Source organism: Pseudonocardia sp. TMWB2A, assembly GCF_017312135.1.
The window spans coordinates 2,298,994-2,409,962 of record NZ_QKQY01000001.1 but is presented as its reverse complement, the minus strand read 5'-3'; the positions used below and the strand labels follow the sequence as shown (position 1 = coordinate 2,409,962).

General features: G+C 60.4%; 111 protein-coding genes, 1 tRNA gene and 1 pseudogene (2 of these 113 only partly in view). 54 read left to right on the top strand and 59 right to left on the bottom strand.

The genetic code is table 11. The features are described from left to right. A protein-coding gene (queG, locus tag DMP17_RS11175) for a tRNA epoxyqueuosine(34) reductase QueG (protein WP_337829159.1) crosses the window boundary here: on the bottom strand, window positions 1-953 show its 5' portion. The gene continues 124 nt to the left of window position 1, outside the view; 953 of the gene's 1,077 nt are visible here — the first part of the coding sequence; its start codon is at window positions 951-953; its stop codon lies beyond the left edge, outside the window. A 110-nt stretch (window positions 954-1,063) separates the two neighbouring features. Between queG and DMP17_RS11170 the strand changes: the two genes are divergently transcribed. The 3 genes from DMP17_RS11170 (at window position 1,064) to DMP17_RS11160 (ending at window position 5,148) form a co-directional block, all read left to right on the top strand. Continuing rightward, on the top strand, window positions 1,064-2,023 hold the full coding sequence (locus DMP17_RS11170) for an ABC transporter ATP-binding protein (RefSeq protein ID WP_337829782.1): 960 nt from the start codon (window positions 1,064-1,066) through the stop codon (window positions 2,021-2,023). Continuing rightward, complete coding sequence (locus tag DMP17_RS11165) at window positions 2,020-3,288, top strand: ABC transporter permease (protein ID WP_337829158.1); 1,269 nt, start codon at window positions 2,020-2,022, stop codon at window positions 3,286-3,288. The genes DMP17_RS11170 and DMP17_RS11165 overlap by 4 nt, the downstream gene beginning before the upstream one ends. A 528-nt stretch (window positions 3,289-3,816) precedes the next feature. Continuing rightward, window positions 3,817-5,148 carry a cytochrome P450 gene (locus DMP17_RS11160; RefSeq protein ID WP_337829157.1) on the top strand — a complete coding sequence of 444 codons (1,332 nt, stop codon included), beginning with the start codon at window positions 3,817-3,819 and terminating at the stop codon, window positions 5,146-5,148. A gap of 56 nt (window positions 5,149-5,204) precedes the next feature. Here the strand turns inward: DMP17_RS11160 and DMP17_RS11155 are convergent, their stop codons facing one another. The 4 genes from DMP17_RS11155 to rpe form a co-directional block, all read right to left on the bottom strand. Further along, entirely contained in the window at window positions 5,205-5,600 is a 396-nt protein-coding gene (locus DMP17_RS11155) for a GtrA family protein (RefSeq protein ID WP_337829156.1), read from the bottom strand. 548 nt (window positions 5,601-6,148) lie between these two features. Then, a complete protein-coding gene (gene purH / locus DMP17_RS11150; protein WP_337829155.1) occupies window positions 6,149-7,726 on the bottom strand; it encodes a bifunctional phosphoribosylaminoimidazolecarboxamide formyltransferase/IMP cyclohydrolase in 1,578 nt (525 codons plus the stop codon). Window positions 7,727-7,747: 21 nt separating this feature from the next. Beyond that, window positions 7,748-9,295: a heparinase II/III family protein gene (locus DMP17_RS11145; RefSeq protein WP_337829781.1), complete on the bottom strand. Its 1,548-nt coding sequence runs from the start codon at window positions 9,293-9,295 to the stop codon at window positions 7,748-7,750. A gap of 225 nt (window positions 9,296-9,520) precedes the next feature. After that, window positions 9,521-10,201, bottom strand: a complete 681-nt coding sequence (rpe, locus tag DMP17_RS11140) for a ribulose-phosphate 3-epimerase (protein ID WP_337829780.1) — start codon at window positions 10,199-10,201, stop codon at window positions 9,521-9,523. Window positions 10,202-10,455: 254 nt separating this feature from the next. On the opposite strand from rpe, the gene DMP17_RS11135 reads away from it, so the two are divergent. Then, a complete protein-coding gene (locus DMP17_RS11135; protein ID WP_337829154.1) occupies window positions 10,456-10,662 on the top strand; it encodes a hypothetical protein in 207 nt (68 codons plus the stop codon). Between the two features lie 147 nt (window positions 10,663-10,809). Here the strand turns inward: DMP17_RS11135 and DMP17_RS11130 are convergent, their stop codons facing one another. From DMP17_RS11130 to DMP17_RS11120, 3 genes are all read right to left on the bottom strand, one after another. Beyond that, a complete protein-coding gene (locus DMP17_RS11130; RefSeq protein ID WP_337829153.1) occupies window positions 10,810-11,307 on the bottom strand; it encodes a Dps family protein in 498 nt (165 codons plus the stop codon). Between the two features lie 128 nt (window positions 11,308-11,435). Beyond that, on the bottom strand, window positions 11,436-11,981 hold the full coding sequence (locus DMP17_RS11125) for a TMEM165/GDT1 family protein (RefSeq protein WP_337829152.1): 546 nt from the start codon (window positions 11,979-11,981) through the stop codon (window positions 11,436-11,438). A 56-nt stretch (window positions 11,982-12,037) separates the two neighbouring features. Then, entirely contained in the window at window positions 12,038-12,430 is a 393-nt protein-coding gene (locus DMP17_RS11120; RefSeq protein ID WP_337829151.1) for a hypothetical protein, read from the bottom strand. 308 nt (window positions 12,431-12,738) lie between these two features. On the opposite strand from DMP17_RS11120, the gene rpmG reads away from it, so the two are divergent. The 9 genes from rpmG to DMP17_RS11075 all read left to right on the top strand — a co-directional run bounded on the left by rpmG (window position 12,739) and on the right by DMP17_RS11075 (window position 21,868). Beyond that, the gene (rpmG, locus tag DMP17_RS11115; RefSeq protein WP_337829150.1) at window positions 12,739-12,906 is read left to right on the top strand and encodes a 50S ribosomal protein L33; all 168 of its coding nucleotides are present in this window, start codon (window positions 12,739-12,741) and stop codon (window positions 12,904-12,906) included. A 281-nt stretch (window positions 12,907-13,187) separates the two neighbouring features. Continuing rightward, complete coding sequence (locus tag DMP17_RS11110) at window positions 13,188-14,318, top strand: phosphoserine transaminase (RefSeq protein WP_337829149.1); 1,131 nt, start codon at window positions 13,188-13,190, stop codon at window positions 14,316-14,318. 128 nt (window positions 14,319-14,446) lie between these two features. Next, window positions 14,447-16,033, top strand: a complete 1,587-nt coding sequence (gene serA, locus DMP17_RS11105) for a phosphoglycerate dehydrogenase (protein ID WP_337829148.1) — start codon at window positions 14,447-14,449, stop codon at window positions 16,031-16,033. A gap of 16 nt (window positions 16,034-16,049) precedes the next feature. Further along, complete coding sequence (locus DMP17_RS11100) at window positions 16,050-17,186, top strand: ATP phosphoribosyltransferase regulatory subunit (RefSeq protein WP_337829147.1); 1,137 nt, start codon at window positions 16,050-16,052, stop codon at window positions 17,184-17,186. A 340-nt stretch (window positions 17,187-17,526) separates the two neighbouring features. Further along, on the top strand, window positions 17,527-18,816 hold the full coding sequence (locus DMP17_RS11095; RefSeq protein WP_337829146.1) for an adenylosuccinate synthase: 1,290 nt from the start codon (window positions 17,527-17,529) through the stop codon (window positions 18,814-18,816). Between the two features lie 108 nt (window positions 18,817-18,924). Beyond that, window positions 18,925-19,674, top strand: coding sequence for a class I SAM-dependent methyltransferase (locus DMP17_RS11090; protein WP_337829145.1), 750 nt, complete (start codon window positions 18,925-18,927; stop codon window positions 19,672-19,674). 104 nt (window positions 19,675-19,778) lie between these two features. After that, window positions 19,779-20,312 carry a L,D-transpeptidase family protein gene (locus DMP17_RS11085; protein WP_337829144.1) on the top strand — a complete coding sequence of 178 codons (534 nt, stop codon included), beginning with the start codon at window positions 19,779-19,781 and terminating at the stop codon, window positions 20,310-20,312. 216 nt (window positions 20,313-20,528) lie between these two features. Next, window positions 20,529-21,734 (top strand): MFS transporter, encoded by a 1,206-nt coding sequence (locus DMP17_RS11080; protein WP_337829143.1) that lies wholly within the window; start codon window positions 20,529-20,531, stop codon window positions 21,732-21,734. Continuing rightward, a complete protein-coding gene (locus DMP17_RS11075; RefSeq protein WP_337829142.1) occupies window positions 21,731-21,868 on the top strand; it encodes a hypothetical protein in 138 nt (45 codons plus the stop codon). The genes DMP17_RS11080 and DMP17_RS11075 overlap by 4 nt, the downstream gene beginning before the upstream one ends. Before the next feature lie 24 nt (window positions 21,869-21,892). Here the strand turns inward: DMP17_RS11075 and DMP17_RS11070 are convergent, their stop codons facing one another. Next, window positions 21,893-22,957: a hypothetical protein gene (locus DMP17_RS11070; protein ID WP_337829141.1), complete on the bottom strand. Its 1,065-nt coding sequence runs from the start codon at window positions 22,955-22,957 to the stop codon at window positions 21,893-21,895. Next, the gene (locus tag DMP17_RS11065) at window positions 22,954-23,379 is read right to left on the bottom strand and encodes a DUF4383 domain-containing protein (RefSeq protein ID WP_337829140.1); all 426 of its coding nucleotides are present in this window, start codon (window positions 23,377-23,379) and stop codon (window positions 22,954-22,956) included. The genes DMP17_RS11070 and DMP17_RS11065 overlap by 4 nt, the downstream gene beginning before the upstream one ends. A gap of 126 nt (window positions 23,380-23,505) precedes the next feature. Between DMP17_RS11065 and DMP17_RS11060 the strand changes: the two genes are divergently transcribed. Genes DMP17_RS11060 through DMP17_RS11045 form a run of 4 tightly spaced genes read left to right on the top strand, consistent with a single transcriptional unit; the run spans window position 23,506 to window position 26,868 of the window. After that, on the top strand, window positions 23,506-23,940 hold the full coding sequence (locus DMP17_RS11060; protein WP_337829139.1) for a TIGR01244 family sulfur transferase: 435 nt from the start codon (window positions 23,506-23,508) through the stop codon (window positions 23,938-23,940). A gap of 11 nt (window positions 23,941-23,951) precedes the next feature. Continuing rightward, window positions 23,952-24,347 carry a hypothetical protein gene (locus DMP17_RS11055; RefSeq protein ID WP_337829138.1) on the top strand — a complete coding sequence of 132 codons (396 nt, stop codon included), beginning with the start codon at window positions 23,952-23,954 and terminating at the stop codon, window positions 24,345-24,347. Next, window positions 24,347-25,345 (top strand): sterol desaturase family protein, encoded by a 999-nt coding sequence (locus DMP17_RS11050; protein ID WP_337829137.1) that lies wholly within the window; start codon window positions 24,347-24,349, stop codon window positions 25,343-25,345. Before DMP17_RS11055 ends, DMP17_RS11050 begins: the two co-directional genes overlap by 1 nt. Beyond that, window positions 25,279-26,868, top strand: coding sequence for a GMC family oxidoreductase (locus tag DMP17_RS11045; RefSeq protein ID WP_337829136.1), 1,590 nt, complete (start codon window positions 25,279-25,281; stop codon window positions 26,866-26,868). The genes DMP17_RS11050 and DMP17_RS11045 overlap by 67 nt, the downstream gene beginning before the upstream one ends. Before the next feature lie 172 nt (window positions 26,869-27,040). Here DMP17_RS11045 and DMP17_RS11040 read toward each other — a convergent pair whose 3' ends face one another. From DMP17_RS11040 to DMP17_RS11020, 5 genes are all read right to left on the bottom strand, one after another. Next, the gene (locus DMP17_RS11040) at window positions 27,041-28,384 is read right to left on the bottom strand and encodes an ammonium transporter (protein ID WP_337829135.1); all 1,344 of its coding nucleotides are present in this window, start codon (window positions 28,382-28,384) and stop codon (window positions 27,041-27,043) included. 152 nt (window positions 28,385-28,536) lie between these two features. After that, window positions 28,537-29,256 carry an endonuclease/exonuclease/phosphatase family protein gene (locus DMP17_RS11035; RefSeq protein WP_337829134.1) on the bottom strand — a complete coding sequence of 240 codons (720 nt, stop codon included), beginning with the start codon at window positions 29,254-29,256 and terminating at the stop codon, window positions 28,537-28,539. A 659-nt stretch (window positions 29,257-29,915) separates the two neighbouring features. Next, entirely contained in the window at window positions 29,916-30,506 is a 591-nt protein-coding gene (locus DMP17_RS11030) for a DUF924 family protein (protein WP_337829133.1), read from the bottom strand. Then, window positions 30,503-31,888, bottom strand: coding sequence for a metalloprotease TldD (gene tldD, locus DMP17_RS11025; RefSeq protein WP_337829132.1), 1,386 nt, complete (start codon window positions 31,886-31,888; stop codon window positions 30,503-30,505). Before tldD ends, DMP17_RS11030 begins: the two co-directional genes overlap by 4 nt. A gap of 134 nt (window positions 31,889-32,022) precedes the next feature. Further along, a complete protein-coding gene (locus DMP17_RS11020; RefSeq protein ID WP_337829131.1) occupies window positions 32,023-32,220 on the bottom strand; it encodes a zinc-finger domain-containing protein in 198 nt (65 codons plus the stop codon). Window positions 32,221-32,296: 76 nt separating this feature from the next. Here DMP17_RS11020 and DMP17_RS11015 point away from each other — a divergent pair, with 76 nt between their 5' ends. From DMP17_RS11015 to DMP17_RS10990, 6 genes are all read left to right on the top strand, one after another. Continuing rightward, window positions 32,297-33,274 (top strand): ABC transporter ATP-binding protein, encoded by a 978-nt coding sequence (locus tag DMP17_RS11015; protein WP_337829130.1) that lies wholly within the window; start codon window positions 32,297-32,299, stop codon window positions 33,272-33,274. Then, window positions 33,271-33,831 (top strand): hypothetical protein, encoded by a 561-nt coding sequence (locus tag DMP17_RS11010; RefSeq protein WP_337829129.1) that lies wholly within the window; start codon window positions 33,271-33,273, stop codon window positions 33,829-33,831. The genes DMP17_RS11015 and DMP17_RS11010 overlap by 4 nt, the downstream gene beginning before the upstream one ends. Before the next feature lie 111 nt (window positions 33,832-33,942). After that, entirely contained in the window at window positions 33,943-35,559 is a 1,617-nt protein-coding gene (gene nadB / locus DMP17_RS11005) for an L-aspartate oxidase (RefSeq protein WP_337829128.1), read from the top strand. 119 nt (window positions 35,560-35,678) lie between these two features. Continuing rightward, window positions 35,679-36,893 carry a dipeptidase gene (locus DMP17_RS11000; protein WP_337829127.1) on the top strand — a complete coding sequence of 405 codons (1,215 nt, stop codon included), beginning with the start codon at window positions 35,679-35,681 and terminating at the stop codon, window positions 36,891-36,893. A gap of 237 nt (window positions 36,894-37,130) precedes the next feature. Then, window positions 37,131-38,522 carry a serine hydrolase gene (locus DMP17_RS10995; protein WP_337829126.1) on the top strand — a complete coding sequence of 464 codons (1,392 nt, stop codon included), beginning with the start codon at window positions 37,131-37,133 and terminating at the stop codon, window positions 38,520-38,522. A gap of 113 nt (window positions 38,523-38,635) precedes the next feature. After that, complete coding sequence (locus tag DMP17_RS10990) at window positions 38,636-39,409, top strand: hypothetical protein (protein ID WP_337829125.1); 774 nt, start codon at window positions 38,636-38,638, stop codon at window positions 39,407-39,409. A gap of 20 nt (window positions 39,410-39,429) precedes the next feature. Here the strand turns inward: DMP17_RS10990 and DMP17_RS10985 are convergent, their stop codons facing one another. The 8 genes from DMP17_RS10985 to DMP17_RS10950 all read right to left on the bottom strand — a co-directional run bounded on the left by DMP17_RS10985 (window position 39,430) and on the right by DMP17_RS10950 (window position 48,221). Next, window positions 39,430-39,972 (bottom strand): GNAT family N-acetyltransferase, encoded by a 543-nt coding sequence (locus DMP17_RS10985; RefSeq protein ID WP_337829124.1) that lies wholly within the window; start codon window positions 39,970-39,972, stop codon window positions 39,430-39,432. Window positions 39,973-40,001: 29 nt separating this feature from the next. After that, the gene (locus DMP17_RS10980; protein ID WP_337829123.1) at window positions 40,002-41,249 is read right to left on the bottom strand and encodes a DUF445 domain-containing protein; all 1,248 of its coding nucleotides are present in this window, start codon (window positions 41,247-41,249) and stop codon (window positions 40,002-40,004) included. A gap of 125 nt (window positions 41,250-41,374) precedes the next feature. Then, window positions 41,375-44,824 (bottom strand): efflux RND transporter permease subunit, encoded by a 3,450-nt coding sequence (locus tag DMP17_RS10975; protein ID WP_337829122.1) that lies wholly within the window; start codon window positions 44,822-44,824, stop codon window positions 41,375-41,377. 68 nt (window positions 44,825-44,892) lie between these two features. Then, window positions 44,893-46,215 carry an efflux RND transporter periplasmic adaptor subunit gene (locus DMP17_RS10970; RefSeq protein WP_337829121.1) on the bottom strand — a complete coding sequence of 441 codons (1,323 nt, stop codon included), beginning with the start codon at window positions 46,213-46,215 and terminating at the stop codon, window positions 44,893-44,895. Between the two features lie 217 nt (window positions 46,216-46,432). Further along, the gene (locus DMP17_RS10965) at window positions 46,433-46,708 is read right to left on the bottom strand and encodes a GlsB/YeaQ/YmgE family stress response membrane protein (RefSeq protein ID WP_337829120.1); all 276 of its coding nucleotides are present in this window, start codon (window positions 46,706-46,708) and stop codon (window positions 46,433-46,435) included. A 218-nt stretch (window positions 46,709-46,926) separates the two neighbouring features. Further along, on the bottom strand, window positions 46,927-47,196 hold the full coding sequence (locus DMP17_RS10960; RefSeq protein ID WP_337829119.1) for a GlsB/YeaQ/YmgE family stress response membrane protein: 270 nt from the start codon (window positions 47,194-47,196) through the stop codon (window positions 46,927-46,929). Window positions 47,197-47,482: 286 nt separating this feature from the next. Beyond that, entirely contained in the window at window positions 47,483-47,782 is a 300-nt protein-coding gene (sciP, locus tag DMP17_RS10955) for a CtrA inhibitor SciP (protein WP_337829118.1), read from the bottom strand. Between the two features lie 127 nt (window positions 47,783-47,909). Then, the gene (locus DMP17_RS10950; RefSeq protein WP_337829117.1) at window positions 47,910-48,221 is read right to left on the bottom strand and encodes a hypothetical protein; all 312 of its coding nucleotides are present in this window, start codon (window positions 48,219-48,221) and stop codon (window positions 47,910-47,912) included. Window positions 48,222-48,447: 226 nt separating this feature from the next. Between DMP17_RS10950 and mnmA the strand changes: the two genes are divergently transcribed. Then, window positions 48,448-49,539, top strand: a complete 1,092-nt coding sequence (mnmA, locus tag DMP17_RS10945; RefSeq protein ID WP_337829116.1) for a tRNA 2-thiouridine(34) synthase MnmA — start codon at window positions 48,448-48,450, stop codon at window positions 49,537-49,539. A 4-nt stretch (window positions 49,540-49,543) separates the two neighbouring features. Here the strand turns inward: mnmA and DMP17_RS10940 are convergent, their stop codons facing one another. Then, complete coding sequence (locus tag DMP17_RS10940) at window positions 49,544-49,912, bottom strand: hypothetical protein (RefSeq protein WP_337829115.1); 369 nt, start codon at window positions 49,910-49,912, stop codon at window positions 49,544-49,546. 37 nt (window positions 49,913-49,949) lie between these two features. Between DMP17_RS10940 and DMP17_RS10935 the strand changes: the two genes are divergently transcribed. Continuing rightward, a complete protein-coding gene (locus DMP17_RS10935; RefSeq protein ID WP_337829114.1) occupies window positions 49,950-51,065 on the top strand; it encodes a serine hydrolase domain-containing protein in 1,116 nt (371 codons plus the stop codon). A 14-nt stretch (window positions 51,066-51,079) separates the two neighbouring features. Next, the gene (locus tag DMP17_RS10930; protein WP_337829113.1) at window positions 51,080-51,712 is read left to right on the top strand and encodes a hypothetical protein; all 633 of its coding nucleotides are present in this window, start codon (window positions 51,080-51,082) and stop codon (window positions 51,710-51,712) included. 105 nt (window positions 51,713-51,817) lie between these two features. Here the strand turns inward: DMP17_RS10930 and xseA are convergent, their stop codons facing one another. Further along, window positions 51,818-53,386, bottom strand: a complete 1,569-nt coding sequence (xseA, locus tag DMP17_RS10925) for an exodeoxyribonuclease VII large subunit (protein ID WP_337829112.1) — start codon at window positions 53,384-53,386, stop codon at window positions 51,818-51,820. On the opposite strand from xseA, the gene purD reads away from it, so the two are divergent. From purD to DMP17_RS10910, 3 genes are all read left to right on the top strand, one after another. Next, entirely contained in the window at window positions 53,355-54,779 is a 1,425-nt protein-coding gene (gene purD / locus DMP17_RS10920; protein ID WP_337829111.1) for a phosphoribosylamine--glycine ligase, read from the top strand. The two genes, xseA and purD, sit on opposite strands and share 32 nt — an antisense overlap. 67 nt (window positions 54,780-54,846) lie before the next feature. Further along, window positions 54,847-55,461, top strand: a complete 615-nt coding sequence (locus DMP17_RS10915; RefSeq protein WP_337829110.1) for an OmpA family protein — start codon at window positions 54,847-54,849, stop codon at window positions 55,459-55,461. Between the two features lie 138 nt (window positions 55,462-55,599). Next, entirely contained in the window at window positions 55,600-56,805 is a 1,206-nt protein-coding gene (locus DMP17_RS10910) for a hypothetical protein (protein WP_337829109.1), read from the top strand. Window positions 56,806-57,349: 544 nt separating this feature from the next. Here the strand turns inward: DMP17_RS10910 and DMP17_RS10905 are convergent. Beyond that, window positions 57,350-58,699 carry a hemolysin family protein gene (locus tag DMP17_RS10905; RefSeq protein WP_337829108.1) on the bottom strand — a complete coding sequence of 450 codons (1,350 nt, stop codon included), beginning with the start codon at window positions 58,697-58,699 and terminating at the stop codon, window positions 57,350-57,352. 331 nt (window positions 58,700-59,030) lie between these two features. Between DMP17_RS10905 and DMP17_RS10900 the strand changes: the two genes are divergently transcribed. Next, a complete protein-coding gene (locus DMP17_RS10900; protein ID WP_337829107.1) occupies window positions 59,031-59,714 on the top strand; it encodes an OmpA family protein in 684 nt (227 codons plus the stop codon). Window positions 59,715-59,939: 225 nt separating this feature from the next. On the opposite strand, the gene DMP17_RS10895 is transcribed toward DMP17_RS10900, so the two are convergent. From DMP17_RS10895 to DMP17_RS46375, 3 genes and pseudogenes are all read right to left on the bottom strand, one after another. Beyond that, window positions 59,940-60,026 (bottom strand) — tRNA-Leu (locus DMP17_RS10895). Window positions 60,027-60,185: 159 nt separating this feature from the next. After that, window positions 60,186-60,956, bottom strand: a complete 771-nt coding sequence (locus DMP17_RS10890) for a hypothetical protein (RefSeq protein WP_337829106.1) — start codon at window positions 60,954-60,956, stop codon at window positions 60,186-60,188. A 351-nt stretch (window positions 60,957-61,307) separates the two neighbouring features. Continuing rightward, a pseudogene (locus tag DMP17_RS46375) lies at window positions 61,308-61,364 on the bottom strand (MJ0042-type zinc finger domain-containing protein); the annotation flags it as partial. Between DMP17_RS46375 and ftsE the strand changes: the two are divergent. From ftsE to DMP17_RS10870, 4 genes are all read left to right on the top strand, one after another. Next, window positions 61,339-62,382, top strand: coding sequence for a cell division ATP-binding protein FtsE (gene ftsE / locus DMP17_RS10885; protein WP_443217880.1), 1,044 nt, complete (start codon window positions 61,339-61,341; stop codon window positions 62,380-62,382). The pseudogene DMP17_RS46375 and the gene ftsE overlap by 26 nt on opposite strands. Further along, window positions 62,379-63,272 carry a cell division protein FtsX gene (locus DMP17_RS10880; protein WP_337829104.1) on the top strand — a complete coding sequence of 298 codons (894 nt, stop codon included), beginning with the start codon at window positions 62,379-62,381 and terminating at the stop codon, window positions 63,270-63,272. The genes ftsE and DMP17_RS10880 overlap by 4 nt, the downstream gene beginning before the upstream one ends. Before the next feature lie 127 nt (window positions 63,273-63,399). Next, window positions 63,400-63,930, top strand: a complete 531-nt coding sequence (locus tag DMP17_RS10875) for a YdcF family protein (RefSeq protein ID WP_337829103.1) — start codon at window positions 63,400-63,402, stop codon at window positions 63,928-63,930. Continuing rightward, a complete protein-coding gene (locus tag DMP17_RS10870; protein WP_337829102.1) occupies window positions 63,930-64,631 on the top strand; it encodes a lysophospholipid acyltransferase family protein in 702 nt (233 codons plus the stop codon). The genes DMP17_RS10875 and DMP17_RS10870 overlap by 1 nt, the downstream gene beginning before the upstream one ends. A 19-nt stretch (window positions 64,632-64,650) precedes the next feature. On the opposite strand, the gene DMP17_RS10865 is transcribed toward DMP17_RS10870, so the two are convergent. Both DMP17_RS10865 and DMP17_RS10860 read right to left on the bottom strand, forming a co-directional pair. Next, window positions 64,651-65,058, bottom strand: a complete 408-nt coding sequence (locus tag DMP17_RS10865; RefSeq protein WP_337829101.1) for a metallopeptidase family protein — start codon at window positions 65,056-65,058, stop codon at window positions 64,651-64,653. 87 nt (window positions 65,059-65,145) lie between these two features. Beyond that, window positions 65,146-65,466, bottom strand: coding sequence for a winged helix-turn-helix transcriptional regulator (locus DMP17_RS10860; protein WP_337829100.1), 321 nt, complete (start codon window positions 65,464-65,466; stop codon window positions 65,146-65,148). Window positions 65,467-65,697: 231 nt separating this feature from the next. Here DMP17_RS10860 and DMP17_RS10855 point away from each other — a divergent pair, with 231 nt between their 5' ends. The 3 genes from DMP17_RS10855 (at window position 65,698) to wrbA (ending at window position 67,696) form a co-directional block, all read left to right on the top strand. Continuing rightward, entirely contained in the window at window positions 65,698-66,579 is an 882-nt protein-coding gene (locus DMP17_RS10855; RefSeq protein WP_337829099.1) for a pirin family protein, read from the top strand. A 160-nt stretch (window positions 66,580-66,739) separates the two neighbouring features. Then, window positions 66,740-67,039 carry a GNAT family N-acetyltransferase gene (locus DMP17_RS10850; protein WP_337829098.1) on the top strand — a complete coding sequence of 100 codons (300 nt, stop codon included), beginning with the start codon at window positions 66,740-66,742 and terminating at the stop codon, window positions 67,037-67,039. 57 nt (window positions 67,040-67,096) lie between these two features. Further along, window positions 67,097-67,696, top strand: a complete 600-nt coding sequence (wrbA, locus tag DMP17_RS10845) for an NAD(P)H:quinone oxidoreductase (RefSeq protein WP_337829097.1) — start codon at window positions 67,097-67,099, stop codon at window positions 67,694-67,696. A 38-nt stretch (window positions 67,697-67,734) separates the two neighbouring features. Here wrbA and DMP17_RS10840 read toward each other — a convergent pair whose 3' ends face one another. From DMP17_RS10840 to DMP17_RS10830, 3 genes are all read right to left on the bottom strand, one after another. Continuing rightward, window positions 67,735-68,817 carry a hypothetical protein gene (locus DMP17_RS10840; protein ID WP_337829096.1) on the bottom strand — a complete coding sequence of 361 codons (1,083 nt, stop codon included), beginning with the start codon at window positions 68,815-68,817 and terminating at the stop codon, window positions 67,735-67,737. A gap of 46 nt (window positions 68,818-68,863) precedes the next feature. After that, the gene (locus tag DMP17_RS10835) at window positions 68,864-70,348 is read right to left on the bottom strand and encodes a NupC/NupG family nucleoside CNT transporter (RefSeq protein ID WP_337829095.1); all 1,485 of its coding nucleotides are present in this window, start codon (window positions 70,346-70,348) and stop codon (window positions 68,864-68,866) included. 377 nt (window positions 70,349-70,725) lie between these two features. Next, window positions 70,726-71,316: a hypothetical protein gene (locus DMP17_RS10830; protein ID WP_337829094.1), complete on the bottom strand. Its 591-nt coding sequence runs from the start codon at window positions 71,314-71,316 to the stop codon at window positions 70,726-70,728. Window positions 71,317-71,572: 256 nt separating this feature from the next. Between DMP17_RS10830 and DMP17_RS10825 the strand changes: the two genes are divergently transcribed. Then, complete coding sequence (locus DMP17_RS10825) at window positions 71,573-72,334, top strand: queuosine precursor transporter (RefSeq protein WP_337829093.1); 762 nt, start codon at window positions 71,573-71,575, stop codon at window positions 72,332-72,334. Further along, a complete protein-coding gene (gene argB / locus DMP17_RS10820; protein ID WP_337829092.1) occupies window positions 72,334-73,245 on the top strand; it encodes an acetylglutamate kinase in 912 nt (303 codons plus the stop codon). Before DMP17_RS10825 ends, argB begins: the two co-directional genes overlap by 1 nt. A gap of 144 nt (window positions 73,246-73,389) precedes the next feature. Here argB and DMP17_RS10815 read toward each other — a convergent pair whose 3' ends face one another. After that, entirely contained in the window at window positions 73,390-73,764 is a 375-nt protein-coding gene (locus DMP17_RS10815; RefSeq protein ID WP_337829091.1) for a ribosomal maturation YjgA family protein, read from the bottom strand. A gap of 108 nt (window positions 73,765-73,872) precedes the next feature. Continuing rightward, window positions 73,873-74,655 carry a histidinol-phosphatase gene (gene hisN, locus DMP17_RS10810; protein WP_337829090.1) on the bottom strand — a complete coding sequence of 261 codons (783 nt, stop codon included), beginning with the start codon at window positions 74,653-74,655 and terminating at the stop codon, window positions 73,873-73,875. A 221-nt stretch (window positions 74,656-74,876) separates the two neighbouring features. On the opposite strand from hisN, the gene DMP17_RS10805 reads away from it, so the two are divergent. Next, window positions 74,877-76,457, top strand: a complete 1,581-nt coding sequence (locus tag DMP17_RS10805; RefSeq protein WP_337829779.1) for a peptide chain release factor 3 — start codon at window positions 74,877-74,879, stop codon at window positions 76,455-76,457. Between the two features lie 356 nt (window positions 76,458-76,813). Here DMP17_RS10805 and dapD read toward each other — a convergent pair whose 3' ends face one another. Further along, window positions 76,814-77,650, bottom strand: a complete 837-nt coding sequence (gene dapD, locus DMP17_RS10800) for a 2,3,4,5-tetrahydropyridine-2,6-dicarboxylate N-succinyltransferase (protein WP_337829089.1) — start codon at window positions 77,648-77,650, stop codon at window positions 76,814-76,816. Window positions 77,651-77,671: 21 nt separating this feature from the next. After that, window positions 77,672-78,379 (bottom strand): pyrimidine 5'-nucleotidase, encoded by a 708-nt coding sequence (locus DMP17_RS10795; protein WP_337829088.1) that lies wholly within the window; start codon window positions 78,377-78,379, stop codon window positions 77,672-77,674. Window positions 78,380-78,465: 86 nt separating this feature from the next. Between DMP17_RS10795 and DMP17_RS10790 the strand changes: the two genes are divergently transcribed. Continuing rightward, window positions 78,466-79,428 (top strand): isoaspartyl peptidase/L-asparaginase family protein, encoded by a 963-nt coding sequence (locus DMP17_RS10790; RefSeq protein WP_337829087.1) that lies wholly within the window; start codon window positions 78,466-78,468, stop codon window positions 79,426-79,428. Between the two features lie 157 nt (window positions 79,429-79,585). Here DMP17_RS10790 and DMP17_RS10785 read toward each other — a convergent pair whose 3' ends face one another. From DMP17_RS10785 to DMP17_RS10730, 12 genes are all read right to left on the bottom strand, one after another. After that, window positions 79,586-80,098, bottom strand: a complete 513-nt coding sequence (locus tag DMP17_RS10785) for a DNA-deoxyinosine glycosylase (protein ID WP_337829086.1) — start codon at window positions 80,096-80,098, stop codon at window positions 79,586-79,588. Continuing rightward, window positions 80,080-80,970, bottom strand: coding sequence for a dienelactone hydrolase family protein (locus tag DMP17_RS10780; RefSeq protein ID WP_337829085.1), 891 nt, complete (start codon window positions 80,968-80,970; stop codon window positions 80,080-80,082). Before DMP17_RS10780 ends, DMP17_RS10785 begins: the two co-directional genes overlap by 19 nt. Before the next feature lie 82 nt (window positions 80,971-81,052). Beyond that, complete coding sequence (gene tdh / locus DMP17_RS10775) at window positions 81,053-82,123, bottom strand: L-threonine 3-dehydrogenase (protein ID WP_443217851.1); 1,071 nt, start codon at window positions 82,121-82,123, stop codon at window positions 81,053-81,055. Next, window positions 82,120-83,322, bottom strand: coding sequence for a glycine C-acetyltransferase (locus DMP17_RS10770; RefSeq protein ID WP_337829084.1), 1,203 nt, complete (start codon window positions 83,320-83,322; stop codon window positions 82,120-82,122). Before DMP17_RS10770 ends, tdh begins: the two co-directional genes overlap by 4 nt. 74 nt (window positions 83,323-83,396) lie before the next feature. Beyond that, on the bottom strand, window positions 83,397-84,026 hold the full coding sequence (locus DMP17_RS10765) for a helix-turn-helix domain-containing protein (protein WP_337829083.1): 630 nt from the start codon (window positions 84,024-84,026) through the stop codon (window positions 83,397-83,399). An 80-nt stretch (window positions 84,027-84,106) separates the two neighbouring features. Then, on the bottom strand, window positions 84,107-84,730 hold the full coding sequence (locus DMP17_RS10760; protein ID WP_337829082.1) for a MarC family protein: 624 nt from the start codon (window positions 84,728-84,730) through the stop codon (window positions 84,107-84,109). Beyond that, entirely contained in the window at window positions 84,730-85,449 is a 720-nt protein-coding gene (locus tag DMP17_RS10755) for a hypothetical protein (protein ID WP_337829081.1), read from the bottom strand. Before DMP17_RS10755 ends, DMP17_RS10760 begins: the two co-directional genes overlap by 1 nt. Window positions 85,450-85,484: 35 nt before the next feature. Continuing rightward, on the bottom strand, window positions 85,485-86,378 hold the full coding sequence (gene folD / locus DMP17_RS10750) for a bifunctional methylenetetrahydrofolate dehydrogenase/methenyltetrahydrofolate cyclohydrolase FolD (protein WP_337829080.1): 894 nt from the start codon (window positions 86,376-86,378) through the stop codon (window positions 85,485-85,487). 5 nt (window positions 86,379-86,383) lie between these two features. After that, a complete protein-coding gene (locus DMP17_RS10745) occupies window positions 86,384-86,677 on the bottom strand; it encodes a YggT family protein (protein WP_337829079.1) in 294 nt (97 codons plus the stop codon). Window positions 86,678-86,838: 161 nt separating this feature from the next. Continuing rightward, complete coding sequence (locus DMP17_RS10740; protein WP_337829078.1) at window positions 86,839-88,470, bottom strand: M56 family metallopeptidase; 1,632 nt, start codon at window positions 88,468-88,470, stop codon at window positions 86,839-86,841. After that, a complete protein-coding gene (locus DMP17_RS10735; protein WP_337829077.1) occupies window positions 88,467-88,835 on the bottom strand; it encodes a BlaI/MecI/CopY family transcriptional regulator in 369 nt (122 codons plus the stop codon). The genes DMP17_RS10740 and DMP17_RS10735 overlap by 4 nt, the downstream gene beginning before the upstream one ends. 304 nt (window positions 88,836-89,139) lie before the next feature. Then, a complete protein-coding gene (locus DMP17_RS10730; protein WP_337829076.1) occupies window positions 89,140-90,018 on the bottom strand; it encodes a hypothetical protein in 879 nt (292 codons plus the stop codon). A 299-nt stretch (window positions 90,019-90,317) separates the two neighbouring features. On the opposite strand from DMP17_RS10730, the gene rpmI reads away from it, so the two are divergent. The 7 genes from rpmI (at window position 90,318) to DMP17_RS10695 (ending at window position 96,693) form a co-directional block, all read left to right on the top strand. Next, the gene (gene rpmI, locus DMP17_RS10725; protein ID WP_337829075.1) at window positions 90,318-90,521 is read left to right on the top strand and encodes a 50S ribosomal protein L35; all 204 of its coding nucleotides are present in this window, start codon (window positions 90,318-90,320) and stop codon (window positions 90,519-90,521) included. A 15-nt stretch (window positions 90,522-90,536) separates the two neighbouring features. Then, window positions 90,537-90,896, top strand: a complete 360-nt coding sequence (gene rplT, locus DMP17_RS10720; RefSeq protein ID WP_337829074.1) for a 50S ribosomal protein L20 — start codon at window positions 90,537-90,539, stop codon at window positions 90,894-90,896. Between the two features lie 227 nt (window positions 90,897-91,123). After that, complete coding sequence (locus DMP17_RS10715) at window positions 91,124-91,450, top strand: GIY-YIG nuclease family protein (protein ID WP_337829073.1); 327 nt, start codon at window positions 91,124-91,126, stop codon at window positions 91,448-91,450. A 118-nt stretch (window positions 91,451-91,568) separates the two neighbouring features. Beyond that, the gene (gene pheS / locus DMP17_RS10710) at window positions 91,569-92,672 is read left to right on the top strand and encodes a phenylalanine--tRNA ligase subunit alpha (protein WP_443217849.1); all 1,104 of its coding nucleotides are present in this window, start codon (window positions 91,569-91,571) and stop codon (window positions 92,670-92,672) included. Then, complete coding sequence (pheT, locus tag DMP17_RS10705) at window positions 92,669-95,185, top strand: phenylalanine--tRNA ligase subunit beta (RefSeq protein WP_337829072.1); 2,517 nt, start codon at window positions 92,669-92,671, stop codon at window positions 95,183-95,185. Before pheS ends, pheT begins: the two co-directional genes overlap by 4 nt. Before the next feature lie 52 nt (window positions 95,186-95,237). Then, on the top strand, window positions 95,238-96,179 hold the full coding sequence (locus tag DMP17_RS10700) for a hypothetical protein (RefSeq protein WP_337829071.1): 942 nt from the start codon (window positions 95,238-95,240) through the stop codon (window positions 96,177-96,179). A gap of 85 nt (window positions 96,180-96,264) precedes the next feature. Beyond that, entirely contained in the window at window positions 96,265-96,693 is a 429-nt protein-coding gene (locus tag DMP17_RS10695) for a VOC family protein (protein WP_337829070.1), read from the top strand. Between the two features lie 186 nt (window positions 96,694-96,879). Here DMP17_RS10695 and DMP17_RS10690 read toward each other — a convergent pair whose 3' ends face one another. Then, the gene (locus tag DMP17_RS10690; protein WP_337829069.1) at window positions 96,880-97,815 is read right to left on the bottom strand and encodes a ribose-phosphate pyrophosphokinase; all 936 of its coding nucleotides are present in this window, start codon (window positions 97,813-97,815) and stop codon (window positions 96,880-96,882) included. 265 nt (window positions 97,816-98,080) lie between these two features. Between DMP17_RS10690 and DMP17_RS10685 the strand changes: the two genes are divergently transcribed. The 5 genes from DMP17_RS10685 to DMP17_RS10665 all read left to right on the top strand — a co-directional run bounded on the left by DMP17_RS10685 (window position 98,081) and on the right by DMP17_RS10665 (window position 104,927). Continuing rightward, window positions 98,081-99,766, top strand: a complete 1,686-nt coding sequence (locus tag DMP17_RS10685; RefSeq protein ID WP_337829068.1) for an NAD+ synthase — start codon at window positions 98,081-98,083, stop codon at window positions 99,764-99,766. A 432-nt stretch (window positions 99,767-100,198) separates the two neighbouring features. Further along, window positions 100,199-100,648 carry a hypothetical protein gene (locus DMP17_RS10680; RefSeq protein WP_337829067.1) on the top strand — a complete coding sequence of 150 codons (450 nt, stop codon included), beginning with the start codon at window positions 100,199-100,201 and terminating at the stop codon, window positions 100,646-100,648. A gap of 175 nt (window positions 100,649-100,823) precedes the next feature. Next, entirely contained in the window at window positions 100,824-102,161 is a 1,338-nt protein-coding gene (gltX, locus tag DMP17_RS10675; RefSeq protein WP_337829066.1) for a glutamate--tRNA ligase, read from the top strand. Next, window positions 102,158-102,580 (top strand): peptide-methionine (R)-S-oxide reductase MsrB, encoded by a 423-nt coding sequence (gene msrB, locus DMP17_RS10670; RefSeq protein WP_337829065.1) that lies wholly within the window; start codon window positions 102,158-102,160, stop codon window positions 102,578-102,580. Before gltX ends, msrB begins: the two co-directional genes overlap by 4 nt. A 91-nt stretch (window positions 102,581-102,671) precedes the next feature. After that, entirely contained in the window at window positions 102,672-104,927 is a 2,256-nt protein-coding gene (locus DMP17_RS10665; RefSeq protein WP_337829064.1) for a transglycosylase domain-containing protein, read from the top strand. Between the two features lie 387 nt (window positions 104,928-105,314). On the opposite strand, the gene DMP17_RS10660 is transcribed toward DMP17_RS10665, so the two are convergent. The 3 genes from DMP17_RS10660 to DMP17_RS10650 are packed head-to-tail and all read right to left on the bottom strand — an operon-like array spanning window position 105,315 to window position 107,099. After that, entirely contained in the window at window positions 105,315-106,085 is a 771-nt protein-coding gene (locus DMP17_RS10660; RefSeq protein ID WP_337829063.1) for a M48 family metallopeptidase, read from the bottom strand. Then, window positions 106,042-106,470, bottom strand: coding sequence for a YcgN family cysteine cluster protein (locus tag DMP17_RS10655; protein WP_337829062.1), 429 nt, complete (start codon window positions 106,468-106,470; stop codon window positions 106,042-106,044). Before DMP17_RS10655 ends, DMP17_RS10660 begins: the two co-directional genes overlap by 44 nt. Next, window positions 106,467-107,099, bottom strand: coding sequence for an SCO family protein (locus tag DMP17_RS10650; protein ID WP_337829061.1), 633 nt, complete (start codon window positions 107,097-107,099; stop codon window positions 106,467-106,469). Before DMP17_RS10650 ends, DMP17_RS10655 begins: the two co-directional genes overlap by 4 nt. Before the next feature lie 143 nt (window positions 107,100-107,242). Here DMP17_RS10650 and DMP17_RS10645 point away from each other — a divergent pair, with 143 nt between their 5' ends. After that, window positions 107,243-107,827 (top strand): ankyrin repeat domain-containing protein, encoded by a 585-nt coding sequence (locus DMP17_RS10645; RefSeq protein ID WP_337829060.1) that lies wholly within the window; start codon window positions 107,243-107,245, stop codon window positions 107,825-107,827. Between the two features lie 84 nt (window positions 107,828-107,911). Here the strand turns inward: DMP17_RS10645 and DMP17_RS10640 are convergent, their stop codons facing one another. The 5 genes from DMP17_RS10640 to DMP17_RS10620 all read right to left on the bottom strand — a co-directional run. After that, a complete protein-coding gene (locus DMP17_RS10640) occupies window positions 107,912-108,448 on the bottom strand; it encodes an MmcB family DNA repair protein (RefSeq protein WP_337829059.1) in 537 nt (178 codons plus the stop codon). 116 nt (window positions 108,449-108,564) lie between these two features. After that, window positions 108,565-108,912: a hypothetical protein gene (locus DMP17_RS10635; protein ID WP_337829058.1), complete on the bottom strand. Its 348-nt coding sequence runs from the start codon at window positions 108,910-108,912 to the stop codon at window positions 108,565-108,567. A 106-nt stretch (window positions 108,913-109,018) separates the two neighbouring features. Next, complete coding sequence (locus DMP17_RS10630) at window positions 109,019-109,870, bottom strand: hypothetical protein (RefSeq protein WP_337829057.1); 852 nt, start codon at window positions 109,868-109,870, stop codon at window positions 109,019-109,021. Window positions 109,871-109,888: 18 nt separating this feature from the next. Next, window positions 109,889-110,626 carry a TerC family protein gene (locus tag DMP17_RS10625; protein WP_337829056.1) on the bottom strand — a complete coding sequence of 246 codons (738 nt, stop codon included), beginning with the start codon at window positions 110,624-110,626 and terminating at the stop codon, window positions 109,889-109,891. Window positions 110,627-110,700: 74 nt separating this feature from the next. Continuing rightward, window positions 110,701-110,969, bottom strand: partial view of an AAA family ATPase gene (locus tag DMP17_RS10620; protein ID WP_337829055.1) — the 3' portion only. The gene runs 253 nt beyond the window's last position; only the last 269 of its 522 coding nucleotides appear in the window; its start codon lies beyond the right edge, outside the window; the stop codon is at window positions 110,701-110,703.

The following is a 110,969-nucleotide window of genomic DNA, read 5'->3' as shown; positions in this document are numbered from 1 at the left end:
GCAATCGCTGCATTGCGCACCATGCGGTCGCGGCCGATGCGCTTGATGGGCGAGCCTGCAAAGACCTGACGGAATGTGGCATCGTCAAGCGCGAGCAGGTCGCCAAGCGATGGCGCGACCAGTTCGGCGCGGGGCAGGAACGCGCGGTTGGCGGCGGCGCTTTGCGCGAATTTATTCCACGGGCATACCGCCAGACAATCATCGCAACCATAGATGCGGTTGCCGATGGCTTTGCGATATTCGAGAGGGATCGGCCCTTTATTTTCGATCGTGAGATAGGAAATACAGCGCCGCGCATCGACGCGATAGGGCGCGGGGAACGCATCGGTCGGACAAGCCTGTTGGCAGGCGGTGCAGCGCCCGCACCGGTCCTTGCCCGCCTTGGACGAGGGCAAAGCGAGCGTCGTATAGATAGCACCGAGAAACAGCCAACCGCCATGATCGCGGCTGACCAGATTGCTATGCTTGCCCTGCCAGCCAAGCCCGGCGGCTTCGGCGAGCGGCTTTTCCATGACGGGGGCGGTATCGACAAAGACTTTAACATCGGCGTCCGCGCTATGATGGACGAGCCAGGTGGCCACCCGTTTGAGCGCGCGTTTGACGACGTCATGATAGTCCGCGCCTTGTGCATAGACAGAAATCCGGCCCCGGTCCGGATGCGCGGCCAAGGCGAGCGGGTCTATTGCGGGCGCATAGCTCATGCCGAGCGCGATCACCGAGCGCACCTGTGGCCACAAGCCTTTGGGGCTGCCGCGCTGGCTGGCGCGCTCTTCCATCCATAACATATCGCCATGCCGCCCTTCATCGAGCCATTGTTTGAGCCGCGCAGCGCTTTGCGGGGCGGCATCGGCATCGGCTATCCCGAACGCGACAAAGCCCGCATCGCGCGCTTCATCCTGAAGCGTGGCAACAAGGGGCGCACCGGAATAAATGGTGGGGGGCTTACGGCTCATCGCGCCTCTCTTGCCAGATGATGCGCATAAGCTAAACCGTTCTTAAACAATCGCGCGTTAAGGCGGGCTTTCGGCCTGCTGCGCGGAACGGGATAAAGATATTGAACGACATGGTGTTGACGGCTGACAGGCTGGTCAAATATTTCGAAAATTATTGTGCGGTCGATAAGGTCAGCCTCGCGGTGCCGCGCGGTACGATTTATGGTGTGCTTGGTCCCAATGGTGCGGGCAAGACGACGACGATCCGCATGATGCTCGGCATTATCGACCCCGATAGCGGCACGCGCAATGTGCTGGGCGAAACCAAGCCGCGCCGTGCCGCCAACCGCATCGGCTATCTTCCCGAAGAACGCGGGCTTTACCCCAATATGGTCGCGCGCGAGGCGGTGGCCTTCATGGGCGCGCTGCGTGGATTAGACTGGAAAACCGGTCGCGCACGGGCGGGGCTGTTGATGGAGCAAGCGGGCCTGTCGCGCGTGATTGACGAAAAGGTCAAGAAAATGTCGAAAGGCATGGCGCAGATGGTCCAGTTGATAGGCTCCATCGTGCATCAGCCCGAACTGATCGTGCTGGACGAACCTTTTTCCGGTCTTGATCCGGTCAATCAGGAGCGGCTGGAAACGCTGATCCGGGCCGAACAGGCGCGCGGCGCGACGGTGATTTTTTCAACCCATGTGATGGCCCATGCCGAACGTCTGTGCGACCGGCTGGCGATTATCGCGCGGTCGAAACGCCGCTTTGAAGGTACGGTTGAAGAAGCGCGCGGCACCTTGCCGCTCTATCTGCGCTATATGCCGGAGGCGGGCGCGGACCCGGCCAAGGTGGCCGCCCTCCTGCCGTCCGGCGCGCGCGTGCAAGGCGAACTGTGGCAGGCGCCGGTCAAAGAAGGCGAGGCGCAAGCCGCGCTCGCCCGCATCGTCGAAGGCGGGTTGGGCATCGAACGTCTGACGCTCGACCGCCCAGGCCTCCACGAAGCCTTTGTCGAAATTGTGCGCAAGGCCGATGCCGAAGCGGGCAGCAGCGCGGGCCTACCGGCCACCAGCGAAGCGCAGGAGGAGCCATCGGCATGAACCAGAATATCCGGCAGGCCTTGGTAGTTGCGCGGCGCGACTTTCTGGCGATTGTGATGACGCCGACATTCCTTTTATTCCTGCTCGCGCCGTTGCTGATGGTTGCGTTCGGAGGCCTTGGCGGCATGGGGGCCGCGGCGGTTGCCGATGGCAGCAGCGCCAAGGACCGCATCATCATCATCGCGCCCGCCGATGCGGTTGCGGCCTATCGCGCCGCCGACAAGATGATGCGCGACGGGATGATCGAAGAGATACAGCCGCCCGCGCTCCATTTTGTCATGCCCGGCGCGGATGTCCCCGCGCAGGCCAAGCGCCTGATGCTCGACAAGGATTATGACACGCGCGCGATCCTTTATGGCGACCCCGCGCGGCCCGTCATCATCAAAGCCTCGGACAAGACCGTGTCCGGCCCCTATCTCGCCAATCTGGCAACACAAACTTTGCGCAGCGCGGCGCTCGGCGACCGTGCAGACATGGCCGCCAATCCCACTTTTATCGTCGCCAAACAGGAACAGGATTCGCGCATGGGCCGCAATTTGCTCGCCTTTGTCGCGGTCATCACCTTGTTCATGCTGACACTCATCCTTGCGAGCCAGTCGGTCGGCATGATGGCGGAGGAAAAGGCCAATAAGGTCATCGAAATCCTTGCCGCCGCCGCCCCGCTCGAATCGGTGTTTTTCGGCAAATTGCTGGGGATGCTGGGGGTCGCTTTCCTGTTCATCGCCTTTTGGGCGGGGATAGGCGCGATGGCCTTGCCGCAGCTTATCGGGGCGGCGGACCCCAATATCGCCAGCGCGCTTGCGGTGGTCGCGCCCGCCATCGGCTGGCCGCTGTTCGGGCTGTCATGCTTTGTCTATTTCATCCTCGCCTTCCTCATTTTGGGCGCACTTTTTCTGGGAATCGGCTCGCAAGCCGCGACCATCCGCGAAATCCAGATGCTCTCGCTCCCCATCACCTTGGTGCAAATGGCGATGTTCGGGCTGGCGACCGCCGCCGCTGCCGCCCCCGCCACACTGGTCGCGCGCATCGCCGAAATCATCCCGTTCAGCTCGCCGCTCGCCATGGCCGCGCATGGTGTGCATGACGCGGCTTTATGGCCGCATCTGGCCGCAATCCTGTGGCAAAGCGCCTGGGTCGCGCTCGTCATCTGGCTGTCGGTCAGAATGTTCCGCGCAGGCGTCTTGAAATCGGGCGGCGGCTGGTGGTCGAAACTGACGGGGCGCCGCAAATTCCGGGCCGAGGATTTGGAGGAAGCTGTGGTGTGAGGGGGGTCGCGCAAACGTTCTCCTTCCGCCAACCTTCTCCCCTTGTGGGAGAAGGATACGAAGCCTTACGCCGCAGGCGTTAGGCGCAGTTGGAAGAGGGGTATGCGAACCGTAGGTTCGCGCGATTGCGATGCAATCGCTTACCCCTCACCCAGCTCCGACTAGGCAGCAAGCTGCCAAGTCTGCACAACCCGTGATGGTTTTTGGGGTAAACCATGCCCCGCATGGTTTAGAAATTGCCGGGGGCAATTTCGACCCCAAACACCCTCACGCCCACAAGGGGAGAGGGGAGTCTTACTTCTTTCTTTCGCTATTTCTCCCTTTCCCTTTCCCTTCCACTCTCCTCCACCTCACACCTCAACACATCACCCCCCCCAACCCGCCAAATTATTTCCCCTCTTCCGCCGAATAGCCATTGACATATGTGTCAGTAAGGGCAGTCTGTCCTATGTAACGGCAAAAAGCCGGACGCCGCTTGATTCGTGATTCGCTTAAGCTGTTTCGCGACGGGCCAGAGGAGAGTGTTTGATGGACAACCAAGCCGTAGAGGAACTGACGCACGCATCCGGCATCGCCGGTAGCCCCAGCGATACTGTAGGGCAGGACTGGATTCCCGAGCGGATGAATGTGCCGCGCAGCGAAGATCCGCCGCCCAGCGCGCCCAATGATATGAGCCGCCCCGAACTGTATCGCGAGGATAAATGGCAGGAGCCGTTCCGCGCGATGCGACTCGACGCGCCGGTTAATCGCTGCGAAAACAGCATTTTTGGCCCTTACTGGAATATTTCCAGCCATGCCGCGATCCAGCATGTCGAATCGCTGCCCGAACTTTATTCCTCGTCGTGGGAATATAGCGGCATCACCATTGCCGACCGCAATGATGATGACCGCATCCAGTTGCCGATGTTCATCGCGATGGACCGCCCGCAACATACCGGCCAGCGCCGCACGGTTGCGCCCGCCTTTACGCCTGCCGAAATGACGCGTATGTCGGGCGATATCCGCCAGCGCACGGCGGAAATATTGGACAGGCTCCCGGTCGGCGAAAGCTTTGACTGGGTCGATAAAGTGTCGATCGAACTCACCACCCAGATGCTCGCCATCCTGTTCGATTTTCCGTGGGAAAACCGCCGCAAGCTGACCTATTGGTCGGACTGGGCGGGCGATATCGAAATCGCCACCAGCGCCGCGTTAAAGGAACAGCGGCTCGCCGTCCTTTATGACATGGCGGCCAATTTCAAACAGCTTTGGGACAGCAAACTCAACGCCGAACCCACGCCCGATCTCATCTCGATGATGATCCATAGCGAGGCGATGAGCCATATGTCGGACGAAGAATTTATGGGCAATCTTGTCCTGCTCATCGTCGGCGGCAATGATACGACGCGTAATAGTATGTCGGCTTATGCTTATGGCATGGATAAATTCCCCGACGAGCGCGCCAAGCTTGAGGCCAATCCGGCGCTCATTCCCAATGCCACGTCAGAAATTATCCGCTGGCAAACGCCACTCGCGCATATGCGCCGCACCGCGACCGCCGATGCCGAACTGTTCGGCCATGAGGTCAAGGCGATGGACAAGCTCATCCTGTGGTATATTTCCGCCAACCGCGACGAAGCGGTGTTCGAACGGCCCGACGACATCATCGTCGACCGCGAAAATGCGCGGCGGCATCTGGCATTCGGCCACGGCATCCACCGCTGCGTCGGCGCGCGCCTTGCCGAATTGCAAATTTCGATCCTGATGGAAGAAATGGCCAAACGCCGCCTGCGCGTCCATGTGACGGGCGAGGTCGAGCGCACCAACGCCTGTTTCGTCCACGGCTATCGCAAAATGGGTGTGGAACTGGAACGCTATTGAGTTGGGCAGGTGCCAATAAGGCGCCGATAAAGCGCCAGCCTTTCGGACTATCGCTGTTAGTCGATGAGCAACATCTGGCGGCGGGGCAAAAGGCTGGCGTAAAAGCTCAACACAATGGCGAGCGCCTTGGCGGCGAGCGGCCCCATGCCGATGCCCAGCCCCAACATGATGGTGGCGCTGGTGACGATCAGGCCGATGGCCGACGCTTTGACAAACATCGCTTTTTGCCGGTCGCGTAGTTGCGAGACGGTCGCGGTCTGGTGGGCGAACACGCCGTGCTGGCACAGCCACCCGGTCACCACCGCGCCCGCGGCATAAGCAAAAGCGGCGGCCAGCACGGGGAGCATCATATGGGCAAGCGCGACACAATAAAGCGCAACATCAAGCGCCAAGCCGACGCCCGCTGCGCCCAGATAACAAAAGCCGTTCCACCGTTTGAAAGGACGAATCATCGCCTACCTCCCCTGTGCGCCCTTCAGGACGCGCGGGAAAAGCTAATCTGTGATGGTTGCCATTTTGTTAAGGGATGGCGGATTTCCGGTAAACGACGGTGCTTTTTGCGGGGTGGGGGATGGAGGACGCTTATCTATTGCCGGGCTTTAAACCCGCTCTCACCCCATACCGTTAGTGCTGAGCTTGTCGAAGCACGCCCCTTAACCATACACCCCGCATCAGCCCCGCCCTTCGACAAGCTCAGGGCTAGCGGGGAAATTAAAGCTCGAAGTTAGCGGCTAAATTTGAACCGCCACGTTCCTCCACGCCACGCTTCCCCACACCGCGCTATCCCCACACCGCGTAATCTCCGCACCGCGTCCGCTCCAGACTGCGCTCTCCCCAAACCGCTAGTGCTGAGCTTGTCGAAGCACGCCCCTCAGCCTTGCGCCTTGCCTCTCCCCGCCCTTCGACAAGCTCAGGGCTAGCGGGGAAATTAAAACCCCGCGCTCAGGGCTCAGGGCTAGCGGGAAAAAGGAAGCCTCGCGCTTACACTCCCCTGCTCACCTCAATGCCGGAAATGGCGCATCCCGGTGAAGACCATCGCGAGGCCTGCTTCGTCGGCCGCGGCAATGACTTCCTCGTCGCGGATCGAGCCGCCCGGTTGGATGACGGCGGTAGCACCCGCTTCGACCGCAGCCAACAGGCCGTCGGCGAACGGGAAGAAGGCGTCGGAGGCGACCGCCGAGCCGATGGTGCGGGGCGTTTCCCACCCGGCTTTGTCAGCGGCATCCTTGGCTTTCCAAGCCGCGATGCGCGCGGATTCCAGCCGGTTCATCTGGCCTGCGCCAATCCCTGCGGTGCTGCCGTCCTTGGCATAGACAATCGCGTTGGATTTGACGTGCTTCGCCACCGTCCAGGCGAACAGGCAGTCGTCCAGTTCTTGAGGGGTCGGCGCGCGCTTGGTCACGGTTTTGAGGGCATCGCGTGTAATGCGGCCATTGTCGCGTGCCTGCACCAGATAGCCGCCCGCGATGCTCTTGACCTGCAAGCCGCCGCGCGCCGGGTCGGGAAGGTCGCCGGTGAGCAATAGCCGCAGATTTTTCTTCTTGGAAAAGATCGCCTTGGCTTCTTCGCTTGCGGAGGGCGCGGCCACGACTTCGGTGAAAATCTCGCTCATCGCTTGCGCGGTGTCGGCGTCCAAAGGCCGGTTGACCGCGATGATGCCACCAAAAGCGGAGACGCTATCGCAAGCAAGCGCGTCTTTATACGCATCAAGCAGCGTATCCGCGCTCGCAACACCGCACGGATTGGCGTGCTTCACAATCACCACGGTCGGCGGACCATCGCGAAATTCGCTGACCAGTTCCAATGCGGCATCGGCGTCATTATAATTATTATAGCTTAATTCCTTGCCCTGCACCTGCTGCGCCTGCGCAATGCCATTGGCGTGCGGGCCTGCCGGAATATAGAGCGCCGCGCTCTGGTGCGGATTTTCGCCATAGCGCAATTCTTCGCGCTTGTTGGCGGTCAAGGCCAGCACATCGGGAAAGGCTTGCTGCTGGTCGGCAAAGGCGAACCATTGCGAAATCATGCCGTCATAGGTTGCGGTCGCGGCATAGGCTTTGGCGGCGAGCTTGCGGCGGGTCGCAAGGTCGGTTTCTCCGCTTGCTACCAGCGCATAGTCAGCCGGATCGGTGACAATCGCGACGCTCGCATGGTTTTTCGCCGCTGAACGCACCATCGACGGCCCGCCAATGTCGATATTTTCGATAATCTCGTCGCGCTCCGCTCCTTTGGCGACCGTCGCGGCAAAGGGGTAGAGGTTGACGACCACCAAGTCGATCGCGCCAATCTCATGCTCTTCCATCGACGCGACATGCTCTTGATTGTCGCGCACCGCCAAAAGCCCGCCATGCACTTTGGGATGCAGGGTCTTGACGCGGCCATCCATCATTTCGGGAAAGCCGGTGAGGTCCGATATGTCGCGCACGGGGAGCCCCGCATCGCGCAACGCCTTGGCGGTGCCGCCGGTCGAGACAAGATCCACGCCCTTCGCCGCGAGCGCCTTGCCCAATTCCACAAGACCGCTCTTGTCCGAAACCGAAAGCAGCGCGCGTTTGATCGTAACCTTGTCCATGTTCATCCTGTTCAAAATTGAAAAATGTCAGCCGATATTCTTGACGAGCCAGCCGATGCTGCATCCGCCCGGTTCACTGGTGCCGGAGATGACGAGCTGCTGGGCGGGATGGGGGCGGCCTTGCCCGTCCACCCATAAACTATCTTCGATAGCAAGTGCGCCGCCGGTGCAGCGGAATTGCCACAGCGCGCCATCTTCGAGGCGTAAGAGCGCGCCCTGCCGGTCGGCGGTGAGCCGCACGTCAATGCCCGGTGCCAGATGGAAGCGCGCAGCAAAAGGCGCGGGGGCTTGTTTGCGCTTGCGGCCAGCGGGGATGAGCATATCCTCGCCGCGCAATTCCTGCCCGCCGGGGGCAAGGATGAGCAAGCGGCGATGCGCAAAGCCGTGGCGCTTCACATAGCCGTCATGGCTCATTTCGAGGCGACTGCCGCTTTCGCTTTCGCGCCGGTCGAGTTCGACTTCGGTAACGCCGCGCCCCAGCGTGCCATCGTTCAAAATCGCGGTCGAATTGGTGTCGGCTAGCACGAGCGTCGAATGGGCGGCGGTCGTACGCAGCCCTTGCGCGAGATCCTGCGGGATGGTCGCGCCGGTCAGCCCCGCGCCGCCGCAATTCACAAAAATGCGGTTGCTCCCGTGCGAAAATTCCAGCGCGAGCGTCGAGGCACAGCCCGCTTCGGCCAATCGTGCGACCGGCGGCGGGGCCGCATCGACGATCAGCACGCCTTGCCCCGATGTGATGCGCTGATAGCCCCAATCGCGCGCCTGTTTGAGCGGGCGGGCGCGGATGCGGCTGCCTTCGACCACCGCGCGTACTTTGTCCGCGCCGGTCGCCCCGCTCCCCTGCCAATTGCCGAGCCCGCCATCGCCGTGGGTGATGCCGAGCAATGCAGGCACGGCCTGCGCCATGACTTCACCCAAAAAAGGCGGCGGGACGATGCCGACGGCGGCATAAGCGCGCTCCAGCATCGACAGGGCCATGACCGAATCCAGTTGCGCCGAAGGGGAACGCGAAATCGTGCCGCCATCGACATAGAAGGCGGTTTCGAGCGCCTTTTTGAGGCCCGCTTCGCCGAATATCCGGCGCGGCTCTCCGCCCGGAATGAGCAGCGAGGCGGCAACCACACCCGACCAAGCCACCAGTTGCGGCAATCCGGGCTGCATCTTGTCGGCGCTCAAATCGAGATGCCGCGCCATGCGCGCAATGCCGTTCAACACGGTCGAGCGCAGCACAATATCCTGATGCGACAAGAGCAGCGGCGCATGGGACGTCCAATAAAGCAAGCGCCAGCCCACCAGATCGGCGCGCCACGCCGGCTCGCTCACCTGCTCGGCATGAACTTGGGTCCATTTGCGCAACACGCGTTCGGCAATGGGGGCTGCCTCATTGCGCGGCGCGGCGCTTGCAAGGTCGCGCAGCCATGCAAAACTATGGATATAATCGGCAAAGGGCGGGGGGACATCGAGCGCGCTGAAATCAATCGCGCGCACCGGCTGCTTCATCCCGCGAAACAGGAAATGGCCCGCGCGTATGGCTTGCCCCGCCGCCGGATCGCCCGCCACCGGGTCTTGCGGCACGGCGAGCAATTTGAGCGGATAGCGACCCTTCAACCGGAAACGGTGCAACGGCGTGCGCCATGTCAGCCGCGTGAAATGATGCGCAATCCGGTCCCCCAGCGACAGCCCCTTGTCGCCGGACAGGCGGATAAGGCGCTTGCCCTCCTCGATCGGGTCGCCCTCTTGTCCGATCTGGGCGGGGTCTATGGCTTTATCGGGAGGGGAATGATCGTCCATTCCGGCTGCTTAAGCACCTCTCAGCATCTGGATATTGGCGGCATAAGCATCAGGACCGCCACGGAAGGTCGCGGTGCCTGCGACCAGCGCCGTCGCCCCCGCCGCAATTGCGCGCGGGGCGGTGTTGGCATCAATCCCCCCATCGACTTCCAGTTCGATCGCGCGCCCGCTCGCATCGATGCGGCGGCGAATGTCTTCAATCTTGCGCAACTGGCTGTCGATAAAGCTTTGCCCGCCAAAGCCGGGGTTGACGCTCATCACCAGCACCAGATCAATATCGTCGATCAGATAATCCAGCACATCCACCGGGGTTGCGGGATTGAGCACAATCCCCGCTTGCTTGCCGAGCGATTTGATACGCTGCACGGTGCGGTGCGGATGCGGCCCTGCTTCGGGGTGAAAGCTGATAATATCCGCGCCCGCTTCGGCAAAAGCGTCAAGGAACGGATCGACTGGCGCAATCATCAGATGCACGTCGAACGGCTTGGCCGAATGGGGGCGCAGAGATTTTACAACGCCGGGGCCGATTGTAATATTCGGGACAAAATGCCCGTCCATTACATCGACATGGATCCAGTCGCATCCGGCCGCGTCAATAGCGCGGATTTCCTCGCCCAGCCGCGCGAAATCGGCGCTCAGGATGGAGGGGGCAATTTTGACGGGAGCGGAGTGTGCAACAGCTTCAACCATGCTCACGGCCCTTAATCCGGAACCCTTTGGGGAGCAAGGGGAGAGGCCATGCTTTTACATGGATATCCACAGCATTTTAGGGGGGTGGAGGTGAGTCTTCGATGCAACAGGCGGACGATGAACCGTTCACCGGTGAAAAAAGGCGATTCATCTATGCGGCCTTATCGGCTAGAAGGCAGGCTGTCGGGGGCTTTGATGCGGCGCTTTTCCGGCATTTTTGATGCAATAATGCGCGAGTTTTATCTGTATTTCCAATGGCCTATCCGATGATCTACTATGCCGGCAAGGTGAACCGTTGCCCGACCTGTGACGGCACAAGCTGGTATTGCGGCCGCGTCGTTGCCGAATGTGCCACCTGCCACACCGCCGTCCCGCTCGCCGAATCCCACCAACAAGCCTCCCGCCACACCGCCGTCCGCAGCCGCAAAGGCCCGACCGCGCGTTGGCGAGAAGTGGCTTGAGGGCACGGAATAGGTTAAGGCCATTGGGCGTAAAAACGCCATGAGGGCGCGCATCGCCAAGGCACAATTCCGGCCCGCGCCCTCTCTTCTTCAATCCTTCCAATGCCTCCCTCAAGGAGCAAGACAATGGGCGGAGGCGTACGAAGCTCACCCCGCCTGTGCGGCTTCGAACAGGAACCAGGCGCGGCGTTCGGCGGCGTCGGTCCATTCGTCGACGACCGCAGAGGTCGCATTATCCTTGGCATCGTCCGCGAGATCCTTGAGCGTGCGCAGCGATTCGACCATTTTCAGATTATCGTCGCGCAATTCGGCGAGCATATCCTTGGCGCTCACATAATCCTTGTCATTATCCTTGACCGTCTGGTGGCGGCTCACATCGCCGATCGAGCGCAAAGTGGTGTTGCCGATCTTGCGCACGCGTTCGGCAATCACATCGGTGGTCGCGAAAATTTCCGCCGCCTGCTCGTCGAACAGCAAATGATAGTCGCGGAAATGCGGACCGGACACGTGCCAGTGGAAATTTTTGGTCTTGAAATAAAGCGCGAAACTATCCGCCAACAGCGCATTGAGCGCATCCGACACGCTGTTCACTGCATTGGTTTTAAGATCGGTCGGGGTATCGAGTTTTTTGGGCGTATCCACCATAATTTGCCTCCTGTCGCCGGGATGATAATATGGCCGCAACCGGCCTTCTCTATGTCAACGACACGTCTAGCAGAAGGTTTCGCTTAGCCGCCACGAAAGCTTTCAATCAGTCTAAGCGGCGCGCTCGTTCACCCGATCAATGCCAGCGCGCGCAATGCCAGCAGCAGGGCCGCAACCACCAGCAAAAGCCCCGAAATCCGCCGCACCCACTGCACGCGGAAACGCCGCGCAAATTGACGGCGCAACACAAAGACCGGCATCATCGCAAGGCTGATGCCGATGGTCCCGCCAATCGCGCTGTATAAAAAGCCCACATCGCGCGCGGCATTGGCGGCGATGATGAACTGGCTGCGGTCGCCAAAGCCGAGCAGCAGGAAAGACAGGAAGCTGGTGCGCAGCACATTGGTCGCGCCTTCATCGACCGTTTTTTTGCGCCAAGGCGGGAAAAACATGGTGATGCCCGCCAGAAACAGCGCAATCCCCAAAAATAAAAGCTGCGGATAATCGGTCATCATCAGCCCGACAAAATGGCCCGCTATCGCCGAGATAAGGCTGTTCAACGCGGTCGCCAGCACCATGCCGAACAGGACGCGCTGGCGCTCTTGGAAATGGAGCATGAGCGCGAGGAACAACCATTGGCCACGGTCGCCCATTTCGGCCAGCGCCGTTCCCACCAATGCTCCCAATAATGAATCCATCGACCCTGATGCTTATGCTTTATCCGTACGCCTCAGCCGTGCATACGCAGCGCAAGCGATGCAAGCAATGCCTCCTGACCGCGCGCAAGGTCAAAAATATGCGCGCCCGCCTGATGCGCGGCATCAAGGTCGAGTGCATCCTCCATCGCGTCCATATAGCAGGCAATCGCGCGCATCCGCCCGCCGTCGGCCAGCTCCGATTCGAGCGTGCGCGCGAGCAAGGCGACGGTCGCAAAGCCGCTCGCACGCGCGCTATCATGCACCGCTTCGATGGCGGTCAGACATTGGCGGCTGTGCCCCTGCACCACCGCAAGTCCGAGCGCTGCAATCGCTTCGCCCAGCGCGATATGGCCCGCTAAAGCTGCCCCGATATGCGCCGCGCCATGCGAATATAATTCACTGTTATCATAGGATAATTTTTGCATCCTGCACCCCCTGTCGCGCGGGGCTTTGACCGGTTTCCCCCTAGCCCTTGCGCGTCCAATCCCCAGCATCGCGCATCATGGTTAATATCCGGTTGAGACAGGAAGCGGCGGCGCACGGCCTGCGCACCGGTCAAGTTTCCGGTTATGCGCGCGCTTTTACCCCCGCTCCCCCTTGACAGCGGGCGGCTTTTGGACCATTGGGCGGCGCTTGAAAGAAAGGCGGCGCTTTGCCGCTTTTTATTTTACCGACAGCTTATCGTCCTGTCCCGTATCTGCGGGGCGCGACTCATCATAGGGAACCGAAGGTCATGGCAAAGCCGACCACCATTAAAATCCGTCTCGTCAGCACCGCTGACACCGGCTTCTTTTACGTGACCAAGAAGAATCCGCGCAACCAGACCGAAAAAATGTCGATGCGCAAATATGATCCCGTCGTGCGCAAGCATGTCGAATTCAAGGAAGCCAAGATCAAGTGATTCGCGCCGCAGCGGGCCAGCCCCGCTTGCGCTGAACCTTGGACTTATGCTCCGGCACAGCCGTTCCGTATTCCGCGGGACGGCTTTTTGCTGTTGGGGGAAAGCCCTCCTGTTCCTCGCGTGATTTTTCTTTGCTGCCTCCCCTTACGGCTTCTCCCGACGCGGCGTATCCGGTTTCATCGGTGACCATCTTTTGTTTGACTTATTAGGCCGCAACATTAGGTCCGCCCGTGGGCCACGCGGTCCCAACGCCGCGCTGCTCTCTGCAAGGAGATGCTTACATGACTGAAGTGACGAAGCCGCAGGTCAAGCCTGCGCGCCCCTATTTTTCCTCCGGCCCCTGCGCAAAGCCGCCGGGCTGGGAACCTTCCAAATTACAAACCGATGTGCTGAGCCGCTCGCACCGTGCCAAGATTGGCAAGACGCGCCTCCAATATGCCATCGACCTGATGCGCGAAGTGCTGCAGCTTCCCGATACGCACCATATCGGTATCGTTCCGGGGTCGGACACCGGCGCCTTTGAAATGGCGATGTGGTCGATGCTCGGCGCGCGCGGCGTGACGACGCTCGCTTGGGAAAGCTTTGGTGAAGGTTGGGTCACCGATGCGGTCAAGCAGTTGAAACTGGAACCCACGGTAATGCGCGCCGATTATGGCGCGCTTCCGGACCTCGACAAGGTTGATTGGTCGGATGACGTTCTGTTTACTTGGAACGGCACCACATCGGGCGTGCGTGTGCCGGACGGCGCATGGATTGCCGATGACCGCGAAGGCCTATGCTTTGCCGACGCGACCAGCGCGGTATTCGCTTATGATATGCCGTGGGACAAGATCGACGTTGCGACTTTCTCTTGGCAGAAAGTTTTGGGCGGCGAAGGCGCGCATGGCGTGCTCATCCTCGGTCCGCGCGCGGTCGAACGGCTGGAAAGCTATACGCCCGCTTGGCCGCTTCCCAAAATTTTCCGCCTGACCAAAGGCGGCAAGCTCATCGACGGGATATTCAAGGGCGAAACCATCAACACGCCCTCGATGTTGGCCGTCGAAGATGTGATTTTCGCGCTTGAATGGGCGAAGTCTGTCGGCGGTTTGCGCGGGCTTATGGCGCGTTCGGACGCCAACGCGCTCGCGCTCGACAAAATTGTCGAAGAACGGGCTTGGCTGTCGCATCTGGCGGTCGACCGCGGAATTCGTTCAAAAACATCGGTTTGCCTGTCGGTCGAGGGCGCGAACGCGGAGTTCATCAAAGCCTTTGCAGGGCTGCTCGATAAAGAGGGCGCGGCTTATGACATTGCCGGATATCGCGACGCCCCGCCGGGCCTTCGCATCTGGTGCGGCGCGACCGTGGACACCGCCGACATCGAAGCGCTCGGCCCCTGGCTCGATTGGGCTTGGGCAAGTTTGAAGGCTGCTTAAAACCCAATCCCCCCTTTCTCGTCATACCCGCGAAAGCGGGTATCCATCTCCCAAGGTGTAAATTTCCAGTTCGGGAGATGGATCCCCGGTCAAGCCGGGGATGACGAACGCGAAAAAAGGTATTCCCCATGACCAAACCCAAAGTTCTTATTTCCGACAAAATGGACCCCAAGGCCGCCGAAATCTTCCGTGAACGCGGTTGTGAGGTCGATGAAATTACCGGCAAGACTCCGGAAGAATTGAAAGCCATTATCGGCGAATATGACGGCCTTGCGATCCGCAGCTCGACCAAGGTGACCAAGGATATTCTTGACGCCGCGACCAATTTGAAGGTCATTGGCCGCGCTGGTATCGGCGTTGATAATGTCGATATTCCGGCAGCGTCCGCCAAGGGCGCGGTGGTGATGAACACGCCGTTTGGCAACTCGATTACGACCGCAGAACATGCAATTGCCTTGCTGTTCGCGCTCGCCCGCCAAATCCCCGAAGCGGACGTTTCGACACAGGCGGGCAAGTGGGAAAAGAACCGTTTCATGGGCGTCGAAGTCACCGGCAAGACACTCGGCCTTATCGGTGCGGGCAATATCGGCAGCATCGTGGCGAGCCGCGCGCTCGGCCTCAAGATGAAGGTGATTGCGTTCGACCCGTTCCTGTCGCCCGAACGCGCGGTTGAACTGGGGGTCGAAAAGGTCGAACTGGATGACCTCCTCGCGCGCGCCGATTTCATCACCTTGCACACGCCGCTCACGGACCAGACGCGCAATATCCTGTCCAAAGAAAATCTCGCCAAGACCAAGAAGGGCGTCAGGATTGTCAATTGCGCGCGCGGTGGCTTGATCGACGAAGCGGCGCTCAAGGAAGGGCTGGATTCGGGCCATATCGCAGGGGCTGCCTTGGATGTGTTCCAGACCGAACCCGCGCATGAAAGTCCACTATTCGGCACACCCGGCTTCATCTCGACGCCGCATCTGGGCGCATCGACCAATGAAGCACAGGTTAATGTCGCCATTCAGGTCGCCGAGCAAATGGCCGATTATCTCGTGCATGGCGGGGTCACCAACGCGCTCAACATGCCGAGCCTTTCGGCGGAAGAAGCGCCCAAGCTCAAACCCTATATGGCGCTTGCCGAAGAATTGGGCAGCCTCATCGGGCAATTGTCGCACGGCCATTTGAGCCAGATCGCGATTGAAGTCGAAGGCGCTGCCGCCAGCCTCAACCAAAAGCCGATTACAGGCGCGGTTCTGGCCGGGTTGATGAAGGTCCATTCGGATACGGTCAATATGGTCAACGCCCCCTTCCTGGCGCGTGAACGCGGCATGGATGTGCGCGAAGTGCGCCATGAACGCGAAGGCGATTATCACACGCTCGTGCGCGTGACGGTCAAGACCGACGAAGGCGACCGTTCGGTGGCGGGCACTTTGTTCGGCAATGCCGCGCCGCGTTTGGTCGAACTGTTCGGCATCAAGGTCGAAGCCGATCTTGACGGTGATATGCTCTATATCGTCAATGAAGACGCGCCGGGCTTTATCGGGCGTTTGGGTTCCACGCTCGGTGAGGCCGGCGTCAATATCGGCACCTTCCACCTTGGCCGCCGCGCCGCAGGGGGCGAAGCCGTACTGCTGCTGTCGGTTGACCAGCCGGTGCCGCAGGACGTACTGGACCATCTGGGCAAGCTTCCCGGCGTCCGCCGCGTGAAGCCGCTTAAATTCGGATAAAAGAAAGGCGTCGTCGATGACGCGCAATGCATCACCATTGCTTCCCGAAGGGTTACGCGACCGGCTTCCGCCAGAGGCCGAGGCCGCCAGTCGCGTGACCCGCGCGCTTCTGGATGCGCTCAAAGGACATGGCTATGAGCGCGTCGCGCCGCCGCTTGCCGAATTTCGCGAAACGCTCGACGATGGCGCGGCGGATGCGGGCAAGGGGCGCGATCTGCTGCGCTTCACCGATCCTGTATCGCAGCGCACGCTCGCGATTCGCCCCGATATAACGACGCAGGTCGGGCGCATCGCGACCAGCCGCATGGCCCATGCCGCACGGCCTTTGCGGCTCAGCTATGCGGGGCAGGTCGTCAAACTGAAGGCGGGCCAGCTTCGCCCCGAACGCGAAATGCTGCAAATCGGGGCCGAGCTTATCGGCACCGATAGTGTCGCTGCCGCGCGCGAGATTGTGCGGGTAGCCTTGTCGGCGCTCGTATCGGCGGGCGTCACCGGCATCAGCATTGATTTCACCTTGCCCGATCTGGTGGAGACATTGGCCGAATCGGCGCTTCCGCTTGTGCATGAAGATGTGGCGAGGATACGCGACGAACTCGACGCCAAGGATGCGGGCGCGTTGAGTGCGGCGGGCGGCGATGCCTACCTCCCGCTGATTGCGGCCGCGGGGCCGTTTGCGCAAGCCATAGAACGGCTGCGCGACATTGACGGCGGGGCTGCGCTCACCAGCCGGATTGACGCGCTCGAAGCAATAGCCGGCGACCTTGGCGATGATGTGCAATTGACGCTCGACCCGACCGAACGGCACGGCTTTGAATATCAAAGCTGGTTCGGCTTTTCGCTGTTTGTCGAAGGGTATCGCGGCACCATCGGGCGCGGCGGCAGCTATCTGGTTACGCATCAGGACGGGCGGCAGGAGCCCGCCATCGGCTTTTCGCTCTACCCCGACCCGCTGATCGACGAAGGGCTGGGGCAGGACGATAGCGACAAGCGCCGCTTATTCTTACCTTTACCTTTGGGCCACCATGCCGGTCTCGCCGCCGATTATCGCGCGCAAGGCTGGGTGACGATAGCCGCCCTGTCCGACAGCGACGACGCGCACGCATTGGGCTGCACCCACCAATTAGGGCCGAACGGGCCGGAGCTTTTGGGGTAGGCCTCGCGCTTCCCCCACGTCTCATACTACCCCCACCCGTCATTGCGAGCGATAGCGAAGCAATCCAGAGTCGCGTAGCCCAACACTGGATTGCTTCGTCGCTACACTCCTCGCAATGACGGATACGGAATACTGACGGATAAGGAATTGCGCACAGCGCGCCCTTATCCTCCTTCGCGCCCTTATCCTCCTTCGCGCTCTTATCCCCCTTCGCGCCTTCGCGTCTTCGCGTGACCCTTAATTCTCCCCAAAAATCGCGCACCGCCCTTGCCTCTTACCCGAATTGCTTTAAGGGGCGGGGACGTCCCTCAGACACATTAGAAAAAGGACGTTTTCAAACATGGCGAATGTGGCAGTAATCGGCGCGCAATGGGGCGACGAAGGCAAAGGCAAGATCGTCGATTGGCTCGCCGAGCGCGCCGATGTCGTGGTCCGCTTTCAAGGCGGGCATAATGCCGGTCACACGCTCGTCATCGGCGACAAGGTTTACAAGCTTTCGCTGCTCCCCTCCGGTATCGTGCGCGGCACGCCGAGTGTCATCGGCAATGGTGTTGTCCTCGACCCTTGGGCGCTCAAGGCCGAGGTCGAAAAGCTGCAAGCCCAAGGCGTCACCATCACGCCCGACACGCTCCATATCGCCGAAAATTGCCCGCTCATCCTGCCGTTCCACCGCGACCTTGATGGCCTGCGCGAACAGGCCGCAGGGTCGGGCAAGATCGGCACGACGGGGCGCGGCATTGGCCCGGCTTATGAAGATAAGGTCGGCCGCCGCGCGATCCGCGTATGCGATCTGGCGCATCTCGACAGTCTGGAGCCGCAACTTGACCGCCTCTGCGCGCACCATGATGCGTTGCGCGCCGGTTTTGGCGAGCCGCCGATCGACCGCGCGCGCCTGCTCGATGATTTGCGTGAAATTGCGAGCTTCGTTCTGCCCTTTGCCAAGCCGGTGTGGATCATGCTCAATGAAGCGCGCAAGGCAGGCAAGCGCATCCTGTTTGAAGGCGCGCAAGGCACGTTGCTCGACATTGACCACGGCACCTATCCGTTCGTGACCTCCTCGAACACGATTGCGGGGACAGCCGCAGGCGGTTCGGGCCTTGGCCCTTCGGCGGTCGGTTTTGTGCTCGGCATCACCAAGGCGTATACGACGCGCGTGGGGTCGGGGCCGTTCCCGACCGAACTCGACGATGATACCGGACAGCGGCTCGGCGAGCGCGGCCATGAATTCGGCACGGTCACAGGGCGCAAGCGCCGCTGCGGCTGGTTCGACGCCGTGCTGGTGCGCCAATCGGTCGCGGTGTCGGGCGTCACCGGCATTGCGCTCACCAAGATTGACGTGCTGGACGGGTTCGACACGGTCAAAATCTGCACCGGCTATAAGCTCGGCGACCAGACGCTCGATTATTTCCCCGCCCATGCCGCCGATCAGGCTGGCGTTGAGCCGATTTACGAAGAAATCCAAGGCTGGCACGAAACCACCGCAGGCGCACGCAGTTGGGCCGATTTGCCCGCGCAAGCGATCAAATATGTGCGCCGCATCGAAGAGCTGATCGGCTGTCCGGTCACGCTTGTCTCCACCAGCCCTGAACGGCAGGACACGATTTTGGTGCGGGATCCTTTTGCCGATTGAAAATTGGCAGGCAATTAGAACGCAATAATATCGCGGCTCAGCTTTTTATCTGCCGGGCGGGCGGATTATTTCATCAAAATGCAACATCGCCCTTTTCAAGGAAGGGCGATGACAACACGCGATCTTACTGGCCTGCTCGCCCGCAATGAACCGGACGCCTATGCTGAACGTTCTTTCCAGGATCGGCTTTACGTTACATTATATGGCGCTATCGGCTGGCCGTGGCTTTTGAAAAGCCTTTATGGCGGGACCAAGGCGGAGAAAGCCCGGCTCCTTGTTCGGCTCGGCCTGCCGGATGACGCCCTCCCGCATCTTGGAAGCTGGAAAGCGGACACATGGCTGCTCCACCAGATAGTGGATCATATAGCCACGAACCGTCCTGCCCATATTGTCGAACTGGGGTGCGGCGCGACCAGTCTGGTGATTGCGCGTGCGCTGGACTTGCATGGCGACGGGATGCTGCACAGCTATGACCAACATCGCGATTTTGTCGATATAACGCGTGGATGGTTGGCCGATTATGGTCTTCACGCACAAATGCATCATGCGCCACTGGTTTCCGCGCCAGACGGATGGCCTGCTTGCTGGTACGATCTTTCAAAGCTTCCCGCGAGTATTGACATGCTCATCATTGATGGGCCTTCATGGAGCATCCATCCCTTTGTGCGCGGTGCTGCCGAAATTCTTTTCCCCCGCCTGTCTCCCGGTGCACTTATCCTGCTCGATGATGCCCTGCGCCCGGGGGAGCGTGCAATTGCGCGCCGTTGGAAAAAGACGTGGCCCGATATAGAGTTCAGACTCGATAAGCGCGGCACCAAAGGGACGTTGATAGGAATTAAGAGCAGGGATCGGAATTAAGAGCGGGGATCGGAATTAAGAGCGGGGATCGGAATTAAGAGCAGGGGTGGCAATTAGAGGCTGCGGGACTGGACAAGGCGCACGCGATGCCTAAGCTCTGACAGATGCGGTCTATTTTCCACAGATTTTCAATCGCTTTATGCTTGATTGCGCCTCTTACGGCCTGCGGACTCGCAGATGCCCATGTCATCCCCCCACCCACACCAACCAAAGCCATTGCAAAGGGCGATTTCATCTTGGTCGATAAATCGGATCGCGTGCTGATCGTGATGAAGGGCCGGACCGAAGTGGCACGCTTCACCGACATCAAATTTGGCGATGCGCCGGTCGGGCATAAACAGTTTGAAGGCGATGAAAAAACGCCTGAAGGCCGCTACATTATCGACGCGCGCAATCCGGGGAGCCGCTATCATCTCTCGCTCCACATCAATTACCCCAACACCGCCGACCGCGCCTTTGCTGCGCATCAGGGCAAGTCACCGGGCGGCGAAATTTTCATCCACGGCCAACCGAATGGCAGCCCGGTAAAACGCTTGCCGCATGACTGGACCGACGGTTGCATTGCCTTGAGCAATACGGAGATAAGAAAGCTGTGGGGGATGATTGCGGACGGGACGGAGATTGTGATCAGGCCGTAATCTCCCCTCCCTTCAGGGAGGGGTTGGGGGAGGGGCTGTCAAAGCATCCAAACAGGTCAGCTAAAACCAGAGCCCTCCCCGACTACGACTAAGAATTTTCTGCTTCGCTTCAAATTCCTAAGTCTCCGTTGCCCCTCCCGCAAGCGGGAGGGGAGAAATGCGACACCCGCCTTATTACCCAAGACAACCCCTTCATTTCGGCCTAAACCCCCCGCCATGAAACGTCCCTGGATTGTCATTGCCTGCGCTGCGATTATCGTCACCCTTGCGATGGGGGTGCGGCAGGGGTTTGGCTTGTTCCTGCCGCAAATGAGCGCCGCGCTCGACATTAGCCGCGCGAGTTTCGGGCTGGCGCTGGCGATCCAGAATTTGCTGTTCGGCCTCGTCCAGCCGTTCGTCGGGGCCGCCGCCGACAAGCATGGCGCAGGGCGCGTGGTCGCGGTCGGCACCGTGGTTTATGCGGCGGGGTTAGCGGGAGCGGCGCTCGCGACCAATGCGCTGGGCCTCCATATCAGCCTCGGCGCGCTGGTCGGCATGGCCTTGTCGGCGACAACTTTTGTGGTGGTGCTTGGCGCGGTCGGGCGCGTGGTTCCGCCTGAAAAGCGCAGCCTCGCCTTCGGGATTGTCACCGCGGGCGGCTCGCTCGGCCAGTTTCTGGTCGTGCCGGTCGCGCAAAAATTGCTCGCCGCTTTCGGCTATGTCGAAGCCCTCTATCTCCTCGCCGCGCTGGTTACGCTATGCCTGCCGCTGGCGCTGGGCGTTGCCGGAAAGCCTGCCGCGCATGATGCCGCTACGCACGGCCCCGCCCAATCGCTCCCTGAAGCCCTGCGCGAAGCCAGCGCCCATCGCGGCTATTGGCTCTTGAATATCGGCTTTTTCGTGTGCGGTTTCCATGTCGCCTTCATCGCGACCCACTTCCCCGCCTATCTCGACGATAAGGGGTTGGGCCTCAGCATCGGCGCGTCGGCGCTCGCGCTTATTGGCCTGTTCAATATTTTCGGCAGCTATATATTCGGCGTCAGCGGCGATACGCGCAGCAAGAAGCATTTGCTCTCCTTCATCTATGGCGGGCGGGCGGTGGTGATTGCGCTATTCCTGCTGCTCCCGCTCACCAAAATGAGCGCGCTCGCCTTTGCCGCTGCAATGGGCTTTTTGTGGCTCGGCACCGTGCCCTTGACGAGCGGATTGGTCGGGCAGATGTTCGGCATCCGATACCTTTCCACCCTTTATGGCATCGTGTTTTTGAGCCATCAGCTGGGCAGCTTCTTCGGCGCATGGGCCGCAGGCTTTATGTTCGACCTTTACGGCAATTATGACAGCGCATGGATCGCCTCGATCGCGCTGGGTGTGTTGGGGATGATCGTCAACATACCGATTAACGACAGACCGGTCGCGCGTTTGCAACAGGCGGGCGCACGATGAGCTTTCTGCGCCGCAATGCCGTGCATTTCGTGATGGGCGCGATCTTCATCGTGGCGGGCGTGGTCGGGCTTTATTTGTGGGATGAAGAGGCGCTCCCCATCTGGCTGAGCGGCGCGATCGCTTATTGCTTTTGAAGCGGAGCCGACCAGAAGCGGCGTTTAATAATCATAGGCATGTTCGAATTCGCCGCCTTCGGCCTTGACCGAGCGGATGGTGGAGAGGAGGTCGGGGACCGCGACGATAAGGCCAACGCGCTTCCATCCCGGACGGTCACCGAGCGGCATGGAGAGCAGGCTGCCTTCCAGCGGGCGCGCTTCCTGCCGCTGGAGGATGGTGAGGAAGATGCGGTCATTGCCGGCTATTTCCTGCAAGGTGACAGGCCGCGTCGCGAGCGTTTCGAGCATAGTGCTGAATATTTCATAGCGCGGCGCTTCGACGACCACATCCTTGCCCGCATGGCCGACCACCCGCGCCGGTGCCACTATCGCGGCAGCATCGTCCGGGGCCGATGCAATATAGCGCAAGGTCAGCTTGTCGCGGCCAAGCGTTGCCCCGCTCGCAGCGCCGATCAGCTTGGCATAGCCTGCCTTCACGCCATATTCGGCGGAGAGGGCAACCTGCCGTTCCAGATGGCGCACGCCATGCCCTTCGCTTCCCAGCGTCCATAATTTATCGAACGCGACGCCGAACGGGTAACGATACCAGGGCGTCTGGTGCATGAATGCGCCATAATTTTGCTGGATGCGCGCGGCGTAACGATCGTCGGGGCTATGCCATCCGCCCAGCCATTCGGCGAGACTGCCTATCGTATTTTCCCAAAAGGATTTGACCAGCATTTCGGCGGTAAAGCTCAACCCTATTGTATAGGTCATGACCTTGGCATCGCCCGCCGCGCTGTCTTGCCCGACCGCACGGTTGACCGCGCAATAGCTGGACCAAAAGCCTTTAATGTCGTCACCATAGCGATAGACGCTGGGCGGTTTGCCCGCCATCAAATGCCGCCCCAGACTGTCGGCGGAATAGACGATATGCCATTCGGGATAGGTGAGGAGCGTGCGCGCAAACGGGCGATGTTCGCCCGCCGGAAGGCGCGAGGCGGCATTGCTCCCCGCGATACTGCCACGCCCCGGCCGGCAGCCGGTTTCGATATAGAGAATCGGCGCCAGCACAAAGGCCGCAAGCCCGACGCCCAGCGCGATTAGAATTTTACCGCGCTTCCTCACGCAGCAGCAGCGGCAGGCCGCGCCGCCAATTTATAGCCGACCCAGATCGCTATTCCGCCAATCAGCAGATGCGGCAAATTGGCAAAAATGCGCGTCATCAAAGGGAGGTCGAGCGGGCCATAAAGGAAGATGCCGCCATCAAGATAGCCGCTCCCCGTGAACAGCCCCAATACGCCATCGGCAAAATAAAGCGGCCCGAACAAGCGGAAATAGAGGCGCGCGGCACCATAAGACAGCCACGCCGCAACCCCCGCCCAGATGCCCGATGCGAGATGCAGCGAATCATCATAAAGGTCGAGCTTGAACAGGCCGAACAAATTGCCGTCCGAATCATGGAAAGCGGGCACATAGCCAATCGCGACCACAAGGATGAACCCCAGAAAATATAAAAATCCGAACCGCCTTACCTTGTCCGTCATCATGCGCGCTCTCCTTCCCGCACCTTTAGTGTTTGATATTAACCGCGCATTGGCAAAGTGCAATCATCGCGCCCTCCCGCGTCCAAGCTGCGTTGACGTTTACAAGAATAACTGACATCACTGTCAGCCATGTTGCACAAGCTTGATCCGAATTTTTCCGCGGCTCCGCAAATTGCGCTCGACGATGTTGCGCGCGCGCGTGAGGCGGGCATCGGCTTCATCGTCAATAATCGCCCCGACGGGGAGGATCCGTCCGCGCCGCAAAGCGCCGATATTGAAGCGCGCGCCAAGGCCGAAGGGCTGGGCTATGCTTATATTCCGGTTACGCCGGGCGGCTTTACCCATGCGCAGGTCGATGCGCTGGAGGCGATATTGGCCGAACAGGCGGACAGGAATGTGCCGGTGCTGGGCTATTGCCGGTCGGGCACGCGATCGACCTTTTTATGGGCGCTCACCCGCGCGCGGATGGGCGATGATGTGGACAATATTGTCGCAAAAGCCGCGCAAAGCGGCTATGATGTAACGCCCATACGCGCGATGATGGACGCGCTCGCAAACGGATAGACGGCAGGCGCATGAACGAGCTTCTCATTTTTGCGGGGTCGCTCGTGGCCATAATATTTGTGAGCTGGCTGGTACGCCGGATCGGGCTGGGGCGCGACGCGCGGGTGACCAGCAAGGAACAGGCGATTGCGATTGCCGATAGCGTCATTTGCGGCTTTAACGGCACCGAAGCGGCACTCGACCGCGCAGGCTATGGCGCATTGGTGCGCAACGCAGCAGGACAGCAAATGCTGATCCGCGCGCATGGCAATTTCTTTGTCGGGCGGCTCATCGACACCAGTTTTTCCGGGCGGCTTTCGCAGACCAGCCTGACCCTTGAGTCCACCGACCGCCGTTTCGGGGCGACGACATTGGATCTGGGGAAAGACGCCCAAAACTGGACCGCCCGGCTTCGCGAGGTGTTATGATGATCGACAGCTCCGCCCTTCCCAATCCGACCACTTATGCGATCCCCGCCTTCATCCTCCTCATCCTCGTCGAGATGCTGGTCGCGCGGGTGAAGGACCGCAGCCGGTTCGAAGCGCGCGATACGCTGACCTCGCTGGGGCTGGGGTTGGGCAGCACGGTTGCGGGTTTGCTCACCGCGGGTGTGATTATCGGCATGGCGCAATGGGCCTATCAATATCGCCTGTTCGACATCGGCTTTGTGTGGTGGGCTTGGCCGCTGTGCTTTTTGCTCGATGACCTTGCTTATTATGCGTTCCACCGCAGCGCGCACCGGGTGCGCTGGTTCTGGGCGGCGCACGTCATCCACCATTCAAGCCAGCATTATAATCTTACGACCGCGCTCCGGCAGACATGGACCGGCTTTATCAGCTTCACCTTCCTGTTCCGCCTGCCGTTATTTTTCATCGGCTTTCCGGTCGAGATGGTGTTGTTCGTCGGCGGGCTTAACCTCATCTATCAATTCTGGATCCATACCGAAGCGATTGGCCGGATGCCGCGCTGGTTCGAAGCGGTGATGAACACGCCGTCGCACCACCGCGTCCACCACGCCACTAACCCGCAATATCTGGATTCCAACTATGCGGGCGTGTTCATCATCTGGGACCGGATGTTCGGCACTTTTGTGCCCGAAAGCGACGATGAAAAAATCCATTATGGCATCGTCAAAAATCTGGGCAGCTTCAACATAATATGGGCCGCATTCCATGAATGGGTCGGGATTGCCAAAGATGTGTGGCACGCGCCCACGCTTGGCGCGAAATGGAATTATATGGTGAAGCCGCCGGGCTGGAGCCACGACAATAGCCGCGACACCAGCGAGACCATAAAGGCCCGCTGGCGCGAACTACAGACCGCACATCAACAGGCGGCAAAAGGGGAGAATGCAGAAACATGGACAGTTATGACATCATCGTCATCGGAGGAGGTTCCGCCGGGAGCGCCGTCGCCGGTCGTTTAAGCGAGGATCCGGCGCTTTCGGTGTGCCTCATAGAAAGCGGCGGGAGCAACGATAACTGGCTTATCAAAACACCCGGGATGCTTGCCAAAGTCCCCGAAGCTTCGAATTACCGTTATGATACGGTGCCGCAAAAGCATCTGGATGGCCGCATCGGCTATCAACCGCGCGGGCGTGGCCTTGGCGGATCGAGCGCGATCAATGCGATGCTTTATGTGCGCGGCAATGCGTGGGATTATGACAATTGGGCGGCGCTTGGCTGTGACGGCTGGGCGTGGGACGATGTCCTCCCTTATTTCAAACGCGCCGAACATAATGAGCGCGGCGGCGATGCGCTCCACGGCAGCGGCGGCCCGCTCAACGTCATGGACCAGCATTATGCCAACCCCGCCTCGACCGCTTTTGTCGAAGCGGCGGCACGGCTGCAACTGCGCCGCAACGATGATTTTAACGGCGCCGAGCAAGACGGGTTCGGTCTTTATCAGGTCACGCAAAAGGGCGGCGAACGTTGGTCGGCGGCGCGCGCTTATATTGATCCGGCGCGCGGGCGCAAAAACCTCCATATCCGTACCGATACGCTGGTGCATCGCCTGCTGGTCGAAGACGGCCGCGCCACCGGTGTGATGGTCGAACGCGGCGGAAAACAGGAAGTCTTGCGCGCCGCCCGCGCGGTCATCCTGTCTGCCGGAGCCTTTGGCAGCCCGCAAATTCTCCAGCTTTCCGGCCTTGGCCCCGCGCAGCATTTGCAGGACATGGGCATAAATGTCCTTGCCGACCGCCCCGCCATCGGCAGCGACCTCCAGGACCATTGCGACTATGTGCTGGGCTATGAAACAGACAGCCGCGACCTGATCGGGCAAAGCCTGCCGGGGCTGGTGTCGATTATCGGTTCGGTACTGCGCCACCGGCTCAACCGCACCGGCATGATGACCACGCCTTATGCCGAAAGCGGCGGCTTCTGGCGCGTGCGTCCCGATGCCCCCGCGCCCGATGTGCAATATCATTTTGTCCCGGTGGTGCTGGAAGATCATGGCCGGACCGTGGTGAAATCCCATGGCTTTTCGGTGCATAGCTGTGTGCTGCGGCCCGAAAGCCGCGGCACGGTGCGGCTGGCGGGCAAGAATGCGGCGATGGCACCGGCTATCGACCCCAATTTCCTGTCTGACGAGCGCGACATGGCGTTGATGCGCGATGCGGTGCGCTTGTGCAAACGCATTTGCGAGAGCGCCCCGCTTGCCGATTATCAGGGGCGCGACCGTCATCCGATCGACTATAATAATGACGCCGAGCTGGACGCGATGATCCGCGCGCGCGCCGACACCATCTACCATCCGGTCGGCACCTGCCGCATGGGTAATGATGCGGATGCGGTGGTCGACCCGCATTTGCGCTTGAACGGGGTGAAGGGGCTTTATGTCGCAGACGCTTCAGTGATGCCGCGCCTCGTGTCGGGCAATACCAATGCGCCCAGCATCATGATCGGCGAACGCTGCGCCGATTTTGTAAAGGCGGATTTGCGGGGGTAACCGGCCGCCGCTTTATCCGGCAGTCGGTCAATCTACAAATCTATATATCCTGTAAAAATTGGCCGGGGTTTTGCTGCCCCGGCCCAGGTGGTTCGCAGGAGGAACCTCGGGGTGGCGGCGGTCTTCTGGTCGAGACCGCCGCCAGAGTTTCATGAAGAGGTCAGCGCCTCCCTCAATAATTATAGGCACGTTCGCCATGCTCGGCGAGGTCAAGACCTTCGCGCTCGGCGTCGGGACTGACGCGCAAACCTGTCACCAGCTTGGCTCCATAGATGGCAATCAGCGTGCCGATGCTCGCCCAGATAATCGTGGTCAAAGTCGCCAATGCCTGCACGCCAAGTTGCGCGGCGATACCGGTTGATCCGTCGCCGGGGCCTCCGAACATCGGGGCATAGACAATGGCGGTGCCGAGCGCGCCGACAATGCCGCCAACGCCGTGAATGCCGAACGCATCAAGCGCATCGTCAAAGCCGAGCTTGGGCTTTAATTTGCTCACCACAAAGAAACAGACAAGCGAGGCGATGCCGCCGAGCATAATCGCGCCCAATGGCCCGCTATTGCCCGCCGCCGGCGTGACCGCGACAAGCCCTGCAATAATCCCCGAACAAAAACCGAGCGCCGAACCTTTATGGCCGACCACCCGCTCGACTGCCATCCACACAAGGCCGCCTGCCGCGGTCGCAACGAAGGTGTTAATCATCGCCAGCCCCGCCGAGCCATTGGCTTCGAGCGCGGAGCCTGCGTTAAAGCCGAACCAGCCTACCCACAGCAGGCCCGTGCCGACCGCCGTCATCGTCAGCGAGTGCGGGGCGAGCGCCTCTTTCTGGTAACCGATGCGCTTGCCGAGCACGAGGCAGGCGACCAGCGCCGACACGCCCGCATTGATATGCACCACCGTGCCACCCGCAAAATCGAGCGCACCCATTTCAAAGAATAAGCCGCCCGATGCCCACACCATATGCGCGATGGGGAAATAGACGATGGTGAGCCAGATCGCGACGAATATCAGGACAGCGGCAAATTTCATGCGCTCGACCACCGATCCCAGCACCAGCGCGGCGGTGATCGCGGCGAAGGTCATCTGGAAGCTCACAAACACATATTCGGGGATCGCGACGCCTTCGGTGAAGGTTGCGGCGGTCGTATCGGGCGTGACGCCTGCAAGAAACGCCTTGCCCAGCCCCGCGACAAAAGGCTTGAGGCCGTCCGGCGCATCCGGTCCGAACGCCATGCTATAACCATAAGCGACCCAGATGAGCATTGCGAGCGCGGCGCTCACACCAATCTGCGTCATCACCGACAGCATATTTTTGGCGCGCACCAACCCGCCATAAAAAAGCGCAAGGCCGGGGAGGATCATCAGCAACACCAATAGGGTGGCCGTCATCATCCACGCGGTATCGCCTTTGTTGACCGTCTCGGCCACCGGCGCTGCGGCGCTCTGGGCGAAAGCGGCGCTGCTTGCGCCAAGGGCCGCAACCCCGCTCCCTATCCGCGCAAAGGTCATTCGCTTCATTCTTGTCCCCTTTTCTCTGCGTCTGTTCACCTATGATGCAGTGCAACATGCGTGCCAGCAGCGTGGGGGCGCGGAAAAAAGCGATGAAAATTACAAGAAGCGGATGCCCGGCGATCAAAAGCTGTGCAAGTGCGGCGCGTCCTGCCTAATTTTTAGGCAGGAGCGGCAGGAGTAGCCGCGGGCAACATGATTTCCGCCCAGATCGGCAGATGGTCGGATGCGCGCGCGGCAGTGATGCTGTGATGCACGCCATATTCCCCCACTTCAATGTCGGTAGAGAGGATGATGCGGTCCAGCTCGCCCACCGGGCGACGGCTGTGGAAGCTGCGCCCCGTGCGCAAGACGCGGTGATCGACCCCGAAATCCTTAAGGCAGCCACGATTGGTCCATTCGTTGAGGTCACCCATCATGATGGTCGGCATCGGGCGACCGGTCGCGGCGAGATGGTTGAGCAGGGCTTTGACCTGACGCCGCCGCCACAGGCCGGACAGGTCAAGATGCATCCCCACCACGCGCACCGGCGTGCCGTTGATCGACAATTCCGCCAGCACCGCCCCGCGCGGTTCGAGCGTCGGCAGATAGACCGGTTCGCAATGGTCGACGACCACCTCTTTTTTGACAAGGATGGCATTGCCGTGCCAGCCGATACTGTCCGGACGCATATCAAGCGCAACCGCCTTATACGGACTATAGTCTTCGAGCATCCCCACCGGAATCGCCGCCGCCCGCCCGCCAAAACGGCGGTCGGCTTCCTGCAAGGCTATCACATCGGCATCCAGCTCGCGCAGCACCTCCAGCGTGCGTTCCGGACTGCGCTTGCGGTCGAGGCCGATGGCCTTGCGGATATTATAGCTGGCAACTTTGATGGTCATGGAAGGCGATGGGATATCTTATGCTTTTGCAGTTCACCATGATTAAAACGGTTTGGCGGGGATTAGTTTCCCCTGCGCTTGCGGTGCGCGGGAGTGCGGGCGGGATTTTTTGAAACTCACGCGAAGACGCGAAGGCGCGAAGATTTGGGGGGTGCGGATTTTTTCACGCAGAGACGCAGAGATTAGGGAGGCGCAGAGGGGATGTGTTGACCGGCACGGTCCTGCCTTGCGCCCGACGCAATATTGGTCCGCATAATATTATATTATTCGCACGGAGGCGCGGGGGCGCGGAGATTTTGAGAGATGGGGGGAGCTTGGTGGCGTACAGTGAAAGATGTTGGATGCAGTAAAGAGAGAGGGGGGGTGGAAGGAAAGAGAGGCTCCCCCTCCCCCGTTCGCCCTGAGTAGCCTCCGTCAGGAGGCGTATCGAAGGGTGCTTGGAATAGATATTACGGATGGGGTGTTGGGCGTAAAAAGATGCTTCGATACGGCTCTTGCGAGCCTACTCAGCACGAACGGAATTTTTCAATTCCAGCACCTCTACGCCTCTGCGTGAACCAAAAAATCTCCGCGCCTCAGCGCCTCCGCGCGAATCTGCTTAAAAACCTCCCCCGTCACCGCAAGAATCCGGAAATCTCCGCACACACCGCGCAAAGCCTCTACCAATTCTCCCCTTGCGCAATCGCGTCTGCTTCGCCGTCGCGGTCGGTGCGGCCGAGCGCCTGGTTGCGGTGGGGGAAGCGGCCGAAGCGGTCGATCATGTCATAATGGGCTTGCGCATATTGGCCATAATCGGGGTTGATGCTGTTCATGAGGCGCAGCGAAGCGCGCTGGTCGTCCATATCCTCGCTATGTTCAAACGGCATATAGAGGAAGGCACGGGCGTCATCACTTAACCCTTCATCAAAGCCCTTATCCACCGCCCCGCGCGCGATTTGCACCGCCAATTGGTCGGTCGCAAAGGCTTCGGCCTGCTTGCGGTAAAGATTGCGCGGGATCTGGTCGAACAGGATGATTGCGGCGCGCGCGGTATCGGGGTCGGTCAGAAAGTGGCTGGCGGGGAGGCTACGCAAAGCCTCGCGCCACGGCGCAAACGGCTCGCATTTGGCATCGAAGGCGGGGCCGCCGCCGAACCAGTCACTTTGTCCATGCCCGTCAAACCAGAAGGCCAATATCTGGCGCGCCCAATCGGCGGGCACGCTGTCGGGGGAGATAAAGCCATCCTCCGGCTGTTCGTCATCATAGCTCATGCGGCGGTGCCTCCGACGGTCAAGCCTTCGAGCAGCAAGGTCGGCTGGCCGACGCCTGCGGGGACGGATTGCCCGCCCTTGCCACAAATGCCGATGCCTTCATCGAGCGCCATATCATTGCCGATGCCCTTGACCTTGGTGAGCGCGGTCGGGCCATCGCCGATAAGCGTTGCGCCCTTGATCGGCGCGCCCAGCTTGCCATTTTCAATCGCATAGGCTTCGGTGCAGGAGAAAACGAATTTGCCCGACACAATATCGACCTGCCCGCCGCCAAAGCTCACCGCATAAATGCCTTTTTTGACGCGGCTCATCAGTTCGGCGGGATCGTCCTGCCCCCCGCGCATGAACGTGTTGGTCATGCGCGGCATCGGCGCATGGGCGTAATTTTCGCGGCGGCCATTGCCGGTCGCGGGCACGCCCATCAACCGCGCGTTTAGCCGGTCCTGCATATACATTTTGAGGATACCGTCTTCGATCAGGATATTTTCCTGCGTCGGCGTGCCTTCATCGTCAATCGACAGCGAGCCGCGCCGGTCCATGATCGAGCCATCATCGACCACGGTGACGCCGGGGGCCGCTACCCGCTCGCCGATACGCCCCGAAAAGGCCGAAGTGCCCTTGCGGTTGAAATCGCCTTCAAGGCCATGACCGACCGCTTCATGAAGCAACACGCCGGGCCAGCCGGGGCCGACTAGCACAGTCATTTCGCCCGCAGGCGCATCGACCGATTCCAGATTGACGAGCGCCTGGGCAAGTGCCTTGTCGACCGCGCGCTCGGCGGTCGCATCTTCGAACAATGTGCCATAAAGATAGCGCCCGCCAATGCCGAATGACCCGCTTTCGCGGCGGCCATTTTGTTCGACCACAATCGCGACATTCAAGCGCACCATCGGGCGGATGTCGGTGGCAAGAAAGCCATCGGCGCGGACGATTTCGACCACGCTCCACGATCCGGCCAGCACGGCGGAGACTTGGCTCACGCGCGGGTCTTTGGCGCGGGCGAGCGCGTCGATCTTCTGGCACAAGGCAACCTTGTCGGCGAACGGCACCAACTCCAGCGGATTGCCGTCGGTATAAAGATGGCGGTTGGTATATTGCGGGGCGGGCGAAGGCGTGGCGTTTGCCGGATCGAGCAGCGCCAGCGTATCCGCAGCGCGGCGGATCGCGGCCTCCGAAATTTCATTGGCATGGGCAAAGCCGGTCATCTCGCCGGTCACGCCGCGCAGGCCAAAGCCGCCATTGGTCGAATAATCCGCAGCTTTCAAGCGCCCGTCATCGAACACGAAACTTTCGTTGGCGGTATATTGGAGATAAAGTTCACCATCATCGGTGCGGCGAAGCGCCTCTGCCGTCAGCCGCTTGGCGGCATCGGGGTCCAACATGCCGGGACGATAGAGAAAATGGCGCGGGTCAGTCGAAATTATATCGGTCATAAAAGCCGATATAGGTAGGCGCGCAAGATGTGGCTAGAGTTAGTTAGCGGCTTTCCGCCCTTAACAAACAGGGAGGATTAACCTCAGCCCAGATCGGCGGGGCCGCCTTGCAGCACGAAGCGGCGGTCGCAATAGCCACATTCGACATAGCCTTTTTCGTCGATTTCCAACCACACGCGCGGATGGCCGAGCGTGTCTCCGCCCGGAATATCGGTTGCGCCGTCGCAGGACACGCGGGCTTTGGTCACACGAAGGGTTTCAGGAGGCTGGATCTGGGTCATAAACGCGCCTTTAGCAAAGCGATTTTGCGCCCGCAATCCTCTATCACTCGACATAGTTTAAGGCTATCAGAAGCCCATGAGCCTTTACCAACCCGATCCCAGCGCCCCCAGCCGCATCCTTCCCGATCTTGGCAATGCTATCGAGATTGATAATCTCGGCAAAACCTATGCAGGTGGCAAGCGCGCATTGGATGGCGTGAGTTTCAACGTCCCGCGCGGGCAGATTTTCGGTCTGCTCGGCCCCAATGGCGCGGGCAAATCGACGCTCATCAATATATTGGCGGGGCTTGTGAACCGCACCAGCGGCACCGCGCGCATCTGGGGCTTCGACATTGGCGACCAGCCCCGCAATGCCAAGGCGTCGATCGGCATTGTGCCGCAGGAAATCTTGTTCGACCCCTTTTTCACCCCGTTTGAAACGCTGGAGATACAGGCCGGGCTTTATGGCGTCCCCAAGGATGAGCGCATCAGCATGGACTTGCTGCGTGCGGTCCATCTGGAGGATAAGGCCAATGCCTATGCGCGCACGCTTTCGGGCGGCATGAAGCGGCGCTTGCTGGTCGCCAAAGCAATGGTCCATTCGCCGCCGATCATCGTGCTCGATGAACCGACCGCGGGGGTCGATATCGAGCTTCGCCAACAGCTTTGGGACTATGTGCGCCAGCTTAACAAGGAAGGCGTGACGGTGGTGCTGACGACGCACTATCTCGAAGAAGCCGAAGAATTATGTGACCGCATCGCGATCATCAATCATGGTCGCCTCATCACCGACAAGCCGACCCGCGAGCTTGTGAATATGGCGCGCGAGAAAGTGATCGAGGTCACGCTCGACAATGATGTCACCGCGCTCCCCGCCCACGCCGCCTTTGAAAAAATCGAACAACAGGGCGAGCGCACGCTGGTCATCACCTATAATAAAGACAAGGCCAGCGCGGGCGAGGTATTGGCCGCGATCCAGCAGCAACCGGGCGTTTCCATCGTCGATGTCTCGACCCGCGAGGCCGATTTGGAAGATGTGTTCCTGAACCTCACCCGCGAGGCGGTCGCGGCGTGAAAGTGTGGCTCGCCTTGCTATTGGCCGGGGTGAGCGGGGCGGCGGGCGCGTCAACGCCACCGGAAGAGCGGGTCTATATCATCCCGACCCCGGTTGAAACCACGCCCGATGTAGAACGCTATATCAGCTTTGCCGCACCGCACCGATGCGGCACGTCTGCGGCTTTTGAGGCATTGCTCTGGGCGATGTTGCCGACCGACGGGACGCAGATGATCGAACCGCCGGTCCCCGACCTTCCCATGTCCTTTGCCAAGGTCGCGCCGTCGCTAAAGCTTACACGCACCGAAGGCGGCCTGCGTCAAGCGACGCTCGAGATGAACCATAAGTGGCACGGGCTGCGCTTGAAACAGATTGCGCGCTGGATGGGCAATAATCTGGATGCCGAAGGTTTCACGCTGGAATTCGCCAATAGCGAAGCGGATGTGCGCGCGGTATTGAACCGCATCGGCTTTGCCTTGCCCGATGAAGGCGGCAAGCAATTGGGGCAAGAATTGCCGCTCTATATCCGTTTGATCCCTCTCGCGGGCGGACGGACTATACTGTCCTGCGGGACATAAGCGCGGGATATTAACGCCCCTATCACTCCCCGGATTTTGCCGTTATCACGCCTATGACAAAGATGTGACTATGATCGCATGGTCATAGGATAAGGACAGGATTGCGGGCGCGTGAGCGACACTATTTCAAACCATGATGTGCTGATTATCGGTTCGGGGGCAGCGGGACTGACGGCGGCGATTACGCTCGCCAAGACGCATAAGGTGTTGGTCATGGCCAAGGGCGCGCTCGATTCCGGCGCGACCGGATGGGCGCAAGGCGGCATTGCGGCGGTGCTGGAGCCGGGCGACACGTTTGAATCGCATATCAATGATACGATGATTGCGGGCGCAGGCCTCAATGACCGCGAAACCGTGGAGTTTGTTGTCGAAAATGCGCCCGCCGCTATCGAGCGGCTGGCCGCGCTCGGCGTGCCGTTCAATGAAGGCCATGATGATTTCGGCGACCGCTGGCATTTGACGCGTGAAGGCGGGCATAGCCACCGCCGCATCGTCCATGTCGATGACGCGACCGGCTGGGCGGTGCAAAAGGCTTTGGAAAAAGCCGCCGATGCCAACCCCAATATCACGCTTATGCCGGACATGGTCGCCATCGACCTCATCACCGGCAAGCATCAGGTCGATTATTCGGGCGAGGGCCGTGTGTGGGGCGTTTATGCGTTCAACACCAAGACCAAGCGCGTCGAAGCCTTCACCGCGCGCGCGACAATTTTGGCAACCGGCGGGGCTGGCCGTGCCTATCTGTTTTCGACCGCCCCGCGCGGAGCGACCGGCGACGGCATCGCAATGGCGTGGCGCGCAGGCTGCCGCGTCTCCAACATGGAAATGATGCAGTTCCACCCGACCTGCCTGTATAATCTGGAGGTCAAAAACTTCCTGATTACCGAAGCGGTGCGCGGCGAGGGCGGGCATCTCGTGCTACCGCCGGGCGTCCCGGGCGCGGGCGAACGCTTCATGGCGCGCTTTGACCCCGAACGGATGGAGCTGGCCCCGCGCGATGTGGTGGCGCGCGCGATTGACCATGAGTTGAAACGGCTTGGGCTGGACTTTGTCCATCTCGACATCAGCCATCAGGATCCGGAATTTGTAAAGCACCACTTCCCGAACATCTATAACCGGCTCCTGCCGCTTGGCATCGACATCACCAAAGACCCGATTCCGGTGGTCCCCGCACAGCATTATACGTGCGGCGGGGTCAAAATCGACCTTCATGGCCGCACCGATTTGCCGGGGCTTTATGCAGCGGGTGAGGTCAGCGAAAGCGGCCTCCACGGCGCAAACCGCTTGGCGTCGAACAGCCTGCTCGAATGTTTCGTGTTCGGGGAAGCGGCGGCACAGGATATTGCCAGCCAATGGGACAGCCTCCCCGCCCCGCCGCCCATTTTGGGCTGGGACGAAAGCCGCGTCACCGACAGCGACGAAGAGGTGATCGTCCAGCATAACTGGAAAGAAATCCGCCGCTTCATGTGGGACTATGTCGGCATTGTGCGCACCAATAAAAGGCTGGAGCGCGCGATGCACCGCATCAATTTGCTGTCGAGCGAGGTGGACGAATATTACGGCAATTTCCGCGTCACGCCCGATTTGATCGAGTTGCGCAACTTGCTCGAAGTCGCGCGGCTGATTGTGCGCTCGGCGTTGAAACGCAAGGAAAGCCGGGGGTTGCATTATACCACCGACTATCCCGACACCCTGCCGGTGCCGCAGGATACGGTGTTGATCCCGTGAATCTCCGCTTTGCATATAATCCGTTAGTGCTGAGCGTGTCGAAGCACGGGGTGGCATACTGACAACCGCCCTTCGACAGGCTCAGGGCTAGCGGGTAGAAATCAAGGAAACAGTCGACGATGCGCCAATATCTCCTCCTCCCCCTCCTTCTCCTCACCACCCCCGCGCTCGCGCAGCAATCGCCGGAGAAGGTTGCCGCTGACGTCCTTGCGAAAACGCCCGTTATCGACGGGCATAACGACCTCGCCGAACAGGTGCGTGATTTATACGGCAATGACTGGTCGAAGATTGACCTACGCGGCCTTTCCCCCGACGCGCTCGCCAAGGTGCATAGCGATATTCCGAGCATCCGGGCAGGCAAACTTGGCGGGCAATTCTGGTCGGTTTATGTCGATGCGAAACTCCCGCCCTTGGAAGGCATGAAGGCCGTGCTTGAACAGATTGACGGCATCGACCAGATGGCCGCGCGCTATCCCGATACGTTCAAGCTCGTTACTAACACACGCGATTTTGAAGCGGCGATGAAGGCGGGCAAGGTCGCCTCGATGAAGGGCATGGAAGGCGGCGGCGCGATTGCCAATTCGCCCGCCGTGTTGCGCCAATTTTATAATCTCGGCGTGCGCTATATGACGCTCACCCACAACAGCACGATTGATTGGGCGGATAGTTGTTGCGACGCGCCCAAGAGCGATGGCCTGTCCCCGCAAGGCGTCGCGCTCATCAAGGAAATGAACCGCATCGGCATGATTGTCGATCTGTCGCACACCTCCGAAGCGACGATGAACGACGCGCTCGACGCGACCGCCGCGCCGGTGCTGTTCACCCACAGCAATGCCAAGGCCATCGACCAGCATCCGCGCAATGTCTCCGACGCGGTGCTGGCGCGCATGAAACAGAATGGCGGGGTCGTGATGGTGACCTTTGTGCCGGGCTTTCTGTCCCAAGCCGTGCGCGATTTCGACATTAAACAGGAAGGCGCGGAGGCTGAACTCAAGATGCGCTACACCGGCGATCCGGCAGGCGCGAAGGCTGCCATAGACCAATGGCGCAACGCAAACCCGCGCCCGAGAGCGAGCATCAAGGATGTGGCCGACATGATCGACCATATCGTCAGGCAAGCTGGCATCGACCATGTCGGCATCGGCGGCGATTTTGGCGGCGTGTCGATCCTGCCCGACGGATTGGGCAATGTGTCCACCTATCCGGCTCTGTTCACCGAACTGGCGCGGCGCGGCTATAGCAAGACGGATTTGGCCAAGATTGCGCAAGGCAATGTGCTGAGGGTGATGCGCGCAAATGAAGCGGTCGCGGCCAAGTTGCAGGGCGGGAAGTAAAGAGGGTTTTGCGGGGCTGCGGGGGGAGCGTGCCTTCTCCCTTCCCGCTTGCGGGACGGGTTGGGGGAGGGTTTGTCTTTCAACCGCAGCGTAAATTTCTGCCCGCCCCCCGACGCAACATTATAACAACCCGTCCCCCGCCAGACTCGGCTCGTCGCAAAGCTTTTGGCGCACCCTGTCATTGCCATGACGCGCCGTTAAGGATTTGCTCACATCGCAATTCTTAACTGTCGGGGCATGATGGTGACTTTCACGCGTTCGCCGATGGCCATGTCCGGGGCCGTCTGCCTGTTTCTTTCCGCCTGTGTGGCGCCTTCGACCACGCCGCCTGCGGCCTATGCGCGCGCGCTGGAAGCCAAGCAGGGGCAGGGCGATATTCTGCCCTATTTTATCCGCAATGGGGAAGCCGCAGCGCCTGCCCCGAAGCCCGTGCCTGCGCCGCAACCCCGCCCCGCACAATATCAGGCGAGCGCGCCCTATAATCCGCCGCCCGCAGCAAACCCCGCGCCGCAGCGGCCCGTGGCCTATCCGCCCGTCTATCCGCCGGTAAACCAGCCCCAGCCGCACCCCGCCCCCCAACCGCTTCCGCAACCCCAGCCGCTCCCGCAACCGCCAGTCTATAGCCCGCCGCCGCCGCCTGCGCCGGTTTATGCGCCGCGCCCCTACACGCCGACACCCGGTGGCAAGGTCGGCTACAGTAATCCCGCGCCGCAATTGAAGCCGCAGCTTTTCGAGCTATGGAAAAACTTCCCCGGCAAGACCGGCATTGCGGTGCGGCGCATTGATGGCGACTGGTCGCTGTCCGAACGCGGCAACGAATTGTTCCCGCAACAAAGCGTGTCGAAATTCTGGGTCGCGATGACCATTTTCGACAAGATCGATAAAGGTCAGGTGAGCCTCGACGATGATGTGAAAATCGGCATGGAGGACCTGACTTTGTTCCACCAGCCGATCCGCGCGCGGGTGCTGCGTGAAGGGACGATCCGCGTCAAGGTGCGCGATCTCCTCGAAATGTCGCTGACCAAGAGCGATTGCACCGCCAATGATTCGCTGCTGCGCCATGCCGGTGGCCCGCAAGCGGTGCGCGCATTCCTGCGCGCCAAGGGCATCAGCAATGTCCGCTTCAGCGAAGGCGAACGGCATATGCAAAGCACGATTGCGGGGCTGACATGGCATCAAAGCTATTCGCTCGGCAATAATTTCGAAGTCGCGCGCTCGAAGGTGCCGGGCGAAACCCGCCAGCGCCTGCTTAACAATTATGTGCAAGACCCGATTGACGGCGCATCGCCCGAAGCGATTGCGCAGGCGCTGGCGCGGTTGGCGCGCGGCGAATTGCTGTCGCAAAATTCGACCGAGCGGATGCTTGCCATCATGTCGCGCACCACCAGCGGCCCGATGCGGTTGAAAGCGGGCCTGCCCTCCGGCTGGCGCTTCCTCCACAAAACCGGCACCGGCCAAGTCTATGGCTCGATGCAGACCGGCTATAATGATGTCGGCATCGCCACTGCGCCCGACGGCACCCGCTATGCGGTGGTGGTGATGATGGGCTCCACCTTCTCCCCTATCCCCGAACGGATGCGCATGATGCAGGGCGTCAGCCGCGCGGTCGCCAATGCGCATGTGAAATAGGGGCGTCCACCCCCGCAATCATAAAATTAGCACTTGCGGCGCATCCGCCATTGCGGCTTTGCTGGCCGTATGAGTATCGCCCTGCCCTGTCCCGCTTGTGAACGCGTGCGACCATGTCCCGCCTGCTGATCTTCGGCCCCGGCTATAGCGGCCGCCGCATAGCGGCGTTGGCAGAAGCGCGCGGGTGGGACATCGACTTTGTCGACCGCCCGCGTTTTGACGATATGGAAAGTGTCCGCGCGAGCATCCGGCAGGCAACCCATATCCTCTCCACCGTCCCGCCCCTCGGCGCCCATGATCCGGTGCTGACGCTTTACGGAGAGGCCATTGCGCTCGCGCCCGCTTATTGGGTCGGTTATCTGTCCTCGACCGGTGTTTATGGCGATGCACGCGGCGGGTGGTGTGACGAAAGCACCCCGCTGGACGGCCAGCGCAGCGCACGGGTGCGGGCTGACAGGGCATGGGCGGCTTTGCGCGAAGAGGTGCGCATCTTTCGTCTGCCCGGCATTTATGGGTCCGGCCGCTCTGTTATCGACAAGCTGAAAGACGGCACAGCGCACCGCATTGATGCGCCCGGCCATATTTTCAGCCGCATCCATGTCGATGATCTGGCGCGCGGAGTAGTCGCGAGCTTTGCCGGGCCTTCGGGGGTTTATCATCTTGCAGACGATCACCCCGCGCCGCAAAGCGATGTGATTGCTTATGGCGCGGCCTTGCTGGGGATAGAAGCGCCGCTACCGGAGCCGCTTGAAAGCGCCCCGCTGACACCGATGGCGCGTAGCTTCTATGCCGCCTCGCGCCGCATCGCCAATGGCAAAGCGCGGCGGATATTGGGCTGGCGGCCACGCTACCGGAGCTATCGCGAAGGGCTTATGACCTGCCTGTAACAGACAGGCATCGGGTCAGATCATTCCCGGCGGTATAACACCAAATGTGCGGTGTCTTCGGCCTCTTCATCCGGAAAAATTTCCCGCAGGATTTTGAAGCCCAATTTGCGCGCGACCTTATCCGAAGCGACATTGCCGAATTCGATCATGCAGCCCAAAGGTTGCTTGCCGAAGGTGCGTTCGAACCAGTCGATTGTGCCTTCCATCGCTTCGGTCGCATAGCCTTTGCCCCAATGGTCCTGGGCGATAATCCAGCCGGCTTCGGGGAGGAAATCAAAGTCTGCGCCATGCCCGCGCGCGGTGCGGAAAATACCGCAGGTGCCGACAAAAGCGCCCGTCTCCTTTTCTTCGACCATCGCAATGCCATAGCCGAACAGCATCCAACTCCCCGCATTGCGCATCAACCGGTTGAAACTGTCGGTCATGCAGGGTTCGGCGAGCGCAAGATAGGTGCGCATCGCGGGCGGTTCGGTCAGCGCATGGATGAGGACTTCATCCCCGGCCATCGGGCGGCGCATCCGCAGCCGGTCGGTTTCAAATTCATAAGCCGGGGCATCGCGCATGGGAAAGCCTTATAAAATCGGGGAAAGCCTTATAAAAGATATTCAGCGGCGTGGATCAACACGCCCACCAGTCCGCCGACCAAGGTGCCGTTGATGCGGATAAACTGCAAGTCGGGCCCGACCGTGGTTTCGAGCCGGTTGACGATGGTGCCGGTGTCCCAACTGCGCACCGTATCGGACACCAGCCGCACAATATTGCCGCCATAGGCCGCCGCGCCGCCAACCACCGCACGGCGCGCAAAGCGGTTGATCGTGCGTTTCAGCACCTCGTCCTGTTGCAAGGTTGCGCCCATTTGCTGGAGCGCCTCGCCCAGCTTTCCGGCCAGCACCGTATCGGGGTCGCGCGCGGCTTTAAGGAGCGCGGTGCGGCCTTGTTCCCACAATCCGTCAATCCAGCCGGTGACCGCCGGATTTTCCAGCAATTCGTCGCGGAAATCGCTGACCTTCTTTTGCATCTTCTTGCTATGCTGCAAATCCTTGGCGAGTTTTTGCAGCGCCTCTTCGGCTTTCAAGCGGAACGGATGGTCGGGGTCTTCGGTCATTTCGGTGAACAGCTTATGGAGGCCGTTCACAATCGAATTGGCGATTTTTTCGTCAATCCCGACAAAACGCATCAGCGCGTTAGTGCGCTCATGCACCATGTCGCGCAATATATGTTCATTTTCATCGAGCGCTTTAGCGAGCCAGCCGACCATCGAATCAATCACGGGCTGATGCTTGTCCTCCTTCATCCCCGCCGCGAGGGCTTGGCCGAGGAGAGGCGCAATATCGAGCCGCCGGATCTGGTCGGCAATCGCGGTTTTGACCATGCCGCCAAGCCGCTCTTCATCAAGCGCGCCCATCATATCGGCCAAGAGCCGCGAGGCGCCCACCCGCATCCGCCCTTCGCCGCCCGAAGGCGAGGCCAGAAATTTGCCCGCAGCCCCCGCAATATCGACGCTCTGCATCCGCCGCGCGATGACATTGGGGGTGAGGAAATTATCCTTGAGGAACAAAGCGAGCGTATCGCCGATACGGTCCTTGTTGCGCGGAATGATCGCGGTGTGCGGGATGGGAAGGCCAAGCGGATGCCGGAACAAAGCCGTCACCGCGAACCAGTCGGCAAGGCCGCCGACCATTGCCGCTTCGGCAAAAGCGCGGACAAAGCCGATGGCGGGGTGGACGTGCCGGAAATAAGTGGTCGCGATGAAAACCAGCGCCATCACCACCAGCAAACCGGTCGCAACCCAGCGCACATTAAGCCCGCCCGTCGGAACCTCGACCGATAATTTCGGCATATTAAGCGCCATCGGCGCGCGGGGGACTGGCCTTTTCACACTCACCTAAATGATTGAAGCGCGAAAGCGTTGCAAGGCAAAAGGGGCTAACGCACGCGTTGCCCCCTCCTCCCCAGCGGTCAAACTCACTCGGCCGGCTGCGGTTCGGGATGCGGCGGAAGCCCGCCATGCATCCGCGATTCGCGATACTGCTCTTCATCGGGCCCGCTGGTGATAATCTTACCTTTGAACAGCTTCGACAAACGCTTTTCCATGCCATCGGCAAGGCTGAACGCGGCGGGAACGATAAGCAAGGTGAGCACGGTCGAGACGATCAGCCCGCCGATCACGGTTGTCCCCATCGGCGCGCGCCACGCCCCGTCGCCGGAGAGCGACAGAGCGGTCGGCACCATGCCCGCCGCCATCGCCACGGTGGTCATCACAATCGGCTGCGCGCGCTTATGGCCCGCGTCGATAATCGCTTCCTTCTTGGGCACGCCTGCGGCCATTTCCTCGATGGCAAAGTCGATCAGCAGGATCGAGTTTTTGCCGACGATGCCGATCAGCATGAGGATGCCGATATAGACAGGGAGCGACATCGGCTGGCCAACTATGGCGAGCGCGATGAGGCCGCCCAGAGGCGCGAGCAAGAGAGAGGTCATATTGACCAAAGGCGCAACGAAGCGGTGATAGAGCAAGACCAGCACCGCAAAGACGAGGAACAGGCCGGTGACAATCGCAATCGCAAAGTCGGTCATAAACTCGGCCTGCCACGCATCTTCGCCCGCAGGCGCGTTGGATACGCCGGTCGGGAGATTTTTCATGGTCGGCAGGACGTTAATCTTGTCCATGGCTTGGCTCTTGACGACACCTTGCGCAAGGTCGGCACCGATGAACACGCGGCGCGACTGGTTATAGCGTTGGATCGTGGTCGGTCCCGCACCGAATTTAATCGTCGCAACACGGGACAGCGGCACGGACCCGCCATTGGCGGTCGGGACCGGCAGATTTTCGATCACCGCCATATTCTCGCGCGACTGTTCCGGAAGCATCACGCGGATCGGAATCTGGCGATCCGAAAGCGAGAATTTCGCTGCATTCTGGTCGATTTCACCCTGTGTCGCGATGCGGATGGTTTGGCTCAATGCCGCGGTTGTGACCCCGAGCGAGGCCGCAATTTCGGTGCGCGGTTCGATAATAAGTTCCGGACGGCGCATATCGGCGACGATGCGCGGCGCGACAATCTCCTTGATGCCGCGCATTTCGCTCAACACCTGATTGGCGGTTTTGACGAGCAGGTCGGGGTCGGAGCCGGACAACATGATCGAAATCGGGCGACCGCTGCCGGTATCGCTGCGGCCAAAATCGACGCGCGCATCGGGAATGTCTTGAAGCAGCGGCGTCATTTTGCGGGTAAATTCATCGGAGGTGAGTTCGCGCTCTTCCTTGAGGTTGGCGCGGACAAAGCCATTGCCTTCGCGCGCAACAACCATGACCTGACTGACTTCGGGTTGTTTGAGCAGCAGTTTTTCGACCTGCATCCCGACCGCACGGGTTTGCTGCAAGGTCGTTCCCGGAACCATTTCGATGCGCGCCTGAACCGTATCTTCGTTGGTCTTGGGCTCAAATTCCTGCGGGATGACCGCAAGGAGGCCGATGGTCATCAAAAAGGCAAGGACGCCAAAGCCCAGCATCCATACGCGGTGATCGCGGATGCGCGCATAAAAGCGGCGCGCCAGATTGCCGGTCCAGCCGAGGAAACCCTCGTCACGGCGGCGACCGATAATCGCGCCGACAATCAACAGCAGGATCATGCCGACAAGGAAACCGACGGGATAGCCGAGCAGAAGCCCTGCAAAAACCTGACCCGCGCCTATACCGGCTTCGCCGGCGTCCGCACTGGCACCGGCAGCGGCAGCGTCAGGCGCAGCGGGCTTAAAGATGATCGCCAGCATAGCGAGAAGGCCGAGGCCGATCGGCACCGCATAATAGCTCAACCGGCTGCGCACCTTGGTAATGCCCGCGCGGATGCGCTGCGCGCTGCTGTCGTCCATGCTCCAGCGCAAAATCTTCATATAACCGTCCATCAGACGGCCTTCGCCATGACTTGCTTCGCCGTGGGCTTTCAGGAAATAGGCGGCGATCATCGGTGTAATCATGCGCGCGACGGCAAGGCTGACCAGCACCGCGATGACGACCGTGAAGCCGAAATTTTTGAAAAACTGTCCGGCAATGCCCGGCATCATGCCGACGGGGAAGAAGACCGCAACGATGGAGAAAGTGGTCGCCACCACCGCGAGGCCGATCTCGTCGGCTGCGTCAATCGAGGCCTGATAGGCGGATTTGCCCATGCGCATATGGCGCACGATATTTTCAATCTCCACAATCGCGTCATCGACCAGTACGCCCGCCACAAGGCTGAGCGCGAGCAGCACAAGGCTATTGAGGTTGAAGCCCATCATCGAGATGAACCAGAAGGTCGGGATAGCCGACAAAGGAATGGCGAGCGCCGAAATGAACGTCGCGCGCCAATCGCGCAGGAACAGGAAAACGATAATAACGGCCAGCACCGCGCCTTCGATCATCGCGGCCATCGAGCTGTGATACTGGTCCTTGGTATATTGCACCTGATTGGACAGCAAAGTGAATTTGACGCCGGGATTTTCGTCCTCAAGCTTCTTCAACACCTTCATCGCTTCGTCGAACACACCGACTTCGGACGCCGTCTTGGTGCGCGAGATAGCGAAGTTTACCGATTCCTTGCCGTTGATCGCGGCGATGCTGGTGCGTTCGCTATTGCCGTCGCGCACGGTGGCGACATCGCCCAAGCGCACAATTTTGGTGCCGACCGGAATCTGCAATTCCGCCAGTTCGCGTGCATCGGCAACGTTGCCGAGGACGCGGACCGATTGGCGCGCGCCTGCAATTTCCGCAACGCCGCCGCCGGTGTTGATATTGGCTTGCCGCAGCACATTGTTGATCTGCGCGGCCGTTACGCCGAGCGACTGCATCCGCGCGGGGTCAAGGATGACCTTGATTTCGCGGTCCACACCGCCCCAGCGTTCGACCTTGGCCATGCCTTCGACCGCGAGCAGGCGCTTGGCCACCGCATCATCGACGAACCAGCTCAATTGTTCGAGCGTCATGTCGGTCGCGCTGATCGCGATATTGCTGATCGGCTGGCTCGACGTATCTTCCTTGACGACCTGCGGCTCCAAAATGCCTTCGGGCAGCGATCCGCGGATCTGGTCGATGGCCGATTTGACCTCGTTGACCGCATTATTGACGTCTGTGCCGATTTCAAATTCGGCAAAGGTTTGCGAGCTGCCCTCGCGCACGGTCGAGCTTAGATTTTTAAGCCCGTTAATGCCGCGCATCGCGGATTCAACGCGCTGGGTGACTTGGTTTTCGAGTTCCGAAGGCGCCGCGCCCGGCTGTGAAATGGTCGCGATAACGAACGGAAATTCGACGTTCGGTTGGCTCGCCACGCCCATGCGCATGAAGGACAGAATCCCCGCCGCCATGAGGAAGGTGAACAAGACAATCGGAACGACCGGATTGCGGATCGACCAAGCGGAAATATTACGCAAACCCATGGCTATCTTCCGTCATATCCTTTTAAGGGCGTTTGTCGAAGGGCATGTTCCCACGCCCTCCGGCCCGATTAATTTTTCGCTTCTGCCGTTTTCGAAGGCGCAGGCGCGGCCTTGGCAGCGGCCCCGGCTGATGTCGGCGTGGCAGCGCCATTCCGGCCCAATGTGACACGGCTCGGCTTGATAATATCGCCTTCGGTAATGAAGCCGCCGGCGCGCAGCACGACCAGTTCGGTGCCGTTCAGCCCTTCGGCAACGGCAATGCCTTGCGGCGTTACAAGACCGGTCTTGACCGCGCGGCGATGCACCTTGTTCTGGGCATCGACGACCCAGACGAAATCGCCGCTGTCATCGGTCATGATCGCCGAATCGGGAAGGATGGGTGCCTGGATTGCGCCCGCCACAATCTGGGCATTGGCAAAGCCGCCGGGACGCAGCGCGCGGTCGAACGGCAGCGCGATACGGGCAATACCCTGCCGCGTATTGGCGTCCACCGTCGGGGCGATCTGCCACACCTGTCCGGAGAAGGATTGGGTAGTGCCAACCGGCACCACCGTCGCGCGGACACCCGTGCTGATGGTCGCCAGATCGGCTTCGTTCAACTGGGCGTTCAGTTCAATCTCGCCGCCGCGCGCCATGGTGAACAGCGGGGGCGAACCCGAGCTAATAACCTGACCGATTTCCACCGCGCGCGACAGGATATAACCCGATGCGGGCGCGCGAATGTCGAGCCGCGCATTGCGGGCGCGCAGTTCGGAAAGCTGGGCTTGGGCCACGCGCACTTGCGCATTGGCGGCATCGCGCGCGGCGCGCTTGCGGTCGACATCGGCCTTGGAAATAAAGCCGCGCGCGATCAAGGCTTGCGCACGGTCCAGTTCGGCCTGTGCGAGGCGCGCATCCGATTGGGCCGCGCCGATTTGCGCTTCAATGCCGCGCACCTGTTCATTCTGGACCGAGCGTTCGACGACGACCAGCACCTGACCTTGCGACACCCAGCCGCCTGCATCGGTGCGCACATCAATCACGCGACCGCCTTCGCCCACCACGCCGATCGGCACTTCGCGGCGGGCCGCCAGTGTCCCCGATGCGTTCAGCACACGGTCCACCGTCTGGCGCGCCGGGATAGCGACGGTCACGGTCGGCGCATCCTTGCCGCCGGCTTTACCCGCTTGCGCAGAGCCAGCCGCCGCGGTGCCGGTCTTGGCGGCAGGCGTCTTGTCGCGATTGAACATCATCCATGCGCCAACCAGCACGAGCGCAATCAGCGCAATCGCGCCTATTACGGTCCAGCGACGGCGGCGCTTATCCTGTTCGCTCAACGCACCATAATCGCCCGTGCTGCCATATCCGGCCTCGACAGGTTTTGTGTCGTCGATTTTGCTTTCATAGTTCATAAAATATGTCGCTGCTCCGCTCGCCCCGATTTGCGGTGTATTATATCATTATATCACTCGGATCAAGCCGCATAATGCACATCATACCCAGCCTCCCGATCGCGCGTTTCTGTGCTGGAAATTATATATAAAATCAAATGAAAATGGCCCCGGCGAGGGGGCCATTTTGTAAAGGATGGTGCGCGCTTTCAAAGCCCGCTCATTTGCTGTGCTTTTTTTAGCGCACGCTGCCACGGCGCAGGAAGTTCACAATGCCGAGCAGCACAATCGCGCCGCCAAAGGCCACCGCGAGCGTCGCCAGATTGAACGGGGCATCACGCAGATTCGCGGTGCCGCCGGTGAAAAAGCTGAACAGCCAGCCGCCGAGCATCGAGCCGACGCAGCCGACCACCACATTCAGGAAAATCCCTTGCTGGGCGTCCGTGTTCATCACCTTGCTCGCAAGCCAGCCGATAATGCCGCCCATTACAAGCGCGATCAAAAAGGTAATCATTTCATTTCCCTCCACTCATTGTCTTTGGACCATGATGGTGAACCAGATGCTACGGCTTTGCAATGGAGACATTGCGCGCGCATGACAGACTTTGCGTTCGACCAACATAATCCGGCAACATAAAAAGCGGCCCTTCCCACCGGAAGAGCCGCTCTTTTCTATCGCTCCGGTTACGATCAACCGGATGATATTGCTATATTATTTAGCGCACGCTATTTTTAGCGAACACTGCCGCGACGGACCAAATTGACAATCGCAAGCAGGATCAAAGCGCCAATGAAGGAGCTTATCAGCGACATCATATCATAATTGCCGTCAATAATCCGGCCACCGCCAATCAAGGGCGACACAAGAATACCGCCGAGGAAAGAGCCGACGATCCCGACGATGATGTTCAGGAAAATACCCTGCTGTCCGTCGGTCCGCATCACAATGCTGGCCAACCAGCCAAGCACACCACCGACAATTAAAAGCCAAAGAAAACCCATAGTCACCTCCCGTTATTGAACAGCTAAATGCTTCTATCTTTACTCTCTTCAACGTAACCGGCGCAAACAAGTGCCGTTAAAGATGGGTGTGTAACGGGTATGGAGCCTAACGGTTCCGCATATTAATACAAGTAAATCTCATTAAAACCGGAGGGGACAGAAAGCCGCGCTGTTGCGGGCAACAAAAAAGGCCCGGACAAAGCGGGCCTTTTTTATCAGCTACTCGGGCGGATATAGCTTACCATAAGGCAAGCCGAGCGCCCGCGAGCCCTTCAGAGTCTTTGCGTCAAAATTTCTGCTGGCGCTGGTAAAGGTCGCGATAATGCTGGATGCGCGTGACACGCAAGCCCGGCATCCCTGACCGGTCGATAGCGCGTTGCCATCCGGCAAATTCTTCGACCGTCAGGCCATAGCGGGCGCACACCTCATCGACCGTGAGCAGTCCGCCATTAACGGCTGCGACGACTTCGGCCTTGCGGCGCACAACCCAGCGTGTGGTGTCCGGCGGTGGCAGGGAGTCCAGCGTCAGCGGCTCGCCTAGCGGGCCGATTACCTGCGCCGGAGATATTTTCTGATTCTCGATCATCGCGTCCTCAAAAAGATAGTGTTTATTATGTTCTGCTCGAAAAGATGTAAAATCGCCGTCTCTAACAATCTTTGAAACGCCGAGGTTAACATGGCGTTTAGATTCAATATTTCATCGCACGCCTGACTCATGTCGTCGCCTCCGGGTCGGACCTGTCTGCCACAGCGCCGGAATAATGGTCGGGGAGCGCCAAATCCGAAAAGCGCGCCAGCTTTGGCTGCTGCTTGTCGAACGCTTCATTGCGGCTGGACAAGATCTGGATACGATACTGGTCCGGTTCTGCCCCGTCATTTTGCTCCCCTGTTTCGCGGATCACCGCATGGCTGGTCTGGCTAGCCGCCTGCCGCGCACCCGCTGAAGCCAGCAGCAACCGGAAGCCAATGCGCTCCAGTGGCTGAGCCGACTCCCGGTCGGATGTACGGAATTGATCCATGTCCATACCGGCATTTGTAACACCAAAGATTAAAAGCCTTGTAAACAGCCGATTCAGACACTGTTAGCTTAGATGAACAGACGCTAATATTTGTTTACATATGGTATCTTTTTGAAAGCGTTAGCAGAACCCGATAAGGGGGTTTTGCAGGGGTGGTAAAATCTTTTCACAGTGCCTAAATGCGCGCATTATGACTCATACCAATCCTGCCGATTTCCAGCTTTCCGGGCCAATGTCCGCGCGGCGAGTCGTGGTCGCCATGTCCGGCGGCGTCGACTCCAGCGTGGTCGCTGCGCTTGCCGCGCGCACCGGTGCAGAGACAATCGGCGTCACGCTCCAGCTTTACGATCATGGCGCGGCGACCGGCAAAACCGGAAGCTGTTGTGCAGGTCAGGATATTCGCGACGCGCGCGCAGTCGCCGACAAGCTTGGCATCGCCCATTATGTGTTCGACCATGAAAGCCAGTTCCGCGAAAGCGTGATCGAAAATTTTGCCGATCAATATATGGCCGGACGCACACCCATCCCCTGTGTGCGTTGTAATATGGGGGTGAAATTCACCGACCTGTTCCGCTTGGCGCGCGAGCTTGGCGCGGATTGCCTCGCGACCGGCCATTATGTGCGCCGCGTCGAAGGTCCGGCAGGCGCCGAGCTGCACCGCGCCGCCGACCCCGCGCGCGACCAGAGCTATTTCCTGTTCGCAACGACGCAGGAGCAGTTGGACTATCTGCGCTTCCCCTTGGGTGGCCTGCCCAAGCCCGAAGTGCGCAAAATTGCCGAAGAATTGGGCTTGGCCGTCGCGATGAAGCCGGACAGTCAGGATATTTGCTTCGTCCCCGATGGCGATTATGCCAAAATCGTCCGCAAAATCCGGCCCGATGCCGATGATGTCGGCGATATTGTCGATCTGGAAGGCAACATGCTCGGCCAGCATAAGGGGCTTATCCATTATACGGTCGGCCAGCGGCGCGGCATCGACATTGGCGGCCAGCCTGAGCCGCTTTATGTGGTGCGGCTTGATGCCGCCTCAAAGCAGGTCGTGGTCGGTCCGCGCCGTGCGCTTGCGGTCAATGCCGCGCGGCTGGAGGAAATGAACTGGATCGGCGCGGATTATGACGGCCCGATGCTGGTCAAGGTGCGCAGCCTTGCCAAGCTTGTCCCCGCCCGCAAAGTCGGCGACCGCGTGCTGTTCGACACGCCCGAATATGGCGTTGCGCCCGGACAGGCGGCAGTCTTTTACGCTCCTGATGACGGCCAAGGCGAGCGGATGCTCGGCGGCGGCTGGATCGAGGAAACCGAAAGCGCAGCGCTGGAAGCGGCGTAAAGCCTTAATCCAGCAGACAGCCCGTATCCCCGGCATAATGGGCGCTATGGCGCGCCATGAGCGGAACCGAGGCGGTGACGCGCTTTTTATCCTTGTCTTCGGATAAGGATACCAGTCCCATGCCGGGTTCAAAATCGCTTTCGCAGCTTTCAAGGTCTCGGCCTTGCACAAAGCGGCATGAGCATCCCACGCGCGCACCATAAGCGGTGCCGACATCGGCCTGTTTCTGCCAGCCGCTATAATTCCACGCGACAAAGGCGATGAGGAGCAGCAGCATTGCGATTCCAATGGCTTTCCAAGGCAGGGGGCGCCGCGTGTCGCCCCGCTCCAATCGCACCCGCGCGCCCGCAGCATCGGCGCGATCATTGTCCATTGCAGGAGGTAGCGGGCTGCTGCTAGTCATGGCCCCCATGAACCGGAATTTGATGCTCTTGGCAAGTGGTGCATTGATGCTGGCAGCGGGGGGCTGGTGGGTGAGCGCGCGCGCCGATGCCGCGCAGCATAGCAGCGCCGCAAACGGCACGCTGCCATCGCCTGCCCAACACGCCGCCAACGCATTGTTCGGCGAAGGCGATGAGGCTGACACTGCCCTTGTCGGCGAAACCCGCGCGCTGCTGGTCCTCAAAAACGGCAAGATTATTTATGAACGCTATGGCAAGGGCTTCGGGCAGGACAGCAAGCTGATTAGCTGGTCGATGGCCAAGAGCATCATGGCCGTCCTCACCGGCCTCATTATATCAGATGGCAAGCTTGCTCTGGACGAGCCAGCCCCGGTGCCTTTGTGGCAGCGGTCGGGCGATCCGCGCGGACATATCACTGTCCGGCATCTGCTCAATATGGCGTCGGGCCTCAAATATGTAGAAATTGCAAATCCGGTTTATGATAGCGATACGGTGCGGATGCTGTTCGGGCAGGGAGCCAAAGACATGGCTGTTTATGCCGAAACCCAGCCTGCCATTGCCAAGCCCGATGAACAGTTCAACTATTCGACTGGATCAAGCGTAATCCTATCGGACATATTGACCCGAACGCTAACGGAAAGCCAAGACCCCGATACAAGGCGTCAGGCGATGCTCGATTATTTTCGCGGGCGCTTGTCGGAGCCGCTCGGCATGACGAGCCTGACGCCCGAATTTGACGCCAGCGGCACGATGATCGGCGGCAGCATCCTCCACGCCACCGCGCGCGATTATGCGAAATTCGGGGAATTTTTGCGCCATCGCGGCGTGGTCAATGGCCAGCGGCTTTTGCCCGAAAGCTGGATCGACTTCATGCTCACCAGTTCACCTGCCGATGGCGGTTATGGCGGCCATATCTGGCTCAACAAGCCGCGTCCGGCCGGGTCCAATCCCGCGCTCTGGCCGGGGCAAGGGCCGTCCGACCTGTTCGCCTGTCTCGGGCATCAGGGCCAATATATCATTGTGTCGCCCTCCCAAGGTCTTACCATCGTCCGGCTCGGTATCAGCACCAACACCCAAAATGATGCGGTGCGCGAACAATTACGCAAGCTCACCGCTGCGCTGTAAGGAGAAGGCCCTTTATGTTGCTCGCGTCCCTGCTACTGGCGGCAGCGCCCGCCGAAATCCCCGCTTTTGATCGCGCCGCCATATTAAGGATGTGCGCGGCCAAAGAGGGCGATGATCTGGACGGGCAATATGAATGTCTGCGCGACGAAATCGAGGACCATCACCAGTTCATGACCTTGTGGCAGGCGGACAAGCCCGAACGGCGCGAAGGCTATCGCCAATGTTTTGCTGAAAAATGGGACGAGGAAAAAAATCTGCCCGATTGGGGCATGACCATCCATTGCATCGAAAAAATGGCGGACCCCAAGCTGGAAGTGGCCGATTCGGGCGGACGCTTCGATCTTAAAAAGGCTACCGCCCATTGCGAGGGCGAAAAGGCCAACCCAACCACCTACCCTGATGGCAGCCAGTCGGGGCAGGATATGGGCGCCTGCCTGTCCGATGCGGCGGCGGGGCATCGCAGCTTCCGCCTGATCCGCGCCAAATATCAGCGCCAGCGCGCAAGCGACACGCTCAAGGCCCTCGATTATTGCGAGCGCACATGGGTCACCAACGAGGCGCGCTATGATTGGGGCATGGCGATTTTCTGCGCCAACCAGCAACTTTCCGCGCCGATGATGATTGCCGGGCTGCGGGAGATTAAGTGAAGCGCGGGCGGGGGTGCGGCGATGCTGCGAGCTAGGTTAAACTGGAGACTCGGAGATGGATCCCCGATCAAGTCGGGGATGACGGGTTTTTTCTAACCGATAGTCTTAATCGAACAACCCGCCTTGGCGTTTCTCTTCCCCCGCTAGTCCTGAGCTTGTCGAAGGACGGGATGGCGGCCGCGGTGGCGTTTTAGGTTTTGGAGGGGGAGGCGTGGAACTCCCTTCCCCCACCACATCAACATCAACCGCGCCATCGGCAAAACGCAAGCGCAACCCCGCCGCCGCGCGGGCCTCGTCCGCCGAGGTCACAACGCCCGGCTTGGTCCCATCGCGGCGCAGCACCATCGCATAGCCTTTGGCGAGCAGATTGTCGGGGTTGAGGCTGGCCATCACCCGCGCAATGCCGTCCAGCCGCTGGCGGCGCTGGGTGATGCGTTCGTTGACCAAGGCCGGACGCAAGCGGTTGCGCCATTGGTCGAGTTTGTCGGTCGCACTCGCCAGCCGGACAGTACGCGCGTCGCCCAGCCATTCGCTGACTTCGGCCAATCGCGCTTTTTGGAGATCAAGGCGGCGTTGCGGCGATACCGCGCGCGCCCAGATATGGCCGAGCCTTTCCCGCTCACGCGCGACCCGCCGGTCGAGCAAGGCGGGGTTGAGGGCGCTCGCAGGGGCCGTGAATTTCTGCCGTTCCAGCGCCACAAATTGTTTGAGGCTAACGGTGAGCTTCTCGCTCCAATAATCGACATTCTGCTTGAACGGTTCGAGCAAGCGGTCAAGCCCCGGCAAATGGCGCGCGGTGGCGGTTAGCCGTTCGCGCGCGCGTTCGGCGCGGCCCATACTCGCGCGTTGAGCCCGCAACCCATAGTCGCGCACCCCCGCCAGCAATTCGGCGCGCACCGGCACCGCAATTTCGGCAGCAGCCGTTGGCGTCGGCGCACGGCGGTCGGCGGCATAATCGCATAGGGTTGTATCCGTCTCATGCCCCACCGCAGAGATAATCGGGATGCTGCAATCAGCGACGGCGCGCACGACGACTTCCTCGTTGAACGCCCACAAATCTTCAATCGACCCGCCACCACGCGCGACGATGACCAAGTCGGGGCGCGGAATGGCGCCGCCGGGTTGGATCGCATCAAAGCCGCGCACCGCATTGGCGACTTGGGCCGCCGCGCCTTCGCCCTGCACCAGCACCGGCCATACCAGCACATGGGTGGGGCAGCGATCTTCAAGCCGGTGCAAAATATCGCGGATGACCGCGCCGGTGGGCGATGTCACCACGCCGATCACGCGCGGCAGGAAGGGGAGTTTCTTTTTGCGTTCGCTATCGAACAGGCCTTCGCCGCCCAGCTTGGCCTTCAGCTTTTCGAGCAGGGCGAGGAGCGCGCCTTCGCCTGCAATCTCCATCGTCTCCATGACGATCTGATAGGAAGAACGCCCCGCATAGGTGGTCAGCCTGCCGGTCGCGACCACTTCAATGCCGTCTTCGGGGCGAAAGGCGAGGCGGCCTGCGGATCCTTTCCACATCACCGCGTCAATCTTGGCATTTTCATCCTTCAACGAACAATAAAGATGCCCCGACGCCGCGCGCTTGAAACCCGAAATCTCGCCCCTTATGCGGACAAAACCGAACCGGTCCTCGACCGTGCGCTTCAAAAGGGTAGAAATTTCGCTCACCGAGAGCGGCGGCGCATTGTCGCCCGCCCGTCCCTCCGCTAACAGGCGGCCGGACGCTGCATATCGGGGATCATCCGGAAAGGAATTGTCAGGCATGAATATCTTGCTCATCGGATCGGGTGGACGCGAACACGCGCTGGCATGGCGGCTGAAACGCGCAGCCAGCCTTACATCACTTTATGCCGCCCCCGGCAACCCCGGCATTGCGCAAGAGGCGGAGATTGTTGCGCTTGACGTGAGCGACCATGAAGCGGTCATCGCCTTTTGCCGCGCGAAAGCGATCGGCCTTGTCGTGATCGGCCCCGAAGCGCCGCTGGTCGCGGGGTTGGGCGATGATTTGCGCGCCGAAGGCTTTGCGGTTTTCGGCCCCGGTAAAGCCGCCGCGCAACTGGAAGGCTCCAAAGGCTTTACCAAGGATTTATGCACCCGCGCCGAAATCCCGACCGCCGCTTATGCGCGCCATCATGACAAGCAAGCGGCGCTTGATGATCTGGACCGCTTCGGCCTGCCGGTGGTCATCAAGGCCGATGGCCTGGCCGCAGGCAAGGGCGTCATCATCGCGGAAAGCAGCGACGAAGCGCGCGCGGCGGTTGAAGATATGTTCTCCGGCGGCTTTGGCGAAGCGGGCGCGGAAATTGTCCTCGAAGAATTTATGGAGGGCGAAGAAGCGAGCTTCTTTGCGCTATCCGACGGGATGAATGTCGTGCCGTTCGGGTCAGCCCAGGACCATAAGCGCGTCGGCGATGGCGATACCGGCCCCAATACGGGCGGCATGGGGGCCTATAGCCCCGCGCCCGTCCTCACCGACGAACTGGAAGCTTTGGTGATGGAGCGCATTGTCGAACCGACCGTGCGCACGATGCTGGCCGATGGCACGCCTTATGTCGGTGTGCTTTATGCAGGCCTCATGCTCACCGATGAGGGGCCGAAGCTGATCGAATATAATTGCCGCTTTGGTGACCCCGAATGTCAGGTGCTGATGACGCGCTTTAGCGGCGATCTGGCGCAATTGCTCTATGCGAGTGCAACGCAAGGGCTGGCCGGTGCGCCCGCGCCCGACTTCATCGCCGACACCGCGCTCACTGTGGTGATGGCCGCCAAAGGCTATCCCGGCACGCCTGAAAAGGGCGGCGCGATTAACGCTTTGGACAAGGCCGAAGCGGCAGAACAGCACGTTAAAATCTTCCATGCGGGGACAGCCCTTCAAGGCGATCAACTGGTCGCCAATGGCGGGCGCGTTCTCAATGTAACCGCGACCGCGCCGTCAGTCACCGAGGCGCGCGCGCGCGCTTATGCCGCGATTGATGCGCTTGATTTTGCCTCCGGATTTTGCCGCCGTGACATTGGCTGGCGCGAGGCTGCGCGCGAGGCGGAAGGGCTTTCCGGCCAATAGGCTGGACAGGCGCGCATTTTTGGTTAGGCTGGGGCGCACATAATATCACATAGCGGGAGAGGGTCGCATGGGCTGTGGACCGTTTCGATTTCTGATCGGCGCTGGTGCGACCGTCGCATTGGCGGGCATCGGCTATTATCTGACCGACGCTTATGGCGGCGCGCAGGGCGGGCAACCGGCCCTTGAAAGCAATGCGCCGGAGGTAGCAACGCTCCCCGCTACGCCCGCCGAAACGCCTGCGACCGCCGAACAGGTCGCCAGTTGCCAGACGCAAGTGGACGGCGTCATCAAGGGGCAAACCATCCAGTTCGACAGCGGCACCGCGACGATCAAGGCCGATTCTGTGCCGCTTATCGACGCGCTCGCAACCGCGCTCGCGCCCTGTGCGGGGACCGTCATCGAAGTGGCGGGCCACACCGATCTGGTCGGTGATGAAGCGGCCAATATGACGCTTTCCGAACAGCGCGCCAATGCGGTGGTGCAGGCGCTGGTCGCCAAAAATGTGCCGACCAGCCGCTTGGCGCCTAAAGGCTATGGCGAGACAAAACCTGCCCAGCCGGGCGAAGCGGAAGCGGCCAATGTCGCCAACCGCCGCATCGAATTTGCTGTGCGCGCGGTGGGAGCGGATGCCGCTGCACCGGACGCCGCGACCGCAGCGCCAACTGCGGCAACAGGTCAATAAGGAGAGGTTGCGATGTTCTGGACGGCTCTATGCGCGCTCTTGCTTTCGTTTCTGGTCGGTGTTGCCATCGGCTGGCTATTCTGGCGCAACCGCAAAAACGCCTGAATATAGGCGGGGACTGGATGAGGGGTATCCGCAATGGATGACTTAAGCCTTTGGATGACGGACTATTGGTGGCTCTGCCTGATCGCGTTGTTGATCGGGGTCAGCACGGCGTACTGGATCTGGTGCGTCGATTGTCCGGGTGACCGGGACGATAGCGATGCGCTCGATTTCGAGCCGCAGGCCAAGGCCGAACCGCCCAAGCCCTTGGAGCCCAAAAAACCGGAAATCACCGCCGCGCGCCCGATGAATTTCAAGGATGCGCCGGGCTTTGATACTGGCGTCAAGGTCGCGGGTGCTGCGGCAGCAGGCGCGGCGGGATTGGCCGCAGCCGCGGTCGCGAAGAGCAGCGCGGCGGAACCTGCGCCGCCAGCGCCCCCGCCAACCCCGCCTGAACCAGCGCCGCCCGCGCCTAAACCGGCAGCGGTGGCGGATAAAGCGGCTGCAGCCAAACCGGTCAAAACCGCTGCGGTAAAAGCCGCGCCCAAGGTGGCGGCCAAGCCCAAGGAAGCGGCGCCCAAGCCGGTTGCAAAAGCGCCTCAAAAGGCGGCCGTCAAAACAGCGGCGAAAACCGCTGCGCCGGTTGCGAAAAAAGCGGAACCGGTAAAGCTTGCCCCGACCAAGGCTACACCTGCCAAAGCGGCTCCGGCCAAGAAAGCGGACAAGCCTGCAGCCAAAGCGCCCGTTAAGGCAGTAGTTAAGGCAGTAGTTAAGGCTCCGGTCAAAACAGCGGCGGTTAAGGCGGCTCCTGCGGCGAAGGCCGCGGCCAAAGCACCGGCAAAGGCGTCGGCTAAAACCCCAGCTAAAACCGTAGCGAAACCGGCGGCCAAAGCTGCACCCAAGGCGGAAGTGAAGCCCAAGGCTGCACCCAAAACCGACACCAAACCTAAAGCAGCCCCGGCCAAAAAAGCACCTGCTGTGGCTGCCCTCGGAGCCGTTATGGCGCAGGACGGGCGGCCCAAGGTTGCGGGCGCGGGGTCCGCTGCTGCGGACCAGTTGGAGCTGATCAAGGGCGTCGGCCCTAAGCTGAACAGCCTGTTGGTCAGCATCGGCATCACCCGCTTTGCACAGATCGCGGCCTGGTCGAAAGCCGATGTCGCCGAAGTCGACCAATATCTCGGCATCTTCGCAGGCCGCATCACGCGCGACAATTGGGTCGATCAGGCGGCCTATCTCGCCAAAGGCGACCTTGCCGGATTTGCCAAAAAATATGGCGAAGTCGGCAGCGAGATCAAAAAATAGACCCACAAGCTACCCGCACCCCTTGCGGGACACGACAGGGCGGGAGCAGCAATGCCCCCGCCCTTTTTTGCGGGCTGAAATCTAGCCCGCGTCGTTGAAGTTTAACCTGTGTCGCTGATGTCTAGCCCGTCTCGCTGATGTCGAGCGAGGGATACAAATGGGGAATATCGGTGCAAAATGTCCCAAATCCTCCCCTCAAAAGGGGAGGTGGCGCGCGCGATAGCGCGTGACGGAGGGGTGTCGCGCTCTCGATAGCCTGACACCCCTCCGTCATTTGCTGCGCAAATGCCACCTCCCCTTTTTGGGGAGGAGTTAGGGCCGTCCTTTTTTGCGGGCGGGGTTTGCCTCATCGAAACGTCCTTGCGCTCCATCAAATCGTCATTGCGAGCGCCGCAAGGCGCGCGGCAATCCAGAGCCGCGCAGGGCCGCTCTGGATTGCTTCGTCACTGCGTTCCTCGCAATGACGGCAAGGACTATATAATGACGGAACAGCATATAATGACCGAAGGCTATATAATGTGGTGCCCTTCACGGGTTCCGCACATCACCGGATCGACGATACCAGCAGCTTGTCTATCTTGCGGCCGTCCATATCGACCACTTCGAAACGCCAGCCCTGATCTTCAAATATTTCGCCGACTTGCGGCAAATGTTTGAGGACATAGAGCGCATGGCCCGCCGCGGTCGCATAATCGCGCTCGTCATCCAGTTCGAGGCCCAGCCGGTCGGCCAGCGCATCTGCCGACATTGAGCCCGATATGAGGTAGCTGCCATCCTCCCGCTCGACCACATTTGGTTCGGTGCCGATATCCTGATCGGAGGCAAATTCGCCCGCAATCGCCGACAAGAGATCGGCGGGCGTGACGATGCCTTCAAAATGGCCATATTCGTCATGGACGAGCAGCATCGGCACTTCGGCATGGCGCAGGCGGTTGAGCGCGTCCATCGCCTCGATCTGGTCGGGCACGACTTCGGCCTTGCGCATCAGCGTGCGCACATCAAGCTTTTCGCCGCGGAACAGCGCAGCGGCAACGTCGCGCGATTGCACCACACCGATCACCTTGTCGATCGAGCCTTCGGTCACCGGGATGCGGGTGTGCGGCGTTTCGGACAGCGCGGCGCGAATGTCCTGCACATCGTTATCGGCATCGATCCAGTCGACATCGGTGCGCGGCGTCATCACCTCGCGCACCGGCCGGTCGGCGAGCCGCACCACGCCGGTGATAATCTGGCGCTCGCTATCGTCGATCACGCCCGATTTGGTCGCTTCGGCAACGACCAGATGCAATTCTTCCGCCGTCACATGATTTTCCGATTCGCGGTTCATGCGGAGCAAGCGGAACACCAGCGCGCTGCTGCCGTCGAGCAGCCACACAAAGGGACCAGTCAGCTTGGACAGCCACAGCATCGGGGTGGCCATTAATGCGGCAATCGGTTCGGGCGAACGCAGCGCAATCTGCTTTGGGACCAACTCGCCGATGATGAGCGAGATATAGGTGGTCAGCACAATCACGATGGTGAAACCGGCGGTCTGGGCGGTCTGGGGGTCCAGCCCCATATAAAGTTCCAGCCGCTTGGCGACAGGCCCGCCAAGGCTCGCGCCCGAATAAGCGCCCGCCAAAATCCCGATCAGCGTGATGCCGATCTGCACGGTTGACAAGAATTTACCCGGATTATCGGACAGCCGGATGGCGACCGCTGCGCCCTTTTTTCCGGCCCGTTCGAGCGCCTGCAAGCGCGGGCGGCGGGCCGAAACAATCGCCAGTTCGGACATGGCAAACAGGCCGTTCAGCGCGACCAGTCCGACGATGATGGCAACATCCATCCATGGAAAGGGGGTAAGGGCGGGGGCGAGCGCGGGGGCCAAAGCAAGGCTCAGGGACGCGGCGCTCATGCGCTGGAATCCTTACACATTCGGGGTCGATGCCCCTCGCTACTGTCCTCGTCTTCGCCTTCCTGAAAGGCGGCTCGCTCTGTCGTCGCGCGTTCCAAAAGCTTTTGGTATCCTTTACCCGAAAAGAGGGCCTCCCGGCAAAAGGCCCGAAAACGTGCCGGAGATGATAAAGCTTCTTAGCGCAGTTTCTGAAGAAACCACAACATTCTGCTCACTTGTTGTTCACGCGCCTGTCACGAAACTAGAGGAACCTTGACGTCACAAGCGCGTTAGTGCGGCGGTGTAGTCGTGCCGATAATAATAGTAGTTAATAATCAGGAAGGACATTCTTATGACACGCAAAGGGAAAATGCTGATTGGGGCAGCTATGGTCGCTTCGCTCACCGTAGCGGGCTGTGTTACCGACCCCAACACCGGAAAACAGACAGTATCGACCAAGGGCGCAGTCGGCGGCGTTATCGGCGCTGTGGCCGGCTATTTTGCAGGCGACCTGATCGGCGGCAAGCGCGATCGCACCGAAAAGATTTTGGGTGCGGGCATTGGCGCGGTCGCGGGCGGTGCGGTGGGCACCTATATGGACCGCCAGAAAAAGCAGCTTGAAGAACAGACCGCAGGGTCGGGCATCGATGTGAGCCAAGAGGGCAATGACCTCATCCTCAATATGCCCGGCGATGTGACGTTCGACACCTCGCGCTGGGACATCAAGCCGGAATTCCAGATGACGCTCAACAATGTTGCGCGCACGCTGAACCAGTATCCCAGCACCTATATCGACATTTACGGCCACACCGATTCGACCGGCAGCGACGCGCTCAACATGACCTTGTCGCAAAACCGCGCCAATTCGGTGATGAGCTATTTGTCGTCGCAAGGCGTGAACCGCGCGCGTATCGCGACCACCGGCTTTGGTGAAACCCGCCTGAAATGCGTGCCGGAAGCGACCGCAGCGGACCGCCAGTGCAACCGCCGCGTCGAAATCCGCATCGTTCCCGTTACACAAAGTGACGTGAACTAAGCGCGGTTTTCTGCTATTAATGTAAATGTCCGAAAGGGAAACCTTCGGGTCGCACGGGTGCCCCGGTCTGTATAGGCCGGGGCATTTTGCTTTGGGGACGACCGGCCGTTTAGAATATTGCGGCTGAGAGGCTGTTCCACGGCCCTATAGTCCGCGAGATCCGTCCACGCACGGCGCAGACATGTCCATAGCGGACCGCTGGTCTATTTATGAAAATCAGGAAAATGGTGCGGTCGAGAAGACTCGAACTTCCACGGGCTTTCGCCCACAACGACCTCAACGTTGCGCGTCTACCAATTCCGCCACGACCGCACTGATATAAAAACTGCCCCGGACATCAGCCCCGGCCAGTTGGTAGGCGAGCGCGATTAGCACCGAGTGCCGCGCTATGCAAGGGCAGGGCGCGAGATTCTTTGACGCTTTTTTGACGACCCTCAGCGCGACCGATATGGACCGGATTTGCGCGCTTTTTCAGCTTCCGCCCAAGGCCCAGCCGATGGTCAATTCCTGTGCGGCGTCGGGAATATCAATCTTGGCTTCGTTGAAATTCGCCTTTTCGCCCGGCGCAAGCTTGCGCACCGGCGGCTTGATAACCCAGCTATAGACGACCCGCCCGCCCGCATCGCGCAGTTCGGCGAGCATCGGCGGCACGCTTTGTTCGCGGTCGGTCGGATTGACGATGGTCCCGCTCGCGGCAAAATAGATGGTGCCGTCGGGCAGTTCGCGATGGTCCTGCGTTTTCGCCAGCTCGATCACCAGATCGGGTTCGGCAGGCGCTTGCGACAAGCCACTCGCCCAGCGCGGCAGGCCCCAATAAAGGAGCGAGGCGGCAACGCCCGACAGTAAGAGCGCCGCAACAATGGCGGCAATCGTCCAGACACGCGCCGGATTACGCCGCGCGCGATAGGGTTCAAAGCCTTGCACCTCCTCGTCGGCGGGCAGACGCATGGACGGCGGCGGATCGTCGGAAAAAGGCGTAGGCTCGCGCGTATAGCTGCCCCAGCCATCATCGGTTTCGGGGTCATGCGCTGGCACCGGCGCGATGATGGGGCCTGAGACGGGAGCCGCGACAGGAGTCGCGACGGGTGCCGGTTCCGTCGGCGCGGCGGGCGCGGCTTGGGATTGGGGTGCGGCTTCTGGGGCTACATCCTGTCCGCCCGTCCGTTCACGTTCCAGCGGCACAAAGCCTTCGCGCTGGCGCGGCGCGTCATTATTGGCGCTATTGGAAAGCGGCGACGGCATATGCCCGCGCTCTAACGGCGATTGCATCCCCGGCGGCGGCGAAGGCGGCTGCGCGGGCGGCGGCACCGATGGTTGCGGCGCAGGCTGGGGCGCTGGCGGCGGGACAGACGCACGCTCGATTACATTGGCACGCGGCGCGGGCGCAGGGTGCGCCTGTGCAGCACTGGCTTGAGCAGCAGGCGCGGTGATCGGGCGCGGGGCCGAAGGGACAGGGGCCGAAGGAATAGGGGTAGGTGCCGCAGCGGGCGGCGCCACCGGAGCCGTATCGTCCGCGCCGTCCTCCTGTCCGACGCCCGGCTGGAACCAGCTATGGCGGCAATTGGCGCAGCGCACCGAACGGCCCTTGGGACCGACAGCGGTGTCGGGCACGACATAGCGGGTGTTGCAGGCGGGGCAGGACAAGATCATGCACTTCTCTAAACATCTCTTGCGGAAAGAGGCAAGAGCGCAAGCAAGCCGCCGAAAAGCATTGGCAGCACAACAGGATTGGCCAAATCCTCGCGCTGCTGTCATGACGTCATCATCGGCCACAAAAATCCGTGCAATGTCGGGCGGTTTGAGGCACAGGACGCAATATATGGATGACGATATGGTCAGCAGCGCCAGCCCGGATGCTCCCGACGCTTTTCGCGAGCGGCGGCGCTTTGCGTTGAAACCGCGCGGCGCGGACGCGGGACTGGCGCGCGAAGCCAATGCGGGCATGGTCCAGTTCGACAATGTTGGCCTGCGTTATGGCACCGGCGCGGAAACGCTGTCCGATTTAAGCTTCACCTTGCAACCGGGCGGTTTTTATTTCCTCACCGGCGCGTCGGGCGCGGGCAAGACCTCGCTCCTCAAATTACTCTATCTGGCCCAGCGACCGAGCCGCGGGCTTATCCGGCTGTTCGGCGAGGATGCCGTCACCATGCCCCGCGAACGTTTGCCGGGCTTCAGGCGGCGCATCGGCGTCGTATTCCAGGATTTCCGGCTGGTGCCGCATTTGAGCGTGTTCGATAATGTCGCGCTGCCCTTGCGCGTCGCCGGGGTGCGCGAGAAGGATTTGCTCACGCCCGTCACCGAAATGCTCCACTGGGTCGGGCTGGCCGACCGGATCGATGCGCGCCCGCCGACTTTGTCCGGCGGCGAGCAACAGCGGGTGGCGATTGCCCGCGCGGTCATCGGGCGCCCCGAAATGCTGGTCGCCGACGAGCCGACCGGTAACGTCGATCCCGACATGGCGCTGCGCCTGCTCAGCCTGTTTGAAGCGCTCAACAAGCTTGGCACCACCATCATTGTCGCGACCCATGATGTGCATTTGATGAGCCGTGTGCCGGGCGCGCAGATGATGCGGCTCGACAAGGGTAAGCTTGCCGATCCGACCGGTGCGCTACGCTATCCGCCCAAGGCGGACAGCGCGCGCGGGCCTGCTCTGGGGAGCAGCTTATGATCGCGCTGGTCGCCGGTAGCCCGCATGAAAAGGCGCTGCTCCCTGAAGGACGCATGTCCGGGCCGATGCCTTGGGTCATTGCGATCATGATTTTCCTTACCGTGCTGGCCGCAGCGGCGGGCCTGTCGCTCACCCGGGCGGCCGGCTCTATCGGCCATGCGATAGCGGGGCGCGTCACCATCCAGATTCTCGACGCGAATGTCGAACGCCGCAGCCAGCAAGTGCGCGCCATTGCGCAGCGGCTTGGCGCCACCCCGCAAGTGACGCGCGTCCAGCCGGTCGATGATGCTGAAATTGCCGCAACGATGGAAGAATGGCTGGGCAAGGATGCCGAAGCCTTGGGCCTCCCCATGCCCGCGCTGATTGATGTGGATCTGGCCAGAGACGCTTCGCCTGCCGCGCTCGACCGGCTGCGCGCCGCCGTGCTGCCGGTTGCGCCGCACGCACGGATCGAACCGCACGCAAGCTGGCTTGGTCCGGTGTCGGGCATCATCCGCTCCTTTGCGTGGATTGCCGCCGCCTTGGTGCTGTTGCTCGGCTTTGCCGCGAGCGCGATTGTCATGCTGACCGCCCGCAGCGCGCTTAACATCCACCATGCGACCATCGAAGTGCTGCATCTGATCGGCGCGACCGATACGCAGATTGCGCGCCTGTTCCAGCGCCGCATTGCGCTCGATGCGCTGTTCGGCAGTGTCGCAGGATTTGCGGCGGCGGTCGCGATACTGTTCCTGTTGTCGAGCCAGTTCCAAAGTCTGGGCGCAGCCTTGCTCGCCGATGCGGCGCTTGGCTGGCGCTGGCTGCTCCTGCCGCTCATCCCGCTCGCATTGGTATTATTGGCGAGCGTGACCGCGCGTTACACGATTACACGCGCGTTGAAACGCATCCTTTAAGCCTTTCAGGCGAGGCAGTTGCGCGGGGGCTTGCCAAGGCGATTGCCGCTGTTCGTCACGTCCCCGTCATGCTGGTGTCATGTTGGCGATAGTTTATGGGTAAATTGTCGTTATAGACACAATCGCTATGATTCGCCGTCTGATCTCGCTGCTGCTGATTCTCTGGCTGCTCGGTTTTGCCGGGTTTGCCTTGTTATTGCCGCAGCCTTTGGGTGCGCAAAAGACCGATGCCGTAGTGGTTGTGACCGGCGGGCCGGGGCGCATTGACCGCGGCCTCCTATTATTGGAACAGGGCCAGGCGCAGCGTATGCTGATTTCGGGCGTCGGCCGGACGGTCAAGGCGCAAGACCTTGCCGCGCGCTATCCGGGTTCGGAAAAATGGTTTGAATGTTGCATCGCGCTCGGTTTCGAAGCGGTCGATACGCGCTCCAATGCGCTCGAAGTCGCGCGCTGGATGGAGCGACGCAACTATAAATCGCTGCGCCTTGTGACATCGGACTGGCACATGAACCGCGCGGCATTCGAAATCGAGCGGGCGCTCCCCGACACTATCGTCTTTTATACCGACGCTGTACGCACCCAGCCTTCCTTGTGGCAGCTCTGGATGGAATATCATAAATATCTGCTGCGGCGACTGGGCGCATTGGTGGGCGCATAATGGCGCGGTTCGTGGCCCTGTTGCGCTCGATCCTGTTCACGCCGATATTCTATATCGGTTCGCTGTTTTTTGTGGTCGCAGCCTTGCTCGCCTCGCCCTTTTCGCGTGAAATGCTGAAACGGCTGGCGCGCAGTTGGGGGCAGTTCCACCGCATTTGTTGCCATATCCTGTTGGGCCAGAAAATCCGCATCATCGGTAATATGCCGGACGGGCCGTATCTTTATTGCTTCAAGCATGAATCGGCGTTTGAAACCATCGAGCAACTTGTGCTGTTCCACCGCCCTGCAGTGATTGCCAAGAAGGAATTGTTCGACATTCCGCTGTGGGGCAAGGTCGCCGAAATGCAGGGGATGATCCCGGTCGAGCGTGAGGCGGGGGCGAAGGCGATGCGCGCGCTCATGACGTCGGCGCGCGCGGCTTTGGCGGCGGGACGGCCGATCTGCCTGTTCCCCGAAGGCACGCGCGTGCCGCATGGCACCAGCGCCCCGTTGCAGGCAGGCTTTGCCGGGCTCTACAAGATTTTGAACGTGCCGGTCATTCCGGTCGCGATTGACAGCGGGCGCTTGTCGCCGCGCCGCAGCTTTATCAAAAAAGCGGGCATCATCACCTATAAGGTCGGGGAAACCATCCCTCCGGGCCTGCCGCGCGAAGAGGCCGAAGCACGGGTGCTGGCGGCGATCAACGCGCTCAATGATGAATAGCGGGAGACGGATAGCGGGATCAGTCCCGCACACTATCTTCAATCGCGTGGATTTCCTCGTCGGAATAACCGAAATGATGCGCGACTTCATGGACCACCACATGGCTGATAAGGGTCGCGAGCGGGATAGCGCGCTGGCGCGCTTCGGCGAGGATGGGCTGGCGGTAAAGATGGATGGTTGCGGGCATCATGCCGGTTTCCCACACCGATTCTTCGGTTAAGGGCCGCCCGGTATAAAGCCCGCTCAAATGCCAGGGGCTGTCAATATCGAGTTTGCGCAGCGTGTCGGCATCGGCGAAATCTTCAACGCGGAACACGACATCGCCCAACCGGCTACGGAACAGGTCGGGAAGCGCCGCGACCGCCTGTTGCGCGAGGGTTTCGAAATATGCTGCATCGGGCGGACCGCCCATTGGAAAGCCGGACATAGGGTAGATATAGGGGCTGGATATAGGCGGACAAGCGCGGGGGTTAAAAGGGGCGTGTGAAAAGGAGGGCGCGGACGGCGCGCGCCTTCATTCGATCAGATGCGCGTCCGCCCAGGCGTGCATCGCTTCCAATACGGGCGCGAGGCTGCGGCCTTTGGGGGTCAGCGCATAATCGACGCGCGGCGGGATTTCGCCATAATCATGGCGCGCAACCAGCCCGTCCGCTTCCATTTCCTTGAGCGTTTTGGACAGGGTCCGGTGGGTCACCCCGCCAAGGTCGCGCTGTAACTGGTTGAAGCGGCGCGTGCCTTGCATCAGCCAGAAGATAATCATCGGACGCCATTTGCCCGAAAGGAAAGATAGCGCAGCTTCGGCGGCGCATTTGCTGGGGTGGGTCGTCATTTTCATCTCGTTCATCCTGCGGCGAACCGCTTCTTTTCTTTGTAAAAAGCGAAAGCCCTGCGCTTGTGCTTCCGGGTCTACATCCACAGTATCCTTTAGGACCGTACTTGCATGAATATCTTATGTACACATAATATCGTGCATACCAAATGAAAAGAGGGCGTGCCGGTTTTCCGGCGCATCTTCAAAGGGCAGATGGCGGCCTTGTTCCCAACGCCATCCTTGAAAGATAGAGCAATGAAAAAGCTTGTTAAAATTTATGGCGGCACCGAAGGCCATTGGGTCGGCGACGGGTTTCCCGTGCGCTCGCTGTTCAGCTATCATCGCGATGCAGCGGCGCTCAGCCCGTTCCTGCTGTTCGATTATGCCGGGCCGCATTTTTTCGACCCCAATGTCGAAGCCGCAAGCGCCCCGCGCGGCGTCGGCCAGCACCCGCATCGCGGCTTTGAAACCGTCACGATCGTCTATGATGGCGAGGTCAGCCACCGCGATTCCAGCGGCGGCGGCGGCACCATTGGCACGGGCGATGTGCAATGGATGACGGCGGCTGGTGGCATCATCCATGAAGAATTCCACTCTCCGGCTTTTTCCAAAACCGGTGGACCGTTCCGCATGGTGCAATTGTGGGTGAACTTGCCCGCCAAGGACAAGATGAGTCCAGCCAAATATCAGGCGATCACGACGGATGATATTCCGGCTGTGACCTTTGATGGCGGCAGCGTGCGCGTAATTGCGGGCGCGTTCGAGGGCACCCAAGGCCCTGCCACAACCTTCACCCCCATCAATATGTGGGATATGCGGTTGGAGGCCGATGCCGAGGTCACGCTGGACCTGCCCGACGGCCATAATGCAATGGTCGCTGTGCTGTCGGGCCATGTCAGTGTCATCGAAGATGGTGCGATGGAAAGTCTGGGGGAAGCCGAAATCGGGCGGTTCAGCGTCGAAGGCGCAGGCGTTACGATCAAGGCCAATGGTGCGGCGATGCTGCTCGTCCTGTCGGGTGAACCGATTGATGAGCCGGTATTCGGCCACGGCCCGTTCGTCATGAACACGGAACGCGAAATCCGTCAGGCGATTGATGACTTTAACGCGGGCCGCTTCGGCGCGGTCGCGGCCTGAAGCCGGGCCTGAAACGCGGCTCTGAAACAGGAACTGACATCAAGCCTTCATCAAAATGACGCATTATCGCATCCCTAGGTTGGTGCCCCGGACGCCTCTCTCTCCCCAAGCCCTGTCCGGGGCACCGGCACCCTCCACCGGATTGACCGGAGATGATCTTATGACCGAAACTATTCCGCCCGAAGTGGTCCATAATGAAGCCGCGCACCGCTTTGAAGTGACGCTCCCCGGCGTCGACGCCATTGCAGCGGCTTATTACAAGATGGACGATAATGGCCATCGCGTGCTGACCCATACCGAAGTGCCGCAAGAATTTGGCGGTCAGGGTATCGCGTCCAAACTTGCGCGTGCGGCCTTTGATGACGCCCGCGCGCAAGGCCTCAAACTCGTCCTCAAATGTCCGTTCATGGCAAGCTGGTATGCGCGCCATCCCGATTATGGAGATGTCGTCGCGGGCTGAACCGCGCTCTACTCCAACCTCCTATTTTTCTCCCAACGCCATAAAAGGAACCATTACATGGCAAAAGTCCTCGTCCTCTATTATTCTTCCTACGGCCATATCGAGCAAATGGCCGAAGCCGTGGCATCGGGCGCGCGCGATGCGGGCGCAACCGTCGACATCAAGCGTGTCCCCGAAACCGTGCCCGAAGAGATTGCCAAGGGCGCCTATTTCAAGCTCGATCAGGCCGCGCCGGTTGCGACCATTGCCGAGCTCGAAAATTATGATGCGATCATCATCGGCACCGGCACCCGCTTTGGCCGTATGTCGTCGCAAATGGCCGCCTTCCTTGACCAAGCCGGTGGCCTGTGGGCGCGCGGCGCGCTAAACGGCAAGGTTGGCGCGGCCTTCACCTCGTCCGCCACGCAACATGGCGGTCAGGAAACCACGCTCTTTTCGATCATCACCAATTTGCTGCATTTCGGCTGCACCATTGTCGGCCTCGATTATGGCTATGCAGGCCAGATGGACAATAGCCAGATCGTCGGCGGCGCCCCCTATGGCGCGACCACCATTGCCAATGCCGATGGCAGCCGCCAACCGAGCGAAATCGAACTGGAAGGCGCCCGCTACCAAGGCCGCCGCGTCGCCGAAGTCGCGGCGAAATTGTTCGGCTGAACATACACCCCCTCCTGCTTGCGGGAGGGGGTAGTTCGTTACCACTGCAAGCGATACGTCACCAAAAAACCGTCATGGTCGGACGGCGGTTCGCCTTTTTTCCATGGTTCATCGAACAACGCATCAATCCGGACCGGCGTGACTTTCACGCGCGCGCCGCTGGCAAAGCCTTGAATATCCTGTGTGTCCATCCAGGGAGCATCGCCGTCCCATGAGGGGATGACTTCGCAACTGTTCGGCTTGATCGCGCAATAATGGCGCACATCCGCGCCCGGCATGGTTTCGACCTTGGCGCCATAGCGGAAATCCGAATGGCGCGTGTTGAAATCGCCGCCATAGAGGAAGGGCAGCGCCGGGTCATAGGCGCGCTTCAGGAACAGGCCGGTTTCGACAATCTGCCGTTCATAGGCCTGATTGGTGCGCTCCAGCGGCACTTTGGCGGCCCCGCGCGCATTAAGGTGCGTGTTGAACAATTGCAGCGGCTCCGGCACGCCGGGGATGGAAATGCGCGCGAGCATCACGCCCTTATTGGCAAGGCAATCAAAGCCTGCACAGCTATTGCCCCCGAACGGCGTTTGCATCACGCTTTCAATGCCAAAATCGGTGAAGATATAAAGGCCGCTGCTGGTCAGCTTGCCGATACGTTCGCCTTTGACGATACGGCGGTCGTTCTTGAAATCCTTGACCATCGGCGCAAGGCCCAAATCCATCGCGCGGTCGGTGCGCAGCGGCCCGCGCACGCCATTGGCATAGCCGGCCCGCGCGCCGATCTTGCCCGCCTTGGCAATGAACGCTTCTTGCAGCATGACAATATCGGGCGCGGTCCCGGCGCGCTTCATCGCGGCGAGTTGATCGGCGATATGGTCCATCGCGACCCCGCGATTCTTGCCGCGCGGGGCGGGCAGTCCTGCGACATTATAGATGAGGACCGACACGGTGGTGGTGCGGCTGCCATCGGGCGCGGTTTCGATGGAGGCGGCGCGCACGGGCGCTTGCGGCAGCGGGGCCAAGGCGGGATGACTGGCGCAGGCGGTGAGGGTTAAGGCGGGCAGACATAAAGCGGGCAGGCAAAGGGCGGAAAGATGCAGCCGCGCGTGGCGCAGGGCTGGCCGCGCCGCCATAGCCCCCCGCCACCAACTGCCTTTTGCTACCATTATGATCCGGACATTATGGCTTTTGCGGTTGCGCCGTTTCGACCGCTTGTTTTTGAGGCTCTGCCGCCTTGGCCGGAGCGTCGGCCTTAACGGCTTCCGGCGCAGGCGCGTCTGCGGCAGGCGCGGTGTCGGCTTCGGCTGCAGGCGTGGAGGCCGGCGCAGGGGCTGCCGCCTCTGCCGTCGGGGCTTGCGCCGGATGCGGCAGCGCGCTCGTCGGAATGAGCAGGCCCGCCAGCGTTGCCGACATGAGATTGGCAAGGCTGCCCGCGAGCAAGGCTTTGAGGCCCAGCTTGGCAATCATCGGACGCTGGTTGGGCGCAAGATTGCCCGTCACCGCCATCTGGATCGCAATCGAGGAAAAGTTCGCAAAACCGCACAGCGCAAAGGTCACAATCGCGATGGTGATCGGCGACAGGCTGCCGCTCGCTTTGCCAAGGTCGATAAAGGCGACAAATTCATTGAGGACAATCTTTGTGCCGAACAGGCCGCCCGCTTGCCCGGCTTCCGCCCAAGGCACGCCGATAAGCGCCATGATCGGTTTGAAAATATAGCCGAGCAGCATCTGGAAGCTTAAATCGGGATAACCGAACCAGCCGCCAATCCCGCCCAATATGCCGTTGGCGAGCGCGACCAGCGCGACAAAGGCCAGCACCATCGCGCCGACCGCGACCGCCAGCTTGACGCCGGTTTGCGCGCCTTGGGCGGCGGCCATGATGATGTTGGCGGGCTTTTCTTCGTCATGGCTTGCATCGGCCAGCACGACCGGTTCGACGCCGATATCCTTGGGATCGTCGGGCATCATGATCTTGGCCATGAGGATACCGCCGGGCGCGGACATGAAGCTCGCCGCGAGCAGATAAGGGAGCAAATGTTCGCCGATCATGCTCGCATAAGCGCCAAGGATGGTGCCCGCGACCCCCGCCATGCCGACCGCCATGATGGTGAAAAGCTGCGGCGGGGTGAGGCCTGCCAGATAAGGGCGGATAACCAGCGGGCTTTCCGACTGGCCGACGAAAATATTGGCCGCCGCGCCCAGACTTTCGACCTTGGTGATGCCGGTGATTTTCTGGATCGCGCCGCCGACCCATTTGATGATAAGCTGCATGATGCCCAGATAATAAAGCACCGAAATGAGCGAGGCGAAGAAGATGATGACGGGGAGCGCGGCAATCGCGAAACTATTACCGCCAATTTCGGGCGCTGCGACCGGGCCGAAGATGAAATCCGTCCCCGCCTTGGCATAGCCGAGCAGGTTCGACACGCCGCGCGACATCGCACCGATCACCCCTTGCCCCCAGCTTGTGCGGAACACGAGCAGCGCAATCCCCGCCTGCAACGCAAAAGCCGCCCCTACGACACGCGGGCGGATCCAGCGGCGGTTCGACGAACAGGCATAGGCAATGCCCAAAATGATAAGGATGCCGAAAAGGCTGATGAGAAATTGCGGCACGTAGGTCCAGCTCCCCCGGAGTTTGGTATAAGCGTCAAAGCTATACACGCTTTGACAGCCAAGGGAATATTTGCCGGGTAAACTGTGGTGATGCAGCCCAAAAGGTGCGCGCATTTTGCCACAGGGGGTGTGGGGGAGGGGGGTGCGGTAAGGGGTGCGGGAAGTCGCGCGGGAAATGACTTAAAATAATCGTCATTCCCGGCTTGACCGGGAATCCATCTGCGGGCCGTGCGGTTTGCGCAACCTATATGCGCTGCTCCAATTTCCAAGTCAGGAGATGGATTCCCGCTTTCGCGGGAATGACGAGGGTTAGGCGGATAAGACGCATCTTCTACAAAAAAACACCGGAAAGCGCATGGCCTTCCGGTGTCCTTCAATAAATATACACAATATCCGTCAGCCGCCCTTGCGGACAGCCGCGCCGCTTATGCAGCCTGCGCCGAATATTGGCTTGCGTCTTGCGGGCAGCCTTCGGCGCGCTTGGCGACGGGGTCTTTGCCATTATACCAGATGGCGGTGCCGCTGGTCTGGCCTTCCTTGGCTTCGAACGTGCAGACGATGGCTTTGCCGCCATCTTCCGACACGGCAAGCGTCCAGTTTTTCGCGCCGCAATTATGCGGGGTGCAGCCATGCGCGACAATCATATTGCCCGCTTTGAACACCGGCACTTCGGTCGAAGGGGCGGTGACAGCGCCGCGCGCCGCCGCCGGAAGCGCGAGTTTGAACATCGCGGCAACCACTTTGCTATTGCCCATGAAGCTGTCGCTTGCGGCCTTGCCCGCCGCCAGCGCATCCTTATCCTTGGGCGCGTCTGCACCCTTGACGCCGGTCGAAGGATATTCGCCAACATGGCTTGCAATTTCGCGCTGCGGCGCGGGGGCTTCGGCTTCGGGAGCCTTGACCGCTACATCTTTTTTGGGGGCTTCAGGGGCAGGGGCTTCCTGCGCACAGGCACCCAGCGCAAGGCCCGCAACTGCAAGGGGGGCCAAAAACCGGGCGCGCAACATCGACGTCATCAAAACTTCTCCAAATTGGTTCGAGGGAGGGTTGGGGGTCACTGTCCGTAACAATTTACCGTAACGATGCAAGCCTGAATGGCGCAATAACAACGGTTTTTCGCGGCGAAAACAGGAAGGGCCGAAGGGTGCGGGGATGCACGGCACCCCTCGCACCCGGCCTGTCCGCGCGCGATGCCGTTTAGGTTTCAATATGTTGGCGGCGCCCCGCCCTCCCCTCTTTCCCTTGGGCGCAAAAGGCGATAAGCGCCGGAGGATGACAGACCGTTATACTGCTGCCGCCGCAGCGTCCGCCGATCACATCCATCATGAAGCAGGCGTCACGCCCGCCTCTTTGGCGTCTGCGCCTGCATCGGCCCTAGCGCGTCCGGGCCTGTTCATGTTTGCGCTTATCTATGGCGGCATGTGCATATTGGGCGGGGTTATCGGCAATAAGCAGGTCGCGCTTGGCCCGCTTGCGGTCGAAGCGGGGATTTTCTCTTTCCTCCTGCTCGTCGTGCTGTCGAGCGCGACCAGCGAGCTTTATGGCCGCGCCACCGCCAACCGCATGGTGTTATGGGGCTTTGTCCCGCTGATTCTGTCGATGGCGATTATCGGGCTGGTGCTGGCGCTTCCGGCTGCGGACAAAATGGAGGCTGAACGGCTCGCCGCGTTCAATATGATCCTTGGCCAAAGCCCGCGGCTAATGCTCGCAGGGCTGATCGCTTATGGGATTTCGCAATTGCTCAACGTCACCATTTTTAACGCGCTGCGCGGGAAAACGGGCGAAGGCAAGCTGGTCGCCGTGCGCGGGGCGGTCGCGTCCATCCTGTCGCAAATCGTCGATACATTGCTGTTCATCACGATCAGCTTTTACGGAGTGTTCCCGATTGCCAACCTGCTCATGGGGCAGATGCTGGCGAAGGTAGTGCTGTCGATCATCCTTGTGCCCTTCCTCATTTCCGGCGCCATCGCGCTCGGCCGCAAGCTTGATGCGCACTATCCTGTTACCGGGCCAGCCGCCGGAGGGGCGCAATGATGTCCTACGCGACTGGCCACGCCCCCGACCCCGCCATGCTCGCCAAAGCGGAAACGCTGACCGAGGCGCTCCCTTATATCCAGCGTTATGCGGGGCGGACTTTTGTGGTCAAATATGGCGGCCATGCGATGGGCGACCCCGAAGCCGCGCGCGATTTTGCCGAAGATGTGGTGCTGTTGAAAGCGATCGGCATCAATGTCGTGGTGGTGCATGGCGGCGGCCCGCAAATCGGCGCGATGCTCAAAAAACTGGGCGTCGAAAGCCAGTTTATCGGCGGGCTGCGCGTCACCGATGCCGAAACCGCCAAAATCGCCGAAATGGTGCTGGCGGGCTCTATCAACAAGGAAATTGTCGGCTGGATTGGCGCCGCAGGCGGCCGCGCGGTCGGCATTTCGGGCAAGGATGGCAATCTTGTCCTGTGCGAAAAAATCGGCGGCAAGCGCGCGCCCAATCCGGATAGCGGCATAGAGCGCAATGTCGATCTGGGCTTTGTCGGGGAACCGGTCGCGGTGGACCGGCGCATCCTCGATTCGCTGTCGGGCGATGGCATCATCCCCGTGGTCGCCCCCGTCGGCATCGGCGCGGACGGCCATACCTATAATGTCAATGCCGACACGATGGCGGGGGCGATTGCCGCCGCATTGGGGGCCTCGCGCCTGTTCCTGCTGACCGATGTTGCGGGCGTGCTGGACAAGGAAAAACGCCTGCTCACCGACCTCACCCCCGCCGACATCCAAGGTTTGCAAGCCGATGGCACCGTCACCGGCGGCATGATCCCCAAGCTCGAAACCTGTGTCCATGCGGTCGAACAGGGCGTCGATGCGGCGGTCATATTGGATGGCCGCGTGCCGCACGCGATGCTGCTGGAAATCTTCACCGATTCCGGTGCGGGGACGTTGGTTCACGCCTGAGGGCGTTGGGGTTCACGCCTGAGGACGTTGGGGTTCACGCCTAAGGGCATTAGGGTTCACGCCTGAGGGCATTAGGGTTCACGCCTGAGGGCATTAGGGTTCACGCCTGAGGGCATTAGGGTTCACGCCTGAGAGCATTAGGGTTCACGCCTGAGAACGTAGTTTTTCGACCAGCAACACCAGCACAGCGCCTGCCGTATAAGCCAGTAAATCCTCCACCGCAAAGGCGGTGCCGAAAATTGTCCGTGCGGGGACATTATGGCCCAGACCAAGGCGCGCAACAAGGTCGAGGGCTTGCGCACACTCGACCATGAACGAGATGGCGAGCGCCACAAAGGCTGCGGGCATGACGCGTAAATCCGTCACAGCGCGCAAGGCCAGATAGACAAGGATGGTTACCAGCACATCCCCGCCATAAGGGCGGATGAAACGGTCCTTGACCCATAGCGCAATCGCCACTTCGACGAGGAAAAGCACGAGTGCCGCAAGCGCATAGCCGGGGCGGAAGGACAGTTTCATAGGCGGGCTTTCGCAAGGCGTGGACGGGCGGAACGTCTATAGACCCGCGCCTGTCCGGCCTTTATGCAGCGATGATGCGCTTTTTGTGCAGAAGGGTAGGACGTGCCATCAATGATGGCAGGCCAATGCCTCCAGCACATCGTCAATCCGCGCAGGGTCGCCGCAAGCGATAACGTCGCCCTTGGAATCGGCGTCCAAAGGCTCGCCATTCCAATCGCACATCATCCCGCCTGCGCCTTCGACTATGGGGACGAGTGCTGCAAAGTCGTGCAGTTGCAATCCTGCTTCGACCACAAGGTCGATAAAGCCCGACGCGAGCAGGCCATAATTATAGCAATCCCCGCCGAAAATCATGCGCTTGTGCGCAGTCTTGGCGGCAAGACCCATAAAATGTTCGCCTTCATGCTCGCTGAAATATTGGGGGCCGGTGGTGGCGAGGCTCATCTCGTCGAGCGCCCGGGCGGTGCGGGCGCGGACGGGCTGACCGTTAAAGGTCGTGCCATGCCCTGCCGCCCCGACCCAGCGTTCGCGATTTGTAGGCTGGTCGATCACACCCAGCACCGGCCAGCCATCGACGAGCAGCGCAATGAGCGTGCCGAAGGTCGGCTTACCCGCCATGAAGCTGGTCGTGCCGTCAATCGGGTCGAGCACCCAGATACGCTTGGCTTGCCCACGCTCGGTGCCGAATTCTTCGCCGATTATGCCATCATCGGGCCGTTCCTTGGCAAGAATATCGCGCATCGCAAGTTCCGCCGCACGGTCGGCTTCGGTGACGGGCGACGCATCGCCCTTGGCTTCATGGTCGAAAGGGGCGCGGAAAAAGGGGCGGATCGCCGCGCCCGCTGCATCGGCAAGGCGTGCGGCAAGCGCCATATCATCGGTGAGTTTCATGAAGGTAGCGATTAGCGCAGGCCGCACCGCTTGGCCAGCCGCTTCCGGCCCGCCTGTTCTCGCGCCGCTCCTGCCCCTCCTTCCGCGCTTCCCCCTTTCATTCTCGTCATCCCCCTGTAAAGGGGGATCCATCTCCGGACCCTTCGGCACATATGACAGCTCAGGAGATGGATTCCCGATCAAGTCGGGAATGACGTAGTGTTATTATTGAAAGCCTTGTGATGAAAATCCCGTCCCGCCGCACCTTTGCGATCATTTCCCACCCTGACGCGGGCAAGACCACGCTCACCGAAAAGCTGCTGCTCGAAGGCGGCGCGATCCATTTAGCAGGCGAGGTCAAAGCGCGCGGGGCGAACCGGCGCGCGCGCTCCGACTGGATGAAGATCGAACAGCAGCGCGGCATTTCGGTGACCTCGTCGGTCATGACGTTCGAACGGCCGGACAAGGATGGCTCTACCATCACCTTCAACCTGCTCGATACGCCGGGGCACGAGGATTTTTCCGAAGATACCTATCGCACGCTCACCGCGGTCGATTCGGCCATCATGGTGATTGACGCGGCCAAGGGCATCGAGGCGCAAACCCGCAAATTATTCGAAGTCTGCCGCCTGCGCTCGGTCCCCATCTTCACCTTCGTCAACAAGGTCGACCGCGAAGGCCGTGACCCGTTCGAACTGCTCGATGAAGTGGCCGACATGCTCGCGCTCGATGTCACGCCGATGAGCTGGCCTATCGGCATGGGCGGCGTGTTTGAAGGCATTTACGATTTTGCCACCAACCAGTTGATGCAGCCGAGCGGCGACAGCAAGGCGTTTGAAGGCAAGGTCACACAGCTTTCGGGCGTCGATGATCCGAAGCTCGAAGCATTGGTCTCCGCCCAAGGCCTCGCCCAATTCCGCGAGGAAGTGGAACTGATCGGCGTCGGCTATCCCGAATTTGATTTGGAAGCCTATCGTCATGGCGATTTGACGCCGGTTTATTTCGGGTCTGCCTTGAAGCAATTCGGCGTGACCGAGCTTATCGACGCGGTTGCAGCTTACGCCCCGCCGCCGCGCCCGCAACCCGCAGAACCGGCACCGATTGAGCCGACCGACAGCGCCGTCACCGGCTTCATCTTCAAGGTTCAGGCCAATATGGACCCGATGCACCGCGACCGCATCGCGTTCATGCGGCTGTGTTCAGGCAAGTTCAAACGCGGCATGAAACTGACCCCGTCGGGCAGCGGCAAGCCGATTGCGGTCCATTCGCCCATCCTGTTTTTCGCGCAGGACCGCGAACTCGCCGATGAAGCCTTTCCCGGCGATATTATCGGCATCCCCAACCATGGAACCTTGCGCGTCGGCGATACGCTGGCGGAGAAATTGGGCGTGCGCGTCACCGGCCTCCCCAATTTTGCACCGGAAATTTTGCGCCGCGTGGCGCTCAAAGACCCGACCAAGACCAAGCAGCTCCGCAAGGCTCTCGATGACCTTAGCGAAGAGGGCGTAATCCAGGTTTTCTACCCCGAAATCGGCGCGCAATCGATTATCGGTGTGGTCGGTCAGTTGCAGCTTGATGTGCTGATTTCACGGCTGGAGGCCGAATATAAGGTCGAAGCGATGCTCGAACCTTCACCCTTCGACACCGCGCGCTGGTTGAGCGGCCCCGATGCGGCGATGAAAGCCTTCACCGACATCAACAAAGCCAACCTCGCCAAAGATCGCGACGGTAATCCGGTGTTTATGGCCAAATCGGCTTGGGATGTCGGCTATCAGCAAGAGAAGAATCCGGACCTCAAATTCAACGCGACCAAGGAGCGTTAAAGCGAGCCGGTTCCCCGCTTAATTTCGGGGACAAATATTTAATTATAGACAATATTAATTATCGACTGTCCTACATCGCTATGGGGTAGCAGGATCGCGGCAATTTCGATTGTGGTGAGGATGAGGGTATTGATATTGTCTGCAGGTTCCACAGCTTGCGCAATAGTGCGACTCCTCGATAGTGCGACTCCCCGATAGTGCGACTCTATGTGACTTTAAGGCCGGACTTTGTGAAGATGGGAAGATGGTTTTGGCAGAAATCTGCCATTTTCCCTTCGCCTCCCGTCCGGGCACATAAGAGGGTGCCGGACGGAGGGCCAAGCGGGTGGATTGATGGGGCGCGGCAGTTGGCCGGTTCAGTCGCGCAGCAGTTCGTTGATGCCGGTTTTGGAGCGGGTTTGGGCGTCGACCCGTTTCACGATCACCGCGCAGTAAAGCGACGGGCCGGGGGTGCCGTCGGGCAAGGGCTTGCCGGGAAGTGCGCCGGGGACGACGACCGAATAAGCCGGGACTTCGGCGATGAAAACCTCGCCGGTCGCACGGTCGACAATCTTGGTCGAAGCGCCGAGATAGACGCCCATCGACAAGACCGCGCCTTCGCGCACAATCACCCCTTCGGCGACTTCCGCGCGCGCGCCGATGAAGCAGCCATCTTCGATGATGACCGGCCCCGCCTGCAACGGTTCGAGCACGCCGCCAATGCCCGCGCCGCCCGACAGATGGACATTTTTGCCGATCTGCGCGCAGCTTCCGACCGTCGCCCAAGTATCGACCATCGTGCCTTCGCCGACATAAGCGCCGACATTGACGAAACTGGGCATGAGGACGACGCCCTTCGCGATATGCGCGCTCTGGCGCACCACCGCGCCGGGAACCGCGCGGAAACCGGCGCTGCGGAAATCTTCATCGGTCCAGCCGGTAAATTTGGTCGGCACCTTGTCCCACCAGGGACCGGGGCTCGCAATGTCGCCCATCATTTCATTGTCGTTCAAACGGAAGGACAAAAGCACCGCTTTTTTGAGCCATTGATTGACGGTCCAATCGCCGTCGCTCCCGCGTTCGGCCACGCGCAATTCGCCATTGTCGAGGGCTTTCAACGCCTCTTTGACCGCTTTTTGCACCCCCGCATCATTGCGGTCGAGGCTGTCGCGATTGTCCCATGCAGTGTCGATGGTCGCTTGAAGATCGGTCATGAAATGGCTGCTTTCGTCTGGCTAGGAGGAAGGAGAAAAGGATGCGACCACGCCCTGAAGAAACGGGACGAGATCGTCAATATGATGATCGACATAAGCGGGCTCATGATCGCGGTCGCCGCTTTCCGAGCCATTATCGACCCACACCGTGGTAAAGCCGAGCTTGTGCGCAGGCACAAGGTTGCGCGCCATATCTTCAAAGAAAATCGCGCGGGCAGGCGTGATGGCGAACGCATCGACAAGGCTTTGATAGGGCGCGTCGGCAGGCTTTGGCACATAGCCGGTTGCGCGGATGTCATGGATTCCGGTGAAAAGATCGGCGACACCCAGCCTGTCGAGCACGCGGGTCGCATAGGGCGCATCGGCATTGGTGAAGATGAGCCGCCGCCCGGGGAGCGCGGCCAAGGCTTCGCGCAGGCCCGGCTCCGCTTCCAGATTGTCGAACATGATATCATGGACGAAATCGAGGAAATGGTCGGGCTCGACATCATGGTCCTGCATGAGCCCCGCAAGCGTGGTGCCGTGGCGGTGGAAATAATCCTTCTGGATGCGCCGCGCTTCAACAAGGTCGCAATCGAATTTGTCGGCGATGAACGCGCCCATCTTGGCGTCAATCTGGTCGAACAGCCGATGCTTGGGATGATAGAGCGTATTATCGAGGTCAAACACCCATGTGTCGATGTGCGGGAGCGATGCGCTATAATGTTCGTGGGTCGGGGCGGTCGGCATGGAGCTTGCCCTAGCAGCTTGACTTGGGCGACGGAAGCGCGGAAGGCACCGGCAGTTTCTTTCCTCCCTGTTAGACGAGCTTTGTCATGACCGATATGTCCACCCCTCCGGTCCCCCAAGCGACGCCGCGTTGGGCGCTGGCAATTCATGGCGGGGCGGGGTCGATGCGCCGCGATGGCCTGACCCCCGAACAGGATGCCAAAGCGCGCGCCGGATTGGAGCGGGCATTGGATGCCGGGGTTGCGGTGCTGGAAAGCGGCGGCAGCGCGATGGATGCGGTCGAAGCGGCGGTAATTGCGCTCGAAAATGACCCGACGTTCAATGCCGGGCATGGCGCGGTCTATACATTTGAAGGCAGCCATTCGCTCGATGCTGCGATCATGGACGGGACGACGCGCGCGGCAGGGGCGGTCGCCGGCAGCGGCACCACGCGCAACCCTGTAACGCTTGCCCGCGCCGTGATGGAGCATAGCCCCCATGTGCTGCTCGCGGGCGAAGGCGCGGATATTTTCTCGCGCGAACAAGGGTTGGAGCAGGTGCCGAACGATTATTTCGGCACGCCTGAACGCAAGCGCCAATGGGAGGAATTAAAGGCCAAAAAGACCGGCTGGTATGATGTTGATTTGAAATATGGGACGGTCGGCGCGGTGGCGCTCGATATGGAAGGCCATGTCGCGGCCGCAACCTCGACCGGCGGGCTGACCGGCAAGCGTTGGGGCCGTATCGGCGATTCGCCGGTATTCGGCGCAGGCACCTATGCCGACGACCGGGCCTGCGCGGTGTCGGCGACGGGGGCAGGGGAGGCGTTTATCCGCTTGGGCGCGGCTCATGAAATCGCCGCCCGTATGCGCTTCACTGGCGAAAATGCGCAGGCCGCCGCCGACCATGTGATCGGCGAACTGGGCGCGATCAAAGGCGATGGCGGCGTCATCGTCACCGCGCCCGACGGATCGGCCATTTTTGCGTTCAACACGCCGGGCATGTATCGCGGCCGCGCGACCTCGGCGGGTGTCCGCGAGGTCGGCATTTATGACGATGAGGCGCGGTGAGGGGCTAATTCTCCCTCCTCCGTCATTGCGAGGAAGCGAAGCCGACGCGGCAATCCAGTGTCGCGCAAAACTGCTCTGGATTGCTTCGCTCCGCTCGCAATGACGATGGGTTTTGCGGGGCGCGAACACATATCCCCTCCCCTGAACGGGAGGACTTTTAGAGCGCCACCCGCAACGCCATCCACGCGGCCTTTTTCGCCTCGAACGCCTGTGTGTGTGCGGGGCTGCTTGACGGGAGCGTCAGGGTCGGGACCGGACAGTCTGCGCCCAAGGCTCGCGTGCCGATGCTGGCGGCGCGCTGGCCGTTGAACGCGATGAGGCGAAGGTTCGGCAGGCCCGCGACCAGATCCGCCAGCGCATTATGGGTGACATTGCGGATCGCGGTATCAAGGCTGCCCTTGCGGGTGGCCGATGCGACCACATCCCATAGTGCCACCTTGGCCTCGACGAGCGCCGCCAGCCGCGCCTCATAATCCATATCCGCCAGCGGGGCGCCGATGGCCGCACCCATCAGCCGCCAAAACTGGTTTTGCGGATGGGCATAATAGCGCGCCGTCGCGAGTGAGGCTTCACCCGGCAGGCTCCCCAGCACCAACAGCCGCGCGTCATCGCGACATATTGGCGCAAAGCTGCTTTTGCGCGGCGTGTCGCCTAAAGATAGCGTTTCCATGTGTCGAGCATCCGCTCCCACGCTTTTTCCGCCTGCGCTTCGTCATAGACGGGGCTGTCGATTGTGCACCAGCCATGCTGGGCGGGATAGACTTCAATCTCGGCGGGGCGTTCGGCAGCATCGGCGGCGGCGCGCAATTTGGTCTTGGCCTCCGGGTCTTTTTCATCGTCATTTTGCGCAATCGCGATGAGCGCGGCGGCCTTGATAGTCGGGAAAAGCCGGTGCGGACTGTCCGGCGCATCCGTCGCCAAGCCTCCGCCGTGAAAGGAGGCAATCGCGCCGACCCGCGCCGGATTGGCGGCTGCCGTGCGGAAAGTGAACGGACCGCCCATACAATAGCCGCTGCTGCCGATTTTGCGGGCCTTATCCACCTCCGTCTGCTGGTCGAGCCAGGTGATAAAGGCGGCGGCATCGCGCGTCGTCACTGCCGGATTAAGCTGCGCGATCATCGGCGCAAGCTTGGCCTGCCCCGCCTCGGTGCGCCATTCTGCCATGCTGGTGAGGATCGGCGCAGGCGCGGAACGATAATATTGATTGACCACCAGCACCGCATAGCCCGATTGCGCCAGCCGCCGCGCCATCGTCTTATAGGCATCGCGCAGGCCCGCAATGTCGGGCCACAGTATGATCGCAGGATGCTTGCCCTTGGCGGGATAGACAAAGAAAGCATCCGCTGTGCCATCGGGCGTCGGGATGGTGACGCTGCGTTCGGCAAGGCTGCCGTCCGCGGGCGCGTTGGTCGCGCTGCTCACACAGCCCGGCACGAGCGCCAGCGCCGCAACGCCTGCCCCGGCCTTGCCAAGGTCGCGCCGTCCTATGCCCTGCTTTTGTAGCCAGAGGGCATTATCCGCTTCGGTGGTTTCGTCGCACATTGTCCGTCCCTTTCATCGCTTTGCCCGCCCGCTCGCCGAGCATAGCAGGACGGGAAAGGAGGGCAAGCGCGGGCGCGTTACGTCAGGGTGCGGGGACCGGCTGCGTCCAGTCCAGCACCACCTTGCCTGCCTTACCCGATGCGGCGATTTCGAAACCTTGCTCGAAATCGGCGGCGGGCAAGCGGTGGGTGATGAGCGGGGTCAGGTCGAGGCCATTGCGCAACAGGCCGAACATCTTGCGCCAGGTTTCAAACATTTCACGGCCATAAACCCCGCGAATGGTGAGCGCCTTGAGGATGATGGTCGACCAGCTCACCTGCATATCCTGTGCCGGAATACCGAGCATCGCCATCTTGCCGCCCATGCGCAGCACATCAATCGCCTGATTGATCGCGGTGATCGAGCCGGACATTTCCAGCGCGACATCAAAGCCGTTGGCAACGCCTTCGGACGCCATCACATCGCGCAAATCTTCGTTGAGAACATTGACCGTGCGGACATCGGCGAGCGTGCGGGCGAGGTCCAGCCGATAGTCATTCACATCGGTCAGCACGACCGAACGCGCGCCTGCGCGCCGCGCCACCGCTGCGGCCATAATGCCGATGGGGCCGGCACCGGTCACAATCACATCTTCACCGAGCAGGTCGAATTGCTGCGCGGTGTGGACCGCATTGCCGAACGGGTCGAGCAACGATCCGATTTCGAGTGGCACATCATCAGGAAGCGGCACCACGTTGAACGCAGGGATCGACAGATATTCGGCAAAAGCGCCTTGCCGGTTGACGCCGACGCCTTGGGTGTCGGGGTCGAGATGGAATTGTCCGGCACGCGCGGGCGCGCTGTTCAGATTGATAATATGCCCTTCGCCCGATACGCGCTGGCCGATGGTCAAGGGACGGGTCACGCCCGCACCAATTTCGACAATTTCGCCTGCAAATTCATGGCCGAAAATCATCGGCACCGGAATCGTCTTTTGCGCCCATTCATCCCATTTATAAATGTGGATGTCGGTGCCGCAAATCGCGGTGCGCTGGATGCGGATGAGGACATCTTCGAGGCCGGGGGTCGGCACCGGTGCTTCCAAAGCCCAGACACCGGGCGCGCGTTCGGTCTTGGCGAGGCCGATCATGGTTGAGGCTGCATTATGGCTCATGCGATAATCTCCAGCTTGCGTCCGGCAGAAGCAAAAGCATCAAGCGCGCGGTCGATATGCGCCGGTGTCAGCGCCGCCGACATTTGCACCCGGATGCGCGCCAGATCGCGCGGGACAACGGGGAAACTGAACGGCGTCACATAGACACCGGCTTCATAAAGCGCCGCCGCGAGCGCCTGTGCCTTATGCGCGTCATAAAGCATGATCGGAATGATCGGATGTTCGCCGGGGATGAGGTCATAACCAAGATGTTCCAGCCCGTCGCGGAAGCGCGCGCTATTTTCCGCCAATTGCGCGCGTAACAGGTCACCGCGCTCGGAGCGCGCGATGCGGATCGCCGCTAAACTCGCTCCACAAATCGACGGCGCGAGCGCGTTCGAGAAGAGATAAGGCCGCGCGCGTTGGCGCAGCAGGTCGACCACCTGGCGTTTCGCCGCGACAAAGCCGCCCATCGCTCCGCCCAAGGCCTTGCCATAGGTGCCGGTCAAAATGTCGATCTGGCCTTCGACCCCGCGATAGGCCGCAGAGCCGCGCCCCTGCGGCCCCAAAAAGCCGCTCGCATGGCAATCATCGACCAAGGTAAGCGCATCGAAACGCTTGGCCAAGGCGGTAATCGCGCCCAGATTGGCGATAGTGCCATCCATCGAAAATACGCCATCGGTGACGATCACAATCTGGCACGCGCCTTCGGCTTTCGCTTCGGTAAGCGCGCGTTCCAGATCGCCCATATCATTGGTGGCATAGCGATAGCGCCGCGCTTTCGACAAGCGCACCCCGTCGATGATCGACGCATGGTTGAGCGTATCGGAAATAATCGCGTCGTCCGGCCCGAACAAAGGTTCAAACACCGCGCCATTGGCGTCGAATGCGGCGGCGAACAGGATCGCATCTTCATAGCCGAAATAAGCGGCGGTTTCGGCTTCCAACTCTTTGTGGATGTCCTGCGTCCCGCAAATGAAGCGCACCGATGCAAGCCCCGCGCCCCAGCGGCGGTTAGCCTCTTCGGCGGCGGCGACCACTTCGCTGTCATTGGCCAGGCCGAGATAATTATTGGCGCACAGGTTCAACAGTTCGGGGCCGTCGCCGACCCGCACAATCGGGCCTTGGGGCGTCGAAAAAGGACGTTCGACCTTCCACAAGCCGGCATCCTTAATGCCTGCAAGTTCCTGATCGAGGCGGCTATAAAATTTGTCGGACATGCACGGCTCTCCTGTCGGAATGGCCCCCTTTACGAAATATCGAATATCTTGTCCAGTATATCGGAAATTGCCGCCTATTGGCTGATAACCACCAAGAGCGCGCGCGCTTCGCTATTTCCGATATTGCGGATTTCATGCGCAACATCGGCGGGATAACGCGCGGTTGCTCCATCGGCTATCTCTTCACGCACACCATCGCACACGACTTCGAGCGCGCCTTCCAATACGGTCAGATGCTCGCGCGTGCCGCGCCCGTGGGCCGCCGATTCGAGCGCGCCGCCGGTTGCAAAGATCAGCTCATACCATTCGAGCGAATCCGCGCGGTCCGCCGGGCTTAAAATGCGTAACGTGCAAAGCCCGTCTTCGGTCCGTATCTCCGGCGTAAATGCGGCGGAGGCGACATCAATGCGCGGCGGGGTCGCGGCATGGCGCACGCCGACCAGTTCGGAAATGTCGATTTTGAGCGCATGGGCAATCGCCCACACCGTCGCCAGCGTCGGATTAGTCTCCCCCCGCTCGATTTGCGACAGCATCGAACGCGACACGCCCGACGCGTTCGATAGCGCATCCAATGTCATCCCATGTTTTTTGCGCAACTGGTTTACGTGCGGCCCGACATTGGGTGATTCCATTTCGGACGGCGGCGCAGCATGGCGGGAGACGGATTTGGGCATACGGGTCGGGGAAGATGGCTTATTGGACATGGCGGCTCCATATCACCGGAATCGACCCGATGCGATTTGAAATCCGGAGCCGCATGAATATCCGTCTGCCGCTTGCAGGATTAAATTCCGAAACTGCCCTTCAAACCGTCGACCACAAATTGTGCGGCAAGGGCTGCGAGCAGCACGCCAAGCAGGCGGGTGATGACCGCTTCGATCTTTTCGCCGACCAGCCGCATCAGCGGGCCTGCGGTCAATAAGGCCACCAGCGTAATCACCAGCACCGCGGCGAGCGCGCCCAACACGACCAGCAATTCCTGCGGCGTATCGGAACGCGACACCATCAGCATCACGCTGGCAATCGACCCCGGCCCCGCAATCATCGGCATGGCCATCGGAAAGATTGACACATCTTCGATTTCCGGCGTTTCGCGGATTTCGCGCGCGCGTTCTTCGCGGCGCTGGGTGCGTTTTTCAAACACCATATCGAGCGCGATGAGGAACAGCATCAGGCCGCCGGCAATGCGGAACGCATCAAGGCTGATGCCGAGCAGGCCGAGCAATTCCCGTCCGACCAGTGCAAACAGGAGCAGGATGCCGCCCGCCACCACTACCGCGCGGATCGCCATAGTGCGGCGCTGCTGCGTCGTCGCGCCGGTGGTGAGGCTGGCATAAATGGGGGCGCAACCCGGCGGGTCGATAATCACCAGCAGGCTGATAAAGGCAGAGATAAACAGCTCGTCCATCAGGAGGCCGCCCCCGTCGCTTTGCGCGGTAGCGGCAGGTCAATCATGCCCGGAATCACGCCATCCCACAGCTCGACCATAAGCGCCTGCGCGCCATCCGGATCGGTGCGCACGGTCCATCTTAAGGACCGGTCGGCAGACACCCCTTCCTTGGGGAATTTTGTCCCGACCGGATAGGGCGCGGGAAGCTGTTCGGTAGGAATTTTGCTGCAGGCCGCCACGCTGGTTTCGACAAGTTCCGGACCGTCTTCAGCGGCATCGCTTGCTCTTGCCGTATCTGTCGTTGCAGCATCTGTAGTCGCAGCCGTCGCCAGCCATTTCCATTGCTTGAGCACATCCTTGCGTCCGCGCCCGTCGCCTTGCCGTTGCCACACGGTGACAAATTGTCCGCTTGCGCTATTTTCGCCCTGCCATCGCCCCGACGCTACCGCGAGCGCACCGTCGCAGGACATCAGCACGCGGCGGACCGTGCGGTTCATCGACGGCGGCGCATAGCCGCTTTTCCGGAGCGCCGCTTGGGCTGCAACCATATCCGGCGTAAAAAGGACCGCATCGGAGGTTGCGGTTTCCAACAAAGCCGCCGCCACGCCCTTTTCGCGCGCGAGCCGCGACAGCGCCATTTCGGCGGTCACGACCGCGCTCGGCGTTGCATCGACCCGCACTTCGGGGCGGCGGCGCGCATCGGCGGCTGTGCTGGCGACCATCAGGCTCCCCGTCACGGCCAACGCTCCTGCAAGGAAAAACGCGCCGCGCATCACAAGCCTTCCGGATCAGCAAGGCCTTCGCGGCGGCTGGCGGCGACCAGCGTGTTGCGCAACAACACCGCAATCGTCATCGGCCCGACACCGCCCGGCACCGGGGTAATCGCGCCCGCCACGCTTTCGGCTTCGTCGAACGCCACATCGCCGACCAGCCGCGTTTTGCCCGGCTCGTCGCTGGCGATGCGGTTGATGCCGACATCAATGACCACCGCGCCGGGCTTCAACCAATCGCCGCGCACCATATTCGGGCGGCCGACAGCGGCGACGACAATATCCGCGCGGCGGATGACAGCGGGGAGGTCGACGGTGCGGCTATGCGCGAGCGTGACGGTCGCATTTTCCTGGATCAAAAGCTGCGCCATCGGCTTGCCGACAATGTTCGAGCGGCCAATCACCACCGCTTCCTTGCCCGACAAATCGCCGATCCGGTCTTTCAGCAGCATGAGCGAGCCAAGCGGGGTGCAAGGCGTCAGCGCATTGGCCCCGATGGCAAGCCGCCCCGCATTGACCGGATGGAAACCATCCACATCCTTGTCGGGGTCGATCATGTCGATGACCTTTTTGTCATCCAGCCCGTCGGGCAGCGGCAATTGCACAAGGATACCATCGACCGCCGGATTATCGTTCAACTGTTCGACCAACTCGATCAGGGTTTCCTGTGTGGTGTCGGCGGGGAGCCTATGTTCAAAGCTTTCCATGCCGACCTCGCGGCACGCTTTGCCTTTGGAGCGGACGTAGACCGCGCTCGCCGGATCTTCGCCGACCAGCACGACAGCCAGCCCCGGCGCGCGACCGGTTTGCGCCTTGAATGCGGCCACCCCTGTTGCAATCCGCCCGCGCAAAGCGGCAGCAAAAGCTTTACCGTCGATGATTTTTTCCGATGCCATCGCCATCATGCCATCAACGCGCTGAAGACGGTCGGCAATAAAGTGCTGCGCACAAAAAAGACGATGAGCAGCACCACCATCGGCGTCAGGTCGAGCGCACCGAAATCGGGCATGATCCTGCGGATCGGGCGATAGACCGGCTCGGTCAGCTTATCGAGCGCGAAATAGATTTGCCGCACCGTGTCGCTATTATTGCCCAGCACATTGAACGCCACCAGCCAGGACAGGATCGCCTGGGCAATGATAATCCAGGTCAGGATCATCAGAATATAGTCGATAAGGCTATAGAGCAGCATCATGGCGGCGGGTTATTCCCTCAAATTTCGGTGATACCCACGCGAATAGCCGAGTGACCGGAGCGCGACAAGAGCGAAGGCGCGGGGCAGGCTGCACAGAAAGCGCGCGGCACGGGGCTCACGGCATTGCCTTATGCCACCAAGCGCACACTTGTTGCCGTTACTTACTCCGTTTCGGTCCGGTTGTTGCGCTGGATCACGACCGTGGCGCTGCGGCCATCCTGTTCGGCGCGGAAGGTGGTGCGGTTGATGCTGTTCCGGTTGGTTTCCCTAATGACAGACCGTGCGGAAGCGCGGGCTTCGGCGGCAGCGGCGCGGGCTTCGCGTTGTGCTTCCCAGGCGGCTTGACGGGTTTCACGGCGCGCTTCTTCAGCCGCTATGAGCGCGTCGCGGCGGGCTTCTTCGGCATTTTGGCGGGCATCGCGTTGCGCTTCCCGCGCGGCTTGGCGGGCGTCGCGCTGTGCTTCGGCCGCCGCATGTAAAGCGTCGCGACGGGCTTCAGCCGCATCGGCACGCGCCTCCGCACTATTGCGCAACGCATCTTGCGCCGCCCGCATCGCGTCCGCCGCCGCCTTATCGCTATCGTCCAGCGTCTTGCGGATGTCGGCCTCGCTCATGTCATGGTTGGTATAGACTTTATATGTCTTGCCATTGTGGACGACATCGCGGCGATAGGTCGGCTGCTCCTTGCCGCCGCCAATGATGATACGCCGTTCGGTATTGCCATTCTTTACGGTCGTTGTCGTGGAAATATTGTTCGTGGAAGACGGACGCGCTGCCGGGCTGTCGGCTTGCGCCAAGCTGGCAGTCAGCGGCACCAATGCCACGCCCGACAGGATGACAAGGCCGGTGCCGAGCAGGCGGCGCCCTGATGTTTTTTCACGCATGGCTATTCTCCCGATACGGCGCACGATGACGCTTTTATTGACAAGATTGGCGCGCGGGCTGACCATCGCGGCGGACGGCAGCGACCCTGTCGTGGCGGCGACCAGCATCTGCGCATATTGCGCAGCATCGAAGCGATAGCGACCCAAAGTGCGCGCATCGCAATCGGCCTCCTGGTCAAAAATGAAGGCGCGCGCGGCTATCCATGCGACCGGATTGAACCAGTTCAAACATAAGAGCAGCATCGCGGCATGGTTGTGATACAAATGCCCGGCGCGGTGGTGGGTGACTTCATGCGCGACCGCCATTTGCTGGGCGTCGAGCGACCAGCCGCGTGCGGTTGCGGGGATGAAGATGGTGCGCTGGCGCAGGCCCACCGCAAGCGGGCCACCGGCATTGGGGCTTTCCATCAAACGCACGCGCCCGACTTTGCCCAATTCATGCGCACCTTTACGCGCCGCACGGATCACGCGGTGGTGATGCTGCAAAAGCAGCGCGAACAGAAGCAAGGCGGTGCAGCCCCACAAGAGCAGCGCGCCGCTCGCCAGGTCAAAATTTGCTTCGGCCATCACCGGCGCGGCGGCGGCAGGGGCTGCGGGCGCAGGCGCGGCGGCCGCAACCGCTATGTCAGCCGATAAGGGCGGCATGGGGCCGACGGGGAGCGCGGCCTGCATCATCGCATCCCCCATCGTCCCGTTAGGCACGCGCATCGCAAAAGGGCGCAGCGCATCGGGCAGCATCAGCGGCGGCACAAACCAGCGCGCGGCGGGGAGCAGCCACAACATATAAGCGACCTGCGGGCCAAGCCATTGCGCGACCGGACGGCGCACCGCGAGGACGAACATCAACAAGGCCGTGAACGCGATGAAGCTATCCAGCAGCCAGGCGGTAAAAGCGGTATCGGCGATCATTTGCGCAGGCTCCGGATAAGCTGTTCCAGTTCGTCGAGATCCTGATCGTCCAGTTCCTCGCGCTCGGCGAGCTGGGCGACGAGCGGCGAAACGCGGCCCCCGAACAGGCTGTCCACCAGCCTTTTGGATTCGGCGACATTATGGTCATCGCGCTGGAGCAAGGGCCGGTAATGGAAGCGGCGACCTTGCTCTTCATAAGCAATCGCCTCCTTTTGGGTGAGGCGTGACAGCAAGGTTTTGACGGTCGCCAAACTCCATTGCCGTGCGTCTTCGACCCGCGCCGCAATATCGGTCGCGGTGAGCGGGGACTCCTCCCACAACACCTCCATAATCGCGCGCTCAGCCTCGGAAATACGCTCGCTCATAACCCGAATCACCCTTTCGTTGATTACGGGTGTAGTCGATTCGATTACGGATGTAAACAGTGATTGCGTGGTTGCAAGTTAGGCTCGACCATGCGAGTCTAATGCGAGGGAAGCGACGACTGTGGATAATCGGCAAAATTCTTCTGTTAAACAATGGATTACGGTGCTTATCGTCACAGTAACCACTATGTTTTGTCTTTTTGCTTTCGCAAAACTCTCGTTGTCGGCGGTGATTATTGCGTCATTGATAACATTATTTTCAAGCTTGCTGGCCGCTTGGTTTCTTGGTCGCCAAAAAATCCGATCAAGGGGAGAGACGCGGTGATAGGACCTTCACAATTCTTCTAGATCTGGGATCTGTTGACCAAATCTGTCCATCTTGTTTTTCTATATATTCTACTTCAACCCTCATTATAACACCTTCTTGGAGGGTTAAAGGTACACGACCATCTTTAAGGGCACTCAGAAAATTAGCATCATGCATCTGCGCATTAAAAGTTAGTCCGTCGCGTGAAAAAGTCCATGCGTGTGGTTTGCTTAACAATGCGGGCTTAACGAGAACAACGTCCCAAATGTCTGTAATTTTGCGTTCTTCCGGAACTTGATCCGCTGCGTCCCATAGCCCGCTTCGTGCGGGAAATTCCGACCTTGGGATTATAATGTCGGGCTTTCGTTGATCCCATGAATCAGCAGCACCAACCCCAGTAATTGCACTATCTTGCTCCAGTGTTTTATAAAAGCGCCTACTCGCTTGCTTTACTGAGGTTGATTGTGAAATTTTTTCTAGCGTCGCCCGATCTTCATCGCTAAGCCTGATGACCTGCTCTGAAGGTTGAAGAATCGCATCTGCTACAGAACCGGAAACCGCTCCAATAATTGTTAAAGCAGAAGCTGCGGCGATTCCTTTCAAATAAGGATATTCGCTCAACCCCTCACCCATAGCTTGAGCTTGTGTCTCCAAAAACCTGAGTAATTGAGGGAAGCGGGTACTCCCCATTTCTACCCCTGCAATTTCGATTTCTAGTATCTGGGTAGGATCAACTTCAGCAACTGTCGCTCGAACTAGATGAACCCAATCTAGTAATGCTCGTGCTGCAACATCTGTATCTACATATCGACCTTCAGCGACTTCAAAATGTAGCACGAATTGCTCAACGTATTGCGCCAAATTTTCTTTTCCCATTCAATCCCCCGTTTAATAAGAGTTCTCGACAAATCGAATTGAATGTCAACTTTCAAAAAGAACACCACACCAACTCTTGCTTTTCTTCCCGAATCCCGCTAGGCGCGCCGCTTCCGAATAAGCGGGCTGGCTAATAGGGCTGCCATGTTCGCTTGATACGGATCATCCTGAGTGTGTTTCGCTGACGCGAAACGTCCGCTCCAGCCCTCTCCCCCACCCGGCCACCCAACAGGGTATGCTATGGGTGGCCGGGTGGGGGAGAGGGCTGGCACCGCACTCAACTAACAAAGGAGACCAAAATGCCCAAGCTCAAGACCAAGAGCGGTGTGAAGAAACGCTTCAAAATCACCGCTACCGGCAAGATCAAGCATGGCGTCGCTGGCAAGCGTCACCGTCTTATCAGCCACAACGCAAAATATATCCGTCAGAACCGCGGCACGTCCGTGATGTCCGACGCCGACACGAAAATCGTGAAGGCTTGGGCGCCCTACGGCCTGAAGTAAGAGGAGCACCGAACTATGCCACGCATTAAACGCGGTGTGACCACGCACGCCAAGCACAAGCGGATTCTGAAGCAGGCGAAGGGCTATTATGGCCGTCGCAAAAATACGATCCGCATCGCGCGTCAGGCCGTCGAAAAGGCCGGCCAATACGCTTATCGCGACCGCAAGGTTAAGAAGCGCAGCTTCCGCGCCCTGTGGATCCAGCGCATCAACGCGGCTGTCCGCATGGAAGGCCTGACCTATGGCCAGTTCATGCACGGCCTGAAGCTCGCCGGTGTCGAACTGGACCGCAAGGTTCTTGCCGACATTGCGATGCACGAAGGCGAAGCGTTCAAGGGCATCATCGCCCAGGCCCAGGCTGCGCTGCCGAAGTAAGCGGGTCGAAGAACTGATTTCCCAGTAGGGATTGAAGGATAAAGAAAGGCACCGCGCCACTGGGCTGCGGTGCCTTTTTTTTATTTGTTTCCCTGCTTCGCTTGCTTCTAATTCTCGTCATACCCGCGAAAGCGGATATCCATCTCCGGACATTGGCTTAAACCGGACGGTCAGGGGATGGATGCCCGATCAAGTCGGGCATGACGAGAAGAGAGGGAGTCTTAAGAATGCGCGACATATTCCAACCTTGCGTATACATGGTCGCGAGCCACAAAAATGGCACGCTCTATGTCGGTGTCACATCGAACCTGATGGCGCGGATTTACCAGCATCGCACTGGTGCGGTGAAAGGCTTTACCTCCAAATATGGCGTTGCGCGGCTGGTCTGGTTTGAACAGCATGGCACGATGGAGACGGCCATTGTGCGCGAAAAACGCGTCAAGGGCTGGCTCCGGCCATGGAAAATCGCCTTGCTCGAAACAGATAATCCCGAATGGCGAAATTTGGCTGTTGATTTCGGCTTCGAGCCGCTACCGAGCAGGCGCGTGAGATAATGTTTGAAGGATAATATCTCGTCATTCCCGCGAAAGCGGGAATCCATCTCCGAACCGTTGAGTAAATAGCAAGGTCCGGAGATGGATGCCCGATCAAGTCGGGCATGACGAAGGGAATATGGACGAGATGACCAATATCGAAACTTTGCAGGCAGGCCTTTTGGCCGAAATAGACGCGGCGGATACGCCCGAGGCGGTCGAGGCGCTGCGCGTGCGTGCGCTCGGCAAATCGGGGGAGATTACCGCGCTCCTTAAAACGCTCGGCGCGATGACGCCGGAGCAGCGTTCTGCCGAAGGGCCGAAAATTCACGGGTGCCGCGAGGCGGTGACGGCGGCGCTTACCGCCCGCAAGGCGCAGTTGGAAACCGCGGTCCTCAACCAAAAGCTTGCCGCTGAAGCGGTCGATATGTCGCTCCCCGCCGATATGCCGCCGTCCGGTAGTGTCCATCCGGTCAGTCAGGTCATGGACGAACTTGCGGAAATTTTTGCCGATATGGGCTTTGCCGTCGCCACCGGTCCGGAAATCGAGGATGACTGGCATAATTTCACCGCGCTCAATATTCCCGAAACCCACCCGGCCCGCGCGATGCACGATACTTTCTATTTCCCGGATGCGGACGCTGAGGGGCGCGCCATGCTGCTGCGCACCCATACATCGCCGGTGCAGATCCGCACGATGGTGGGGGGCAATCCGCCCATCCGCATCATCGCGCCGGGCCGGGTTTACCGGTCGGATTCGGACGCGACCCACACGCCGATGTTCCACCAGATTGAAGGGCTTGTGATCGACAAGGGTATCACGCTGGGGCATCTCAAATGGACGCTCGAAACCTTCCTCAAAGCGTTTTTTGAACGTGACGATATCGTGCTGCGCCTGCGCCCCAGCTATTTCCCCTTCACCGAACCGTCGGCGGAGGTTGATGTCGGTTATAAACAGGAAAAGGGCCGCCGCGTGATTGGCGGGTCGGGCGATGATGAAGGGCATGGCTGGATGGAAGTTTTGGGAAGCGGCATGGTCCACCCCAAGGTCATCGAAGCCGCCGGACTTGACCCCGATGAATGGCAAGGCTTTGCGTTCGGCACCGGCGTCGACCGGCTGGCCATGCTCAAATATGGCATGGATGATTTGCGGGCTTTCTTTGACGGCGATCTGCGCTGGCTCAAACATTATGGATTTTCGGCGCTGGATATTCCCACGCTTTCGGGAGGGATTTCGGCATGAAATTCACGTTAAACTGGCTCAAGGAGCATTTGGATACCGACGCCAGCCTTGAAGCAATTCTGGCCGCGCTCAATGCCATCGGGCTTGAGGTGGAAGGCGTCGATAATCCCGGCGAGAAGCTCGCGGCGTTCAAAATCGCCCATGTGCTGAGTGCCGAACGTCATCCGCAGGCCGACAAGTTGCAGGTGCTGCAAATCGATCAAGGCGACGGCCAGCCCTTGCAAGTCGTGTGCGGCGCACCCAACGCCAAGGCGGGGATGAAAGGCGTGTTCGGTCCGGTCGGTGCTTATGTGCCGGGGGCGGACTTCACGCTCAAACTCGCGGAAATTCGCGGCGTAGTGTCCAATGGCATGATGTGTTCGACGCGCGAGCTGGAACTTGGCGAAGATCATGACGGCATTATCGAACTGCCCGAAGATGCACCCACCGGCACCGTCTATGCCGATTATGCCGGGCTGAATGATCCGGTGATCGATGTGTCGATTACCCCCAATCGTCAGGATTGCATGGGCGTGCGCGGCATTGCGCGCGATTTGGCCGCCAAGGGCCTCGGCACGCTGAGACCGCTTGCCCAAGTCTATCGCACCGATGCGATTGCGCCGGTTGATGGCAGCGACCCTGCCCCCGATGTGCGTAGCGATGACCTTGAAGGCTGCCCCGCTTTCTACGCGCAAAATGTGTCGGGCCTCACCAATGGTCCCGCGCCCGAATGGATGCGGCAAAAGCTCACCGCGATTGGTCAAAAGCCGATTTCGGTGCTGGTCGATATTACCAATTTCGTGTCGGTCGACCTAGGCCGTCCCTTGCACGTCTATGACCGCGCCAAGCTGACAGGTGGCCTCGTCGCACGTAAAGCCAAGGCGGGCGAAGAGGTGCTTGCGCTTAACGGCAAGACCTATGCGCTTGATGAAAGCATGACGGTTATCGCCGATGATGCAGCCGTACATGACATTGGCGGCATCATGGGCGGCGAACATTCGGGCGTTTCGGATGCGACCACCGATATCCTCATCGAATGTGCCTATTTCACTCCCGAAGCGATTGCGCGCACCGGACAGAAATTGGCGTTGACCTCGGATGCGCGCCAGCGGTTTGAACGCGGGGTTGATCCGGCTTTCCTCGAACAAGGCTTGGCGATCGCGACCAAGCTGGTGCTGGACCATACCGGCGGCACCGCGAGCGCGATCACGCGCGCAGGGGCGCCGCCGGTTGAACAGCGCGTGATTGCCTATAATCCTGACCATAGCCGCACGCTTGGCGGGGTCGAGGTTGCGGCGGACGAGCAGGCCGCGATTTTGGAACGGCTTGGTTTCACCATATCGTTCCCCCGCGCAGGCGGGGGCCCAGAGTCGCCGGACGCAGCGCCTGCCACACTGGATCCCCGCCTGCGCGGGGACACGACAAGTGGGGGTGACGCGCTTTGGGAAGTCACCGTCCCCACATGGCGTCGTGACGTCCACGGCAGCGCCGATCTGGTCGAAGAAGTGGTGCGTATCCACGGCATCGACAAGGTGCCATCGACTCCGTTGCCGCGCGCAGATGGCGTAGCGCGGCCCACCGCCACGCCCGAACAGATGATCGAGCGCAAGGCGCGCCGCGCGGCGGCTGCGCGGGGATTGAACGAAGCGGTCACCTGGAGCTTCATTTCCGAAAGCGAAGCGACGAAAGTCGGCGGCGGCGACTGGACGACATCTAGCTGGATTTTGGCCAATCCGATCAGCGAAGATATGAAGGTGATGCGCCCCTCGCTACTGCCGGGCTTGCTCGCCGCCGCACAGCGCAATGCCGATCGCGGCGCGACCGCGATCCGCTTGTTCGAAGTCGGCCGCCGTTATTTCCGCAAAGCCGATGGCACGAGCGAAGAAAAATTGACGCTCGGCTTTGTGCTGGCGGGTGATAAAGCCCCGCGCAGTTGGCTTGGAGGCAAGGCAGGCGGCTTTGGCCCGTTCGATGCCAAGGCCGAAGTGCTGGCGATCCTCGCCGCAGCAGGCGCGCCGGTGGACAAGCTGATGCCATTCGGTATCGACGGAGATGCGGCGATCTGGCACCCCGGCCAGTCGGGCAGCTTGCGGCTTGGTCCCAAGACCGTCCTTGCCGAATATGGCACGCTCCACCCGGCGCTGGTCAAGGCGTTTGACCTTGGCGGCACCGTGGTTGCGGGGCAGTTGTTTTTGGATGCCATTCCGGCAAAGCGCGCCTCGTCGCCCATCCGCGAAACCTATGCGCCGCCTGCCTTGCAAGCGGTCACGCGCGACTTTGCGTTCCTTGTCGATGCAGGCCTTCCCGCCGCCGATCTGGTGCGCAGCGTCAAGAGCGCGGACAAGACTAATATTGTCGATGCGCGGCTGTTTGACAGCTTTGTTGGCACCGGCGTTCCCGAAGGCCAGAAGAGTCTGGCGGTCGAAGTGACGCTGCAGCCCGGCGAAAAAAGCTTTACCGATGCCGATTTAAAGGCGATTGCTGACAAGGTCATTGCGGCGGCGGCCAAGCTGGGCGCGACGCTAAGGGCTTGAGACCCCAAGCGTTTCCCTGCTTCGTCCCGCCGCTCATGAAGGAGCAGACGGTATGAAGCAGATTGGCTTGGGCGCGATTTTGGCAGCGGCGTGCGCATGGAGTGTGAGCGCCCCGGCCACCGTACAAGAAAGCGCGGTCGTCTTTCCCGAAGGGTCGCGCGTCGGCATGGTGCCTTTTGCCGGGTCCAAGCCTGCGACCGGATTTCAAGGCTTTGTCGACGAGGCGACCAAAAGGTCGGTGATGATTATCGAAATGCCCGCCGAAGCGCGCTCGGTTGCGCTGGAAGATTTTGTCGCGGCCGAGGATATGGCGGCGGAGGGCATCAAGCAAGTCGCGCGGCGCAACTTCGAGCTTGCGGAAGGCAATGCCAAGGTCAAAGCGATTGAAGTGCGCGCGACCCAGACCGCGGCGGGGCGCACTTTCCCCAAATGTATGGTGCTGTTCCATGCGTCCGATTTTACCGCGCTCATCAGCGCGCAAATGCCCGACGATAAGAGCGGCGATGCCTGTGCGCTTATCAAGGGCCTCCAGATACGCGGAGCGTTGAGCGAGGGCGATATAATGGGCGCGCTGCCCTTCACGCTCGCAGATAGAGGCGGGCTGAAGCCTTGGCGCAGCTTTGGTGGATCGGGCGTATTGCTCACCGACAGCGCGGACGGCCAGCCTTCGGATGACGCAGCGACAATGGTCGTTGCGCGGGCAATTGCCGAACGCGCCGTGCCGCCCAAGGAGCAGCTCCTTTTTTCCGAACAATCGCTCAAGGCAGCGGAAGCGCTGGCTTCGGCAAAAATCCTGTCGAAGCGCATGGTCACAGGGGCCAAAGTGCCGACCAGCGAGGTCATGGCCGAACAGCAGGGCAAGCGCATCGTGCAATGGATACAATTCCACCCCGACGGCTATACCGTCCGGCTTGTGGGCGAAGTGCCTGCCGCGCGTTTTGACGCGCTGTTACCGGGCTTTACCCGCATCCGCGACGGGGTGACGGTGAAATAAATACAGCCGTAAATTGCCTGTATCCCAACGGTTTGGCGCGGGCTATCATGGCGATGCTGCCCCAACCAAGCGTGAGGACATATCCATGTACACCCCGCCCGGATTTGCGACCGTCACCCCCTATATTTTCGTCGAATCGGCCGAACATTTCTGCCATTTTCTGGTGGCAGGACTGGGCGGCACCGAAATCGGGCGGGCGTTGCGCGAAGATGGCAAGATTGCCAATGCGCAGATCCGCCTGGGCAATTGCACCATCATGGTGAGCGAAGCGGGGCGCGGTTATCCCGCCATGCCCGCCTCCTACTATCTCTATGTCCCCGACGCCAAAGCCGCGATGGCGCGTGCGATTGCGGCGGGCGCACAGGAAATCATGCCGGTGCAGGATATGCCCTATCAGGACCGCCAAGGCGGCATCCGCGACGCGCACGGCAATTTCTGGTGGATATCGCAGCGGCTGGTGCCGGGCGGCTATCATGATGCGGAAGAAAGCGCGGCAAAGCCCAAGGCCAATTGAAGCTGGGCTGCTAATCTTAAAAATGCGTCATGAAAATGCGTCATGCCCGACTTGATCGGGCATCCATCCCCTGACCTAGCGGCTACGTCCATGTCCGGAGATGGATACCCGCTTTCGCGGGTATGACGAAGATAGAAAACGCCTTCCGTTAACAGGAAAGGAAATTCCATTACCTGCTAATATTGTTCAATCAAACAGGCTCGATACCGATGTTTCGTCGGCGATGCGCTTGATGGCTTCGCCGAGCAGCGGCGCGATGGTGAGGTGGCGGATGCGGGTGCTGGCGCTAAGGTCGTCGGTGGTGCCGATGGAATCGGTGATGACCAGTTCCTTAAGCTGCGACCCTTCAACGCGCGCGACCGCGCCGCCGGACAAAACGCCGTGGGTGCAATAAGCCACCACATCTTCCGCGCCGCCCGCTTTCAATGCGGCAGCCGCGTTGCACAAGGTGCCAGCCGAATCGACAATATCGTCGATCAGGATACAGAAGCGGCCTTCAACGTCGCCAATAATGTTCATCACTTCAGATTCGCCCGCGCGTTCGCGGCGTTTATCGACGATGGCGAGTTGCGCATTATCGAGTCGCTTGGCGAGCGCGCGCGCGCGCACCACGCCGCCGACATCGGGCGACACGACCATGATATTCTTGCCGCCAAAGCGCGCGAGAATGTCCGCGGCCATCACGGGCGCAGCGAACAAATTGTCGGTCGGAATGTCAAAAAAGCCCTGAATCTGGCCAGCGTGGAGGTCCACCGACAGCACGCGATCCGCGCCCGCTTCGGTGATGAGATTGGCGACCAGCTTGGCCGAAATCGGCGTGCGCGGGCCGGGCTTACGGTCTTGCCGCGCATAGCCGAAATAAGGGAGAACCGCGGTAATCCGCTTGGCCGACGCACGGCGCAGCGCGTCGATACAGATCAGCAATTCCATCAGATTATCATTCGCCGGATAGCTGGTCGATTGCAGCACGAACACATCTTCGCCGCGCACATTTTCGTGGATTTCGACGAACACTTCTTCGTCGGCAAAGCGGCGCACGCTGGCATCGGTCAGCGGGATGTCGAGATATTGCGCGACGGCCTTTGCGAGCGGAAGATTGCTGTTGCCGGTCATCAACTTCATTGCCCTGGGCTCCCTTGCTGGCGCGAATATGCGGCCCCTTTAGGCAGATATTGCGCGAAGGAAAAGACCCGTCCCCAGGATTTTCCACATCATAGCCATCCTGCATCCCGTAAAAATGTCATATTGTCGCGCAAAACAGGAACATTTGTGCCGTCGCTTTAAGGTGACGGTGGCGGCACTTGTTCGGGCGGCGCTTATTCCGGGGCGCTTTCTTGGCGCGCTGATCTTCGGTTGAAATCAGCCGCCCGCACCCTAAACAGAAAGGATGACCACGCCCCCGACAGACCGCCTCACTATCGTCCTCGCCCAGCTTAACCAGCGGGTCGGCGACCTTCCCGCCAATGCTGCGCAAATGCTGGAGGTGCGTGCGCGCCACCGGGATGCCGACCTTATCGTCTATCCCGAAATGCAATTGGTCGGCTATCCGGCGGAGGATCTTTATCAAAAGCCCGCGCTTGCCACGCGCGCGGCCGAGGAGTTGGACAGGCTGGCAGAGGCCACCGCCGATGGTGGACCCGCTATGCTGGTCGGCACCGTCTATCGCGACGAAGTGGGCCAATTGTTCAACGCAGTGGCCTTGCTCTCGGAAGGCAAGATTCAAGCCGTGCGCGCCAAGCATGAACTGCCCAATTACGGCACATTCGACGAAAAACGCTATTTTGCGAGCGGGCCTTTGCCCGAACCCATCCTGTTCAAAGGTGTCGCCTTGGGCATCCCGATTTGCGAGGATATATGGTTTCCGACCGTCACCGCGCATCTCAAGGAGAAGGGCGCCGAAATCCTGCTGTCGCCCAATGGCAGCCCCTATGAAATCGACAAGGATGATCTGCGCCATGAAGGCGTGGCGCTCCACCGTGTCGAGGAAACCGGCCTGCCGCTCGCTTATTTGAACCGCGTCGGCGGACAGGATGAACTGGTGTTCGATGGCGCATCCTTCGTGCTGAACGCGGACGGGTCGATGGCGCACCAACTGGCCGATTGGGTCGAAGAAGAGCGCGTCACCCAGTGGCACCGCACGGATGACGGCTGGGTCTGCGAAGCCGGCGCGCTTGAAACGCTCGAACCGCATCCCGCCGATACCTATATGGCGATGATGGTGGGCCTGCGCGATTATGTCGATACTAACGGCTTTCCGGGCGTGGTGCTGGGCCTGTCAGGCGGGATCGACAGCGCGATTTGCGCCGCGATTGCCGCCGATGCACTGGGGCCGGAACGTGTATGGGCGGTGATGCTGCCCTCGCGCTATACCAGCGATTTGAGCAAATCGGACGCGGAAGTGAGCGCGGAGATGATCGGATGCCGCCATGACGTCATCCCGATTGCGCCCGCTGTCCAAGCCTTTGACGAAATGCTGTCCGACAGTTTTGCCGACAAACAGGTCGATATAACCGAAGAAAATATCCAGTCGCGCATTCGCGGCGTGACCTTGATGGCGCTGTCCAACAAGTTCGGCCATATGCTGCTCACCACCGGCAATAAGAGCGAAATGTCGGTTGGCTATGCGACCATTTATGGCGATATGGCGGGCGGTTATAATCCGCTCAAGGATGCGTATAAGACCACCGTGTTCGCTGTGTCGAAATGGCGCAATGCCAACAAACCGCGCACCGGCCTTGGTCCCGACGGGCCGGTGATGCCCGAAAGCATCATTACCAAACCGCCGAGCGCGGAACTGCGCCCCGACCAGAAGGATTCGGACAGCCTGCCGCCTTATGAGGTGCTGGACCCGATCCTCTTAGGATTGGTCGAACAGGAAAAATCGGTCGATGATATGGTGGCCGAACATGAAGGCGAGGAAGGCTTTGACCGCGCAACCGTCGCGCGCATCGAACGCCTCCTCAACATCGCCGAATATAAGCGCCGCCAAGCCCCGCCGGGGGTGAAATTGGGCAAGCGCAATTTCGGACGTGACCGACGTTATCCCATCACCAATGCTTTTCGCACGGGGTAAAGCGGTCCGCCCCGTCTTTTCCTTCGCTTTTCATTGTCAGCCTATCTCCGGCCAAGATCGAGCCAGACTGGGAGCGTTTCAGAAGCTCGCGCTTTAGGAAAGAGGGGATATCGTAGCACGCGTTTAGAGGTTTACGCACCTTTAACCGAATGTACCGAATTCCAGCACTGGCATTTTCGAACTACAATAGATGTAACATCTTCCAGATTGGAGGCGATTTAGCTCAGAAATTCCATCGCAAATCGCGCATTCCACGCAAAAATGGATCAAGCTTTGGATCGACTGTCGGTTGATCTGGGAACTTCCAATATTGCGGCCCGTTTTAATGGATAAGCTTTGGATTGTGCGCGTTGCGTACCAAAAGGAGAGGATGCCAATTGACTATGTTGACGATCAACAACTCCTCACAATTATGACCCAGCCTGCGCAACCATGAATCAGCGTTTTCTCTGTTGGTCGGGCATGATGCTTGCCCTGTCCGCGACTTCTTCTGGATGCGTGCCAACAGGCAACAGCTCCCAGACTTCTCAAGAGGAGGAGCGGTCGGAAGCTGGAAGCGGCACGGAAGCGCCTCGCAAGGTCTATATTGCGCGCGCGTCATCAACGAATACCGCAGCATTGTCAGCGCAGTTTGTCGGCTCTTATGATGTGCAGCGGGGCTGTCTGGTCTTTGTGTCCAGTGACAAGGTTTATTTGCCGGTTTTTGCACCGGGTTCGACGATCCAAGTATATTCAGATCACCTCGTTGTGGACGGGCAGCGCATTGCCCTCCGACAGACAATGACCCGAGGAGGGGGTGAGGCAGGCCCTGATTTCGAACGAATTTTGGCCGAGTCGATCCCATCAGTGTGCACAGGAAAAACACTCTTGCGCTCAAGCTGACAGCGTAAGTCAAAGCCTCTCACGGGAAAAATGGAGCCGCTCCGCTAATTATACCGAAATTGGTGTGAAATTACAATTTCGACATCAGGGTGCTTAACGCAACGCCTCAGGCAATCTTGCCATATAAAAGCAACCCTCTTTCCAGTGCGCGTAATTTGCGGCATGGCGCGAGGCCATGACCATTATCACCCGTTTCGCTCCGTCCCCGACCGGTATGCTCCATGTCGGCAATATCCGCACCGCGCTCCACAATTGGATGTTCGCGCAAAAGCAGGGCGGGAAATTCCTGCTGCGTATCGACGACACCGATGGCGAGCGTTCCAAGCAAGAATATGTCGACGGCATCAAGGCCGATCTCACTTGGCTGGGGCTGATCTGGGACGGCGAAGAACGCCAGTCCGCGCGCTTTGACCTTTATGAACGCCGCTTTGAAGAATTGCGCGGTCAGGGCTTGGTCTATCCTTGCTATGAAACGCCCGACGAGTTGGAATTGCGCCGCAAGGTATTGCAAGGGCGCGGTCTTCCGCCGATTTACGAACGCACTGCGCTGGACCTTAGCGATGAAGAGCGCGCCGCCAAGGAAACCGCAGGCCTGCGTCCGCATTGGCGTTTCAAGCTCGACCATGACACGCCAATCCTCTGGACCGACCTTGTGCGCGGCGAGGTGCAGTTTGACGCCAAAACCATGTCCGATCCGGTCATCCGCCGCGCCGATGGTAGCTGGCTTTATATGCTGCCGAGCGTGATTGACGATATCGACATGGGCATCACCCATGTGGTGCGCGGCGAAGATCATGTGTCGAATACGGCCGCGCAAATCCAGATGTTTACCGCTCTTGGGGCGCAGCCCCCGCATTTCGCGCATGAAGCCTTGCTCACGGGGAGCGAGGGCAAATTGTCGAAGCGGCTGGGCTCGCTTGGCGTTGCCCATTTCCGCGAGGAAGGGATTGAGCCGATGGCGGTCAAGGCGCTCCTTGCGCGTATCGGCACTAGCGATCCGGTGATTCCGGCGACCGAGATTGCCCCGCTGATTGAAGGCTTTGATTTCAGCCGTTTCGGGCGCGCGCCCGCCCGTTTTGACGAAGCGGAACTCGCAACACTCAACCAGAAAATCCTCCATCATAGCGATTATGCGATGGTCAAAGACCGGCTCCCCGCCGGGATTGATGCGGTGGCTTGGGCGGCGATTGGCCCCAATATCACCAAGCTTGCCGATGTGGCGGATTGGTGGGCGGTGGTCAAAGGGCCGGTCGCTGTGCCTTCCTTGGAGGCAGAGGATAAGGCGTTCCTCGGCCAAGCCGCTGACGCGGCCGCCGCGATGGATTGGGCGAGCGACCCTTGGCACGCGCTCACCAATGCGTTGAAGCAAGGAACGGAGCGCAAGGGCAAAGCGTTATTCCTTCCGTTACGCCTCGCGCTTACCGGCATGGAACATGGCCCCGACATGGCCGCGCTCCTGCCGCTTATCGGCAAGGACGAGGCAGTGCAGCGATTGAAAGCAGGCAGCCTATGACCGACAAAACCAACCCCGACTCCAACCTCACCGACGCAGAATGGCGCGAAAAACTCACGCCGGATGAATATCATGTGCTGCGCGAACATGGCACCGAGCGGGCGTTTACCGGCGCTTATAATGACGAAAAACGCCCCGGCCTTTACCGCTGTCGCGGGTGCGGGACGCCCTTGTTCAAGAGCGACACCAAATATGAAAGCGGGTCGGGCTGGCCGAGTTTCTATGCCGCGATTGATCCCGCCGCGATTACCGAAATCCGCGACACCAGCCACGGCATGACGCGCATCGAGATACGCTGTGCTACCTGCGACGGCCATTTGGGCCATGTCTTTCCAGACGGACCGCAGCCGACCGGATTGCGCTATTGCACCAACAGCCTCAGCCTTGATTTCGAACCGGAAAGCGGCGGAAAAGCTTGAAACACGCGCGTCTGCACGCCCTGTCCACCGCATTTGCACCAATATAAAACTTGTCGGCATGGGGGAGAGGCTTTAAGCCTTGGTCCCAGCTATGGCGCGCCGCAAGAAACCTTCTCCCCAACTTGCTGATTCCAAACCCAAAAGTCGCTATTGGGTGTGGTTCAAGCGGCTTATGTGGACCGGCCTTACCATCGGTTTTATCGGCTTTGTCGCGCTCGCCACCTCGGTCTGGATTGCGATGCAGTCGCTGCCGAGTTTCGAAGAGCTGAAACAATCGCCCAACGGCCAGACCATCCGTGTCCACGCCGCCGATGGCAGCATCCTGATGACATTGGGGCCGACCTATGGCCGCTGGCTCAAAAAAGAAGAAATTCCGCAGATCATGACCAATGCGATGGTCGCGGTCGAAGACCGGCGCTTTTACAGCCATTTGGGCGTCGATCCGGTCGGCATGGCGCGCTCGACCTGGGTGGCGGTGCAAAATCGCGGCACCGGACGGCGGATGCAGGGTGCATCGACCATCACCCAGCAGCTTGCGCGCAATATCTTCCTGACCAACAGCTACACTTATTCCCGCAAGATGCGTGAAGCGGTGCTGGCGCTCGCGATGGAGCGCAAGTTCAGCAAGGACCAGATCCTCGAACTTTATTTGAACAAAGTCTATTTTGGCGGCGGCAGCTACGGCATTGACGCGGCCTCGCGCCGGTTTTTCAACCATAGCGCAACCTCGCTGTCGCTGTCGGAAGCCGCGATTATTGCAGGGCTTGTCAAAGCCCCGTCGCGCTATTCGCCGACCGCCGACGCCGAAGCTGCGGTCGACCGCGCCAAGGTGGTGCTGCAAGTGATGCAGGATGCCGGTGCGATCACGCCGGGGCAGGCGGTCGCCGCCAATCCGGTCGCGGTCGAACTTGCGCCCGAACCCGCCCAGACCAGCGCGCGCTATTTCACCGACTGGGCACTGCCGCAGCTAGATGTGCTGATTGACGAGACTGCTGAACCGCTCGACGTATGGACCACGCTCGACCCCGCCTTGCAACGGTCGGCGACCGCATCGGTCAAGGCCAATGCGCCGCGCGGGGTGCAGGGCGCACTGGTCAGCCTCGATCGCGACGGTGCGGTTTTGGCGATGGTCGGTGGCACCGATTATGTGACCTCCAACTATAACCGCGCGACCAAAGCGGTGCGCCAGCCCGGCTCGGCGTGGAAAGTATTCGTCTATATGGCCGCGCTGGAGGCGGGCTATAAGGTCAATGACATGGTCGAAGACAAGCCGGTCACGATCAAGGGCTGGAGCCCGCGTAACAGCAGCGGGCGTTTTTCGGGCGATGTGTCGCTGCGCACCGCCTTTGCCTATAGTTTGAACACGGTGGCCGCGCAGCTTGGCGAAGAAGTCGGCTATGCGAGCGTTGCCAATATGGCCAAGCGTTTCGGCATTACGACGCCGATCAACACCCACCCGTCGATGGTGCTCGGTACCTCCGAAGTGCGCGTGATCGACATGGCGCGCGCCTTTGCCGGGGTTAGCGCCAAGGGCGCGGCGGTAACGCCCTATGGCATCACCAAAGTGACCACGGCGGACGGCAAATTACTCTATAACCACACGCCCGAAAAAGGCGCACAGCTCATCGACCCGTGGGTCGCGGCGGGGATTACCGACCTTATGCAAACCGCGGTCAACACCGGCACCGGCCGCGCGGCGCAGATCGGGCGTCCGGTGGCGGGCAAGACCGGCACGACGAGCAGCAATAAGGATGGGTGGTTCGTCGGCTTTTCCAGCGGCATCACCACCGCCGTATGGATGGGCCGCGATGACAGCAAGGCGGTCGGCAATTATCTACAGGGCGGCAAAGCGCCCGCCAAAGCCTTTGCCGATTATATGCGCGTCGCGGTCGCCAAACGGCCGGTCGAACAATTTGATACGCAGGTCACCCTACCCGAATGGCAGTTGGAGGCCGAAGAGCCGGGACAGGAATTCGGCGCGCCGGGCGAAGGGCAATTTGTCGATGAAAACGGGATGCCGATCCAGATCGAACCCGAAGTGCCGGGCATCGACAATGCCGCCAATCCTGACGGCCCGCCCCCTGCAACCCGCCCCGACCGTCCGGACCGGCCCGAAATCAATCAGGATTGGATTGACGGCGTGACCGGCAGGCGCGGCAATGGTGATAGCGGCAGCGGTTCCGGCGCAGGCTCCGGCACGGGCAGCAACGAACGCGACAGGGACCGGGGGAGAGAGTGGGACCGCGACCGCAACGACCGCCCCTTCCCGCCCAACGCGCCGCCCCCCAAAGCCCCCCAAAGCAAAGCCCCACCCCCGCGCGGCAATGACGGGGTGTTTGTGGAGTAAGGCATAAGGTGCGCCGTCGCAAACTTTGCTCGATACCCTACTTCACCCTTTTCCCTACCGTTCGCCCTGAGTAGGCTCGTTAGAGCCGTATCGAAGGGTGATGGTGGGGCACAATGTCAGAATATTTTATCGTACGGGCCGTGTGTACACTGTCCTTCGATACACCGCCCTCACGGGCGGCACTCAGGACGAACGGAATAAAGGTACTGACCCTAAGAATTTGAAGCGAAACTGAAAATCCTTAGGCGTAGGGGGGATCCGTTGGTTAGCTGTGCGTTATACTGACAGGCCCCACCCCACTTCGTCTAATTCCGCTTCGCTTCGCTCCGGGGCATAAGGCTGCGTAGGCCCCTCCCCTAAAGGAGGAGGGGCTGTAGGGCGCCCCCCTCAATCAAACCTGTACTGATGCAGCTTATGCCCTTCGGCCTTGAGCCAGCGGCGGGCTTTTCTTGCGCTGCCTTCGAATATGGCATCGACCAGCGCGTGAAATTCGGGGCCGTGGTGCATATGGCGTAGATGCGCGACTTCATGCGCGACGGTTGCGCGACGGACGAAATCGGGGGCCATGACGAGGCGCCAATTATAGCGGATGCTGCCATCCGACGCGCAGCTTGCCCAGCGGCTTTTGGGGTCGGCGACCGAGACGCGCCCCGCTTTCAATCCGGCAATCCCTGCATATTCCAGCGTTTCATCGCCGAGCAACGCCAAGGCTTCGGCCTTCATCCAGCGCTCGATGCGGCGCGGGACCGTCTCTTGCGGTCCGCCGACATGGAGCAACCCATCGGCCAAGGTCACACGGCGCGGCCCGCCTGCTTCCCATGCCACGCGCACCAATTCGCCCTGATAGAGCAACTCCGCGCCATCGCGCACCGCGACAATCGCGTCCATTGTGCCGATTTGGGTGGCGAGCCAGCGATGCTGGCCTTCGACCCACAGCAATGCTTTGGTGCGATCATAGCGTAAGGGGAGCGACAGGCGGATCTCGCCCTTCATCCGGTCAAAGCGCATCGTCAAGCGCCGTGCGCGTGCATGAGGGAGCAGTTTGACCGGCCAGCTTTCCCCGCCAAGCGTCACATGCGCGCGATTTGGGTCGGCGGGCGGCGCAATCAGCCGCTCAGACCTCGCGCTCGACAAGATGGTTTTCCAAAGGGCCGGCATCTGTTTCCGATATGGTCCATCCGCGCACCGACTGTCCAGCTTTATGAACGGCTTCGGGGTCGCCTGACACCAGATAATGCCATTCCGGCAACGGCAAGCCTTCGGCGCGCAGGCGATAGGCGCAGGTCATGGGGAGCCATTCAATTTCGAGCAATTTTCGCGGCGTCAGTTGCAGGCAATCAGGCACATGGCGCTTGCGGTTGGGATAATCCATGCACTTGGCTGTCTGCCGGTCGAGCATATGGCAAGCCACATTGGTCGGGTAAATATGCCCGGTCCATTCCTCCTCAATCTTGTGGAGGCAGCATTTGCCGCAGCCATCGCACAAGGCCTCCCATTCAGCCTTGTCCAATGTCTCAATCGGGCGCTCCCAAAAGGGGGTCACACCACCCATTGTTCCAGCAATGCCTTGACCTTGGCGGGGTCGCCTTCATTTTCGGGGGTGTTGATCGCATCGGTCGGCACCAGCGCGATGGGCTTGCCGTCCGGCCCCATGAGATAGGCAAGCTGGGTATGCGACATGAGGTAAGCGTCGGGCGCAGAGCCTTCGACCTTGTTATAGACAACCGCATAGCCTTTGGCCGCGGCGGCAATTTCTTCTTCGGTGCCGGTCAAGCCGACCATCTTGTCGTCAAACTGGCGGATAAAGGCTTTGACCTTTTCGGGCGTATCGCGCGCGGGGTCCACCGTGATGAAGATGGGCTGCACCTTCGCACCCAATTCCGGATGCGCCTTGGCAAATTGCTGATAGCCGTTGAGCAGATGCTGCATATCGACGGGGCATACATCCGGGCAATAAGTGTAGCCGAAATAAACAAGGCGGTATTTGCCCGCAAAGTCGGCGTCGGTGACGCGCTGGCCGTCCTGATTGACCAGATTGAGCGGTGCGCCCAGCCGCGCGCCCGCAAGTGGCGGTTCGCCTTTGGCAACAGGGGCGGGGTTGCACGCACTCACAAGGGCGAGCGCGGCAAGGGCGGGGAGGAGGGCGAATTTGTTCATGGTGATGCCAGCCATGACCTGCTATCTGTACAAAATCAACTGGCGGTGTGCGGCTGCGCGCATAAGGCGCACGGGCTTTTACGCCGCCGGAGCATTTTTATCCTTATTCGGAAAAACCATAGACTATGTCGCACCGTCCCTTTTCTTTTTTCCGCCTGATGGCGCTGTCCTTTGCCGCGATAAGCCTTGCCGCCCCTGCTATGGTGCAGGCGCAGGCGGTGGACGGTTATAAATTCCTTGATGCGGTCAAAAAGCGCGATGGCGATGCGGTCACCGCCATGCTCAATGTGCCGGGCAATATCATCAACACGCGCGATGTCAGCAATGGCCGCACCGCCATCCATATCGTGACCGAACGGCGCGACCTTACATGGATGAACTTCATCCTGAGCAAGGGCGGGCGGGTTGATGCCGAGGATAATCAGGGGATTACGCCTCTGCTGATCGCGACGCAGTTGCGCTATGCCGACGGTATTGCGCTGCTGCTCGACAAGGGCGCGAATGTGAATAAGGGCGACGGGCAAGGCGTGACCCCGCTCATCCGCGCGGTGCTGAACCGCGATCTGCCGACCGTGCGCCTGCTCGTCGCGCGCGGGGCCAATCCCGATCAGGGCGATACGGTGACGGGCCTTTCCGCCCGCGACCAGGCCAAACGCGACCCGCGCGCGGCGATGATCCTGCAGGCTTTGAGCGCACCCAAGGCGGCACCTGCGCGCCCTGTGATGGGGCCGTCGATAAAATAGGGACCGCCTAACCTAACCCGGACCCACCCCCAGCCCCTTCCGCACGCGGGAGGGGAGTGGCGTGTCGCTTGGCCTATCCGCTCCTCACCCCATTGGCAGCGCGCGCAATTCTGTGTCTTGTGCGACCATTGCGCGTTGCATGGCTAGTCTTGCCAGCCGCAGCGTTTCGGCCTTGCGCCGGGCGGGGGCGAGGCTGTGGGTGGCGGCAGGACGCAATATTTCTGCATCATAGCGGTCGGCGATGATGATGCCGCTGCGGTCCGGCAAATAGGGGGCGGCCTCTAGCGGGCTATGGTCGAACCCCGCTGGCAGCGCCCAGAAAAAACGGTCGCAATAATCGAGATAATCGGGCCATTTCATGTCGCCGAGCAGGTCAGCGCGCGAAACTTTAATTTCGACAATCACAATTTCCCCGCGCGCGTCCATCGCGACCAGATCGGCGCGGCGGCCATTGGGGAGCGGCACTTCGCACATCATGGTGAGGCCATGACGGTAGAATAGTCGCCCGACCCCGCGCGCCACGTCCGCTGCCACCAGCGAGTCGGCAAAACAGCCATCCTCCATCGCGCAAATATCGGCAGGACTAACGGGCGCGCCGGATTTTCGAGGAATCATCGTCATCGGATGATGTTAGAACGAACAAGGAACAAAAACAAGCGAGGAGGTTAAAATTGCGGGGCTTATTATGGCCCATATCCCTGTCTCACGCCCGCCGCATCGGCGCGCATCGCTAGCTCTTAAACAATCGACCGCATCAGCGCATTCGTCGCGGCCTGTCCGCCGGTAAGCTGGTCCAGTTCGCGCAGCGCCTGCCCCTGATCGACGCCGCGCGTATGTTTGGCGTCCAAGATAAGCTTTTCAAGCTTGGCGGGGCTGCGGTCGGGTTCGGGGGGTTGCGGCTCGCTCAACCGGCTATTGAGCTCGGCCAGCACCTGCTGCGTCTGCGCGGCGAGTTGGGTCGCGATAAGCTGTTGCAGCTCCTCCAGCGCCTTGTGGTGGCCATTATGCTTGCCACTATTGTCATGGCATTTGGCATTATGGGCGTGGCAGCCATTGGCGGCCTGAGTTCCGTGAATCTGTGTCATCGCATTTGACCCCGAACGACTCGATAATAGTCGATTGGGGTCAGCCTTGCGCGCGCGAACGCGTCCTGTCTCTCAGCGATTCGTTTAGATTGACGGCAGGCCGTTGCTATTTGGCGACGAACAGCGCGCGATAGCTGGGTTTCACCAGCGCCTGTAGCGCCGCATCGAGCGGTATGTTGAAATTATATTGCCCCTCGGCATAAGGCCCCGCCGTATAGGGCGCGAGCGAGAAGCCGATTTGCGTGTAGCGGCCATTGACCACGCCGGTCGGATAGACCTCGTTTTCAAACGGGTCGGGACAATTACCGAAAATTTCGCTTTTGGCGGTCGGCTCACCGCGCTTGTCCAGCCGCTCCCTATCGAGCGCGTTACAATAAGCGGGAAGCAAGGCCGCTTTGGCGCGCGCGGCATCGGTGAAGAGGTCGGCAAAACCCACGACCTTGCCCGCCTTGCGGTCCCAGATCAGGCTGTCGGTCCAATTCATCCCGTGCGCGCCACCTTCATAGCTTGCGCCATCGCCGAGCATCACGGTCAGCCCCGCCGTTTCGCTGTCCGCCACCCAGCGCATCGCACTGATAAGTTCGGACGCAGGCGGGCCGCCCGCTTTATTGTCATAAGTCGCCATCAGCTTGTCATAAGCGGCTTTGGCGGTCGCGCGCCGCGCATCCATGATGCCGGTCAGCCCCGGATTACGGTCCATCACCATGTCGGGATAGACATAGGTGAAACCGGGTTCAACCTGCGGCTGCGCGCCGACAGGGGAGGTTGCCTGAGGCCCCGTTTGCGGCGATGTGGCTTGCGGAGGAGAAGCTGGCGGTGCGCTGGCATCCGCCGCGACCGTCTGACACGCCCCCAGCAAGGTGAAAGCAGCCCCTGCCGCGCCGGTGAGCAAAATTCTGGGCACCAAGAATCTGGTCGTCAAAATCATGGCCGGACGGCTGGGGGCTGCTTGCGTCATAAATATCCTCGTAAAGGCTTAGCTGAATAAAGTTCCGAGCCCGATGGCCGGGTCGACCCAGCCCTGATGCATCATCTTTATTGCAACATAGAGAACGAGGAGCAGACCGACATAGCCGACCCACTTATAACGTTCGATGAGGCGCGCGAGGAAGTTTGCGGCAACGCCCATCAGCGCCACGGCAAAGACCAGACCCACAATCATAATACCCGGATGGTCCTTGGCCGCGCCTGCCACCGCAAGCACATTATCAAGGCTCATCGACACGTCGGCAACGCCCACGGCCCATGCGGCAGCCCAGAAGCTTTTGGCGGGTTTGAGGCCGGAATCTTCGTCGCCTTCAATTTCCGGCGAGCCGGGCGATTCGCCATGCTGGTCGCGCATTTCGCGCCACATTTTCCAACCCACCCACAAGAGCAGCAAGCCGCCCACAAAGATAAGGCCGACAATATTCATCAACTGCACCGCGATCAGCGCGAAGATGATGCGCAATATGAGCGCGGCAACGACACCCAGGATGATGACCTTGCGGCGCTGTTCGGCCGGAAGCCCCGCCGCCAGCGCGCCGACGATAATCGCATTGTCCGCTGCCAGCAGCAGATCGAGCCCGATGACGGTCAGAAACGTCCAGAAATTGGACGGTTCGGTAATATTGGCAAAATCATTGACGATATGCTGCCAGATTTCGGCAGGACTGCCAAAACTGGGCGCGGCGGAAGCGGCCCCTGCCGCTAGCGCTAACCATTGTTCGATCACACAAAAACTCCTTGGGTCGATGCGGGGGCGTTTATCGCCGCACACACTTTCATCGGGACAAGACTTTTCGCGGCTTATGGTTCCCGACGCAAGAGCCGTTCGCGCATAAATTCCAGCCTTTCGGCGACCGGCGCCAAGGGTAGATCGACGAGCCTATAGCCATAGGATTGCCAGGCTTTGGAAATGGCCGCGTCGCTAGCGATCGCTTCGTCCCAACTCTGGATACGTTCGGCATCGCCCGCATAAATCGCAGCCCAGGGCGGCGCGCGGAAAATCGGGCCGGAATAGCGGTAAGTGCGACAGATATGATCTAGCGCAGGCGGCACGGCGAGGCCTTCAACGC

What these genes read in the sequence shown, in the direction of transcription:
- DMP17_RS11170 (WP_337829782.1), top strand. Translation starts at nt 1,064, where the DNA reads ATGGTGTTGACGGCTGACAGGCTGGTCAAATATTTCGAAAATTATTGT.
- DMP17_RS11165 (WP_337829158.1), top strand. Translation starts at nt 2,020, where the DNA reads ATGAACCAGAATATCCGGCAGGCCTTGGTAGTTGCGCGGCGCGACTTT.
- DMP17_RS11160 (WP_337829157.1), top strand. Translation starts at nt 3,817, where the DNA reads ATGGACAACCAAGCCGTAGAGGAACTGACGCACGCATCCGGCATCGCC.
- DMP17_RS11155 (WP_337829156.1), bottom strand. Translation starts at nt 5,600, where the DNA reads ATGATTCGTCCTTTCAAACGGTGGAACGGCTTTTGTTATCTGGGCGCA.
- purH (WP_337829155.1), bottom strand. Translation starts at nt 7,726, where the DNA reads ATGAACATGGACAAGGTTACGATCAAACGCGCGCTGCTTTCGGTTTCG.
- rpe (WP_337829780.1), bottom strand. Translation starts at nt 10,201, where the DNA reads ATGGTTGAAGCTGTTGCACACTCCGCTCCCGTCAAAATTGCCCCCTCC.
- DMP17_RS11135 (WP_337829154.1), top strand. Translation starts at nt 10,456, where the DNA reads ATGGCCTATCCGATGATCTACTATGCCGGCAAGGTGAACCGTTGCCCG.
- DMP17_RS11130 (WP_337829153.1), bottom strand. Translation starts at nt 11,307, where the DNA reads ATGGTGGATACGCCCAAAAAACTCGATACCCCGACCGATCTTAAAACC.
- DMP17_RS11120 (WP_337829151.1), bottom strand. Translation starts at nt 12,430, where the DNA reads ATGCAAAAATTATCCTATGATAACAGTGAATTATATTCGCATGGCGCG.
- rpmG (WP_337829150.1), top strand. Translation starts at nt 12,739, where the DNA reads ATGGCAAAGCCGACCACCATTAAAATCCGTCTCGTCAGCACCGCTGAC.
- DMP17_RS11110 (WP_337829149.1), top strand. Translation starts at nt 13,188, where the DNA reads ATGACTGAAGTGACGAAGCCGCAGGTCAAGCCTGCGCGCCCCTATTTT.
- serA (WP_337829148.1), top strand. Translation starts at nt 14,447, where the DNA reads ATGACCAAACCCAAAGTTCTTATTTCCGACAAAATGGACCCCAAGGCC.
- DMP17_RS11100 (WP_337829147.1), top strand. Translation starts at nt 16,050, where the DNA reads ATGACGCGCAATGCATCACCATTGCTTCCCGAAGGGTTACGCGACCGG.
- DMP17_RS11095 (WP_337829146.1), top strand. Translation starts at nt 17,527, where the DNA reads ATGGCGAATGTGGCAGTAATCGGCGCGCAATGGGGCGACGAAGGCAAA.
- DMP17_RS11090 (WP_337829145.1), top strand. Translation starts at nt 18,925, where the DNA reads ATGACAACACGCGATCTTACTGGCCTGCTCGCCCGCAATGAACCGGAC.
- DMP17_RS11085 (WP_337829144.1), top strand. Translation starts at nt 19,779, where the DNA reads ATGCGGTCTATTTTCCACAGATTTTCAATCGCTTTATGCTTGATTGCG.
- DMP17_RS11080 (WP_337829143.1), top strand. Translation starts at nt 20,529, where the DNA reads ATGAAACGTCCCTGGATTGTCATTGCCTGCGCTGCGATTATCGTCACC.
- DMP17_RS11075 (WP_337829142.1), top strand. Translation starts at nt 21,731, where the DNA reads ATGAGCTTTCTGCGCCGCAATGCCGTGCATTTCGTGATGGGCGCGATC.
- DMP17_RS11065 (WP_337829140.1), bottom strand. Translation starts at nt 23,379, where the DNA reads ATGATGACGGACAAGGTAAGGCGGTTCGGATTTTTATATTTTCTGGGG.
- DMP17_RS11060 (WP_337829139.1), top strand. Translation starts at nt 23,506, where the DNA reads ATGTTGCACAAGCTTGATCCGAATTTTTCCGCGGCTCCGCAAATTGCG.
- DMP17_RS11055 (WP_337829138.1), top strand. Translation starts at nt 23,952, where the DNA reads ATGAACGAGCTTCTCATTTTTGCGGGGTCGCTCGTGGCCATAATATTT.
- DMP17_RS11050 (WP_337829137.1), top strand. Translation starts at nt 24,347, where the DNA reads ATGATCGACAGCTCCGCCCTTCCCAATCCGACCACTTATGCGATCCCC.
- DMP17_RS11045 (WP_337829136.1), top strand. Translation starts at nt 25,279, where the DNA reads ATGGACAGTTATGACATCATCGTCATCGGAGGAGGTTCCGCCGGGAGC.
- DMP17_RS11040 (WP_337829135.1), bottom strand. Translation starts at nt 28,384, where the DNA reads ATGAAGCGAATGACCTTTGCGCGGATAGGGAGCGGGGTTGCGGCCCTT.
- DMP17_RS11035 (WP_337829134.1), bottom strand. Translation starts at nt 29,256, where the DNA reads ATGACCATCAAAGTTGCCAGCTATAATATCCGCAAGGCCATCGGCCTC.
- DMP17_RS11030 (WP_337829133.1), bottom strand. Translation starts at nt 30,506, where the DNA reads ATGAGCTATGATGACGAACAGCCGGAGGATGGCTTTATCTCCCCCGAC.
- tldD (WP_337829132.1), bottom strand. Translation starts at nt 31,888, where the DNA reads ATGTTGGACCCCGATGCCGCCAAGCGGCTGACGGCAGAGGCGCTTCGC.
- DMP17_RS11020 (WP_337829131.1), bottom strand. Translation starts at nt 32,220, where the DNA reads ATGACCCAGATCCAGCCTCCTGAAACCCTTCGTGTGACCAAAGCCCGC.
- DMP17_RS11015 (WP_337829130.1), top strand. Translation starts at nt 32,297, where the DNA reads ATGAGCCTTTACCAACCCGATCCCAGCGCCCCCAGCCGCATCCTTCCC.
- DMP17_RS11000 (WP_337829127.1), top strand. Translation starts at nt 35,679, where the DNA reads ATGCGCCAATATCTCCTCCTCCCCCTCCTTCTCCTCACCACCCCCGCG.
- DMP17_RS10995 (WP_337829126.1), top strand. Translation starts at nt 37,131, where the DNA reads ATGATGGTGACTTTCACGCGTTCGCCGATGGCCATGTCCGGGGCCGTC.
- DMP17_RS10990 (WP_337829125.1), top strand. Translation starts at nt 38,636, where the DNA reads ATGTCCCGCCTGCTGATCTTCGGCCCCGGCTATAGCGGCCGCCGCATA.
- DMP17_RS10985 (WP_337829124.1), bottom strand. Translation starts at nt 39,972, where the DNA reads ATGCGCGATGCCCCGGCTTATGAATTTGAAACCGACCGGCTGCGGATG.
- DMP17_RS10980 (WP_337829123.1), bottom strand. Translation starts at nt 41,249, where the DNA reads ATGCCGAAATTATCGGTCGAGGTTCCGACGGGCGGGCTTAATGTGCGC.
- DMP17_RS10975 (WP_337829122.1), bottom strand. Translation starts at nt 44,824, where the DNA reads ATGGGTTTGCGTAATATTTCCGCTTGGTCGATCCGCAATCCGGTCGTT.
- DMP17_RS10970 (WP_337829121.1), bottom strand. Translation starts at nt 46,215, where the DNA reads ATGAACTATGAAAGCAAAATCGACGACACAAAACCTGTCGAGGCCGGA.
- DMP17_RS10965 (WP_337829120.1), bottom strand. Translation starts at nt 46,708, where the DNA reads ATGATTACCTTTTTGATCGCGCTTGTAATGGGCGGCATTATCGGCTGG.
- DMP17_RS10960 (WP_337829119.1), bottom strand. Translation starts at nt 47,196, where the DNA reads ATGGGTTTTCTTTGGCTTTTAATTGTCGGTGGTGTGCTTGGCTGGTTG.
- sciP (WP_337829118.1), bottom strand. Translation starts at nt 47,782, where the DNA reads ATGATCGAGAATCAGAAAATATCTCCGGCGCAGGTAATCGGCCCGCTA.
- DMP17_RS10950 (WP_337829117.1), bottom strand. Translation starts at nt 48,221, where the DNA reads ATGGACATGGATCAATTCCGTACATCCGACCGGGAGTCGGCTCAGCCA.
- mnmA (WP_337829116.1), top strand. Translation starts at nt 48,448, where the DNA reads ATGTCCGCGCGGCGAGTCGTGGTCGCCATGTCCGGCGGCGTCGACTCC.
- DMP17_RS10940 (WP_337829115.1), bottom strand. Translation starts at nt 49,912, where the DNA reads ATGGACAATGATCGCGCCGATGCTGCGGGCGCGCGGGTGCGATTGGAG.
- DMP17_RS10935 (WP_337829114.1), top strand. Translation starts at nt 49,950, where the DNA reads ATGAACCGGAATTTGATGCTCTTGGCAAGTGGTGCATTGATGCTGGCA.
- DMP17_RS10930 (WP_337829113.1), top strand. Translation starts at nt 51,080, where the DNA reads ATGTTGCTCGCGTCCCTGCTACTGGCGGCAGCGCCCGCCGAAATCCCC.
- DMP17_RS10915 (WP_337829110.1), top strand. Translation starts at nt 54,847, where the DNA reads ATGGGCTGTGGACCGTTTCGATTTCTGATCGGCGCTGGTGCGACCGTC.
- DMP17_RS10910 (WP_337829109.1), top strand. Translation starts at nt 55,600, where the DNA reads ATGGATGACTTAAGCCTTTGGATGACGGACTATTGGTGGCTCTGCCTG.
- DMP17_RS10905 (WP_337829108.1), bottom strand. Translation starts at nt 58,699, where the DNA reads ATGAGCGCCGCGTCCCTGAGCCTTGCTTTGGCCCCCGCGCTCGCCCCC.
- DMP17_RS10900 (WP_337829107.1), top strand. Translation starts at nt 59,031, where the DNA reads ATGACACGCAAAGGGAAAATGCTGATTGGGGCAGCTATGGTCGCTTCG.
- DMP17_RS10890 (WP_337829106.1), bottom strand. Translation starts at nt 60,956, where the DNA reads ATGCCGTCGCCGCTTTCCAATAGCGCCAATAATGACGCGCCGCGCCAG.
- DMP17_RS10880 (WP_337829104.1), top strand. Translation starts at nt 62,379, where the DNA reads ATGATCGCGCTGGTCGCCGGTAGCCCGCATGAAAAGGCGCTGCTCCCT.
- DMP17_RS10875 (WP_337829103.1), top strand. Translation starts at nt 63,400, where the DNA reads ATGATTCGCCGTCTGATCTCGCTGCTGCTGATTCTCTGGCTGCTCGGT.
- DMP17_RS10870 (WP_337829102.1), top strand. Translation starts at nt 63,930, where the DNA reads ATGGCGCGGTTCGTGGCCCTGTTGCGCTCGATCCTGTTCACGCCGATA.
- DMP17_RS10865 (WP_337829101.1), bottom strand. Translation starts at nt 65,058, where the DNA reads ATGTCCGGCTTTCCAATGGGCGGTCCGCCCGATGCAGCATATTTCGAA.
- DMP17_RS10860 (WP_337829100.1), bottom strand. Translation starts at nt 65,466, where the DNA reads ATGAAAATGACGACCCACCCCAGCAAATGCGCCGCCGAAGCTGCGCTA.
- DMP17_RS10855 (WP_337829099.1), top strand. Translation starts at nt 65,698, where the DNA reads ATGAAAAAGCTTGTTAAAATTTATGGCGGCACCGAAGGCCATTGGGTC.
- DMP17_RS10850 (WP_337829098.1), top strand. Translation starts at nt 66,740, where the DNA reads ATGACCGAAACTATTCCGCCCGAAGTGGTCCATAATGAAGCCGCGCAC.
- wrbA (WP_337829097.1), top strand. Translation starts at nt 67,097, where the DNA reads ATGGCAAAAGTCCTCGTCCTCTATTATTCTTCCTACGGCCATATCGAG.
- DMP17_RS10840 (WP_337829096.1), bottom strand. Translation starts at nt 68,817, where the DNA reads ATGGCGGCGCGGCCAGCCCTGCGCCACGCGCGGCTGCATCTTTCCGCC.
- DMP17_RS10830 (WP_337829094.1), bottom strand. Translation starts at nt 71,316, where the DNA reads ATGACGTCGATGTTGCGCGCCCGGTTTTTGGCCCCCCTTGCAGTTGCG.
- DMP17_RS10825 (WP_337829093.1), top strand. Translation starts at nt 71,573, where the DNA reads ATGACAGACCGTTATACTGCTGCCGCCGCAGCGTCCGCCGATCACATC.
- argB (WP_337829092.1), top strand. Translation starts at nt 72,334, where the DNA reads ATGTCCTACGCGACTGGCCACGCCCCCGACCCCGCCATGCTCGCCAAA.
- DMP17_RS10815 (WP_337829091.1), bottom strand. Translation starts at nt 73,764, where the DNA reads ATGAAACTGTCCTTCCGCCCCGGCTATGCGCTTGCGGCACTCGTGCTT.
- hisN (WP_337829090.1), bottom strand. Translation starts at nt 74,655, where the DNA reads ATGAAACTCACCGATGATATGGCGCTTGCCGCACGCCTTGCCGATGCA.
- DMP17_RS10805 (WP_337829779.1), top strand. Translation starts at nt 74,877, where the DNA reads ATGAAAATCCCGTCCCGCCGCACCTTTGCGATCATTTCCCACCCTGAC.
- dapD (WP_337829089.1), bottom strand. Translation starts at nt 77,650, where the DNA reads ATGACCGATCTTCAAGCGACCATCGACACTGCATGGGACAATCGCGAC.
- DMP17_RS10795 (WP_337829088.1), bottom strand. Translation starts at nt 78,379, where the DNA reads ATGCCGACCGCCCCGACCCACGAACATTATAGCGCATCGCTCCCGCAC.
- DMP17_RS10790 (WP_337829087.1), top strand. Translation starts at nt 78,466, where the DNA reads ATGACCGATATGTCCACCCCTCCGGTCCCCCAAGCGACGCCGCGTTGG.
- DMP17_RS10785 (WP_337829086.1), bottom strand. Translation starts at nt 80,098, where the DNA reads ATGGAAACGCTATCTTTAGGCGACACGCCGCGCAAAAGCAGCTTTGCG.
- DMP17_RS10780 (WP_337829085.1), bottom strand. Translation starts at nt 80,970, where the DNA reads ATGTGCGACGAAACCACCGAAGCGGATAATGCCCTCTGGCTACAAAAG.
- tdh (WP_443217851.1), bottom strand. Translation starts at nt 82,123, where the DNA reads ATGAGCCATAATGCAGCCTCAACCATGATCGGCCTCGCCAAGACCGAA.
- DMP17_RS10770 (WP_337829084.1), bottom strand. Translation starts at nt 83,322, where the DNA reads ATGTCCGACAAATTTTATAGCCGCCTCGATCAGGAACTTGCAGGCATT.
- DMP17_RS10765 (WP_337829083.1), bottom strand. Translation starts at nt 84,026, where the DNA reads ATGTCCAATAAGCCATCTTCCCCGACCCGTATGCCCAAATCCGTCTCC.
- DMP17_RS10760 (WP_337829082.1), bottom strand. Translation starts at nt 84,730, where the DNA reads ATGGACGAGCTGTTTATCTCTGCCTTTATCAGCCTGCTGGTGATTATC.
- folD (WP_337829080.1), bottom strand. Translation starts at nt 86,378, where the DNA reads ATGGCATCGGAAAAAATCATCGACGGTAAAGCTTTTGCTGCCGCTTTG.
- DMP17_RS10745 (WP_337829079.1), bottom strand. Translation starts at nt 86,677, where the DNA reads ATGATGCTGCTCTATAGCCTTATCGACTATATTCTGATGATCCTGACC.
- DMP17_RS10740 (WP_337829078.1), bottom strand. Translation starts at nt 88,470, where the DNA reads ATGATCGCCGATACCGCTTTTACCGCCTGGCTGCTGGATAGCTTCATC.
- DMP17_RS10735 (WP_337829077.1), bottom strand. Translation starts at nt 88,835, where the DNA reads ATGAGCGAGCGTATTTCCGAGGCTGAGCGCGCGATTATGGAGGTGTTG.
- DMP17_RS10730 (WP_337829076.1), bottom strand. Translation starts at nt 90,018, where the DNA reads ATGGGAAAAGAAAATTTGGCGCAATACGTTGAGCAATTCGTGCTACAT.
- rpmI (WP_337829075.1), top strand. Translation starts at nt 90,318, where the DNA reads ATGCCCAAGCTCAAGACCAAGAGCGGTGTGAAGAAACGCTTCAAAATC.
- rplT (WP_337829074.1), top strand. Translation starts at nt 90,537, where the DNA reads ATGCCACGCATTAAACGCGGTGTGACCACGCACGCCAAGCACAAGCGG.
- DMP17_RS10715 (WP_337829073.1), top strand. Translation starts at nt 91,124, where the DNA reads ATGCGCGACATATTCCAACCTTGCGTATACATGGTCGCGAGCCACAAA.
- pheS (WP_443217849.1), top strand. Translation starts at nt 91,569, where the DNA reads ATGGACGAGATGACCAATATCGAAACTTTGCAGGCAGGCCTTTTGGCC.
- pheT (WP_337829072.1), top strand. Translation starts at nt 92,669, where the DNA reads ATGAAATTCACGTTAAACTGGCTCAAGGAGCATTTGGATACCGACGCC.
- DMP17_RS10700 (WP_337829071.1), top strand. Translation starts at nt 95,238, where the DNA reads ATGAAGCAGATTGGCTTGGGCGCGATTTTGGCAGCGGCGTGCGCATGG.
- DMP17_RS10695 (WP_337829070.1), top strand. Translation starts at nt 96,265, where the DNA reads ATGTACACCCCGCCCGGATTTGCGACCGTCACCCCCTATATTTTCGTC.
- DMP17_RS10690 (WP_337829069.1), bottom strand. Translation starts at nt 97,815, where the DNA reads ATGAAGTTGATGACCGGCAACAGCAATCTTCCGCTCGCAAAGGCCGTC.
- DMP17_RS10685 (WP_337829068.1), top strand. Translation starts at nt 98,081, where the DNA reads ATGACCACGCCCCCGACAGACCGCCTCACTATCGTCCTCGCCCAGCTT.
- DMP17_RS10680 (WP_337829067.1), top strand. Translation starts at nt 100,199, where the DNA reads ATGAATCAGCGTTTTCTCTGTTGGTCGGGCATGATGCTTGCCCTGTCC.
- gltX (WP_337829066.1), top strand. Translation starts at nt 100,824, where the DNA reads ATGACCATTATCACCCGTTTCGCTCCGTCCCCGACCGGTATGCTCCAT.
- msrB (WP_337829065.1), top strand. Translation starts at nt 102,158, where the DNA reads ATGACCGACAAAACCAACCCCGACTCCAACCTCACCGACGCAGAATGG.
- DMP17_RS10665 (WP_337829064.1), top strand. Translation starts at nt 102,672, where the DNA reads ATGGCGCGCCGCAAGAAACCTTCTCCCCAACTTGCTGATTCCAAACCC.
- DMP17_RS10660 (WP_337829063.1), bottom strand. Translation starts at nt 106,085, where the DNA reads ATGCCGGCCCTTTGGAAAACCATCTTGTCGAGCGCGAGGTCTGAGCGG.
- DMP17_RS10650 (WP_337829061.1), bottom strand. Translation starts at nt 107,099, where the DNA reads ATGGCTGGCATCACCATGAACAAATTCGCCCTCCTCCCCGCCCTTGCC.
- DMP17_RS10645 (WP_337829060.1), top strand. Translation starts at nt 107,243, where the DNA reads ATGGCGCTGTCCTTTGCCGCGATAAGCCTTGCCGCCCCTGCTATGGTG.
- DMP17_RS10640 (WP_337829059.1), bottom strand. Translation starts at nt 108,448, where the DNA reads ATGACGATGATTCCTCGAAAATCCGGCGCGCCCGTTAGTCCTGCCGAT.
- DMP17_RS10635 (WP_337829058.1), bottom strand. Translation starts at nt 108,912, where the DNA reads ATGACACAGATTCACGGAACTCAGGCCGCCAATGGCTGCCACGCCCAT.
- DMP17_RS10630 (WP_337829057.1), bottom strand. Translation starts at nt 109,870, where the DNA reads ATGACGCAAGCAGCCCCCAGCCGTCCGGCCATGATTTTGACGACCAGA.